The following is a 113,049-nucleotide window of genomic DNA, read 5'->3' as shown; positions in this document are numbered from 1 at the left end:
CAGGCGCACAGGGCGATGGCGGATGCGGAGATGGCGGCGAATTTGCTTGCGCATCTGGCGGATGAGTTGCGGCAGAAGCATGGGGTGCGGGAGTTGAGCCATGATTTGTTGTGCAAATTGCAGAAAGTCCCCGCCGCGAAGGTTGGCGAAACCTTGAGTCGATATCGCTGACAGCCGACGGGATCGACCGGTTCAAGGATTATCTTGCGGTATTGAATTGTGGCGCGGACTCTGGAACGCAGAACAGTTTGTGGATCTGATAGCCGTAGTCGAACCGGCGCGAGGTTTCGTCGCGTAGGGACGTGACGACAGACTGCGGAAACACTTGGGCGTCACAGATCAGATTGATGCTGTCCATCGTATAAAAAAATGGTTTGTAGATTTGCAGTTCCCTGGCGATCGCCAGGAAATGCTCCCAGTCGATATCCACCTCCCCGGCCAGTTTAGCGATATCAAACAGGGGGGTGAGTTTGGTGGAAAGTTTCAACGCCACATCCAGGTAATACAGCAACGAGCTGTGCCACAGGGCATCGGCCGGTGTCAGGCAATGGAGATGGCTGTGCGCTATCTTCGAATGGCTGAAAAAGCGCTGACTGGGCATGCCGGCTACTAGGGAGTGGTGGAAGTTGATGGCCACGATGATCTTCGAATCATGGGGGGTAACGAACGTCGGATGGATATAGGCGTTGGTATTCAGTGTTCTGTGATCCAGAAGCGCCTGCCCGGGCGTAAACGGAAAGGCCTTTGCGACTTTAGCGATTTGCACGGTATCTCGGACGTAAGCCGTGGCGCGCTCGGACTCTGTCAGAGGGATCAACTGCCCGGTAAGCGTATCCATTTTACTTTCTTCATAGCCGAACTTTGCCAGGGCTGACTGCCAGGCTGGCCAGTCCTTTCTATTGATGTAGACGTCGATGTCGCCGCGTCGGCCCATGACATGGCCTTGATGGATGCCCAGAGTGTAATAGGCCCCCTTGGCCAACAGCAGCGGCAGTCCTTCGTCGCCAGAGATGGTAGAGAGTAATTCAGTCGCCTGTTTCTGGTGGGTCCAGATGAGGTTCGCCAGCGCCGAAGAACTGGTGGGATTGCCCGTCATCAAGGCGTGCACGCCTTCTATGCGGGTGCGTTGAAAATAACTCTCGTCATGTTCAGCACAGGAATGTCTGAGGGGGGCACCTTGAACATAGGCGCGCAACAATTCCATTCCTGCCATATCGGCCTGTTGAACCATGGACTTACTCCCCTGTTGAACAAGTAATGTAGGTGACAAACACATGGGCAATCATTTGCGGTGATCCGCTTTCCCGGGAAACTGTCCAGCGCCAGACCTGAGCCAATCCACAGGCGTTGGTTTCTGTTACGCGAATGTTGTTGTAGTGATTACGGCTGCCCAGCCATTGCTCCAATATCTCGTGGGGGGCGGCCAGCCCTCTGGCGACACATTCACGAATGTGTTTTGCCTCGGGCAAAACTCGCAAAACCCTCTCGGCCGGGCTCGAGCCGTGCTCACCACGATGGGTCATCTCCAGTTGGTGGGCCATATAAAGGGTGTGGCGCAGAGCTTCTTGATCGAGTGCCGGAATCCGTTGCTGAGTCGATAGCCCGGATGCTGCCCGGTATTCATTGATCAAGTCGAAGAGGGCACTGGATCTGCAGGCGTCCGCCAGTGGCTCGACAGGCAATCCCAGTCCGATGACACTGACCTGAGACGATTTTTTTGCAGCCATTGCCATGCACTCAAGCTGGTAGGTGTCCAGCAGATGAATGTCATCGATCACGAATACGGTGTGCCGGTTTTGTACGTATTCTGCGGTATGCAAAAGTTGCTTGTGCATCTTGGCAAACGGCGTGTGGTGTGCCGCGAAACAGACCAAGTCGAAGTGCGGATGCAAGGAAGCCCATTGCCGCGCTGCATGGATTGCCTGGGTCTTTCCGGTCATGGGGGCCGACCGGATCAGCAGGTTGGCTCTGAGGTTGTGTTCAAGGTGCCGTATCAGCATCGAATCCAGGCTACTGTCCATAAGCACTTTCCGATCTCCTCGCGTACATCAGCCTGATCGAGCCGACCAATGTCAAAAACATGATCAAGCCCGACACCAGGGGAATATGGCTTTTGTCGGGCACAAGTCCGCTGACAACAAACGGCCCGGCCGCTTGGGCAATCATGCTCAGGCTCAAGTAAGTTGAAAAAACAGGGCCACGAGCGCTGCGAGGAATGGACGTCAGGAACGATGCATAAAGGTTATTGGTTACGAAGGCAAACAGAAGGGAGTTGAGCGAAATCGATACCACAATGACGGCGATGCTTGAGCTCTGCATCATGACAAAGGTCATCAGAAGGAGGGCGATTGCAGCGACATTGAGCTGATTGAGATAAGGCTTGTAGCGTGCGTTGATCTTTGGCGATACCCAGAACAGAAACGCGACGCCCAAGAGTGCGCGTGCCGCCCCGAAGATGCCGAAATATTCATCTTTCCATCCGGACACGCCGGTTAACCATAATGGAAAAGTCCGGTAGAAACCTTCATTGCCGATGGTCAGAAGCATCAACATGAGGATTAGGCAAAAAGAGGTATCGCTGAAGAAAATCCGTTCGGACAGCCGCAATTTTCTCGAATTTGCCTCGCCGTTTTCCTTTGCATCTTCGGTAATCTGATGATGGTTGGCAGAAATGAAAGACATCAGAAAAAATAGCGAGACAAGACAGAACAAAGTCGAGAACGCAAAAATAACCCGGTAACCAAGAGGTTCTATCGGAAGCACCAGAATGATGACGGACCCCAATACTGGCGCAAGACACGCACCAAAAGACCGAGCAGCATTGTATTTGGACATTTCGATCGTAAGATCGAGGTGACGACTAACGCTGGTGATCAATAAATCAACTGTTCGGCCCAGCGAACTGCCAGCGCCCGTTAACAATCGACTTGTCGTGGTCAGAAATAGCGAAGGCGTCAACGTCAGAACCAAGTAACTCAGTGCATGGAAGATCATCCCGGAACTGCATGTGTGTGCCGCCCCGAGTCTTTTAGTCAGTTGGCCCAGAAGATGGCCAACCGTTAATTGAACCGCAATGGGCAGTGCCAGTAGTAGTGATATGAGCAAGCTGTTTGAAGTGACATGGGATAAGTAAAGTACGAAGTACGCGCCGATGATCTGTCCGCTGGCACGGGAGAAAAAAGCATAGGTGTACAGCTGGTGTTTTTTATCCATAAATTGCTTGGTTCATCCCTGTAAGAAAATGTACTCGACACTGCCTCAATAAAGAAAAATAGGTAAGATCCAAAAAGGCGTCAAGCCGGGTGGTGAATTGACATTGAAGTGATGCGCGCCTGGCGAGTTACCATGGATAATAGCGAGCCTATAAGGCTACATTCTTTTTGAGGCATAAGAAGGTGTCTCATTAGAGTTATATGGTATTTGCAGAATCTCATAACTCGTCAACAGTTAAGGAGCCGCTCGGCTGAGCGGTGTAAATGATCATTGTCATGGAGAACACTATGAGTAAAGAACTTGAAAAAGGATGTGATGAGGTCGAAAACGAGATCCAGGCAGACGAAGTTCAAACTCCGTTTGGTCTGACGGAATGTATTGTCAGTCTCAACATTCCTTCGGATGTCGCCGATCAACGCTATGTTGCTATCGGCGGAGGGTGTGTCGGTTGTCATAGCTGAAATCTCTGATGGTGAAACCCGTTCGTCTTTTATTGGTAGTCGATGAAGGTGCGAGCGGGTTGTACCAGTCTTAACAAAATGGTCACGGGAGTGCACAGGTAGAGTATCCGGATGGTTACTTGATTTGCAGTTTGCACTCGCAGGTTTTCGACGCGAACAGGTATGTGTGTCGCAGAACCATAGACTATAAAATTGCTTGGATCCAATTTTTTTACATTTTTTTTGCCAACTAAATTGATTTCAGTGTTATTTAATTTTTAGGTTTTAGATGATGGCGTTTTGGAAAAAACCTTAAAAAATATGGATTTGCATATTTGCCGCAAGCTTGCGAAGAGTTGGTTTTTGCCAGGCGGTTGATTGCTGCTCGTTGACACGGCGGAGCAAGTGTTTACTTTTAGACCGGCAACAACAGTCACAAAAAAAGAAACTCACCTCACATTCATCAGGAATAAAATCATGACTGAGAATACAGCCGCTAAAGGTCTTGTCAGTGCTCAAGTTGAGGCTCAGGAACTCGTTCAGGGCGTTGAAACTCCTTTTGGAGAAAATATCGTCACCCACCTTGTTGTGCCATCGGATGTTGCGGATAAGCGTTATGTTTCCGTAGGCGGTGGTGGCGCTTGGCACGAGAAGGTCAAGTAAGTACCGGTGCGCCTCCTTTCCCCATGGAGGGGAGGTGCATTACTTGCCTCAAAAGGGATTTATGGAGGTTAGATGTCAAATTTTGATCTTTGCAGGATTTACCCTGACGCTCCGGATCCTGTCAAAGCCGGCTTTGCCGAACATGCATTAAGTGCGCGTGCGTTGCGCTATTGTCGCCCTGTAAAAATGGCCTCCAAAATTGGTTGGTTGTTTTATGCGCCCATAGACTTCGCTGTCGTCCTCAAAGAGGACCGAATTCTCTGGAGCTATGGAGCATTTACCGAATGGTATGTTCTGGAAAGTGCCCAACTTCCAGGGATGGCCGGTCTTGTAGACTCCCGGCTTGGTGCTCATCAGGGCGCGTCGCCTCCTTTTTTGACCGCATTGCCGGAAGAACGCTGTATTCAGATCTGGCTCGGTTATTCAGTACGCAGCTCGCAACATATTGCCTTGCAAGTAAGAGGGCCGATCAATCACCCGCAGCGCAGTGCCTATGAAGTGATTGAAGGCGTCATTGAAAGTGAACGATGGCATGGCCCGCTTATTACCGTAATAAAACTGCGTAAAGAAAATGAGCCCGTCATTTTTCGCAAGAGTACACCATTGATTCAATGTGTGCCGGTCGACGCGCGATTGTATGAAGCCTCTGCTTGCCAGTCGAATGTCATCGATGCTTTCGAGTCGTTTTCCGAAGTCGATTGGGGTGGTTTTTTTGGCACGCTGCATCGGGTCGGAGACGAGCCATTAAAAAATATCGCCAAACAACGAATAAAACAAAACTGACCACGGACTTGGGCAAGCCCAGAGAGGGGAACTCGATATGATCAATGGGGTTTTCAATAAACCAAAAATAAAACGAGCCATTGAGCAACTGAGCAAAGTGCTCGCATTGGCGCCTGATGACATTGGCTATGCCAGCGGTTCTCTATTCGATGGACTGGGCGACGAAGATTCCGATTTTGATATCTATGTGTTGACCACTGCAGATTCCCTGCAGCGACGCGCTGCGGATTTTGACAGCGAAAGAAAAAACGATCAGCACAATTATAAGTTTGGAATTCAGTACATCGAAGTCGAGGGTGTGTCATTCGATGTCGAGTTTCATGCCAAGGAAAACTTGCTGAAGTTGTTTGATTCACTGGACCGCCTCAAACCGATCAGTCGTCAGTCCCTGCATGAAAACTATCGGTCGTTGGGTGACGTCCCCAGGGACAAGGCTGTCGAAATCCTGCATCGCTTCAGAATCGGTAAACCGTTCTTCAATGAATCGGGATTCGCTTCAGTGAAAGCTCGATTTGACGAGGACGCGTTCTTCTCATGGAATGCGCTGTTTCATCTGATGGAGAGCGAGGATTTTGTCAAAGGAACCAAAAGAAGCCTGAAGGCTGAAGATCCCGAAAGCGCTTATTTAAAGCTGTGTTATTTCCTCAACAGCTTGGCTGATGCACAGATTTTTTTAGGCAGGGCCAGTTGTGACCGGTGGAAATGGCGACTGCCAAAACTTAGGACGATGAACGTTCCCCAGTTCCTGGCTTTTTATTTGTCTGTCCAGATTCCTCAAGATGTTTCGGCAGAAAATCTGAAAGTGTTCGTGGAAAAAAAGCTGCTGCAGGGAGTTTCCGTCGCCAAGGACATGAACGGTGAATTCAATGGATAGTTGCGTGAGGGAGCGCGTCTTTTCCAGCCTGGAGACGCAAATCAGCCAGCAGTTTTTTCCGATATTGAAAACCATGGGGGCATCCGATTCTGTTCTCAAAAGAATCGAGGGTGACTTTCTTGACTGTTATGAGCACTCGTCACATCTGGCGTTGTCACACTTGCGCCATGAACTTACTCGGACGGGGCTGCGCGATACCTGGAATCGGGTTCTCGATCACGCCCGCTCTGCTTATCTCGCCGAATTGATTGCGCCTCACGTGGAAGGGGTGACGATGGATCTGCTCTGCGGTGATGGTGCACTGGCTATCGAACTGGAGAAAATGACCGGGCAGCCGGTGCATTTGGTCGAGCGACCAAAAGATGTTCTTAACACTTGGCGACCCTGGATTGACAGAATTCGCCCATTCGAATCGATTGACGTGAGTTTCGAAGGCATTGAAGCCGATACTGTTGTGCTGTCCACCGTTCTGCATCATGAACAGTTCCCGCGAGACTTGATTCGCACGGCCGTTCAGAAGACCAAAAAAAGACTGGTTGTCATTGAAAACTGTATCGATGATGTATTCGACGCCGAATATCAGGTGTTCGTCGACCTTTTTTTTAACACTTGCCTGAATGAAACAAAACTCGATTCGCCCGGGGCTCATTTGCGGGAAGATGAATGGACCGCAATTCTTTATGAGTTCGGGTTCCGTCAGGTCGATGTCGTCGAGCGAACTACTCAAGTTCCAGGCATTCCCCTTTCCCATACTGTCATGGTCGCGAGTAAATGACGGCGCGCTATCTGGGGTTGAACGGCGAGCCGGTTACCCCGCAGGTGATTTCGCATGTGGCAGGTGTCGGCCTGATTCGGGGGGAATACCTGTGTCGATTGTTCGGTAATTACATTACCAGCGAACAAGTGCGAGACGGTATTCGGCACTACATTGGAAAACTTGGTGAATGTACACGAAACAAAGATATCTGGTACCGGCTCGTCGAGATGGAAAGCAGTGAAGTAAACACCTTTGAAGGGTGCGATGTGCCGTTGTATGAAAAGAGCCCAATGATGGGCTTGCGTGGAGCAGCCAGGGCCTTGCAGATACCCGCCACCTTCGATCTGGAGGTCAGCATGCTGGTCGAATGTGCAAAGGCAAATCGTAATTTGCATGTGATCATTCCTTACGTCACCTCGGTCGCCCAGTTCGAAAGGCTTGCCGCACGTATGCGAGCGCTTGGATTCTCTAACAAGATCGGGGCCATGATCGAGACGCCGGCAATGGCGCTGGATCTGGCGCAGTTCAATTCCGCAGAACTCTTTGTCGTGGGCTTGAATGATCTACGCAGCCTTTGCCTGGGTATAGCCAGGGACAGATTGACGGCTGATGTAATCCCTGGCTCGGTTATGACGCTGTTGAAGCATTGCGTGGAAATAGCCGCGGAAAAAAATATTCCTTTACATATCGCCGGTTATATCGGGCCCGATAGTTTCAAGCAGTTGGATATGGCGGGCGTAGATGCGGTGGTTGTGCATTACAGTCACTTGAAAACCGTGTTTCCCGATGATTTTTGTTCGCTAGATGGCGAACTGGACTATAAAAAAATCAAGAATGAGGTTCGTGCCCGAGTGGGTGACCCAGCCATTCGTTAATTTATTACCGGACAAAGGCATGAATACGGATATCAGCATAAATTACTTGTCAAGACTGTATCGTTTGATAATAGAAGAGCTGCGAGAGACGTGCTTGCGTCATGCAGAAATTTCGCATTCATTACTCGAGTTGGTTGAGCATGTTGTCCGCATTCACGATCAGTACTGGGGACGCCACCAGCATGGCGCCGATATCGGTGCAGCCGAGGAAGCCATGCTCTGGACAGAATACGAAACTGCAGCGGTAAACTTTGCCAATATTCTGAATGCCCGAGCAACCATTGCGACTTGTTATTCCTCCATGGACGAATACTGGCGCGATGCTCAGGCCCAGGCAAATGGCAAAAGCTCAAATACGATCTGGGACATTTACGAACATGGTTCGAGGCGACGACTGGAAGGCAGCTTCGCAGCAGTGCTGAATGTAGAGGCGGCACTGCTGCTCAATAGCGGAATGTCTGCCATCTCGGTGGCAATCAATGCTGTTGGATTGAAGCCGACGGATGCCGTGTTTGTCGGAAAAAGCTCCTATTTTGAAACCAATGAAGTCCTTGAGCATTTTGTAGATGTCATCGGCTGTCGGATTCATAGTATTGATTTTCTGGACATTCCGGCGTTTGAGTCTGCACTGCGCGAGTTTTCACCAAAGTTGCTCGTGGTGGAAACGGCGACCAATTGCCCGACACCAGAATCATTGCCGAATTTCTCTCAAGTGGATTTTGGGAAGAAGTGGCCAATGATCATTTGTGATCAGACTATCGTCGGCTTTCCCGATGCCGACGTTTCACTGAACTACCCGGGTGATGTCGTCTACTTGGCCAGTCTTTCAAAGTTTGTCACGAACAGCATCAGTGCAGGTTTGATTTTTGGCCGGGCTTCGAGCGTCGATCGTTGTCGCAAGATCGCCAGGTTTTCAGGACAGAATCTTCAGGAGCATGCTTTCAATTTCATCCGGCATTCGGATATCACCTGCGTCCACTACCGTATGGAGCTTCACCAACTGAACGTGCAGTTGTTCATGGATGCATTAACACAGGTTAAGGAGGAGCTTTCTCTGTTGCGAACGCTGGAGCGTGATTTTCTTGGCGATACTGCCAACGGTTCGGGTGTTCACGGTTGTCTGATTTTTTTTGCGCTCATACCTCGTCAGGGACAGGATTATTTTTCGCCCGAGTTAGTTGAGAGTCATCGTGCGGTCGTCTGCCAATGGCAGATGTTCAGTCAGCGTCATGGAGAAACATTTGATATTCGTTCCGGCTTTGGCTGGAGGAAAACCTCGATCCGCTGTTACGAAGGCAGTCAACTTAACCAGTCCAATGCTCCCTCCTACATGAGGATATCGGTGGGGCTGGAGTCTCGACGTGCCGTCATGTGCCTTGCTGCACAACTAGTCGACTCAATCAGGGAGGTAACTCATGGAACCATTTGATGTGCGCAGTGACGCTCATGCGACGTCTATCAATGAAATGCTCACGAGACTGTCTCCAGCATTGGGCGAGATTGTTTTCGAACCGTCAGGTCGTCATATGCGCGCCGAATATAACGTTGCGCAGGCCGCTGAAAAACTCATCGATATTCTGAATCTGCTCAGACGTGCGAGCCACATTATTGCTGGCTCGCTAGTAGCGATTCGCTCTTATGAGCTGGAAATCGAAGCGGCTCATCACCTCTATGCCTGTTCCCTGTCGGTCGAAAAGTTTCGGACACGATTGAGTGAACTCAGGATCGATAAAGACAGAATTGAAGAGTGGCAGGGTATTTCCGGGTTCGCCTCATGCACGACAGCCTTGAACGCAGGTTCGGATCTTGTGTTTGTCAGTGTCGTCTATCTTGGCTATTTCCGAGTGATTGAGCACAAAATCAGCGAGTACCTGTCGCTCAGTGATCCGGTCCTGGACATGCCATCCAGACAAATGCTTGTAGAAACACAGAGATTTCTAGAAGAAGCCCTCACGTGGTTTAAAAGTTCATGCTGTTATGCAGCGGGTGAGGTTTCTGTCGCCTGGAGTCAGGAGTTTGCCGCATACATCAGAGAATTGATCCTCGTCGAGTTACGCGATAAAGCCTCCGTGAAGCAATCTGCACCGGCCGGTACATCTGTATTGCGCCAGTGCAAGGCTCGGCGAGACCCGCGGCTGAAAGTGTTTTCGCACAGTCGCAACTATTCCACTGACGATCTCCCGAGTGCGGTGCCAGGTGGCAATCAGCGCGTATCGAGATTCATGGACACCTTTCGCACACAACGTGACGAACTGGATGCCATCGAAACATTTGCCAATGTGTTGTTCGACCTGGGGGGCAAAAACTTCGAGTTCGAATTGTTTCTGGCGCGATTGGTTTCCGATGAGGCACGCCACTCCGAAATGGGCCAGCAGTGGTTAAGCCGGTCGGGCTATGACCCCTTCGAAGTTCCCTGCAGCACAATTGGCATCGATGTACGGACAACCATGCAGCCTTATACGGCATTCGCCCAGATCAATATCTTTGGAGAACTTCAGCAGGTGGCTAGCCTGCGCCGCTTTTCCCTTGAAGCAAGGTTGTCGGGAGACGAGTTTTCCGCCAATGCGCTGGACTTCACCAATGCCGATGAGTTGATGCATGTCAAAGTGGGGCGGGAGTGGGTAAAGAGCATCGCGCGTTGGCAGTCAACTTCATTTGACTCGGTGCAGGAGACGGCACGCCAGGAAGCGATTGAGCGTCTGCATGAGTTAGGCGTTATCGATGAAGACTACAAGTCGACCATAACCGTAAAAGAAATGGCTGCAATTATCGGGGAGTAAATATGGATATCCTTCCGGATCTAAAAAGTATGGTAGGTCGCACGCCTGTTCTTAAACTTGAAAAATTCAGTGGTTCAAGACAATTCAACCTTTATGGAAAATGTGAGTTCCTCAATCCAGGCGGATCGATCAAAGACCGCATTGGTTTTCATATGGTTGAAAGCGCACGCGCCAGCGGTGTTCTGGCGCAAGGCGGCGTTATCGTAGAAGCGACAGCAGGCAATACCGCTATGGGACTCGCGATGGCGGCCGCTTATTATAATCATCCCTTGATTGCGGTGATGAGCAGCAAGATGAGTACCGAGAAGATCAATTTGCTGCGCACTTACGGTGCCAAGGTGGTGATTTGTCCGTATGCGGTTGCACCGTCCTCGCCTCAGCACTTCGTCAATGTGGCTAAACGCATAGCACGCGATCTTCCCAACGGCTGGTTTTGTGATCAATTCAGTAATCAGGCGAATGTCGAAGCACACTCTCTTTCCACGGGCCCAGAGATCTGGGACACCTTCGGCGACAAGCTCGATGTGCTGGTCTGCGGATTGGGCACCGGGGGTACGTTGACAGGAGTTGCGACGTACCTGAAACAACGTAACAGCCGATTGCGAGTAGTGCTTGCTGACCCGCAGGGCAGTACACATATCAATCATTTTCAGAAAGAACAGGTCGACGCCTCACCTTACTGGATTGAAGGCATTGGTGGGGACTTTCGACCTGATATCGCAGACATGTCGCTGATTGACGAAACCATCCTGGTGTCAGATGCGGAGTCCGTAGAAGCCTCCATTGATTGTTTCCAGAAAGAAGGCTTATTTGTGGGAGGTTCTTCAGGGACGATTCTGGCTGCGGCCAAAAAGTATATTGAAAAAAACGAAGGAACTGATCAGCGTATTCTGGCATTGCTTCCCGATGGCGGAAGGTCATATTTAAGTACGATCTACAGTCCACAGTGGCGGGCAGAAAAAGGCCTTGTCATCGGTTCTGATTTTGGCGAGCTTGAGTTTGTTCAGGAGTAGGCTATGTATATCACCGGTCATTGCTTTATTTCTGATGGTTGTAAGCTCTGGTCAAGTCAAGATATATACGGTGAAGGCGTCGGCTATATTACTTTTCCGGATTATGCGCGTGGCCATGATATCGGCTATCAACAGTGTTTTATTCCACGCCAACGCTCTGAAAGCCAAGAGCTTGCAGTCTCGCATTTGTTGGCTGATTGGTGGGTGCACTACGGCCCGGGAGATGAAAGAGCGCGGAAAGGCTGGGCGTATAGAAAAATGGGCATTTTTTCCAAGCTGTACGATGAGTTCTTTGCCACAGCCGAATCCCGAGGAATGAGAAATCCCTTGATCGAGAGAGACTCTTACCGGGGCTTCTCACATACGATGGTCGAGTATTCGATTGATACCTGGATTTCCCGAAATCAACCGGTGGAGCGCTACTTTCGCACCGTCCAGCAGGGCGTCAGCGCGATAGATACGAGGCAGTTGGCGCAGAATCTGGGGTTTATGGCTGATAAATTTGATATGGACGGTCAAGTGTTTCGCCATGACTTGAAAAGTTTTCAGGAGCGGGTAGGGCGCGCTGGAAATACCGGCGAGTGGGTATTGTTTGCTGGGCTGAAGAAGTTTGGGCTGGCTCAATCTCCCCAATCGTTAAGTTTGCTTGCTTCATGCATTGACCGTGGGCTGGCGCAGATATCGGATCAAGACATGACATCCATGTTGGGTGAATGCATCGAGTTTGTCCGTTCCCGTACCTTGTCCAATCGTATATAGGAGCGACCATGGACACGCTTGGACATTGTTACGTAGCGGAGTTAAGTGGAGAGTTTTCGTCGACGGATATATACACTCGAAAATTTCTGACGATGCTCATCCCGAATATCTTTCATTGCCATGACTGGGCTTATCAACACATTCTGAGGACCGCCAGTGCCTGCGCAACCAATGCTGAAAAACCACAGCCATTCCGAGAAATAAAGGCTCACCTGATTGCTGACTGGATCATTCATTACGGCAGCGACTGGTCGAAGCTGGAGAAAAGAAAATGTGGCTGGGCCTACAGCAAGATGGGGCTTTCGGCTGACGGATTTCGAGACTTTTATAAAGGTCTCAGAGGCTCCGGGTTGCTCCTTGACAGTGCCGAGCTACCAGAAGACTGGACCAAGAAAAGGCGCCTTGATTTTCATCACAGTGCTGTTGAGTACGCGTTGGACATCATCATCGCCGACCACTTTTCAAGCCCTTCGCACTTTGTAGCGCTACAGAAATTTTTCTCGGTCATCGATCCACCCGAGGACGAGGACCAGTTCCGCGCTCTGCTCGCTACGATGACCGACATGGAATTCGACTCTGACAGAAACATCGGAATATGGCGTGATTCCTTTCAGGAAACCCTCGACTCGGTACGGCTGGCGCAGCGCGCCGCAGATATTCCGATCTACGGCTTCGCCAAAAAATATGGCCTGGACATGAGCGATGAAGCATTGGCCCATTCGCGTGGTTTTTTGTACTCGATTGTCGATGAAATTGCACCGCAAGAGGCATTCGAGCTTTGCCAGACTATTTCCCGGGGCATCAGCCGAAACTTGTAGTGAGAGGAACATATGCCTACGCCTGACAAAGAACTGGGGCTGATTACGGTAACGCCGGATGCCATAAACCAGGATTTACTCAAGCCCATCCTTGAGGCTTTGAAAGATGCCGATATCTATGTGGTTGCTGCGATGTCTCATCGGTTTTCGATGCCACAGGTGCTGTTGCTCTACCAGGACCGCATCACCCACGACCGCGGGGAGAGCAGGACGCTGTCGAACTGGCTCTCACCTCGCTCCTTTACGGCAGGCGGTTCAGTCGTGCTGGCCGTCCGATCCCGTCAAGCCCGCCCGCAGGGACTTCAGCCTTACATTGCATCCCTCAAAGGCAGCAGTCGCATGGCTGAGCCAAAAGCCGGGAAACTGCGAGCACTCACCGCATGGTGCGAGCGCAGTTTGTCGGTGGTACACAGTCCAGACGACAACGAGGGTGTCGAACATGAGCTGCAGCTAGTGTTTGGTCCGGAGTTCATTGTCCGGATCAAACATCTGGCGGACGCCGCCCTGGACAACGATGCGCTCTGTTTGCTGGGGCAGCACGCCCGGGAGGAGAGGGCATCTTCGGTCTTCAGTGGATTACCGAGCATTCTGGCAAGAGGAGTAGCGTGTCTGTATGGCAGTCCCGTTTTCGCCAACAAACATCAATTGTTGAAGTTGATCGATGGATTGCGCCAGTTGTCGAAGGATGTTTCCCGGCAAGCGGCTCAAGATCAGGCAGGGTTTTTGTGGTCGGCCCTTGCACCGTTCAAGAAGGACTTCATCGCGCTGCATGAAAACAGCAAGGACGGAGTGATGGACAATGCATCGCTCAAGCAGTCTCTCTATCGGTATCGGTTGGTGTGCATGACCCATACGATGATTGCTGCATGCGATCCGGCGCTGTTCAAGGTCGATGTATCGCAAGAGCTATGCCATGCATTCGGTACAGCGGGGCTTGTCCTTGATCATTGGGAGGAACAGGCGCTGCATGTTCTCGCTGCTTATCACACGGTTACCGCTGGATGATTCGTCACGCCGGTCCTGTCCTTCACCTGGGACGTTGCCACTATGCGGGATGGTCCGACTGGTTGTTCCACATCCGGCACTTGACGCGTTCGCAGCGTGGTCTCTGTTCCCAGGGGCGTACGTTGTATTTTGATTCGCTGGCAGTGCTCAAGCGCAGACGCCGATTGTGGTGTCGGGAGGGAGCCAGATTGCTGGTAAAGGTACCTTCGAGGGCCGCCAGCTCTACTTCTGCTTTTCTGTCCAGAGAGGGATTCAAAAACGTAGTCGCGCTTTCGGGAGGATTTGTACCTGTCGAGTCCGCATGGGGCGACCGTCGGCAAGGCGCGTGGCCCGATGGTTGGCGCTGTGAACTGACGAATGACTTCACCGCTTCGGCCTTGCTGAAACGCTACCAGTGTTCGCAGCGCCAGTGCGGTTTGACGTCCGTGCCTTTGTGGTTGTTGAAGGATTGTCACCAGGGGCAGACATTGATACTGCGCACCCCTGAGGGAGAGGTCGCCGGGGGCGCCGCAGTGGTTTTTTTTCGAAACGCGACAGGTGCCCGGGACTTCCTGTTGTTTGGTGTGTTTGTGATGGCTGCGTATCGTGGTCGCGGGTTCGGTGAACGGCTGGTCAATCAAGTGCTCGGGTTATCGGAAGTCGTCCGAAGCCGCATGGGTTTTATCATGCTGGAGAAGGGCTCTGTCATTGAGTTCTACAAACGATTTGGATTCATGGCCGCTGATCATTTCGGCTTTTTGTACTGCGATGGATACTCGACGAGGGTCAGATGAATTTCAGATTGTCATTAAGTGGTGAGCTGCCTGCGCCAGCGGTCGCGAAGTTCTTTTCCGGAGTAGGTCTGCTGCGCAGCGAGTTTGTCCTGCGCAGGTATGGGGCCGGACTGAAGGAGCGTTCTGTTCAAGAGGCGCTTACCCGGTACGTGAGCGCGGTCTGCGAGTTGTTTCAAGGTAAGCCGGTCTGGTATCGCCTGGCCGACTTGTGGGCTGATGAGGCTGCTACGCTTACGGCGGAAAAGACCTATCTCGTGGAACAGAATCCGATGCTGGGTATCAGGGGGCTGCGGCGTGCCCGAGTTGATCCCGAGTCGTTCCGGATCGAGCTGGAGATATTGGGGGCGCTCGCTGCACGTTTCGACAATCTGCATATCATTTTTCCCTTCATCCAGGATCGGACCGAGTTCGACCATTTTGCGTCGGCACTCAAGACCATGCATTGGCCAAACAGGTTCGGGACAATGCTGGAAGTACCCTCCGCGTTGCTTGAGGTCGAACACTTCATCAACAGCGGTGCGAGCAATCTGGTGTTCGGTCTGAATGATCTTTCCTGTTTGACGCTCGGTCAGGATCGCGGGACCGATGCCATAAAATTGCACCCGGCTTTGTGGCGTCTGATTCATCTGGCAATTGCCGATGTTTCCGGGGCATGCGAGTACGGGGTGGCGGGCAAGTTTTCCGCGCCTATCCTGGAAAGGATCTGCCAGGAAGACGTGAATTATGTTTCCTTGCACTATGGTCAATTGCCGGAACTGTCGGATAACCCGGCGTTTCTGGACCTGGAAGATGTAAACCTGGTCGATCAGATCAAACGGCAGACTAATCAGGCCAAACGCAATTTAAAGCGGGAGATGTAGAGCGCCGCGTGAAAATCAAATCATGCCAAGCGGCTTGCATCGGCAGCATCTGAGGATACTTTTCCTAATTAAGGTAAACTGCCTGCCGCTGTTCTCTTGCAATGATTTTTTTTGGTACTCCCATGACTTTCGCCACCCTTGGCCTGATCGAACCCTTGCTGCGCTCCCTCGAGAAGCTCGGCTACCAGACCCCGACGCCGGTGCAGGCGCAAGCCATTCCGGCCGTGCTGGCCGGTCGCGACCTGATGGCCGCGGCCCAGACCGGCACCGGCAAGACCGCCGGTTTCGCCTTGCCGCTGCTGCAACTGCTGGCGATGGAAGGGCCGAAAGTCACCGCCAACTCGGTACGTGCGCTGATTCTGGTGCCGACCCGCGAGCTGGCCGAACAAGTCCACGAAGCCGTGCGCCAGTACGCTGAAAACCTGCCGCTGCGCACTTACGCGGTGTACGGAGGCGTCAGCATCAACCCGCAGATGATGAAGCTGCGTGGCGGCGTCGATCTGCTGGTCGCGACCCCGGGCCGTCTGCTCGACCTGTTCCGCCAGAACGCGCTGAAGTTCAATCAGCTGCAAACCCTGGTGCTGGACGAAGCCGACCGCATGCTCGATCTGGGCTTTTCCGAAGAGCTGGCGAACATTTACCGCGCGCTGCCTTCGAGACGTCAGACGCTGCTGTTCTCCGCGACCTTCTCCGATGACATCCGCCTGCTGGCCGGGCAGATGCTCAACGATCCGCAGAGCATCGAAGTCAGCCCGCGCAACGTGGCCGCCAACACCGTCAAGCAGTGGGTGGTGACGGTGGACAAGAAGCGCAAGCCGGAACTGTTCGTGCACCTGATGCGCAAGAACAAGTGGAAGCAGGTGCTGGTGTTCGCCAAGACCCGTAATGGTGTGGATGCGCTGGTCGAGAAGCTCCAGGGCCTGGGCGTAAACGCCGACGGCATCCACGGCGACAAGCCGCAAGCGACCCGGCAGCGGGCGCTGGATCGTTTCAAGCTGAGCGAAGTGCAGATTCTGGTGGCCACCGATGTGGCGGCCCGTGGTCTGGATATCGAAGACCTGCCGCTGGTGGTCAACTTTGATCTTCCGATCGTCGCTGAGGATTACATTCACCGTATCGGTCGTACTGGCCGCGCGGGTTCGACCGGTGAGGCGATTTCGCTGGTGTGCGCTGATGAAGTGAACATGTTGTCGGCGATTGAAATGTTGACCCGCAGCACGTTGAAGCGCGAGGTTGAGCCGGACTTCGTGCCGGAGCACCGCGTGCCGGACACCGATGCCAGTGGTCAGGTGATCAAGAAACCGAAGAAGCCGAAGAAGCCGAAAGCTTCCGGTGGTGGCGGTGGCAAGCGCAATCTGGGCAAGTGGGTGGACAGCGGCGAGACTCAGGCGCCGGAGCCTTCGATCAAGCCTGTGCGCAAGGTGCCGGTGTTTAATACCGGGCCGCGCAAGCGTAAGCCTTAAAGATTGCGTTAAAGATCAAAAGCCCCCTCACCCTAGCCCTCTCCCGAGGGGAGAGGGGACTGATCGAGTTGTTTTTGCGAGTTACGCCGACCTGAAATATCGAGTCGAACTCAGGTTATGAAAAGCACCTGATCGATGAATCCATAATCGACTCGGTCTCTCAGGTCGATGTATGACGCCAGACATCTCGGTCGGCTCCCTCTCACGGATGGAGAGGGGACTGATTGGGGGATGCTTCAGAAATACACCGACCTGATCCTGCTATACCGAATCCATAATCGACTCGGTCTTTCAGGTCGATGTATGACGCCAGACACCGGGGTCGGCTCCCTCTCCCTCCGGGAGAGGGCTGGGCGGGCGGCGTTCCGATGAGGGTGAAGGGGGACGACTCAAATCTCGCGTCTTAACCACTCCAAAACTCCAAGACCCGCCGCCCGGCCACTAGCAAAACACGCCGTCAGCAAATACCCCCCCGTCGGCGCTTCCCAATCCAGCATCTCCCCCGCACAAAACACCCCCTGCAACGCCTTGAGCATCAAGCGCTCATCCATCGCCTCGAACATCACACCACCGGCACTGCTGATCGCCTCATCCAGCGGTCGGGTTTTCACCAGCGTCAGCGGCAAAGCCTTGATCGCCCTGGCCAGCAACGCCGGATCAGCAAACGTCGCTGCATCAGTGAGTTCCCGCAGCAACGCCGCTTTCACCCCGTCAATCCCGACCTGACTGTGCAGATGCTTGGCCATCGAACGCGAACCTCGTGGTTTGCTCAACGCCGCCTGCAATTTATCCACAGGCCGGCCGGGCAGCAGGTCGATGTGAATGGTCGCGGCACCGTGCGCATTGATCGCCTCACGAATCGGCGCCGACAACGCATAGATCAGACTGCCTTCAATTCCGGTCGCGGTGATCACACATTCGCCCAAGCGCGGAACATCGTCGTTCAATCCGATGGCGATATTTTTCAACGGCGCGCCGGCAAATTTGCTGACCATCACTTCGCTCCAGGCCTGCACCTCGAAGCCGCAATTGCTTGGTTGCAACGGCGCCAGTCCTACGCCGCGTTGCTCCAGCGGCAGCATCCACGCGCCGTCGGAGCCTAGACGCGACCAGCTGCCGCCGCCGAGGGCGAGCAGGGTGGCGTCGGGGTTGAGGGTTTTCTCGCCCTCCGGGCTGTCGATGCGCAGCGCGCCGCTTTCATCCCAGCCGAGCCAGCGGTGGCGGGTGTGGATAACCACGCCGCTGTCACGCAGGCGCTTGAGCCAGGCGCGCAGCAGCGGCGCGGCTTTCATGTCGGTGGGGAACACCCGGCCGGAGCTGCCGATGAAGGTTTCGATGCCCAGCTCCTGAATCCACCGGCACAGTGCGTCGGCGTCGAAGGCGCGCAGCAGCGGGGCGATGTTCGGGGCACGTTCGGCGTAGCGCGAGAGGAACGCCGGGTAGGCTTCGGAATGGGTGATGTTCATGCCGCCAACCCCGGCCAGCAGGAACTTGCGGCCCACCGAGGGCATGCCGTCGTACAGATCGACGCGGACTCCGGCCTGGCTCAGCACTTCGGCGGCCATCAGGCCGGCGGGGCCACCGCCGATGATGGCGACGTGAGCGGGAAGGGCGGCAGAAGTCTGGGTCATGGCAGCGGCAATAGCGTGGCGGAATAAGCCGCGCATTCTAGCAGCAGCGACCATCTTCAGGCCTGATCAAAAAACAATCAGCGCGCTGCAGGCCGTGTTCAGCGTGGGCTGTAGTCCCTTTCACTCAGGTTATCCACAGGCCGTTCCACAGCCATTGTGGGTAACGCAGCACAACTCAATGACAACCCGATGACTGCCAGACGCGCTGCGCACTGTGATGCAGGATGCCGTGGCGGCGGGCGAGGGCGTGGCGATCCTTGCTGTAACCGCCACCGATCACGCCGACCACCGGGATGTCGCGACCCAGGCAGTGGCGCATCACGCTTTCGTCGCGGGCCGCAACGCCTTCATCGGTCAGTTGCAGATAACCGAGGGCGTCGTCCTTGTGCACGTCGACGCCGGCGTCGTACAGCACCAGGTCCGGCTGATACAGCGGCAGCAGATAGTTGAGCGCGTCATCGACGACTTTCAGGTAATCGGCGTCGCCCATGCCGTTGGGCAGCGGAATGTCCCAGTCGCTTTCGGCCTTGCGTGCAGGAAAGTTCTTTTCGCAGTGCAGGGAAACGGTGATCGCTTCCGGGGTGTTGTGCAGAATCCGCGCAGTGCCGTCGCCCTGATGCACGTCGCAGTCGAAGATCAGCACCCGGTTCACCCGGCCGCTTTGCAGCAGGTAGTGGCTGATGATCGCCAGGTCATTGAAGATGCAGAACCCGGCAGGGTAATCGTAGTGGGCGTGATGAGTACCGCCGGCGAGATGACAGGCCAGGCCATGTTCCAGGGCTTTTTCCGCCGCGAGAATCGAACCGCCGACCGCCCGCACCGTGCGTCGGGCCAGCGCTTCGTTCCATGGCAGACCGAGGCGCCGCTGGTCTTCGCGGGACAACTCGCCGCTCATGTAGCGTTCGATATAACCGCGGTCATGGGCCAGGGCGAGAATGTCGGCAGGGCACAGTTCAGGGCGCAGCAGGTCTTCGTCGCGGGTCAGGCCGCTGTCCACCAGGTGATCGCGCAGCAGGCGGAACTTGTCCATGGGGAAGCGGTGATCCGCCGGAAATTCCGGGCTGTAGTCTTCGTGGTAGATCAGCGGCAACGGCATGGTGGACTATTCATAAAGGCTGCAGGAAAGAGTGCAAAGCCTAACAGCGATGTAGACTGACGGCATCAAGCGGAGGGGCGGGATGGAACCGATACTGGAGCTGGAAAGCGCAAGGCTGCTGATGCGCCAATGGCAGGATGAGGATTTGCCGGCGTTCGCGGCCATGTGCGCCGACCCGCAGGTGATGCGCTACTTCCCCGCGCCCTTGAGCCGGCTGGAAAGCGCCGCGCTGATCGGCCGGGTGCGCGGGCATTTTGCCGAGCACGGTTACGGCCTGTGGGCGCTGGAGCGCAAGGACAGCGGCGAGTTCATCGGTTTTACCGGGCTCGGCGTGGTCGGTTTCGATGCGCCGTTCACCCCGGCGGTGGAAATCGGCTGGCGGCTGGCCAAGGAACACTGGGGCCTCGGTTATGCCAGCGAAGCGGCCTGGACCGCCCTGCGTTGCGGCTTTGACCGGGTGGCGCTGAATGAAGTGGTGTCGTTCACCAGCGAGACCAATCTGCCGTCGCAGAAAGTCATGCAGGCGATCGGCATGCACCACGCCCCGCAGGATGATTTCGACCACCCGCGTCTCGCGGACGGTCACCCGTTACGGCGACATGTGTTGTACCGCATCACGAGGGAGCAGTGGCTGGAAACCTTGCATGGATAAGCAGGCGCGGACGTTTACAATGGCCGGCACCCTGGGGGCGCCGGCCAGAACCTGAATCCCCCGCCGCAGCCAAGACTGCGCGGCATAGCTTTGTGTGAGGAGAGTCTGAATGAGCCAAGTGTTGGAAGATCTGGTGGATCTGCTGACCCTCGAACCGATCGAGGAAAACCTGTTCCGTGGTCGCAGCCAGGATCTGGGCTTTCGCCAGTTGTTCGGCGGCCAGGTGCTCGGCCAGTCGCTGTCGGCGGCCAGTCAGACCGTTGAAGAAACCCGTCATGTGCATTCGATGCACGGTTATTTCCTGCGTCCGGGCGATGCCAAGTTGCCGGTGGTCTACTCGGTTGACCGCGTGCGTGACGGCGGTAGTTTCAGCACCCGCCGCGTGACCGCGATCCAGAAGGGCCACCCGATTTTCACTTGCAGCGCTTCGTTCCAGTACGACGAAGAAGGCTTCGAACACCAGAGCCAGATGCCGCAAGTGGTTGGCCCGGAAAACCTGCCGTCGGAGCTGGAACTGACCCAGCAACGCGCGCACCTGATCCCGGAACATATGCGCGAAAAGCTGCTGTGCCCGAAGCCGATCGAAGTGCGCCCGGTCACTGAAAAAGACCCGTACAACCCGCAACCGGCGGATCCGGTCAAGTACGTGTGGTTCCGTGCCGACGGCGCGTTGGCCGACATCCCGGCGCTGCACAAATACCTGCTGGCCTACGCCTCGGACTTCGGCCTGCTGACCACCTCGATGCTGCCGCACGGCAAATCGGTCTGGCAGAAAGACATGCAGGTCGCCAGCCTCGACCACGCGTTGTGGTTCCACAACGATCTGCGCGCTGACGACTGGTTGCTTTATGCCATGGACAGTCCGTGGGCCGGCAACTCTCGCGGTTTCTCTCGTGGCAGCGTGTTCAACCGCGCCGGGCAACTGGTGGCGTCGGTGACCCAGGAAGGCCTGATCCGTCATCGCAAGGACTGGGCATGAGTCTGGCGGATGTGCGGCACTGGGTGTTCGACATGGACGGCACCCTGACCGTCGCCGTGCACGACTTCGCGGCGATCCGCGTGGCGCTGGCGATCCCGCCGGAGGATGACATCCTCACCCATCTCGCGGCATTGCCCGCCGAGGAAGCGGCGGCGAAACATGCGTGGCTGCTGGAACATGAGCGCGATCTGGCGCTCGGCTCCACCCCGGCGGTCGGCGCGGTGGAGCTGGTGCGCGACCTGCACGCCCGGGGTTATCGCTTGGGCATCCTGACCCGCAATGCGCGGGAACTGGCCCATGTGACGCTGGAGGCCATCGGCCTGGCCGACTGTTTTGCGGTGGAGGATGTGCTGGGCCGCGATGAAGCACAGCCAAAACCGCATCCCGGCGGTCTGCTGAAACTGGCCGAGGCCTGGCAGGTGCCGGCGAGCGAGATGGTGATGGTCGGTGATTACCGGTTTGATCTTGATTGCGGCCGGGCAGCGGGCACGCACACGGTGCTGGTGAACCTGCCGGACAATCCATGGCCGGAGCTGACCGACTGGCATGCGAAGGATTGTGTGGAATTGCGGCGAATGTTGTTCGCTTGAAAAAAAACGGGGGCTTCGGCCCCCGTTTTTTATTGCTCGAATATCGCTTTCTGGCCTTCCGGCGAAGTCAGCATGCCGTCGCCGTTATGCCCGACGCCGGGCACTTCGATCAGGCGCTGATTGACCCCTTCAGGGTGACGACGCAGCAAGTAACCGAAAAACAGCTTCCCGCGTTCCAGTCGATAAGCCCCCTGGGCTTTGGCGGCGCAGCTCTTGTCCAGCGCCGGGTGTTGCGGGTCGGTGTCCTGCTGGCCCAGCAGGTAAATCACCTCGCGTTTGACGTAACGGCCTTCAAGCTGCGCGGGCGATTGCCCACCCGAGTAGATCGGCGGGTCTACCAGACCGTACTTCCAGCGGTTGAATCCTGGGCACTTCGCATGATCGAAGGCCACCGGGCGTTGCTCATTGAAGTAGGCGTACGACGACGGGTTGGCCACCACATAACGCAAGCGAATGCCTTCGGTCTTGAGCGCCGGTTGTTCCTGGGCCAGCAGCGCATAACGCTGCACCACCTGAGCGCCGCCGGAGTGACCGAAGATCACGATCTGCTTCACGTCCGGAAACTGCTTGCGATCGCTCAGCCGCCCGACGATTTCGTCCAGTGCGGCGTAGGAACTCAGCGGGTTCGGCCCTGTGGATAACCCGCCACCCATCCAGTCGTTGCCTTGCCAGCGCAGCACGCTGGCGGGTAACGAGTAGAGCGACACATCGCTTTCGTTGAGAAACTGCGGGGCGATCACCAGGGTGTTGGCGGTTTGCCCGGCCAGTTCCGCCGCGACTTCGCCGCTTTTGCGATAGGTCTCGGCGTTGCGCAGGCGGCCATGAATGACGATCAGCACGCGCTCGATTTTCGCCGGCGCCGGGCCGATGCCCACCGCCATTTCGCCGGCCTGCAATTGCAGGCGCCCGGGACTGATTGCGTCGACGCCGGCCGCCTGGGCGGTGCCGCCGATGAACAGTAAAGCCAACAGCCATTTATGCATTTACAGGTTTTTCGCCGCAAAGGTATCGCACTGGCCGACCTGGCCCTGGGCGAATCCGGTTTTGAACCAGCGCACCCTTTGCGCCGACGTACCGTGGGTGAACGAGTCCGGCACCACACGGCCCTGACCCTGTTGTTGCAGGCGATCATCACCGATGGCGTTCGCTGCGTTCAAGGCTTCTTCGATGTCACCCGGTTCCAGCCAGTTCAGACGCTTCTGCGCGTTGTAGGCCCAGACCCCAGCCAGACAATCGGCTTGCAGTTCCTGACGCACCAGCAGACCGCCGTCACCTTCCATCTGCCGGCCTTGCTGGCGGGCTGCCTGAATTTTCGCCGAGACGCCGAGCAGCGTCTGCACATGGTGTCCGACTTCGTGAGCGATCACGTAGGCCTGGGCGAAGTCGCCGGCGGCCTTGAAGCGCTGGGCCATTTCCTGGAAGAACGCCATGTCCAGATACACTTTCTGGTCTGCCGGGCAATAGAACGGGCCGGTGGCCGAAGTCGCCAGACCACAGGCGGAATTGACCCGGTTGCTGAACAGCACCAGGGTCGGATCCTTATATTGTCGGCCGGCCTGCTGGAAGATCGCGCCCCAGGTGTCTTCGGTGTCGCCGAGGATCGAACGCACGAATTCGGCCTGTTCATCGTTGGCCGGCGGCGCCTGACGGGTTTGCGAAGTGGGGGCCGATTGTTCGGTCATCTGCCCGGTGAGCTGGCCGAGGATCTGCAGCGGGTCCTGGCCGGTGATCCAGCCGATGCCGACGATCAGCAGGATCGCCCCGAGGCTCAGACCCTTGCCACCGCCAAAGCGCATGCCGCCCCCACCGCCCATGTCATCGCCACGGGCATCGACGACGTTGTCACTGCGTCGGCCTTTTTTCCATAGCATGTGGGAATCCTCGTCTGTGCAGGTGGAGAGTGTGTGTGGTGATGAGTGTTGCTGGTGTGTGAGTGTGGCGCCAGTCCGGTCGTCCGTCTATTCGCACGCTCGCACAAAGGCCCGGCCTCGGGGTGACGAGGTCGGGCCTGTTATTGACGAGCACGGGCACCGGGAATTCAATCCGCCGGCGGATTTCTTTCGCCGGGACAGGTGTCAGCGGTCGAAGGCATCCCATACCGGCGCGAAGTCCGGGCTGACCTGACGTTCGCGCTTGGACAACGCGGCGATCATCGCCCGGTCGTCATCGTCCAGTTGAACATTCAGCGAGGCCAGGTTGGCCAGTTGATTGGTCTTGCTGCTGGCCTTGGGAATCGCCGCGACGTTGTCCTGATCCAGCAGCCACTTCAGCGCCACTTGAGTGGGTAGCACGCCGTGTTTTTCGGCGATCTGCTGAATCTGCGGAACCTCCGAGACCTTGTTGCGTGCCAGCGGCGTGTAGGCCGTCAACGCCAGATCGTGTTGACGGGCGTAGTCGAGCAGGGCGTTTTGTCCGAGCAGGACGTGGTACTCGACCTGAATGGCTGACAGAGGAATGCCGTATTCCTCGACGACTTTGCGCAGCAGCGGCAGCGGAAAATTCGCCACACCGATGTTACGAGCCAGACCTTGCTCCTTGAATGACGCGAGGGTTTCAAGGGTGCGCAGCAGGTCCCAGTCGCTAGTCGGCCAATGAATCATGAACAGGTCGACGTACTCGCTGCGCAAGGCCTTGAGGCTGCGCTCCAGCGAGTGATGCATGGCATCCGGTTGCAACTGATCCCACCAGACCTTGGTGGTGACGTGGATCTGCTCGCGGAGTGTCGGCGTATTCGCCAGGGCCTGTCCGACTGCGTCTTCGTTGTTGTAGGCCGCTGCCGTGTCGATATGGCGGTAACCGAGTTCCAGCGCTTGCTCCACGGCGCGGGTGCATTCGTCGCCGAGCATCGGCCAGGTGCCGAGGCCGAGTTTTGGCAGGTTCAGTCCTTGTCTGTTAACGATGTGCTGCATGGTCGATCTCCTGTTCGAAAGCCGTGACGCCCGCCATGTGCCGGGCTGCGATGTAACCGAAAGTCAGCGCCGGGCCGAGGTTGATCCCGCCCGCCGGATAATGCCCGCCCATGATGCTGGCCATGTCGCCACCGGCGGCGTAGAGCCCGGCGATGGGCTGGTCTGCGGCGTCGAGCACTTGCGCGTGCGGATTGACCTTGAGCCCGGCGAAGGTGCCGAAGCAGCCCGGCTGCACCTTCACCGCGTAGAACGGGCCTTGTTCGATAGGCGCCACGCACGGATTGGGCTGTTGTGCCGGGTCTCCCTGTTTGCGGTTGTACGGCGTGGAGCCGCGACCGAACAGCGGGTCTTCGCCGTGCCGGGCATGGTGGTTGTAGTCATGGAGAGTGGCGCGTAAGCCGTTCGGATCGATGCCGCATGCGGTGGCCAATTCCTCAAGGGTATTGCCGGATTTCAGATAGCCGCTGCGGATAAAGCCTGACACCGGCACCGGAAACGGCCGAGACATGCCCAGCCCGTAACGACGCTGGAACGCGCGGGTGCAGATCAGCCAGGACGCGACCTCTTCGCCTTCGGGGGCGGCGGCGACCATGGCGCTGACATAGTCGTAATAGCCGTTGGCTTCGTTGACGAAGCGCTGGCCGTTGCGTAGCACGCCGATGACGCCCGGTTTGCCGCGTTCGATGATGTGCGGGAAATGGCCGATGCTGCCGTCGGAATGTGGCACCTGCGAGACCGGTGCCCAGGCGACTGGCGAGGCCACATCGGTGTTGACCCGGCCCCCGACGGTTTCTCCCAGTCGCAGACCGTCGCCATTCACTCCCAAGGGTGGCAGCGCCCAATGTTCATGACCGGTGGGCGTGCGAGGGAATAACGCTTTGCGCCGCTCGATGTCGTTGGCAAATCCGCCAGCGGCGAGCACCACGGCTTTTCGCGCATGGACAGTGACCGGGCCTTTTGCGGTGTTCACGCGAGCGCCGGTGATGCGTGATTCGTCGCGCAGCAGTTCCGTCACCGGCGCCGACTCCCACAGCAATACGCCGAGGTCTTCGGCGGACTTCGCCAGCCGCGCCACCAACGCCACGCCGTTGACCAGTTGCATCGCCCGGCCGTGCAGCGCCAAGTCCAGCAGATGGCGAGTGAAACGCCGGGTCACGTGCCAGACCGCCGACAACGAGCGAGTCAGATTGAGAAACGCCGACAGGTCCGCGCCGGCCATGATCGGCATGCCCATGAACGATGTTTCGCGCATGGTTGTACGAAGACGCTTGAGCAGGCGCCCGACCTTTCGTCCGTCATAGGGCGCGGCAATTACCGAGCGTCCGCCGGTGCCGGCGCCCGGTGTTTCGCCGTGGATGTCGGCGATGGCGTTGCCGTCGGCAAATTGCAGGGCGGTGTGTTGTTCGAAGAACGCCGCCATGCGTGGGCCGGCCTCAAAGAAGGCGTCGATCATGGCCGGGTCGTAGTGCTCGCCGAGTTCGTGGCGCAGATAGGTGCGCGGCAGTTCTACGTCTTCCACGATCCCGGCGCGCCGGGCCAGCGGATTGCACGGCACCCATGCCCAGCCGCCGGACCATGCGGTGGCGCCGCCGAACACCGGATCCTTTTCCACCACGATGACCTTCAAGCCATGCCAGGCGGCGGTGACGGCGGCCGACAAACCGGCGGCGCCGGAGCCGACCACCAGAACGTCGCAGTCGATATCGGGAAGGGCAGGCATCCAAGGACTCCAATGCTGAGATATTTTTAGAATTTGGTTCCAGAAAATAACCAGTGCAGGCGAAGCAGATCAACCGACTGACGCGCAAAGTGGGCGGTTATCGGACGTCGGGTTCCAGATTTCGCATTCCTCGGGATGTCTTCTAGAATCGGCGAAATTTCACCGAGAGCGCACCATGGCCGGCAGTCAAATCGAACGGGTTTTCAGCGTGCTGGAAAGCCTCACCAGTGATCCTCGCGGGCTGCCGATGCAGGCCCTGGCCGAGCAACTGGACATTCCGAAGAGCGCGACGCACCGCCTGCTCGCCGAACTGATCCGCCTGGGTTACGTGCGGCAGAATCCGGAAACGTTGCGCTATCACCTGTCGACCAAACTGGTTGCGATGGGCTTCCAGTACCTGTCGAGCAGCGGTGCCGACATCGTGCAGCCGGTGCTCGATCGGCTGGCCCAGGAAACCGGTGAGCTGGTGCGTCTGGGGGTGATCGACGGCGAACGCCAGACCTGGATAGCCAAGGCCCAGGGCGCCCGCACCGGCCTGCGTTACGACCCGGACATGGGCCGCGATGCGCCGCTGTTCTACACCGCATCGGGCCATGCGTGGCTGGCGTGCATGAGCGACGCCGAGGCGTTGTCGCTGGTCGAGCGCCAAGGCGCGGAGGTGCCGGCGGATATCGGGCCCAATGCGCCGCGTTCCAATATTCAACTGCTCGAACGCCTGCGGGTGGCGCGGGAGCAGGGCTATGCCTGTGTGGAAGAAAGCTCGGCGGTCGGCACTTCGGCGATTGCTGCCGTGGTGAAACATCCTGCCGATGGCCGGGTGATCGGCGTGCTCAGCATCGCCGGGCCAAGCGCACGGATGCCGGGGGCGCGATTGCATGAACTGGCGCCGCTGTTGCTGACGTTTACCGAGGAGTTGTCGGCGGCCAGCCTGGCCTCGGAGTTGTTCGTTTAAGCAAAGCTGTGCGCTGTTCGCCCACTTTTCAGTCAGGCGGGTGTGAGAATCTGGAACCGGGTTCTAAATTGTTGATGGAGTGAGTTTTCCCACAACAATCACAAGAGGATCGCACCTTGAACCCGCCCCTTCGAATCGCCCTGATCGGCGCCGGTAACATGGGCCAGCAACATTACCGGCACCTGAAACATCTCACTGAGGCCACGTTGTGCGCCGTGGCCGATCCCGGCCCTCAGGCACCGGCCCTGGCGGCGGAGTGGGGTGTGGGGCATTTCGCCGATCACCGTCAGATGCTGGAGCAGAACCGGCCAGACGCAGTGATCGTCGCCAATCCGAATAATCAGCACGTCAGCACCGCGCTGGATTGCCTGGCTGCTGGCGTTCCGGTGTTGCTGGAAAAACCGGTGGGCGTAAACCTGGATGAAGCGCGGGAACTGGTGGCAGCGGTGAAGCGCAGCGGCGTGCCGGTGCTGGTCGGCCATCATCGGCGGCACAATCCGTTGATCGTGCGGGCTCATGAACTGGTCAAGGAGGGAGCGCTGGGACGGCTGACCCTGGTGACCGCGTTGTTCCAGCTGCGCAAACCCGACCAGTATTTCGAAACCGCGTGGCGGCGCGAAGAGGGCGCGGGCATGCTGCTGACCAATCTGATTCACGACCTCGATCTGCTGCGTCACCTGTGCGGCGAAGTACGTTCGGTGCAGGCGATCACCGACCGTTCGGTGCGCGGTTTTGCCAATGAAGACAGCGCGGCGATCCTGCTGCAATTCGATGGCGGAGCGCTCGGCACACTGACCGGTTCCGATGCGGTGGCGGCGCCGTGGAGCTGGGAGTTGAACTCCGGGGAGAACCCGGCCTATCCGCGTCAGACCGATCAGCCTTGTTACTTGCTGGCGGGAACGGCCGGTGCCTTGAGCATTCCGCAACTCAAGCGCTGGCAATACAGCGCTGATCAGGTGGACGCCGGGTGGCATGAACCGATGCTGTCGGTCGACGAACCGTTCACCCCTGACGAAGCCCTGCGATTGCAGTTGCAGCATTTCGTCCGCGTTGCGCGACGGGAAGTCGAACCGCTGGTGAGTGCCGCCGATGCTGCCCGCACGTTGGCGCTGGTCGAGGCCATCCGTGAAGCAGCGGCCAGCGGTCGCGCCACCGAACCTGCGCAGATCGAGGCTTGAACATGAGCGAGCGAATTCTGTCCCTGGCCAGCCTGACCGTGCTGGAGTTGTCGCCACCCGAGATGGTCGAGGTCGCGGCCCGTGCCGGTTACAGCCATGTCGGCCTGCGGCTTGAACCGGCGACACCCGAGGAATACCACTTCCCGCTGGTCGCCGATGGCGATTTGCGGCGTCAGACACTGGCGCGTTTGCGTGACACCGGAATCGGCGTGCTCGACGTGGAAATCCTGCGTTTGAAGCCGCAGACAGTGGTCGCAGATTTCGAGAAGCTGCTTAGCGTCGGCGCGGAGTTCGGTGCCAGTGAGTTGCTGGTTGCCGGTAACGATCCAGACGAACAGCGGCTAACCGATAATTTTGCGGCACTCTGCGATCTGGCGGCGCCCTACGGTTTGCACCCGCATCTGGAGTTCATGCCGTGGACCGATGCGCGCAATCTCGAGCAGGCGTTGCGCATCGTCGACAACGCCGGGCGCGAAAACGGGGCGGTGCTGGTCGATGCGTTTCACTTCGACCGTTCCGGATCGCGGCTGGAAGATCTGGACGATGTGCCAGCCTCGCGGCTGCGCTACGCACAGTTGTGCGATGTTGCCGGTCCGAGGCCGACGGACATGGCCGAGATCTTGCGTCAGGCCCGCAATGAACGACGGTTTCCCGGCGAGGGCGATTGTGACTTGATCGGCTTGTTGCGCAGTCTTGCGGCTAACCTTCCCCTGAGTCTGGAAATTCCCACGGTCAAATTGCTGGAGCAGGGCGTGAGCGGATTGCAGCGGGCGCAAATGGCGATCGACCGGACACGGGAATTGTTGGCCCGCCTTTAAGTCTGCTTCAAGGGGCGAGGGCGCACGCGTCCTCGTCACCGTTTATTTTTCATTCAGAGAGAGCCAATGACCGTCAGCACTCCGCTTTCCGGTGTCAACCAACCCTTCAAGGGGATCTTGCTGATTGTCGTGGCAACCTTCCTGTTCTCCAGCCACGACGCGTTGTCGAAATACCTTTCGGGTTTCTATCCGATCGTCATGGTGGTGTGGGCGCGGTATGTGGTGCACACGCTGCTGATGGCGGGGATTTTCCTGCCGCAGTCCGGGCTGCGCGTGCTGCGCACCAAGCGCCCGTTGTGGCAGTTGGCGCGGGCGCTTTGTCTGCTGGGCACCAGCCTGTTTTTCACCACGGCGTTGCTGTACATCCCACTGGCCGAGGCCACGGCGGTCAACTTTCTTGCGCCGGTGCTGGTGACGGCGCTGTCGGTGCCGTTGCTCAAGGAACGGGTGACGCGGGGGCAGTGGATCGCGGTGGTGTGCGGGTTTATCGGTGTGCTGATCATCGTCCATCCGGGCGGTGATTTGTTCACCCCGGCGATTCTGTTGCCGTTCTGTTCGGCGCTGTTTTTCTGCTTCTATCAGTTGCTCACCCGCAAGCTCGCGGAAATCGACAGCCCGACCACCAGCAACTTTTTCGCCGGGTTGTGCAACACGCTGGTGATGAGTGCGCTGGTGCCGTTCTTCTGGCAGGTGCCGAGTCTGGGGCACGCGCTGTTGATGCTGGCGCTGGGCAGTTGCGGGATGACCGCGCACCTGTTTCTGACCCAGGCGTTCCGCCATGCCGCGCCGGCGTTACTGGCGCCGTTCGGTTACTGCCAGATCGTGTTTGCGGGGTTGTTGGGCTGGTTGCTGTTTGCTCACACGCCGACCCTGATGACGGTGATCGGGATCGCGGTGATCTGTTGCAGCGGACTGGCGGCAGCGTGGCAGCAGAGCCGGCGCTGAAGACGTGACCGGCCTGAAATCAGGCCGGTCGGTGCAGGACGGCTTCTCAGTATTGAAGGGCTACTCGGTGACGGTAGGAATCTTGCGCGGTGCCATGAAGTACATCCAGGTCAGGGCAATGAAGTACATCGCCGGGATCAGGGTGAACAGCACGGTGTAGTTGTTGTTGGTGACGGTCAGGATGTGGCCGACGATCTGGGTCATGAACATCCCGCCGATCGCCGCGCACATGCCGCCGAAACCGAACACCGTGCTCATCATGTGCTTGGGCGTGTAGTCCATTACCAGGCTCCAGATGTTGGCGGTCCAGGCCTGGTGCGCGCCGATGGCCAGAGAGATCGCAGCTACCGCGACCCACAGGTTGGCTGAGCCGGCGGCCATGACCACACCGATGATGCAGCAGGCAAACAGGAACATCGACAGCAGCCGCGCCTTGATCGAGTTCATGCCGCGACCGATCAGGAACGAAGACAGAATCCCGCCGCCCACACTGCCGAAGTCAGCGGTGACGTAGATGATGATCAGTGGAATGCCCATCTGGGTGACGTTGATGCCCAGGTTGTATTGCTGATTGAGAAACGGCGGCAGCCAGTACAGGTAGAACCAGAACACCGGCGCAGTCAGCGAGTAGGCGAGGGCGAAGGCCCAGGTGCCGCGCATCCGCAGGATCTTCGAGAACGGCACGCGGGCCTGTTCCGGTTCGACTTCTTTCTGGATGTATTCCAGTTCCGACTGTTTGACGCTCGGGTGATCTTCCGGGTTGAAATACTTCAGGCCCCAGAACAGCAGCCAGATCCCGCCCAGTGCCGACATGCACAGGAACGCGGCCTGCCAGCCCCACACGTGAAGGATCAGCGGCAGCAGCATCGGGGTGAACATCGCGCCGACGTTGGTGCCGGCGTTGAAGATGCCGGTGGCCACGGCGCGTTCGCCGGCCGGGAACCACAGGCGTGTGGTTTTCACGCAGGCCGGATAGTTGGCCGCTTCGGTCAGGCCGAGGATGAACCGGCAGACCATGAAGCCCACCGCCGAGGTCGCCAGGCCGTGGGCGCCGGTGGCCAGGCTCCAGAGCAGCACCGCGCAGAAGAACACGCGTTTGACGCCGACCCGGTCGATCAGCCGTCCTTGCAGCACGAAGCCGATCGCGTAGCCGACCTGAAACCAGAAGTTGATGTTGGCGTAGTCCATCGCCGTCCAGCTCATTTCCTTGGCGAGGATCGGTTGCATGACGCCGAGGGCGGCGCGGTCGATGTAGTTCAGGGTGGTGGCGAAAAACACCAGCGCCAGCATGCCCCAACGGGTCTTGCCGACGGCCATGGCGCCGCGGATCTTGTCGCCGATGCCACCCGTGGCAGTGCTCATGGCCGGAGCCATGCGGGAAGTCTGTGAAGGAATCATGTGTTCCACCCGTTTTTGGATTTGTTATTTGGTGTGCTTTTTTTGTGCACGCTGCGACCGGTGGTTCAGTTCCGGACTCAAGGTGAGATGGATGTTGGGCAGTGGACGAAAAATCGTCAATTCGCCAAACCGGCATTGTGTTCGATAATCGCACGCAAAACTAACCGGGTAGTACACTTTAAATTGCTCAATGATAAACCGGGACCAATAATTCGCTCACCCTATAAAAGCGGCGCAATTTTCGTAGCCGACGTCTCCACCGGGAGTTGAAACATGCAGCGATCCATTGCCACCGTCTCCTTGAGCGGAACCCTGCCGGAAAAGCTCGAAGCCATTGCCGCCGCCGGGTTCGACGGGGTGGAGATTTTCGAGAACGATCTTCTGTATTACGACGGCAGCCCCCGGGAAATCCGGCAGATGTGCGCCGACCTCGGGATTGCCATCACGCTGTTTCAGCCATTCCGCGATTTCGAAGGCTGCCGCCGCGATCGTCTGGACCGCAATCTGGAGCGGGCCGAGCGCAAGTTCGACCTGATGCAGGAACTGGGCACCGACCTGGTGCTGGTGTGCAGCAACGCCTCCCCCGACAGTATCGGCGATCAACAGATTCTCATCGACGACCTGCGCCTGCTGGCCGAACACGCCGGTGCTCGTGGCTTGCGCATCGGTTATGAGGCGCTGGCCTGGGGCCGTCACGTCAATACTTATCAACAGGTCTGGGACATCGTGCGTCAGGCCGATCACCCGGCCCTCGGCGTGTTGCTCGACAGCTTCCATACCTTGTCGCTAAAGGGCGATCCACGGGCGATTGCCGAGATTCCCGGCGACAAGATTTTCTTCGTGCAGATGGCCGACGCGCCGATTCTGGCGATGGACGTGCTGGAGTGGAGCCGGCATTTCCGTTGCTTCCCGGGGCAGGGCGAATTCGATCTGCCGGGCTTCCTCGCGCCGATCATCCAGAGCGGCTACACCGGGCCGCTGTCGCTGGAAATCTTCAACGACGGTTTTCGCGCCGCGCCGCCTCGGGCCAATGCGGCTGACGGTCTGCGTTCGCTGCTGTATCTGGAGGAGAAAACCCGCCAACGTCTGGAGCAGGATATCCGTCCTGTGGATAACCGCGAAATCCTCTTCGAAACGCCGAAGGCCAGCGAATACAACGGCATCGAGTTTCTTGAATTCGCCGTCGACGAAGCCCTCGGCGCCAAACTGTCGAACTGGCTGGAACGGCTGGGTTTCGTCAAGGCCGGGCAGCATCGCTCCAAGAGCGTCAGCCTGTTGCGCCAGGGCGATATCAACCTGATCCTCAACTCCGAGCCTTACTCGTTCGCCCACAGTTTCTTCGAGGCACACGGCCCGTCGCTGTGCGCCACCGCCGTGCGGGTCAAGGACAGCGCCAGTGCGCTGGCCCGCGCCGTCGCCTATAAAGGTCAGCCGTATCGCGGACTGGTCGGCCCCAACGAGCTGGAACTGGCAGCGGTGCGTGCGCCGGATGGCAGCCTGATTTATCTGGTGGATGAAGAGGCGGATGTCTATGGCACCGACTTCAATCTGCTGCCGGATGCTGTTGCGCGCGGCGGCCTCAAACGCATCGATCACATGGCCATGGCGCTGCCGGCGGACAGCCTCGACAGCTGGGTGCTGTTCTACAAGAGCCTGCTGGATTTCGAGGCCGACGACGAAGTGGTGCTGCCGGATCCTTACGGGCTGGTGAAGAGTCGCGCGCTGCGCAGTCGCGACAGTTCGATCCGCTTGCCGCTGAACATTTCCGAGAACCGCAACACCGCGATCTCACACGCGCTGTCGAGTTATCGCGGTTCCGGGGTGCATCACATCGCCTTCGATTGCGATGATATCTTCGCCGAAGTCAGCCGGGCGAAAGAGGCGGGTGTGCCGCTGCTGGATATTCCGCTCAACTACTACGATGACCTCGCGGCGCGTTTCGATTTCGATGACGAGTTTCTCAGCGAGCTGGCGTACTACAACGTGCTCTATGACCGCGATGCGCAAGGTGGCGAGTTGTTTCACGTCTATACCGAGCCGTTCGAGGGGCGCTTCTTCTTCGAGATCATCCAGCGCAAGAACGGTTATGCGGGCTACGGCGCGGCCAACGTCGCGGTGCGGCTGGCGGCGATGGCCAAAGCACGCAGTGGCGCTGTTCGCCAGGCGAAGTTGTAGGAAATTCGTAAACGCGGGATTAAACACGGGTCGCGCGGCTTCCTTCACTGGGGCGCGCGGCCCATAATCGCCAGCCTGTGCAGTGATGGCCGTGAGCCCGCAATGACGATGACTTCAGAACTTTCCGCAGCCCCCGTTCTACCCGCGGTAGAGCCGCGCAAAAGTCGCAAGAACAACCCGGAAAAGACCCGCGAGAATATCCTGCAGGAGGCGATCGTCGAGTTCGTCCAGCAGGGGCTGTCCGGTGCTCGCGTGGATGCGATCGCCGAGCGCATTCACACCTCCAAGCGCATGATCTATTACTACTTCGGCAGCAAGGAGCAGTTGTACGTCGAGGTACTGGAGAAGCTCTACGGCGATATCCGCAGCACCGAGAACCGCCTGCACCTGGCCGAACTGCCGCCGGTGGAAGCGATCCGGCGTCTGGTGGAATTCACCTTCGACCACCATGATCGCAACGTCGATTTCGTGCGGATCGTCAGCATCGAAAACATCCACAACGCCGAGTACGTGAAGCGTTCCGACGCGATCAAGGCTATGAACAACACCATCCTCGATTCCCTCGGCGAGATTCTGCGTCGCGGTGCTGAAGAAGGAGTGTTCCGCGCCGGGCTCGACGCGCTGGACGTGCATCTGCTGATCAGTTCGTTCTGTTTCTATCGCGTATCGAACCGCCACACGTTCGGTGAGATCTTTCAGATCGACCTGCCGGACGAAAGCATCAAGCAGCGTCATCGCGAGATGATTTGCGAGTCGGTGCTGCGTTACTTGCAGGCGTGACCGAAGTCGAGGGGGCGTCGCCCCCTCACGGTTTTATCCATTCATGCTTTGAAAGTGCGCGAGCATTCGCTGCGCATCCGGCACCCTGCCGCTGAACAACTCAAACGCCTTCACTGCCTGAAACACCGCCATGTTGCCGCCATCCAGGGTTCGGCAACCCAGGGCGCGGGCGTTGCGCAGCAGTTCGGTTTCCAGCGGGAAATATACGATCTCCGCTACCCACAACTCGGGTCGCAGCAATTCCGTCGGCACGGGCATGCCCGGCAGTTTGGCCATGCCCATCGGCGTGGTGTTTACCAGGCCGTCGGCCTGATTCAGCGTGCTCGCCAGATCATGCCCGGCAACCGCCCGGCCAGCGCCGAAATGCTGGTTGAGGTTGTTGGCCAGGCTTTCGGCGCGTTCGACGTCCACATCAAAAATGCTCAGTTGTTGTACGCCTTCGCTCAACAAAGCGTGGGCCACTGCCGCGCCTGCGCCACCGGCGCCCATCTGGACCACACGTTCGCGGGCGACGTCTGGCAGGCCGCGACGAAATCCTTCGGCGAAACCCAGGCAATCGGTGTTGTGGCCGACGCGTTTGCCGTCCTTCAGCACCACCGTGTTCACCGCGCCGATGCCTCGGGCTTCCGGAGACAATTCATCGAGCAGCGGAATGATTGCCTGCTTGCACGGGAAGGTGATGTTCAGCCCGGTGTAGTTCATGCGTTCGGCGGCCAGCAGCAGGTCGGGCAGGGCGTTACTGTCCAGTTGCAGTTGATCGAGGTCGATCAAGCGGTACAGGTAACGCAGGCCCTGTTCGTCACCTTCGTGTTCATGCAGCGCCGGGGTGCGGGAGGCCTGGATACCGGCGCCGATCAGCCCGGCGAGTATCACGTTGTTGCGATTCATGCGGATCACCCCTTCAGCCGCTGGCTGAAATGTTCCAGGGCCAGGCGATAACCGTGGCTGCCGAAGCCGCACATCACCGCCGTGGCGATGGCCGAGACGAACGAGTGATGACGGAACGGCTCGCGGGCGTGGACGTTGGACAGGTGCACTTCGATCACCGGCAATTCGCTGGCAACGAGGGCGTCGCGGATCGCTACCGAGGTGTGTGTCCAGGCGGCCGGGTTGATCACGATGCCGGCGCAGCGTTGGCGGGCGCCGTGAATCCAGTCGAGCAATTCGCCTTCGTGGTTGGTCTGGCGAAACTCCACGGCCAGGCCGAACTCTTCGGCGGCGCGCCCGCACAGGGCAGAGATGTCGGCCAGAGTTTCGTGACCGTAGGTCGCCGGTTCACGGGTGCCGAGCAGATTGAGGTTCGGGCCGTTGAGCACCAGAACGATAGGGGGCATGGGGGCAAACTCCACTTATTGTTTTTGGCTTGGGCCGAGGGTTTCGACCTGTGGAGTTAAATTGTACTAGATGGTTACTTTAATCAATTGCTCTGCATCGACAGCCCTGTTTTGTGTGCGGTGATCGCACACTGGTGCAATTCAGTGCGGCAATTGTTCGACCAGAAAATCGATGAAAGCCCTGACGCGCAGGGGCATGTGGCGATTCTGCGGGTACAGCAAGGTGAACGGTCGCGAGCGTCCGCCGTAGGGTTTGAGCACTTCTATCAGCGAGCCGTCGGCCAGCTCTTTTTCGACGATGAAGCGATACGTTTGGAACAACCCGGCACCGTGCCTGGCCAGGGTCACGCCACCGAGCACGTCATCCGAGCAGCAGAAATTACCCTCGGCGAGGATTTCCCGTGGCGCGTCTTCGTCGTAAAACAGCCAGGTGATCCACCGCCCACTGCTGGGCAATTCGTACTGGATGCACTCGTGCTGTTCGAGGTCTTCGAGGGTCTGCGGTGTGCCGGCGCGTTTGAGGTAATCGGGGCTGGCGACCATCACCAGCGCAGCATCTTCCAGATGGCGGGCTATCAGGCCGGAATCGGGAATCGCCCGCACGCGGATCGCCATGTCGTAGCCCTCGCCGACGAAGTCGATGTTGCGGTTGCTGATGTGCATGTCGACCTTCACCTGCGGATAGCGCGCGCGAAAGGCCGGCAGCAGCGGCAGGATCCGATGATGGGCGTAGGTCGTAGGAATACTGATACGCAGGGTGCCGGATGGTTCCTGCTGCTGGCCCATGACTTCCCGTTGCGCTTCCACCAGTTGCGCAAGCGCCTGGCTGCATTCTTCGTAGTAGCGCCGGCCGCTGTCGGTCAGTTTCACGCTGCGGGTGGTGCGTGCAAACAGCCGCACGCCCAAGCGTTCTTCCATGCGTGATACCGAGCGGCTCACTGCTGCCGGCGTCACCGAAGCCGCCTGCGCCGCGCCGGTGAAACTGCCGCACTCGGCGGCCAGGCAAAACAACTCGATGCTGCCCAGCTGAAGATCGTCGAAGTGTCGCTGCATGATTGATTACACCGGGGAATGAGTCTTCGTATGTAGCAAATGCCTGGCCGCTGCGAAAGAACTGCTTACCATTTTGCGCGCGGCTTTCCTGAATCCCGCACTAGGCTCGAAAACGTAATGACCATTTGAGGCAGCAATGCCGATGGTCGGAATTGTCAGGGAATGGCAGTTTTCGTAACTCTTTAACCTAACGGATGGGTTAGCATGAAAGTGTGCAGTTACAAGGGATTTTCGGTGGTGATCATGCTGCGAGACGAACATTGTCCGCCCCATGCGCACGTCGATTCAGGTGCATGGAGTGCCCGCTTCAAATTCAGCTTCTGGCACAACGGCGTGGAGTTATGGGATGTGGTGCCCCTGTCGCGTCGACCACCGATTGCAGTGCTTGAGGGGTTGCGCCAATCGTTGCGTGAAACCGCTCATCTGCGGCGGGCCCGTCGGATCTGGTGGACTCGTCTGCAGACTGCCTGTCTCGATAACCAATGGTGGGACGGGGACTCGAACGAAGTCGCCGTCATGCGCGAAGTCACCAATGCGACCTTCAGAATCGGATCGGCGTATTACGAACCAGAAGAAAACAAAACCCTGCTGGCCCTGGTTGGTGCTCAGGAAGGTGTGGAGATCGAACTATGAAAACAGTAAAAGCCGGTTTGCATGCGGATCGACCGGTAACGGAAAAGCGTCTCGATGAAGCTGTTGAGCGGGGAGGGCTGCGCCGACGCAGCAGCCTGCAAGCCGTGTCAGTGGCCTTTCAGAAACCCTGCCTGGTGATTCACTTCGAGGACGACAGTGGCGTGCTGCTCCCAGTGAATCTCTACCGGGAATTCGATGATTTCGAACCGCAAGACTTCAGCGGATTGCACGTCGGCTTTGCCGGCACCGCGCTGTGCCACGACGGCAAGGACCTGCAGGTTTCCATCGCCGGCATGATCTCCGCCAGTCAGCCGCTGATGGCGATGGCCGCCTCGGTGATCGCTTCTCGCAATGGCCGCCAGAGCAGCACCGCGAAAGCTGAAGCTGCCCGGGCCAACGGCAGGAAGGGCGGGCGCCCGCGCAAGATCGATCCCGTGCCATGAACAGGCACAAAAAAGCCGTCGATGAGGACGGCTTTCTTGTTTCTGGCACCTGCGATTAACGCCGGGTCAACAGCACGCCGGATTCCATGTGGTGAGTCCACGGGAACTGGTCGAACAGCGCGCAGCGGGTGATGCGGTGCGTATCGTGCAGCTGGGCGATGTTGGCCGCCAGTGTCTCCGGGTTGCAGGAGATGTACAGGATGTTGTCGAAGCGACGGGTCAGTTCGCAGGTGTCCGGGTCCATGCCGGCCCGTGGCGGGTCGACGAACACGCTGCCGAACTCGTAGCTTTTCAGGTCGATGCCTTGCAGGCGACGGAACGGGCGAACTTCGTTCAGGGCTTCGGTCAGCTCTTCGGCGGACAGGCGCACCAGCGTGACGTTATCCACAGCGTTTTCGGCCAGGTTGCTCAGTGCGGCATTGACCGAGGTCTTGCTGATTTCGGTGGCCAGCACTTTACGCACGCGAGTCGCCAGCGGCAGGGTGAAGTTGCCGTTGCCGCAGTACAGCTCCAGCAGATCGTCGCTGCGATCGCCCAGTGCTTCGTATGCCCAGTTGAGCATCTTCTGGTTCACGGTGCCGTTCGGTTGCGTGAACGCGCCTTCCGGCTGGCGATAGCTGAAGGTGCGACCGCCGACTTCGAGCTTCTCCACTACGTAATCGAGGCCGAGTACTTCGCGCTTGCCCTTGGAGCGACCGATGATGCTGACGCCCAGATCCGCCGCCAGTTTGGTGGCCGCCGCGTGCCAGTGCTCGTCCAGTGGGCGGTGATAGCACAGGGTGATCATCGCATCGCCGGCCAGGGTGGTCAGAAACTCCACCTGAAACAGCTTGTGGCTCAGCGCCGCGCTTGCCTGCCAGGCCGCCTTCAATTGCGGCATCAGCTGGTTGATGCGCAGGCTGGCGATCGGGAATTCCTCGATCAGGATCGGCGTGCGTTTGTCGTCCTGGGAAAACATCGCGTAATGCCGCTCACCGCCCTCGCGCCACAGGCGGAATTCGGCGCGCAGGCGGAAGTTCTGCAGCGGCGAGTCGAACACCGTTGGCTCCGGTGCATCGAACGGGGCCAGCAGGTCACGCAAACGCGTGACCTTGTCTTCGAGTTGTGCGGCGTAGGCCTGGGAATCAAAAGTCATGCGTTGAACCAACCCAGCTTGATCACGAACAGAATCGACAGGATCACCAGCGCCGGGTTCAGCTCACGGGCGCGGCCGGACAGCAGTTTGATCGCAGTCCAGGCGATGAAGCCGAAGGCAATGCCGTTGGCGATGGAATAGGTGAAAGGCATCGCCAGGGCGGTGACCACGACCGGCGCGGCGACGGTGATGTCTTCCCAGTCTATTTCCGCCAGGCCCGAAGTCATCAGCACGGCGACGAACAGCAGCGCCGGCGCGGTGGCGAACGCCGGTACGCTGGCGGCCAGTGGTGAGAAGAACAGCGCCAGCAGGAACAGGATCGCGACAACGATGGCGGTCAGGCCGGTGCGGCCGCCGGCACTCACGCCCGCAGCGGATTCGATGTAGCTGGTGGTGGTCGAGGTACCCAGCAATGAGCCGGCCATCGCAGCGGTACTGTCGGCGATCAGCGCACGGCCCATTTTCGGCATGTGGCCGTCCTTGCCCATCAGGCCGGCGCGCTTGGCGACGCCGATCAGGGTGCCGGAGTTGTCGAACAGGTCGACGAACAGGAAGGCGAAGATCACGCTGACCAGACCGATGTCCAGTGCGCCCTTGATGTCCAGTTGCAGGAAGGTCGGGGCCAGCGAAGGTGGCATCGACGTCACGCCGCCGAACGGGGTGAAGCCCATCACGATGGAAACGATGGTTACTGCAAGAATGCCGATCAGCACCGCGCCGCGCACTTTCAGGGCTTCAAGGGCAACGATCAGGGCGAAACCGAGGGTGGCGAGGATCGGAGCCGGTTGCTTCAGGTCGCCGAGGCCGACCATGGTCGCCTGGTTGCTGACCACGATGCCGGCGTTGTGCAGGGCGATCAGCGCCAGGAACAGGCCGATACCGGCAGCAATCGCCGAACGCAGCGGCAGCGGGATGCTGTTGATGATCCATTCACGGATGCGGAAGATCGACAGCAGGAAGAAGCACACGGCCGAAATGAACACCGCGCCCAGCGCCACTTGCCAGGTGTGGCCCATGTGCAGCACGACGGTGTAGGTAAAGAAGGCGTTCAGGCCCATGCCCGGTGCGAGGGCGATCGGGTAGTTGGCAATCAGGCCCATGACCGTGGAGCCGATGGCGGCTGCCAGGCACGTGGCGACAAACACCGCGCCTTTGTCCATGCCGGTCTCGCCGAGGATGCTCGGGTTGACGAACAGAATGTAGGCCATGGCCAGGAAGGTCGTGACGCCCGCGAGAATCTCGGTCCGCACGTTGGTGTTGTGTGCCTTGAGTTGAAACAGCCTTTCCAGCATGTCTGCTCCCCGTGGCGCGCGTGGCGCCGTGAATGTATCGACCTCAACAGCAAAGCACAGACCGTCGCAAGCGCCTGGAAAATTGTGGTGGGCCGGAAAAAGCCGCGCATCATACCAGCAGCGTGAGGAAGATGGCGGATGTTGGTGTCGATCGTCGGCGAAGTTTTGCACCACGGCCAAGTACGCCATACTGCGCGCTGATTTTTCGGGGATGGATCGCATGAACATGGGTTGGATGAAGATCGCTGGACTGATGGCCTTGCTGCTGGCCGGTGTACCGGCGGCACTCGCAGCGTCGGCACCGCCATTGAGCGAGGTGAAAGTCATCAAGGTTCAGTCCTCGTCCTGCGGGCTCGAAGACATTACCGATGGCCAGGTGCAGACCCGTTGCGATCACAGCGCGCCGGGCATCAAGGTGTACGTGCTGGAAATCGGTTATGGCCAGAGCCAGCCTCAGGCGGCGCTGGACGGTTTCGAAGTGAACGGCACCCGGAGTCCGGTCTGTGCCTTCGATAACGGCAACCTGACCGAATGCACGCCGGGCGCGAAAACCGTCGGTTCGCTGTACACCTTCGATCTGGCGACTCGTCAGGAAGGCACCTTTACCTTCAGCAATACGTCGATCAACGCCCCGCGCAACACGATGTCGACCCAGCTTTACATCAAGTAACGGCTGTCGCCGAACAGGGCAGGGCAAAGCTGACTACGCTTTAAAGATCACCCAGCGGATGGCGCCCATGACCTTTAGAGCCCTGATTACCCTCGCCGAGGGCATCGATGATCTGCAATGCGTGACCCTGATCGACGTGCTGCGCCGCGCCGGCATCGAAGTGGTGGCGGCCAGCATCGAAGGCCGGCGCATGCTGACCTGCGCCCGGGGCACGCGACTGACTGCCGACGGCATGCTCATTGATGTGCTGGCCCAGACTTTCGACCTGATCGTCCTTCCGGGCGGTGCTGTCGGCGCGCAACACCTTGCCGCGCATCAGCCCTTGCAGCAATTGCTAAAGGATCAAGCCAGCGCCGGACGCCTGTTCGCCGCCATCGCCGAATCCCCGGCGGTCGCGCTGCAAAGCTTCGGTGTATTACGTCAACGCCGGATGACATGCCTGCCCACAACCAGCCATCAATTGTCCGGTTGCACCTTTTTCGATCAACCGGTGGTGGTCGACGGCAATTGCATCACCGCCCAAGGTTCCGGCGCCGCGCTGGCATTTGCGTTGACGCTGGTCGAGCAACTGGCGGGCAAGGCCGCCAGAGCGAAGGTGGCGGGGGAGTTGCTGGCCTGAGAAGGTCAGGCCTTCACCTCTTCCACCGGCACATGCATCCGGTCGCGGTTGGCAAGGGTCGGGAACAGTTTGATCCAGGTCCCGGTCACCACCAGCGTACCGATCCCGCCCATCACCACCGCCGGCACGGTGCCGAACCAGTGGGCGGTGAGACCGGATTCGAATTCACCCAACTGGTTCGAGGCGCCGATGAACAGGCCGTTCACCGCGCTGACCCGGCCGCGCATTTCGTCCGGGGTTTCCAGTTGCACGAACGAGGCGCGGATCACCATGCTGATCATGTCCGCCGCGCCCAACACCACCAGCACCGCCAGCGAGAACCAGAACGATGTCGACAGACCGAAGGCGATGGTGGCCACGCCGAATACACCGACGGCAGTGAACATCACCCGACCGACGTTTCGCTCAACGGCAAACCGTGCCAGAAACAGCGACATCATCAACGCCCCGACCGCCGGCGCCGAACGCAGCAGCCCCAGCCCCCACGGCCCGGTCAGCAGAATGTCCTTGGCGAACACCGGCAGCAACGCCGTGGCGCCGCCGAGCAGCACCGCAAACAGATCCAGCGAGATAGCGCCGAGAATGTCCGGGCGACTGCGAATGAAACGAATCCCCGCCAGCAACGAGTCCAGCGTCGCCTTGCCTTTGTTCAGCGGTGTTTGTCGCGCGGGCAGGTTGAGCATCAAGGTGCAAGCGATGACATACAGAATGACCGTCGGGCCATAGACCCACACGCTGCCGAAGGCATAGAGCAGACCGCCGAGCGCCGGGGCGACGATGGTGGCCGATTGCTGTGCAGATTGCGCGGCGGCAACGGCACGCGGGAACAGCGCGCTGGGCACGATGCTCGGCAGCAGCGCCTGGGTAGTCGGCATTTCGAAGGAGCGCGCGGCGCCCAGCAGGAACGCCAGAATAAAGATCATTTCCCGGGTGACATGGTCGGTGGCACTACCGATGGCCAGTGCCAGGGCGATCAAGGCCTGCAACGACTGGCAGATCGCCGCCACCTTGCGCCGGTCGTAGCGATCGGCAACGTGGCCGGTGTGCAGCATGAACAGTACGCGTGGAGCGAATTCCACCAGCCCGACCAGACCCAGGTCGAGCACGTTGCCAGTCAGTTGATAGAGATTCCAGCCGATCGCCACGGTGAGCATCTGAAAACCGCTGGCGGTGAAGATCCGGGCAAACCAGAACGCAAGAAAGGGACGGTGATGACGTAACAGCAAGGGCTCTTGGCTGGGCATTTGCGGGCCGGTCTTGATCGAGGGGAACCGCGAGATTATCACCAGTCTGTAACAGGAAGTTGCTATGACAAAAAATTTAGTTAGCCAGACATCGATTTTTCCGCGCCCGGACACCGAACCCGGCCACCGATGTATTTCAGAGCGTTGCCAAGGCTGTGAGGCAACTTGTCACGCGGCAAAAGACCACGCGGTTCCCCGTCGGAAATGGGACTACTCTTTCAACGTTGATTGATCCAGATCAAGACCCTTCGCGGAACTGATCAGGGACCCGTCGGCAGACTCCCTGCGTCGCGATGCCTGTAAAAAGAAGAACGAATCCGAGTTCGCCGCACTCCATACCCGTGGGGGCAGTGGTCCAAGGCCGCCAGTCTTGGAACCGTTATCTGATAGAGGAAAGCTTATGTTCGGTTTAGAGGCACTAGATCTCGCCCGAATTCAGTTCGCGTTCACCATCTCGTTCCACATCCTGTTCCCGGCGATCACCATCGGTCTTGCGAGCTATCTCGCGGTGCTGGAAGGCCTGTGGCTGAAAACCGGCAACGACACCTACCGTGACCTCTACCATTTCTGGTCGAAGATCTTTGCCGTCAACTTCGGCATGGGTGTGGTCTCGGGGCTGGTCATGGCCTACCAGTTCGGCACCAACTGGAGTCGCTTCTCGGACTTCGCCGGTTCCGTCACCGGCCCATTGCTGACGTATGAAGTGCTTACGGCGTTCTTCCTCGAAGCCGGTTTCCTTGGCGTGATGCTGTTCGGCTGGAACAAGGTCGGGCGCAAGCTGCACTTTTTCTCCACGGTCATGGTGGCCATCGGCACGCTCATTTCGACCTTCTGGATTCTCGCCTCCAACAGCTGGATGCAGACGCCGCAGGGCTTCGAGATCGTCAACGGTCAGGTCATTCCGACCGACTGGCTGGCAATCATCTTCAACCCGTCGTTCCCGTATCGACTGATGCACATGGCGACTGCCGCGTTCGTCGCGACGGCCTTCTTCGTCGGCTCCTCGGCGGCCTGGCACTTGCTGCGGGGCAAGGACAACCCGGCGATCCGCACCATGCTGTCGATGGCGATGTGGATGGCGTTGATCGTTGCGCCGATCCAGGCGGTCATCGGTGACTTCCACGGCCTCAACACGCTCAAGCATCAGCCGGCAAAAATCGCCGCGATCGAAGGCCACTGGGAAAACCATGGCAATGAGGCGACGCCGCTGATCCTGTTCGGCTGGCCGGACATGAAGGAAGAGAAAACCAAATACGCGGTCGAGATCCCGTACCTCGGCAGCCTGATCCTGACGCACTCGCTGGACAAACAGGTCCCGGCACTCAAGGAATTCCCGCCGGAAGACCGGCCGAACTCGACCATCGTGTTCTGGTCGTTCCGGATCATGGTCGGCCTCGGCTTCCTGATGATCTTCACCGGCCTCTGGAGCCTGTGGCTGCGCAAGCGCGACACGCTCTACACGTCGCGGCCGTTCCTGTACCTGGCGCTGTGGATGGGGCCGTCCGGTCTGATCGCGATTCTGGCGGGCTGGTTCACCACTGAAATCGGTCGTCAGCCGTGGGTGGTCTACGGGCTGATGCGCACGGCGGATGCGTCTTCCAACCACAGTTTCATGCAGATGAGCATCACGCTGATCATGTTCGTGGTGGTGTATTTCGCGCTGTTCGGTGCGGGTCTGGGCTACATGATGCGCCTGGTGCGCAAAGGGCCGAAGACCGACGAAGGCAAGGAAACCAACGACGGTGGTCCTGGCCAGAAACGCACGCCGGCCCGTCCGTTGTCCGCTGCCGACGACGATGGCGCCGAACACGACCGCAGCCTGACCAAGGAGATTTGAGTCATGGGTATTGATCTTCCGCTGATCTGGGCCGTGATCATCATCTTCGGGATCATGATGTACGTGGTCATGGACGGTTTCGACCTGGGGATCGGGATTCTCTTCCCGTTCATCCCAGGCAAAGTCGACCGCGACGTGATGATGAACACCGTCGCCCCGGTGTGGGACGGCAATGAAACCTGGCTGGTACTGGGCGGCGCGGCGTTGTTCGGCGCGTTCCCGCTGGCGTATTCGGTGGTGCTGTCGGCGCTGTACCTGCCGCTGATCTTCATGCTGATCGGGCTGATTTTCCGCGGCGTGGCGTTCGAGTTCCGCTTCAAGGCCAAGGACGACAAGCGCCACCTGTGGGACAAGGCGTTCATCGGTGGTTCGGTGGCGGCGACGTTCTTCCAGGGCGTGGCGCTGGGCGCGTTCATCGACGGCTTGCCCGTGGTCAACCGGCAATACGCCGGCGGTTCACTGGACTGGCTGACGCCGTTCACGCTGTTCTGCGGCGCCGCGCTGGTGGTGGCGTATGCCTTGCTCGGCTGCACCTGGCTGATCATGAAGACCGAAGGCAAGCTTCAGGAGCAGATGCACAATCTGGCGCGTCCTCTGGCCTTCGTGCTGTTGGCGGTGATCGGCATCGTCAGTCTGTGGACGCCGCTGGCCCACCCGGAAATTGCGACCCGCTGGTTCAGCATGCCGAATCTGTTCTGGTTCATGCCGGTGCCGATTCTGGTGCTGGTGACGATGTACGGTCTGATTCGCGCGGTGGCACGTAATGCCAACTACATGCCGTTCCTGCTGACGCTGGTGCTGATCTTCCTCGGCTACAGCGGTCTGGGCATCAGCCTGTGGCCGAATATCGTACCGCCGTCGATCTCGATCTGGGACGCCGCCGCACCACCGCAAAGTCAGGGCTTCATGCTGGTGGGCACGCTGTTCATCATCCCGTTCATCCTGGGTTACACCTTCTGGAGCTACTACGTGTTCCGCGGCAAGGTCACCCACGAAGACGGTTATCACTAATGGTGATCACGATGGCGCCGACCGCGGCGCCATCTCCCTCAACCGGAGGATGCAAGCATGACCGGCAAACATTCCCTGCACGACATTGAAGAAGCCGAAAAAAAGCCGCTGTGGCAGCGGCTCGGCTGGTTGGCCATGATCTGGGTCGGCAGCGTCGGTGCATTGTTCATCGTCGCCAGCCTGATGCGCATGTTCATGAATGCAGCAGGTCTGACCACGCACTGAGACTTCCCATCCCGCTGCCTTGCGGCACGGATTTTTGACCCTCCGACCGGAGGGTTTTTTTTGCCCGGATTATTTACGGGCCTTGAGGATCACGAATTTCGGCGTCGCTGCGACCTGCTCGACACCCCGGAACAGCCGCGCCAGTTTGCTGTGATAACCCAAGTGACGGTTGCCGACGATGTACAGCGCACCACCGACCACCAGCGCTTCGCGGGCCTGCTGGAACATGCGCCAGGCGAGGAAGTCGCCGACCACCTGTTGTTGATGGAACGGTGGGTTGCACAGCACCACGTCCAGCGACTGCGCTTCCTGTCCGGCCAGACCGTCGCCGGCGCGCACGATCACTTCACGTTCGCCCAGCGCCGCGCGCCAGTTCTCGGCCGCCGATTGAACGGCCATGAACGATTCGTCCACCAGCGTGTAATGCGCGTCGGGGTTTTGCAGGGCGCTGGCGATGGCCAGTACGCCGTTGCCGCAGCCAAGATCGGCGACCCGCGCAGAGCCGAGGTTTTTTGGCAGGTGCGGAAGGAAGGCGCGAGTGCCGATGTCCAGCCCTTCACGGCAGAACACGTTGGCGTGGTTAAGCAGTTCGATGGCTGGCTCGTCGAGGCGATAGCGGGTCGGGTAGGGCGAGACGGCTGGCGTTTTGGCCTCGGGCGTGGCGATCAGCAAGCGTGCCTTTTTCACGGCCAGCGAAGCCTGAACCGGGCCGATGTAGCGTTCCAGCAGATCACCGGCAGCGCGGGGCAAATGCTTGACCATCGCCGCTGCTACCACCTGAGCGCCGGGTGCCAATTGACCCTGCAGGCGAATCAGTTGTTCTTCCAGCAACGACAGGGTTTTCGGGACGCGGATCAGTACCCGGTCAAAGGGGCCGACCAGTGGCTCGCTGGCGGGAATGCCGCGCAGTGCATCGAATGCCTGGCCGTTGCGCAGCAGGTTTTTTTCAAGACCTTGAAACGCCAGGAACGAATCGCCGCTGGTGCTGACCTGCACCTTGCCTGACAGGCTGATGGCCAGCGCCCCGAAACTGTCGTTGAGCACCAGAATCCGCGTCTGTGCCGGCAGATTCTGTTCTGCCAGATGATTGAGCAGGTATTCGTCGGCCGCATCGAAGGCTTGCAGCGGTTCGTTCTGCTGTTCGGGCTGGCGGATCAGATCAAGTTGGGCGAACGGGGTCTCAAGCAAAGGCATGGGGCGGGGACTCTGGGTAATCGACGGATGGCCCGCGGCCCAGGGGTCGTGCGGCGGAACCGACCGAGTGTACAGCGGCGTGAGAGCTCACGACATCACTCAGGTAGGCTGTAAATAGTACGGTTTTTTTATTCGTAATTCTTGTCTGATTTCAGTGCGGTTGAATGGGAACGAACCCGCCCCTGATGGCGGCGGTGACGGCTGACATCTTGTTGCAGGCGTTGAACTTGAGGATCAGATTTTTGATGTGATAGTTCACGGTTCGCTCGGCCACGTTCAGAATCTGACCGATTTCCCAGGCAGTCTTGCCGTAGGCGCACAACCTCACAATTTCGAGTTCACGGGTAGAGAGGTGTACTGGCGGCGGCTTGCTCGGAAGCGGAGGGAGCACTCGAAGAAACATTTCACTCAAATGCTGCGTGATGAAGTGCATCACACCGTACTGATCGTACAGTTCCAATGCGAAGATTTCGCAGTGGGTGCGTGCCAGGCTGATGGTGCAGCACAGGTCGTTTTCTTCGTTGATATAAGACTGCGACCAGCCATGTCCCATACCGTGATTTTGAAGTGCATCCCACATTGACGGAGCTTTCGAGAATGCTTTCCTGCTCCAGAGAAACGGCAGCATGGATTGATGGCAATATGCTGTTATCGGATCATTGGTGCAGTAGTAGCTTTCGTATTCGTCATTCCAGGCTGTTGTGAAGTTATTGATATAGAACGGTTTGAATGACGGGGAGGACGGCCGCGAGACTTGAATGCCGCAAAACTGGAAACCAATGTTATTGGCGAATGTTTTCAGAATCGGAAAAGCGTTCTCGATTTCCTTCGCGCGCGTCAGCTGTTCTATCTGGTACTCCTTCCACCTTTCCATTTTGAGTTTTCTCCAGAAATCATTTTGCGAGGGGGTATCGTATTGGATCCAAGAAGGAAGATACGGAAATGAGTGTAGGACGTTTCCTGTGGGTTGTTTAAAATTTTTTGCTCTTGAACAGTGGCTTTATCCGGAATATTCATAACCGATTCTTTACATGTTCGTAATCATGTAAAAAAATTGATCTAAAAGTTAATTAGTGATTTCTGGAGTATTTGCACTAATCAATGTCATCACAAACTGTCAGTGTTTCTTCGGGAAAGTATGCGTAACACTGGGGTTCGTGTTGATGGAGTAAACCGATGACCGCCAGCAGCGAAAAATTCAGCCGCCAGACATTGCTCGACGTACAACCGCTGACCCCGAACCTGTTCACCCTGCGTACCACGCGGGATGCCGGTTTCCGCTTTCGCGCCGGGCAATTCGCGCGGCTTGGCGTGACCCGTGAGGACGGCAGCACGGTGTGGCGCGCTTACTCGATGGTGTCTTCGCCGTTCGACGAGTTTATCGAATTCTTTTCCATCGTCGTGCCGGGTGGTGAGTTCACCAGCGAACTGAGTCGGCTGAAAGCGGGAGATACCTTGCTGATCGAGCGCCAGGCTTTCGGTTATCTCACGCTGGATCGCTTCATTGATGGCCGGGATCTGTGGCTGTTATCCACAGGCACGGGGGTGGCGCCGTTTCTGTCGATCCTTCAGGACTTCGAAGTCTGGGAGAAGTTTGAACGAATCATTCTGGTCTACAGCGTGCGGGAGGCGCGGGAACTGGCTTATCAACAGCTGATTGCCGAGCTGACGCAGCGCGACTACCTGGCTGAATATGCGCACAAATTCCAGTTCATTCCGGTGGTCACCCGTGAGCCGTATGCCGGTGCCCTCAACGGGCGCATCACCACGTTGCTCGAAAATGGCGAACTGGAGAGGGTGGCAGGCGTCGAACTGACCCCGGCGCATTCGCGGGTCATGCTTTGCGGTAATCCACAGATGATCGATGACACCCGGGCCTTGCTCAAGCAACGGGGCATGGCCTTGAGTCTGACCCGGCGACCGGGGCAGGTCGCGGTAGAAAACTACTGGTAAGAAAACGGCGCCCTCAGGCGCCGTTTCCGTCTTCAAGGCCGGTTGTTCTGGGCCTTGAGCAGATCGCGGATCTCGCCCAGCAGTTCTTCTTCCTTGGTCGGGACCGGCGGCAAGGTAGGCGCCACGGCTTCTTCGCGCTTCAAGCGGTTGATGGCTTTGACGCCCATGAAAATCGCGAAGGCGACGATCACGAAGTCAAGAATGCTCTGGATGAATTTACCGTACGCCAGCATCACCGCAGGGGCATTGCCCTCGGCGGCTTTCAGCGTAATGGCCAGGTCACTGAAATCCACCCCGCCGATCAGCAGGCCGATGGGTGGCATGATCACGTCGCCGACGAACGACGAAACGATCTTGCCGAAGGCCGCGCCGATGATGATACCGACGGCCATGTCGACCACATTGCCTTTGACCGCGAAGGCCTTGAACTCGCTGAGCACGCCCATAGTTATTTCCTTGTTACAGATGAGTTTGGTGTACGCAGTGTAAATCAGCATAACGCGTCCTGCGCGCAACACCTTCTTACAAAGCCCGTTTTTATCGACACACCAATTCGCAATTAGTTTGCAAAGTGCCACTAATCGCGCGCGGGATACGCTGCAAGCCGCTGATCCTGAAGAAAAAATAATCAATCACGGCGTTGTGATCTTTCTATTTAGGTTTGGCGAAACGAGCTTCTAGCCTCTGTCTGGCGCACCTGGATGCGCCTCAAAAAAACAGAGGAACCTGAAATGAATTCCACACTTGGTTCAGGGGTTATTCCCTATCGCCGTACTGTCGGCGTATTGGCCGCCGGCCTGTTGACCCTCTCCGTGAACGCCGCACCGCTGACCCGTGACAACGGCGCGGCGGTCGGCGACAACCAGAACTCGCAAACCGCGGGCGCCAATGGCCCGGTACTGTTACAGGACGTCCAGCTGATTCAGAAGCTGCAACGCTTCGACCGCGAGCGCATTCCCGAACGCGTCGTGCATGCCCGGGGAACCGGTGCCCATGGCACGTTCACCACAACCAACGATCTGAGTGATCTGAGCAAGGCCAAGGTGTTCACCGCCGGCCAGGTCACGCCGGTGTTCGTGCGTTTCTCGGCGGTGGTTCACGGCAACCACTCCCCGGAAACCCTGCGTGACCCACGGGGTTTCGCGACCAAGTTCTACACTGCCGACGGCAATTGGGATCTGGTAGGTAACAACTTCCCGACATTCTTCATCCGCGATGCGATCAAGTTCCCGGACATGGTGCACGCCTTCAAGCCCGATCCGCGCACCAACCTTGATGATGATTCACGCCGCTTCGATTTCTTCTCCCATGTACCGGAAGCCACTCGCACATTGACCGAGTTGTATTCCAACTCCGGAACCCCTGCCAGTTATCGGGAGATGGACGGCAACAGCGTCCATGCCTACAAGTTGGTTAATGCTAAAGGAGATGTGCACTATGTGAAGTTTCACTGGAAAAGTTTGCAGGGCATCAAGAATCTCGATCCGCAACAAGTTGTGCAAGTTCAGGGCCGGGATTACAGTCACATGACTCACGATTTGGTAACAAATATTAACAAAGGTAACTTTCCCAAGTGGGACTTGTACATCCAGGTCTTGAATCCGCAAGATTTGTCCAAGTTTGACTTCGATCCTCTTGATGCAACCAAGATCTGGCCAGGTGTTCCAGAGCGAAAAGTTGGACAAATGGTCTTGAACCGTAATCCTGCGAATGTTTTCCAGGAAACCGAACAAGTGGCCATGGCACCCTCGAATGTGGTGCCGGGCATCGAGCCCTCGGAAGATCGTCTGCTGCAAGGCCGGATATTTGCCTATGCCGACACGCAAATGTATCGCCTGGGCGCCAACGCCCTGCAATTGCCGGTCAATGCCGCTAAAACCGCTGTCAACAATGGCAATCAGGACGGCGCGATGAATGCCGGTGCGAGCACCTCGGGAGTCAACTATCAGCCAAGCCGTCTGCAGCCGCGTGAAGAGACGCCAGGTGCGCGATACAGCCAGACCGCGCTGCAGGGCAGCACGCAACAGGTGAAGATCCAGCGCGAGCAGAACTTCAGGCAGGCCGGTGATCTGTATCGCTCGTTCAGCAAGAAGGAGCGCCAGGATCTGATCGAGAGCTTTGGCGGTTCGCTGGCGGGCGCCGATGACGAGAGCAAGCACATCATGCTGTCCTTCCTTTATATGGCGGATCCGGAATACGGTGCTGGCGTGACCAAAGTGGCCAAGGGTGACCTGGATCGGGTCAAGGCGTTGGCGGCCAAACTGGTCGACTGACAGCGACCCTTTCAAGCCCCGGCAATTGCCGGGGACTGACAGGTAGCAGCGCCGTGCGTCTGGCCAGCGGAGAAATCCGTTCCGGCGCGCCGCGCTGATCCGCGATGGCTGCGTTATCATCGCGGTTTTTGTCGGGGGTTCAGATGGCCAAGGCCAAGCGCATGTACGGCTGCACCGAGTGCGGCGCAACCTTTCCCAAGTGGGCCGGGCAGTGCGGCGAATGCGGCGCCTGGAACACCCTGACCGAAACCATGGTCGAGAGCGGCGGTGCGGCCGCCCCGAGCGGGCGTACCGGCTGGGCCGGACAGCAGGCCCAGATCAAGACCCTGGCCGAAGTCAGCATCGAAGAGATTCCGCGTTTCTCCACTGCCTCCGGCGAGCTGGACCGAGTGCTTGGCGGTGGTCTGGTGGACGGTTCGGTGGTGCTGATCGGCGGCGACCCCGGCATCGGCAAATCGACGATCCTTTTGCAGACCCTGTGCAATCTCGCCAAGAGCATGCCGGCGCTGTACGTCACCGGTGAGGAATCCCAGCAACAGGTCGCCATGCGCGCGCGCCGCCTGGGCCTGCCGCAGGATCAACTGCGGGTCATGACCGAAACCTGCATCGAAACCATCATCGCCACTGCCCGCCAGGAAAAACCCAAGGTGATGGTGATCGACTCGATCCAGACGATCTTTACCGAGCAACTGCAATCGGCCCCGGGCGGCGTGTCCCAGGTACGCGAAAGTGCGGCATTGCTGGTGCGTTACGCCAAGCAAAGCGGTACGGCGATTTTCCTGGTCGGCCACGTGACCAAGGAAGGTGCGCTTGCAGGGCCACGGGTTCTGGAGCACATGGTCGATACCGTGCTGTATTTCGAGGGCGAGTCTGACGGGCGATTGCGTTTGCTGCGGGCGGTGAAAAACCGTTTCGGCGCGGTCAACGAGCTGGGCGTGTTCGGCATGACCGACAAGGGTCTGAAAGAAGTCTCCAACCCTTCGGCGATTTTTCTCACCCGCGCTCAGGAAGAAGTCCCGGGCAGTGTGGTGATGGCGACGTGGGAAGGCACTCGGCCGATGCTGGTGGAAGTCCAGGCACTGGTGGACGACAGTCATCTGGCCAACCCGCGTCGGGTCACGCTGGGCCTGGATCAGAATCGTCTGGCGATGTTGCTGGCGGTGCTGCACCGTCATGGCGGCATTCCGACCCACGATCAGGACGTGTTCCTCAACGTGGTCGGCGGGGTGAAGGTGCTGGAAACCGCGTCCGACCTGGCCTTGATGGCCGCCGTCATGTCGAGCCTGCGTAACCGGCCGTTGCCCCATGACTTGCTGGTGTTCGGTGAAGTTGGCCTGTCCGGCGAAGTGCGCCCGGTGCCGAGCGGTCAGGAGCGGTTGAAGGAAGCCGCCAAGCACGGCTTCAAGCGCGCGATCGTGCCCAAGGGCAATGCGCCGAAGGAAGCGCCGCCAGGCTTGCAGATCATTGCGGTGACACGTCTGGAGCAGGCGCTGGACTCGTTGTTCGAGTGATCAGACGTCAATCAGCGCCCCGAGCTCGCGTTCCAGTTCGGTTTCGTCGGCCAGATTGAGTTCGATCAAGCGACGCAGGCGCTGAATCGACTCCAGGCTGATATGCCGGCACACGAAACCGAGCTGGCCGTGATCTTCATGAGCCAGTTGCACATCCATCTCAATGTGCACGTCCTCGCTCAGGTGAATCTCGACGAAAAAGTCCTGCTCGGAATTGCCCAGCCAGGGCTCGGGCCGCTCGATCAACAATCCCTTGAGCGACAGGTCGATCAGCTTCACCGGCCAGATGTATTCGCCCTGGCTCAATTCGGTTCTGGCATCGAACGCGATACGTTTGAAGCGGCGACGCTCGGACGGGTGCTCGCTCATGGCGCAATCCTCAGGAAGGTCAGCTGACTATAGACCCGACCGGCGGGGTGATGCCAACGAATGGACTGTCTAGACCAATGTCGGGGTATGGCCTTTGCCGCCAGTAGCGCTAAACTCGGGGTGGCTGTCTTTCTTGTCCACCCTGGCTGGAATAATAAAATGAAAAATAATAATAGCCTGCTACGCCACTTACCCTGGCTGCTGCTGGCAATCGTAGGAGCGTGCGCCCTTGGCGTAGTGGCATTGCGCCGAGGCGAGGCGATCAACGCCTTGTGGATTGTGGTCGCCGCCGTGGCCATTTATCTGGTTGCGTACCGTTACTACAGTCTGTTCATCGCTAACAATGTGATGCAACTCGATCCGCGTCGGGCCACCCCCGCCGTGCTCAACAACGACGGTCTGGACTACGTTCCAACCAACAAACACATTCTCTTCGGTCACCACTTCGCGGCCATCGCCGGCGCGGGGCCTCTGGTCGGCCCGGTACTGGCGGCGCAGATGGGCTATCTGCCCGGTACGCTGTGGCTGATCGCCGGCGTGGTGCTGGCGGGCGCGGTGCAGGACTTCATGGTTCTGTTCATGTCGACCCGTCGCAACGGCCGTTCGCTGGGCGACATGGTGCGTGAAGAAATGGGCCGTATCCCCGGCACCATTGCCCTGTTCGGCTGCTTCCTGATCATGATCATCATCCTCGCGGTGCTGGCGTTGATCGTGGTGAAAGCCCTGGCTGAAAGCCCTTGGGGCATCTTTACCGTGATGGCGACCATCCCGATCGCGATGTTCATGGGCATCTACATGCGCTACATCCGTCCGGGTCGCATCGGCGAGATCTCGGTAGTCGGCGTGTTGCTGCTGCTGGGTTCGATCTGGCTGGGTGGGCAGATTGCCGCCGATCCGGTCTGGGCCAAGGCCTTCACCTTCACTGGCGTGCAAATTACCTGGATGCTGGTCGGTTACGGTTTCGTCGCCGCTTCGCTACCGGTGTGGCTGATTCTGGCGCCGCGTGACTATCTCTCCACGTTCCTCAAGATCGGTACCATCGTCGCTCTGGCGATCGGCATCCTGGTGACCATGCCCGAGCTGAAAATGCCGGCACTGACCCAGTTCGTCGACGGCACCGGCCCGGTGTGGAAGGGCGGTCTGTTCCCGTTCCTGTTCATCACCATCGCTTGCGGTGCGGTATCGGGTTTCCACGCGCTGATCTCTTCCGGGACCACGCCGAAGCTGCTGGATAACGAAACCAACGCCCGTTACATCGGTTACGGCGGCATGCTGATGGAATCGTTCGTGGCCATCATGGCCATGGTCGCTGCCTCGGTGATCGAGCCTGGCGTGTACTTCGCCATGAACAGCCCGGCCGCCGTGGTCGGCGGTGACGTGGTGTCCGTGGCAACTGCGGTCAGCAACTGGGGCTTTGCAATTACCCCGGAAGCCCTGCAAGCCGTGGCGCATGACATCGGCGAAACCACTATCCTGGCCCGTGCCGGCGGTGCGCCGACCCTGGCGGTCGGTATCGCGCAGATCCTGCACAGTGTCCTGCCGGGTGAAAACACCATGGCGTTCTGGTACCACTTCGCGATCCTGTTCGAAGCGCTGTTCATCCTGACCGCAGTCGATGCCGGCACCCGCGCCGGTCGCTTCATGCTGCAAGACCTGCTCGGCTCCTTCGTTCCTGCTCTGAAACGTACCGAATCCTGGTCCGCCAACCTGATCGCCACCGCCGGTTGTGTGGCGATGTGGGGCTGGTTGCTGTATCAGGGCGTGGTCGATCCACTGGGCGGGATCAACACCCTGTGGCCGCTGTTCGGCATTTCCAACCAGATGCTGGCGGGTATCGCGCTGATGCTCGGCACCGTGGTCCTGATCAAGATGAAGCGCCAGCGCTACATCTGGGTCACCCTGCTGCCGGCCACCTGGCTGCTGATCTGCACCACGACTGCTGGCTTCATCAAGCTGTTCGACGCCAACCCTGCGATCGGCTTCCTGTCGCTGGCCAAGAAGTACAGCGATGCACTGGCCAACGGTCAGGTGCTGGCACCGGCGAAAAGCGTCGAGCAGATGCAGCACGTGGTCTTCAACGCCTACACCAACGCTACATTGACCGCGCTGTTCCTGTTCGTGGTATTCAGCATCCTGTTCTATGCGCTCAAGGTCGGCATCGCCGCCTGGGGCAAAAAAGAGCGTACGGACAAAGAATCGCCATTCCAGGCCCTGCCGGACGCGTAACCAGAGGATTGCAGCATGTTCAATGACCTGAGTCGCCTCGGTAAATACCTCGGTCAGGCCGCGCGCCTGATGGTCGGCATGCCCGACTACGACACCTACGTCGAGCATATGCAGACCAAACACCCGGACAAACCGGTGATGAGCTACGAGATGTTCTTTCGCGAACGTCAGGAAGCCCGTTACGGTGGCAAGGGTGGGCCGAAGTGCTGCTGATCCGCTGATCGCGGTTCAGCAGAGTTGAGGTGGGAGCAGGTCTTTCGGCCTGCTCCCATTTTTATTTGTGCAATTGAAGGAGATCGAGTTTGTCTTCTCCCATCCCGGTCACGGTGCTCAGCGGTTTCCTCGGCGCCGGCAAGACCACCTTGCTGCGCCATCTGTTGAAAGCCGAGCACGGCCTGAAAATCGCCGTGATCGAAAACGAATTCAGCGACGCCGGCATCGACACCCAATTGCTGGGCGACGAGCCGGTGCAAGTCATGACCCTGGCCAACGGCTGCGTCTGCTGCACCATCCACACCGACCTGACCAAAGTCCTGTATCTGCTGCTCGAACGGCTGGACAGCGGCGAAATCGCCTTCGATCGCTTGGTCATCGAATGCACCGGCCTGGCCGACCCGGCCCCGGTGGCGCAGACCTTTTTCATCGACGAAGAATTGCGCGAGCGTTACCTGCTCGACGGCATCATCACCCTCGTCGACGCGGCCCACGCCGAACAGCACCTGACCCAGACCATCGCCCAGGCGCAGATCGGTTTTGCCGACCGCTTGCTGGTGAGCAAGACCGATCTGGTGGACGAGGCTGCATTCACCTCGCTCAGCGAACGCCTGACCCGCATCAACCGCCGCGCGCCGATTCGCGAGGCGGAGCACGGCAAAATCGATCTGGCTGAATTGCTCGATGTGCGCGGTTTCAACCTGAATGCCGATCTCGGCGGCGGGGTGAGCTTGCGGCCCGTGAGCAAGGCGCCGTCCATCGACCGGATTTCCAGCCTGGTGCTGCGTACCGATCAGCCGCTGGATATCGATCAGCTCAGCGAGTTCATGAACGAGTTGCTGGAAGAGCACGGCAAGCAATTGCTGCGTTACAAGGGCGTGCTGAACATTGCGGGGGAAGATCGGCGGCTGGTGTTTCAGGGCGTACTGAAACTCTACGGCTTCGACTGGGACACCGAGTGGGCGGAAGGCGAGGCGCGGGAAAGCGTGATCGTGTTTATCGCCGACGATTTGCCGGAAGAGAAAATCCGGGCGGGGTTTGCTCGGGTCGTGGCAGGCTGAGGGATGTTCGGTGCCCGTGATGAAGTCATCGCGGGCAAGCCCGCTCCCACAGGTTAAGCAGAGGGCACAATATTTTTGATCACCTCAAACCCTGTGGGAGCTGGCTTGCCAGCGATGGCGATTTAGCCAGCAACACAATGTTCGAGGGCTTAACCCAGCAACGTCTGCTCAAGATGTTCCAAATGCCGATTCATCAACATACCGGCTCTGGAAACATCTCCACGCTCCAACGCCTCAACCAACGCCAGATGCTCCTGCCACGCGCAACAGTTGTGCGTCTGCTCAGTGCATCGCGCAATCGCCAGTGAGGTCAGCGGCACCAACGTGCCGAGAAAATGCGCCAACGGTGCATTCCGCGCCATTTTCGCTACCTGCAAATGAAACTCCCCGGACAAACGAATTGCCGCCCCGCGCCGATCTTTATCCACAGCCTGACGCTCCCGTTCGATCAACGCTCGCAGGCGCTTCAGATCTTCAGCCTGCGCATGCTGACAAGCCAATCGCACCAGCGTGTTCTCGGCCAAGCTTCGGGCGTGCAGTGCCTGACGTGTCTGCTCGGCATCCGGCGCGGCCACTCGCGGCCGGTGGTTGGCCCGTAGCACGATGATCTGTTCGTGGGACAACTGGGTCAGCACCCGACGCACATCGGCGCGGCTGACACCGAACATCTGCTTGAGACTTTCTTCGGTGAAACGGCTGGCGGCATCGATGCGCTGTTCGAGGATTGCGTCGAACAGGCGCGGATACAGATCGTCCACCGGCGCGTGCAGGCGGGAGAAGGGCAGGGCCGCCGAGGTCGGGCGAGGGTGCGACGGCGTGGCAAGACTGTTCATGGCCGGTCTCCAGTGTGAGGCGTTTCAGTGGCTCAGGTTGTCATCCGGGATGTTCAGTTCGATGCCCATCCGCTGGCCTTCACGCAGGATGTGCCGGCGCATTTCGGCGCTGGCCTGGGCGCTGTTCTTGCTGCGGATCGCGCGCACCACGGCTTCGTTTTCCTCAAGGCGTTCGGCCAGATGCTCCGGCGAATTGCGCAGTACCTCGGCGCTTTGCTTGAGGGCGTTGCTGGTCTGTTGCACCACGCTCTGGAAAATCGGGTTCGAGGTCAGGGTGAACAGCTCTTCATGGAACGCGATGTAGGCACTGACCCCGGCTTCGCTGTCGCCGGCTTCGAGGGCTTCGCGCATGTCCATCAGGGTCAGGCGCAACTGGCCGACTTCCTTGCTGCTGATCGACTGCGCCACCAGACCGACAATGAACGGTTCGAGGGTGTAGCGCAGTTGCAGCACGTCTTCGAGGCTGGCGCCGGCCACTGCGCTGTCGTGGCTTTGGTTGTCACTGGTCTGGGCGTCGAGGACCACCACGCCTTTGCCCGGCATCGAACGCACCAGGCCGAGGGTTTCCAGCACGATCACCGCTTCGCGCAGGCTCGGGCGGCTGATGCCCAGTTGCTCGGCCAGTTCACGCTGACCCGGCAGCATCTCGCCGGAGCGCCACTGACCACGTGCCAGCGCGGCCCGGAGTTTTTCCACCACTGAGTTGACGACGGTTGAGGTAGTAATCACGTGTTCGCTCCATGTGCCGTGCCTGCATTGGCGCAGGCACGGCGCTCATTCAGAATTCTTTGGCCGCCGCTTGAGCGACCGTTTTTCTCGGCTGAAAGTTATAGCCCTGCTCGCCGTTGAGCACCTTGTTCGCCCGCTGCACGTCGATGTCCTTTTCCCAACGGGCGATGGCCACGGTGGCGACGCAGTTGCCGATCAGGTTGGTCAGCGCCCGGCCGATGCCCATGAACCAGTCCACCGCCAACACCAGCACCAGACCGACCACCGGAATCGCCGGGATGGCTGTCAGCGTGGCCGCCAGAATCACCAGCGCCGAACCGGGAATGCCGTGGGCGCCTTTGGAGGTAATCAGCGATACCAGCAAAATCGTCAGCAGATCGGTCATGGCCAGCGGCGTGCCCGTGGCGTTGGCGATGAACACGATGGCCAGGGTCAGGTAGATCGAAAAGCCGTCGAGGTTGAACGAGTAACCGGTTGGAATCACCAGCCCGACGGTCGAGCTGCCGATGCCCAGGTGTTCAAGCTTGCGCATGATCTGCGGCAGCACGGCGTCGGAGGAGGCGGTGCCCATGACGATCAGCAGTTCTTCACGCAGGTACTTGAGTAGCGGCCACATGCGCAGGCCGGACAGACGCATTACCAGACCGAGAATCAGCGCGACGAAGGCGATGCAGGTCAGGTAGAACAAGCCGACCAGGCTGCCCAGGTGTTGCAGCGAATCGAGGCCATATTTGCTGGTGGTGAAGGCGATGGCGCCGAACACGCCGATCGGCGCCAGACGCACGATCATGCCCATGATCCGGAAGATCACATGGCTCAGCTCGTTGATCAGCCGCGAGATCCCGGAAGCCGCTTCGCCCACCAGATTCAACGCGCTGCCGAACAGCACCGAGAACAACAGCACTTGCAGGATGTTGTTGTCAGCGAAAGCGCCGAGTACCGAAGTCGGGATCAGGTCCATCAGGAACTGAGTAGTGGTGTGCATGTGCTGACCGCGTTCGGCGATGTCGCCCATGTCGGCGGCGGACAGTTGCTCCAGATGGATATTGGCGCCGCTGCCGATCCCGGTGCTGAACGCGAACACCAGACCGATCACCAGTGCGATGGTGGTCAGCACTTCGAAGTAGATCACCGACTTGAGGCCGATGCGCCCGACCTTCTTCAGGTCGCCGGCGCCGCTGATGCCGCTGACCACCACGCAGAACACGATCAGGCCGATGAGCATCTTGATCAGTTTGATGAAACCGTCGCCGAGCGGTTTGAGCTGGGCCGAGTATTCAGGGAGGGTCAGCCCGCAGACGATGCCGAGCACCAGTCCGAGAACCACTTGGAGGAAGATTGAACGCGAGCACCATCTGAGCATGGGAGGAATCCTGGTCGGTGTCCTGGCTGCCGTGCGCGGGGCGCATCAGATTCAGGACTTAATTATTGTGGTCTTACCGGTATGTCCAGTGCGGGTGCAGTCTAGGCGCTGTTTTTCTCCGGCTGCAAGTGAAAAATCAGTAATTGGCATGACCGGTCTGACCAGTGGCGGTCAGGGGCTCATTTTCCATGCGCAGAAGGGCTGAAGGGTTTGACGATCAGGTGCAGGGATCGGGAATGTTGGTTATCAGTGGCACTGCAGAGTTCTGAAGTGATTGGAGTTACGGGTTTTTGACGATGGAGAAAGTTATGACTTGCAGTGCATCTGGGGGCAGCCTGTTTCTGTGTAGCCAATCATTTAGTTGATCGGCTACACAATAAAATTTGAGGGATCAGATTTCCTCAGGCTGATCAGTGAAAGAGGCGTTTCGCTCAAGAATTTTAAAATGGAATTTAAATGGTTTTCCGCCTTTGTCGGCGAAGTAAGTGAACTTGGAGTCGTGGAGCTGGTGTGTGTGCAACAAACCTGGCGATCCTGAGACTTGTAGGTATGCCTCCAGCCTGTCTGATTCATGGGCGTCAATTGAAAGTGTGTTGCCCTGTTTGCCTATAAGTTGATAAACGTTCGATCCTTCGGGTGCAAAGGCTCCCAGTATTCCGTTTTTATCAAGGCTCAGACATTTTCCGTAATAGGGCCCGGGGGTTCGAATATAGAGCCTGTATCCTCGGTCGGTATGTCTGAAATACAGGGTCAGACGGGGTTCCGGGCGAAAGCCCAAGAGATGTGAGTCATCACGTGATTGCGGCCTTCCAGTGAAGTGCCCGCCACTGAACAGGGGAGAGGTTACAGTCGCTTGCTTGCCATTTACCACGTCAAGAAAGTGCACCAGATTAGTTTGGATGCCAATGGTTGCAATAAAGGATTTTTGTCGGTCGGTACTCATGTTGCTCTCTCAATATCCATTTGATTCTTTTTGAGGCAGGAGCTTATTTGCTCATGCGCAGGGTATGAATAATGTGCTGTTTGAGAGTCATGTGTGGAGGGTATATGTGCATCAAATTGTTTGATGGTTCTAATGCTGTTTGGCGCAGCAGTTTTTCGGTTCTGAAAACTTTATGTATCCTTCGCTTGTTATGTGCGCAAAAAAAAAGCCCGATCATTGAAGATCGGGCTTTTTTGTCAACGGTAGTGCGAGCCTATTAAGCCCCGTATACCGGCAGTTTCTTGCAGATGGCTTTGACTTTCTCACGAACGGCGTCGATTACCGCTTCGTTGTTCAGGTCAGCCAGGATGTCGCAGATCCAGCCAGCCAGCTCTTTGCACTCAGCCTCTTTGAAGCCGCGAGTGGTCACAGCCGGAGTACCGAAGCGCAGGCCGGAGGTGACGAACGGGGAGCGTGGGTCGTTTGGTACGGAGTTCTTGTTCACGGTGATGAACGCTTTGCCCAGAGCGGCGTCGGCGTCTTTACCGGAGATTTCCTGCTTGATCAGCGACAGCAGGAACAGGTGGTTTTCAGTACCGCCGGAAACCACGTCGAAACCGCGCTCGATGAACACGCTGGCCATGGCCTGGGCGTTTTTCACCACTTGTTGCTGGTAAGCCTTGAACTCAGGCTGCAGTGCTTCCTTGAAGCAGATCGCTTTGGCGGCGATCACGTGCTCCAGCGGGCCACCCTGGGCGCCCGGGAATACGGCGGAGTTCAGCTTCTTCTCGATGTCGGCGTTGGCCTTGGCCAGGATCAGGCCGCCACGTGGACCGCGCAGGGTCTTGTGGGTGGTGGTGGTCACGACGTCAGCGAATGGAACCGGGTTCGGGTAGACGCCAGCGGCGACCAGACCGGCCACGTGAGCCATGTCGACGAACAGGTAGGCGCCAACCTTGTCGGCGATGGCGCGGAAGCGCGGGAAGTCCAGAATCTGCGAGTAGGCAGAGAAACCGGCCACGATCATTTTCGGCTTGTGCTCAACTGCCAGACGCTCGACTTCGTCGTAGTCGATCAGGCCGTTGGCGTCGATGCCGTACTGGATGGCGTTGTACAGCTTGCCGGACGAGGAAACGCTGGCGCCGTGGGTCAGGTGACCGCCGTGAGCCAGGCTCATGCCCAGGATAGTGTCACCGGCCGACAGCAGGGCCAGGTAAACAGCGGCGTTGGCTTGGGAGCCAGCGTGCGGCTGAACGTTGGCGTAGTCGGCGCCGAACAGTTCCTTGGCGCGGTCGATGGCCAGTTGTTCAACAACGTCGACGTACTCGCAACCACCGTAGTAGCGCTTGCCCGGGTAGCCTTCGGCGTACTTGTTGGTCAGTACCGAGCCTTGAGCTTCCATCACCGCTGGGCTGGTGTAGTTCTCCGAAGCGATCAGCTCGATGTGTTCTTCCTGGCGCTGGGCTTCTTGCTCCATGGCGGCAAAAAGATCGGCGTCGTACTTGGCAATAGTCAAATCACGGCTGAACATGGCGGTCCTCAAGGATCGGGGGCAGAAAAGGGGGGCATTCTAACCCATCGGGTTTTGGATGGCATATGAAACGACATCATGTCGCAGACAAGTGGCGTTCATGACCAGATATGTGGCGTCCGTGCCGGCCTTCGCTGACCAGCCGGTTCGCACAATAACCGAGGCCGACCCGCGATTTTGTGATCGACATCAATCCCTGTGGAAGCGAGCTTGCTCGCGAAGATCGCGCCGCCGATCTTCAGTCGAACATGAACAGCGCATCATTGCTGAACTGCGCCTCGAACCGTCCCGCCGGCATCGGTCGCCCGAACAGATAACCCTGAACCTCGTCGCAGCCATGCTCGCGCAGGAAGTCCAGCTGTTCATGGGTTTCCACACCCTCGGCGATCACCGCCAGATTCAGGCTGTGGGCCATGGCGATGATAGCTCGCGCGATCTGCGCGTCCTGTTCGCCGGACGGCAGGCCGTCGACGAAGGTGCGGTCGATCTTCAGCACGTCGATCGGGAATTGCTTGAGGTAGTTCAGCGACGAGTAGCCGGTGCCGAAGTCGTCGACCGCAATGCTCAGGCCGAGGTTCTTCAGGCCGGCAAGGATCTGCATCGCCTCGCTGACTTCGCGCATCAGGATACTTTCGGTCAGTTCCAGTTCCAGACACGCTGGCGGCAGGCCGGTTTCCTTGAGGATGGTGGCGATTCGCGTGCCGAGCTGGCCGTCGGAGAACTGCCGGGCGGAAATGTTCACCGAGACCTTCGGCACGCGCACGCGGCTCTGGTGCCAGGTCTTGAGCTGGCGACAGGCTTCGCTGATGACCCAGTCGCCGACGTCCACCACCAGCCCGAGTTCTTCGAGCACCGGGATGAAATCCCCCGGCGGTACCAGCCCGCGACGCGGATGACGCCAGCGCAGCAGGGCTTCGGCGCCGGTCAGACGTTTACCGTCGCCGCTGAACTGCGGCTGGTAATACAGCACGAATTCGTTCTGCTCCAGCGCGTGGCGCAGATCGCTTTCCAGCTCCAGACGTTCCAGCGCACTGGCGTTCATATCGGCCTGATAGAACTGGAAGTTGTTCTTGCCGCGCTCCTTGGCGTGATACATCGCGGTGTCGGCGTTCTTCATCAACTGGCTGAGTTCGTTGCCGTCCTGCGGGCTCAGGGCGATGCCGATACTGGCGGTGACGAAGAACTCGCGACCTTCGAGCACGAATGGCCGTACGAGGCTGGCAAGAATCTGCTCGGCCACGTGGATCGCACGGTTCAGCGCCATTTCGCGGCTGGAACGGTGTTGCAGCAACAGGGTGAATTCGTCGCCACCCATCCGCGCCACGGTGTCGTCATCGTCGACACAGGCCAGCAAGCGCGTGGCCATGTCCTTGAGCATGCGGTCGCCGGCGGCGTGGCCGAGGGAGTCGTTGATCGGTTTGAAACGGTCGAGGTCGAGGAACATCAGCACCACCCACGACTTCTGCCGCTCGGCCGATTGCAGCGCGGTGTGCAGACGATCCTGGAACAGCGTGCGGTTCGGCAGGTGGGTCAGGGCATCGTAGTAGGCGAGGCGGTGAATCCGCTGCTCGCTGGCCTTGCGCTCGCTGATGTCACTGAAGAAACACACGTAACTGGCCAGATCGCCCTCGTCATCGAGCACGGCGGTGATGCCGACCCACGCCGGGTAATGCTCGCCGTTGCGGCGCTTGAGCCAGACTTCACCTTCCCAGGTGCTGTGCTGATGCAGCTGTTTGAGCACGTAGCGCAGGTGCGCGTCCTGCTGTTCGTCGACGGTCAGCATGTTCGGCAACTGGTCGAGCACTTCGCTCACCGCGTAGCCGCTGACCCGGCTGAACGCCTCGTTGGCCTGGACGATGTAACCGGCCGGGTCGGTGATCAGGATCGCCGAGGTCGAGTGCTCGAATACCGTGGCCGCCATGCGCAGGTCTTTCTCGGCGCGGCGCTGCTGGCTGATATCGCGACCGACCCCGAGCACGCCTTCGAAGGCGCCGTGCTCGTCCCACACCAGCACCAGACGCAGTTCGATCGGTATCTTGCGGCCGTCGGCGCGCAGGCAGTCGAACAGGAACATCTGAGTCTGCACCTGGCTGCGCAAAATCACCAGTTGCTCGGGTTTGCCCAATGCTTTGCTGACCCGATCCATCAGGTGATAGATGCCGCTCAGCTGCTGAGGGTTGGCGATGGTCGATTGCCAGCCGTTCTGGAAAATCCATTCGGCGTCATAACCCAGCACCGCTTGCACCGACGGGCTGACGTAGTTCAGCGAGAGTTTGCTGTCGGTGGAGAAAATCACGTCGCTGATGCTTTCGGCGAGCATCCGGTAGCGCTGTTCGCTGTCGCGCAGGGATTCACTGGCTTCGATCTGCTCGGTGATGTCCTTGGCCACGCCGATGATCCGCGTGACCTGATCGTGCTTGTCCCGGGCCAGCGCCTGTTCGCGAATGTCGAAGCGCCGCCACTTGCCGTCGCGATGACGGAAGCGCAGCTGACATTGCAGCAACTGGCTGTAACCGGCGTGACGCTGCATCTGCCGCGAGCGATGGTAATAGTCGGCGTCTTCCGGGTGCAGGAGGATTTCCCAGAAATACTCGCCCATCTGATGCAGTTCGGTGCGGTTGTAACCGAGGGTCTGGCCGAGGTGGTGGTTGCTGAAAATCATCCGCTGGCTGATCACGTCCTGCACGTACAGATGATCCGGCACGGTGCGCACCACGTCCGACCAGAAACCTTCGCGCTCCAGCAGCGACAGCTCGATCAGCTTGCGACTGGTGATGTCGTTGATGCTCAGGATCACGGCCTTGTAGTCGTGCTGTTCCTGCGGCAGGCGCAACACCAGCCACAGGTGCTGGTCGCGGCCATTGATGTCCGGCAGTTTGATTTCCAGTTCCAGCTGCTTTTGCTGCTGGAGCACGGCGTCGAGCACCTGATTGCCGATAGCGCACTGACTGTGCGGCTGACCGTCGATCAACAGTTGCCAGGCGTGGTCGCAGGAATTGACGTTGAGCAGTTGCAGCGCGACCTGGTTGACCTCGGTGACCCGCAGTTCGTGGAGCAATTGCTGGCGCTGCGCCGGCTGGTCGAGCCAGGCCTTGAGCTGGTCGCTGGTCTGGATCTGGGCCTTTTCGAAAACCTGCTTGAGCCCCGAAAGATCCAGTACGCACAACGCCACACCGGTGCCTTCGAAAATATCCTGATAACGCCGGCGCCCTTCATGCACCTGACGCTGACGGCGGCGCATGTTGAGCAACGCGATAAACGGCAGCAGCGAGAGCGCCAGGCCCAGCAGGCATTTGCCGATGAACGCCGGCAGCAGTTGTTCGAGCACATGCTGGCGGTCGAACAGGCCACGCAGTTGCCAGTCGCTGCTGCTCAGCGGCACGGTCAGCACGCTGTTGGCCAGATCGTCCGGGGTCAGGGTGCTGGTCTTGGAGGAAGGCAGGGCTTCGTCGCGGCTGATGATCTGATGGTTGACGCGGTTTTCCACCAGCCACAGCGGGCGGATACCGCTGTCGCCCTGTTTGGTCAATGCGTCGAAGAAGGTCGGCGTCAGGCGCAGCGCCCAGTAACCGCGCGTGCTGCCACTGGCCTGATGCAGCAACAGATGCACCACCGAACCGTCGTCGGCGTTACTGAAATAATGCGCCTGAGCGCGGCTGCGGCGTACCAGATCGCTCAAGTAATCGGCGTCGTGGCTGTCAGTGGCGCTGTCGCTGAGGATTTTTCCGGACGGGCTGAGCAACGCCAGGCTGCGCAAGTCGGGCAGCGATTGCTGAAGCTTGCGCAGCAGCGCCTGCTGTTCGTCGGCCGACTGGGGCTGTTCGACGATCGGTAGCAGATTGAGGGCGATCTGCGCGTTCAGCGCCATGTTCAGGCTGACCTGAGCAGCGAGGTCGGCGGTGTAGTCGATGGTGTACTGACGCTGGTTTTTCTGGGTTTCGCGCAGTTGATCGAGCAGCTGCCAGAACAGCAGCGCGAGCAGCAACAGCACCAGTGTCGCCAGCGCGCCTTTCAATGTTCCGCGCAGGGACGAGCCGGGCGCCGGTTGGGTGCTGCTCACAGAGGCTGGCGGAGTGACGTTGGACAAGCTGTAATCCTGCGGTCTGGCTGGACTGGCGCGACGTGCACTATAAGCCGGACGCCCAAGGGGCGGCTAGCATGCCTTGAGTTGTGGCGAAGTGCCAGCCCCACTCGGCTGGACTGCCTTCCGTCATTAAGGTAGCTTTGCCGGTTACGCGGGAGCGTTCCAGCTCCTAGACTCAGACTTTTTTCAGCGCGCACGCATTGATCACCATCAAGTGAACGACGCGCATCGGTCTGGCCGGGCATCGCCTGCGCTCCAATCATTCATCTGTCACTGACCCAAGGTTCTCCATGGCTCAATACGTCTTCACCATGCATCGGCTGGGCAAAGTTGTTCCGCCGAAGCGGGAAATCCTGAAAAACATTTCGCTGTCTTTCTTCCCCGGCGCCAAGATCGGCGTACTCGGCCTCAACGGTTCGGGTAAATCCACGCTGCTGAAAATCATGGCCGGCGTCGACACCGAGTTCGAAGGCGAAGCGCGCCCGATGCCGGAACTGAACATCGGTTACCTGCCGCAGGAGCCGCAACTGGATCCGACCAAGACCGTGCGTGAAGTGGTCGAGGAAGCGGTCAGCGTGATCAAGGATGCGCAAGCGCGTCTGGACGAGGTCTACGCCGCTTACGCCGACCCTGACGCCGACTTCGACAAGCTGGCCGCCGAACAGGCCAAGCTCGAAGCGATCCTGCAGGCCAGCGACGGTCACAACCTGGAGCGCCAGCTGGAAGTCGCCGCCGATGCGCTGCGTCTGCCGGCCTGGGACGCCAAGGTCGAACACCTGTCCGGTGGTGAAAAACGTCGTGTGGCCCTGTGCCGTCTGCTGCTGTCCGCCCCGGACATGCTGCTGCTCGACGAACCGACCAACCACCTGGACGCCGACTCCGTTGCGTGGCTCGAACACTTCCTGCACGACTTCCCGGGCACTGTGGTAGCGATCACGCACGACCGTTACTTCCTGGACAACGTCGCCGGCTGGATTCTGGAACTCGACCGCGGCGCGGGCATTCCTTACGAGGGCAACTACTCGGGTTGGCTGGAAGCCAAGTCCGATCGTCTGGCCCAGGAATCCAAGCAGCAATCGGCTCACGAAAAAGCCATGAAGGAAGAACTGGAGTGGGTGCGCAAAGGCGCCAAGGCCCGCCAGTCGAAATCCAAGGCACGTCTGCAACGCTTCGAAGAAATGCAGTCGCAGGAATTCCAGAAGCGTTCGGAAACCAACGAGATCTACATCCCGGCCGGTCCGCGCCTGGGCGACAAGGTCATCGAATTCAAGAACGTCACCAAGGGCTACGGCGATCGCGTGCTGATCGACAACCTGTCGTTCTCGATGCCGAAAGGCGCCATCGTCGGCGTGATCGGCGGTAACGGTGCCGGTAAGTCGACCCTGTTCCGTATGCTGATGGGCAAGGAAACCCCGGACTCCGGCAGCATCGAGATCGGCGAAACCGTACAACTGGCCTGCGTTGACCAGAGCCGCGAAGACCTGGACGGCAGCAAGACCGTGTTCCAGCAGATCTCCGACGGTTCGGACCAGATCCGCATCGGCAACTACGAGATCCCGTCGCGTACCTACGTCGGTCGCTTCAACTTCAAGGGCGGCGATCAGCAGAAGTTCGTCAAGGATCTGTCCGGTGGTGAGCGCGGCCGTCTGCACCTGGCGCTGACCCTGAAGGAGGGCGGCAACGTCCTGCTGCTCGACGAACCGTCCAACGACCTCGACGTTGAAACCCTGCGTTCCCTGGAAGAAGCCCTGCTGGACTTCCCGGGCGCCGCCATTGTGATCTCCCACGATCGGTGGTTCCTTGACCGCGTCGCGACTCACATCCTGGCGTACGAAGACGACTCGCAAGCCGTGTTCTTCGAGGGCAACTACACCGAGTACGAAGCCGATCGCAAAAAGCGCCTCGGCGAAGCAGCGGCCCAGCCACACCGGGTACGCCACAAGAAACTGGCCTGATCACAGGTTGGTTGCATGAAAAAGCGGAGCCTTCGGGCTCCGCTTTTTTTTGCCTGCAATCCGCCGTGATTTATAGCGTGTGTACTATTTGTTTTCATAAATGCGACATTTTTGTCTGTTGCTGTGTACATGTCGTTTGTTACAGTCCGGCTCAATCTCCTCCAACGACAACAAATTTGCCGAGACTTTTCCCATGATCGAATCCGTCGAATCCTTCCTCGCCCGTCTGAAAAAGCGCGATCCGGATCAACCCGAATTCCACCAGGCCGTCGAAGAAGTCCTGCGCAGCCTGTGGCCGTTTCTCGAAGCCAATCCGCACTATCTGACCTCGGGGATTCTGGAGCGCATCTGCGAGCCGGAGCGGGCGGTGGTGTTCCGCGTGTCGTGGGTCGACGATCAGGGCAAGGTCCAGGTCAATCGCGGTTTCCGCATCCAGATGAACAGCGCCATCGGCCCGTACAAGGGCGGTTTGCGCTTCCACCCTTCGGTGAACATGGGCGTGCTGAAATTCCTCGCCTTCGAGCAGACCTTCAAGAACTCCCTGACCTCGCTGCCCATGGGCGGTGGCAAGGGTGGTTCGGACTTCGATCCGAAGGGCAAGAGCGACGCCGAAGTCATGCGTTTCTGCCAGGCGTTCATGAGTGAGCTGTACCGGCACATCGGTGCCGACGTGGACGTGCCGGCCGGTGATATCGGTGTCGGCGCTCGGGAGATCGGTTTCCTGTTCGGCCAGTACAAGCGCCTGAGCAACCAGTTCACCAGCGTGCTGACCGGCAAGGGCATGACCTATGGCGGCAGCCTGATCCGCCCGGAAGCCACCGGTTTCGGTTGTGTGTATTTCGCCGAGGAAATGCTCAAGCGCCGCGAGCAGACCGTCGAAGGCAAGCGCGTGGCGATCTCCGGTTCCGGCAACGTTGCGCAATACGCGGCTCGCAAAGTGATGGATCTGGGCGGCAAAGTGATTTCCCTGTCCGACTCCGAAGGCACGCTGTACTGCGAGGCGGGTCTGAGCGAAGAACAGTGGCTGGCGCTGCTGGAGCTGAAGAACGTCAAGCGTGGGCGTATCAGCGAACTGGCGGCAGCGTTCGGCCTGGAGTTCCGTGCCGGTCAACTGCCATGGTCGCTGCCGTGCGATATCGCGTTGCCTTGCGCCACCCAGAACGAACTCGACGCCGAATCCGCCCGAACTTTGCTGCGCAACGGCTGCATCTGCGTGGCCGAGGGCGCCAACATGCCGACCACCCTTGAGGCTGTGGATATCTTTATCGAAGCCGGCATCCTGTTCGCGCCGGGCAAGGCATCGAATGCCGGCGGCGTGGCGGTCAGTGGGCTGGAGATGTCGCAGAACGCCATGCGTTTGCTGTGGACGGGCGGCGAGGTAGACAGCAAGTTGCACGGGATCATGCAGTCGATCCACCACGCCTGCGTGCATTACGGTGAGGAAAACGGCCGGATCAACTACGTCAAAGGCGCGAACATCGCCGGCTTCGTCAAAGTCGCCGACGCGATGCTGGCGCAAGGCGTGGTTTAAGCAACGGGGCTCAAGAGCGCTCGATGCGGATCACTTCAATCACTTGATCGCCGGCCGGGCGCTGCCACAGCACTTCATCGTTGAGTCGCGCGCCAAGCAGCGCCCGGCCCAGCGGTGAGGCCCAGTTGATCAGGCCGTTGGCGGCATCGGCCTGATCTTCACCGACCAGTTGCACCCGGCGCTCGGTGTCGTGTTCGTCGGCGTAGGTCACCCAACTGCCGATCTGCACTTTGTCGTTCGACGTCGGGGCCGGGGCGACCTGAGCGCTGCCGACCCGTTGATTGAAATAACGCAAATCCCGTTCGAGATCGGCCAGCCGTTGCTTGTCGGCCTGTTCGCCCTTGGCGGACTGTTCGGCGTGCAGGGTTTGCAGCTCGGCGACTTTCGCCTGCAACTGGGCAAGGCCTTCCGGCGTGACGTAATTGGGCTGCGTGCTGACCTGGCGTTCGACCGGCTGATCGGCTTGCGCAGCGGCGTTGTCTTCGTTGACGAAGGCGCGACTCATGATGGGCTCCTGTTACAACCGTTGGGCCATGGTCGCAGGCAAAAGGTTTCGCTGGATGTCTGGAAACGACCTACTGCGAACGATAAGCCCTCGCGGCACCCTGATCCTTCTCTTGCTGCCAGGCGCGCTCGCGTTCGTCCCAGTGTTCGTTGCGATACTGTTCGCGATCCTTGTTTTCCAGCATCGCCTGACACTGCCGAAAGCCGTCGCTCCAGCCCTCGGCGTATTGCTTGTCCTTGAGATAGCGCGGCACGTTCTTGCGAAACTCGCCGCTGATCGAGCCGGCCGCCTGGCGACCGCTGATGCAACCGTCATCGAAACCGTCGGCGAACGCCGGTGGATAACCCTTGGCAATCAGATCTTCGTGGGTGCTCTGACAGCCACCCAGCACCAGCAACACACCCGCAAAAACCGCACACCGCCACATCACACTCTCCCGGGCCGTTAAACGGCTGATAGGGAAAGTCTAGAAGCGGATTCGTCGATGGGGCGTGAAAGAAAGATCAAAACCTCAGTAGTGATACCACTTCACTTCCAGCATCACCTCGGTTTCCGGTGTGGCCAGATGGCTGAATTCACGCTGGGCGCTCAGGCGCAGGCCGAGGTTGCGCGACAATTCCCACTGCTGATTCAGGCTCAGGCTACGGCGCACTTCACCATTGAAGAAGTAATCGCCTTTGGCCTCCACGCTGAGATTGCCCAGCGGGTTTTTCCACAACACGCCGGTATTGAAACCGCCTGCGGGGGAAACGAACTCGGCGAAATCATTGTTGTGTTCAACGCGCACCGTGCCAAGGGCGAATCCCAGCACATCGTCACTCAGCGCCCATGTTCCGCCACCGCCACCGTTGACGTGGCTGACCAACGTCTCGTCATCATGCTTGCCCGGTACACGTTCAAGACCACCGGTGACCTGCCACGACAGAGGCTGCAACAGCGCATTGCGCGGCGTCAGCGAGCGGATGGTCGCCAGGTCCAGTTGCTGGAACTGCCAGTGATTGCCTTCGTACTGGCGTAGCTTCATCTGCAGGATTTCGATCTGTGCGCCGAGGGGGAAACTCTCGGCGTTGTCGTTGAGGTCGTGATAGGCCATGCGCAAGCCGTACTCGCCGAACGCACGGTCACCGCGCGTGCCGAGACCGGCTTGCCAGGTGCGCGATTCGTGGCCGTCCTCGGGCAGGCCCGGTTGTGGAATCTGCAGCTCCGGCGCCGGATTCTTGTTGATCGCCCGCAGCAATTCGAAACTGCGCTGGGCCCGTTGCGGATCACGTTCCTGGCCGTTGGCGCGGTAGCGTTCCAGCCGATACGCCGCGTCGATGATCAGCGCTTGCTGATCCCGGGGCAGGGCCTTGAAGGCCGGATCCTGCAATTGCTGCTGGTCGGCACTGACTTTCAGCACCCAGTCCTGTTCTTCGCCGCTCAAGGGTTCGGCGCGGCTGAGCAGTTCGCGCTCGCGGGACGGGCGATACTCGATGTGCTCGACCAGCCCGGCTTCCTTCACCGCTTTGACGGTGTCGGTGGGGATCGCGGTCAGCGGGAATTGTTCGGTCAGGCGCAGGCTCGGGCGCGCCACCTGCAACAGTTCCAGCAGGCGATAGGAGCAGTTTTCATCGAAGAAGAAATAGTCGAACTGGATCTGCTTCAACTCCCACACATGCTCGACCATTCGCGCGGTTTCGGCTTGCGTCAGATTGAGCCGGTACTCCCACAGGTCGCGGTTTTCCAGGCTGCGGTATTCCGAGAGCTTTTCCTGATAGGGCACCAGCGCGAACAGCCCCGGATAACCGCCCATCAGACCTTTCCAAGCGTACAGGATGCTGTTGTCCGAACCTTCGATGTAGGCGCCGAAGTTGATCGCGTAACTGAGCAGCGAAGTCTTGTCGCTTTGTACGTCAGCCTGGTCGATGCGCAGCAGGGTGTGGCCGAACATCGACGACGGGCTGTTGAGGTAGGCCGCCGGGAAAATCATCACCGCACTGTGGGGCGAGACGTCCTTGAACCACTTCTTGAATTCGGCGCAGTCCGGCGTCGGCAGGTCGGTCAGGTTGAGTTGATCTTTCAACCAGCGGGTGCGTGCCGGGTAGACGCACTGGGCGTGTTGCTCACCGAGACTGGCGGGGGCGTACAGCGCTTGCACGGTGGCGGCCAACTCATGGTCGGGATGTTCGTTGCCGTCGGGGGCAAGAAAGAATTTTTTGTCGCTGACGTAGCTGCGCCAGCCACCGAGCTTGGCGGTTTCGTAATGACCGAGGGAAATCCAGAAGCGGTCGTTGGCCAGTTGCTGCAAACGTTGAGGGTCGACGTGAGGCGCGGCGGACAGCGGGGCGCAGACACACAGCGCCAGCCAGGCAAGGCGTTTGAGCATAAATGGCAACTTAAGTCGAAAGAAACAAAGACCCAAGAAGGGCGGGTCGAAAAAATAAAACCCGCTTCCCGAAAGAAGCGGGTGGGTCGAGCTTAAGCCTGAGTCGCGTACTTGGCCAGACGTGGGTCCGCCTTCAGAACGGCCAGGGTGTTGGTATGCACGTCTTCGGCGGTCACGTCAGCCTTGCTGAAGATCTGCTGGAAGTGCTCGTGAGTGACGGCGGCGAAGTGCGCACGGTCTTCCGGCGCCACGCCCAGTACCACGGCATAGGTCGTCAGCGCTTCGCCGTTGCCTTTTGCCATGTCTTCGGACAGCTCGTTCATCATGCCATTCATGGCAAACCAGGATTTGCCGCCGTAGGTCAGCGATGCGTTGGTGGAGCAACCGTTGGTGCCGGACGTCATGCCGAATGTGGCGTTGCCGGAGGTGCCGTTGGTGGTGGATGCCAGGAAGTGAGCCGGGGTGCCACGCTGACCTTCGAACAGCATGTTGCCCCAACCGCAATCCGGGCCGCCTGGAGCTTGCGCCATTGCGTTGATGGATACAGCGGTGAAGAGAGTACCGAGAAGAATCCGTTTCATAGCTTTGTTCTCTTTGTGTGCATACCAATGGACAGGGTTCTGGCCCCCCAAGCTCTGTAGAAACAGATCCAAACGAAGCCAGTGGGCCGGTATTAGTTCCAGCCGCGCAGTTTGGAGTTTAGGCACGTTCCCGGGGTTCCGTGATTTTTTCCGAAAGATTTGGCGATACCCCCCGGTTTCACTGGGGCTGCGTCAAGGTTGGCCGGTTGTCTATGCTTTGTCGTATGGCGCGCCTTGCCAGTGGGGCTCGGGCAGCGCCAGAATGCCGCTATCTGCCCCGCCTGATTGTTAAGGAAGCCCGATGCCTGATCCTGTTGCTGCCAGCTTGCGTCTAGCGCCCGAAGCGCTGACCCGTCCGTTTTCCGCTGAACAGTTCAGCTTCACTACCACCAATGATCTGGAGCCCTTTCGCGGTGTGCTCGGCCAGGAACGTGCGGTCGAAGCCTTGCAGTTCGGTGTGGCCATGCCACGCCCCGGTTACAACGTATTCGTCATGGGCGAGCCCGGCACCGGCCGTTTCTCGTTCGTCAAACGCTACCTGAAGGCCGAAGGCAAACGCCTGCAGACCCCGGCGGACTGGGTCTACGTCAACAATTTCGATGAGCCGCGCGAACCCCGCGCCCTGGAGCTGCCATCGGGCAGCGCCGCTGCTTTCATCGGCGACATCAACGGCCTGATCGACAACCTGCTGTCGACCTTTCCTGCGGTATTCGAACACCCGTCCTACCAGCAGAAGAAGAGCGCCATCGACCGCGCCTTCAACCAGCGCTACGACAAGGCGCTGGATGTCATCGAACGTCTGGCCCTGGAAAAAGACGTCGCCCTGTACCGCGACAGCAGCAACATCGCCTTCACCCCGATGCTTGAAGGCAAGGCGCTGGATGAAGCCGAATTCGCCCAGTTGCCGGAGGCCGAGCGCGAGCGTTTCCACGAGGACATTTCCGGCCTCGAAGAACGCCTGAACGAAGAACTCGCCAGCCTGCCGCAATGGAAGCGCGAGTCGAGCAACCAGCTGCGTCAGCTCAACGAAGAAACCATCACCCTGGCCTTGCAGCCTTTGCTCGCACCGCTGTCGGAAAAGTACGCGGAAAACGCCGCCGTCTGCGGTTACCTGCAAGCGATGCAGGTGTACCTGCTGAAAACCGTGGTCGAGCAACTGGTCGATGACAGCAAGACCGATGCGGTCGCGCGCAAGCTGCTGGAAGAGCAATACGCCCCGAGCCTGGTGGTCGGCCATCCGGCCAGCGGCGGTGCGCCGGTGGTGTTCGAGCCGCATCCGACCTACGAAAACTTGTTCGGCCGTATCGAGTACACCACCGATCAGGGCGCGCTCTACACCACCTATCGCCAGTTGCGTCCGGGTGCGTTGCATCGCGCCAATGGCGGTTTCCTGATTCTTGAAGCGGAAAAAATGCTCAGCGAGCCGTTTGTGTGGGATGCGCTCAAGCGCGCCCTGCAATCGCGCAAGCTGAAAATGGAATCGCCGCTGGGCGAGATGGGTCGTTTCGCCACCGTGACGCTCAACCCGCAGCACATTCCGTTGCAGGTCAAAGTGATCATCATCGGCGCCCGTCAGTTGTATTACACGCTGCAGGACCTCGATCCGGACTTCCAGGAGATGTTCCGCGTTCTGGTGGATTTCGACGAAGACATCCCGATGGTCGACGAAAGCCTGGAGCAGTTCGCCCAGTTGCTGAAAACCCGAACTTCCGAAGAAGGCATGGCGCCGTTGACCGCCGACGCGGTAGCGCGTCTGGCAACTTACAGTGCGCGTCTGGCTGAACACCAGGGGCGTTTGTCGGCGCGGATCGGCGATCTGTTCCAATTGGTCAGCGAGGCGGATTTCATCCGGCATCTGGCCAACGATGAAATGACCGACGCCGGCCACATCGAGCGTGCGCTCAAGGCCAAGGCCACTCGCACTGGTCGGGTGTCGGCGCGGATTCTCGACGACATGCTGGCGGGGATCATTCTGATCGACACCGACGGCGCGGCGGTCGGTAAATGCAACGGCCTGACCGTGCTCGAAGTCGGTGACTCGGCGTTTGGTGTACCGGCGCGGATTTCCGCCACGGTGTACCCGGGCGGCAGCGGCATCGTCGACATCGAACGCGAGGTCAACCTCGGTCAGCCGATTCACTCCAAGGGTGTGATGATTCTCACCGGGTATCTGGGCAGCCGTTATGCACAGGAATTCCCGCTGGCGATTTCCGCGAGCATCGCGCTGGAGCAATCCTACGGCTACGTCGATGGCGACAGTGCGTCGTTGGGCGAGGCGTGCACGCTGATTTCGGCGTTGTCGAAAACCCCGCTCAAGCAGTGCTTCGCGATCACCGGATCGATCAACCAGTTCGGCGAAGTGCAGGCGGTGGGCGGGGTCAACGAGAAGATCGAAGGCTTCTTCCGTCTCTGCGAAGCACGCGGGTTGACGGGCGAGCAGGGTGCGATCATTCCGCAGGCCAACGTCGCCACCTTGATGCTCGATGAGAAGGTGCTGGCGGCGGTGCGTGCCGGGCAGTTCCACGTTTACGCGGTGCGTCAGGCCGACGAAGCGTTGAGCCTGCTGGTGGGCGAGCCGGCCGGTGAGCCGAACGAAGAGGGCGAATTCCCGGAAGGCAGCGTCAATGCGCGGGTGGTGGAACGTCTGCGGGTGATTGCCGAGATGATCAGCGAAGAGGATCTGAAAGAGGCCGAGAAGGAACTGGCGCAGGAGGCGCTGGCCGAGGCCAAACCAGCTTAAGTCAGGCGACAAAACAAAAACGGGAGCCTTGTGCTCCCGTTTTTGTTTTGTCGCGAACGTCGGCAAAAGTGCCATCACTCTGGCGTCAATATTCACACAATGACCATTCGGCGCCTTCTGGTTCTGTGCGGCTTGCGCGCCGGACTTTTCTTCTATTCTCTGGTCAAGGACATCGACAGTATCACTGGATCGAAACAGCTCTTCAGCAAGGGCTGAACACCGGCTTTACCGAGGGTCGCCGCCATGTCGCGCAACCTCTGCCTCACCCGTCAATGCCTGGGTCTCGTGACCCGTATCGAATGCGCCATCAAACCGTTGGCCGGCGATAACGGCATGTGGACGTTGCTCTTCGCCGCCGGCATGGCCGGTGAACAACCTTCCGCCATCAAGGCTCAGGGCCCGTTTCACGGGCCGATCGCCGCCGAGTCGATTCTCGACACCATCGTTGAAAGCCTGACGATGCACGGCTATGAACTGGCCAATGATCCACAGATCTGGTCGTTGCATCTGCAGGCGCAGTTGCGGCAGATCAACGGTGGACGCGGACGCAGCATCGGCACTTTCGATCACTAGAGTGCCGATCATCAGCGTCGATCAGGGCGCAGCGCCCTGGGTCTGCGCCTTGTCGAGTTTGACCTCAAAGCCGTATTGCACGGTGGCGAGGTCGGTTCGCTGGTAGGTTTCCACGTGCGTCGGGCGGCCGTAGAAATAATGCACGCCGAATAACGCCGGCCCTTCCGCGCTCGCGTCGTGGCTGACCGACAGAATCTGTTTCAGATAATGACCGCTGTCGTCCTTGACGAAGAATCGCCATTCGTTGGCCGGGTATCGCTTCAAATCCACCACCAGCGCGTTGTTCCTGATTTCCAGACCTTTGGGCAGGGCCTTGGCTTCGTAAGCCTGTTTGTCCACCGTGGCCAGGAACAACGGCATCGAGCCGACGGCAATCGCCGGGGTTTCCGGGAACAGGTTCAGGTCGTAGGTGATCGTCGCCTGTAGTGGATCGACCTGGTATGCCTCGGGTGGCAGTTCGATTGGCTCGTCGAGTTTGCCGTTGTGCTTTTCAGTGAAGAACGTCACCGGGCTTTCGCCGGGGCTGAAGTCGTTGCCGAGCAATTCATCATTGAAGGTTTTGCGGTGGTCGAACTCGATGCGCGCGGCGCTCGGTTCTTCAACCGACTGGCGGATATGAACGCCGCTTTTCAGCTGTTCCTCCGTCAGGGACGCGCCCTTGAGCCAGTCGGGCGCCTGGTCGTCGTAGACGGTGATCGGCAGGTCGAGCGGCTGCACGGTTTTTTCCGTGGTGTGCGGATCGAATTCGCGCACGGGCAGATCCAGCGCCTTGCGGGTGACGGTCGCTTCGGAAAAATCCAGCAGGCTGACTTCGAGCGTGTCGATCGGGCCGTTGAAGTACACCTTGTTGTAGTGGTGCGGGTGCTGTTGCTCAAAGGCCTGCTGTTCATCGTCCAGCTTTTTTTCCAGCGCCTCGCTCCAGCCCTTTTGCTGTTGCAGGTAGGCCAGCTGCTTTTGATAGAACGCCACCTGCTCGGGGTTTTCGTTGATGGCGCCGGCACGCACCAGATACTGGCCCGTCGAGTCGCGGGCCTGGACGATCAACGGATTGAGTCGGGTGTTGGCGACTTCCGGCGCGAGCGGCAGCTGGTTGCTGAACTCGAGTTCGGCGTAGTGGGTGTCCAGTTTCAGCAGGGTCACGCTGAGGTTGCCGTCGGAGCGGGTCTGGCCGACGTCCTTTTTATCCAGGTTGAAACTGTGCAGGCGTTTCGGCGCGATGACTTCCACCTGGCCTTGCAGACTGACCGGGCGCGGCAGGTTCTTCTTGTCGACATTCAACCCTTCGATGAACGGGTAGGTGACGGTCAGGTCGTCGGGGTTGGTGACGTTGGAACTGGACGGACTCAACTGAATGCCCGGATCGGTTTCCGACCACTCCGGCTGATAAGCGATGACCCGTTTATTGCTCAGGGTCACCGATTGCCATTCCACGCCATGGGGGAACAGAAAGCCGCCGGGGATGTTGAGAACGAAAGGGAACACGGGTTGCAGGTCGGTGAGGTAATCGGAGCTGGAATCCTTGTGCAGTACGAACAGGCCATTGATGAAGGTGTCGACCAGCGCCTGGGGTGTCGGGTAATGCCGGAGCACGCCGAGGGCATCTTCCCCGTATTCGGTCCGGGGTGGTTTATTGTCGAGCTTCTGTTGCGCGCGTTCGAGCAACAGCAGCGAGCCGCCGAGTTCGGTTACGGCGTCCTTGAGTTTCGGGTCGGTGATGGCGTCCAGCGATTGCTCGAACTGTGCGGTCTTTTCTTCGAGGCTGACGGCGGGTTTTTCATCGCCGGGGGAACACCCGCCAAGCAACAGGGCGAGGCAAAATCCGGCAGTCGTTATCGGCAATCGCACATCCATTTCCAGTCGTCCTGTCCACTGTCGCTGGGCTGTCAATGGTTTGGACACTAGCAGAAAAACTTTGACACACACACGCAGGTGGCGGATTTCCGGACGGTTTCTGGCTGTCATGGGCGGCTGGTATACTCGCCGCCGATTTCAACCCTTCTTGTGTGAGAGTCAATGGAACGCTTTATCGAAAATGCAATGTACGCCACGCGCTGGCTGCTGGCGCCGATCTACATCGGGCTGTCCCTCGGGCTGCTGGCGCTGGCATTGAAATTCTTCCAGGAAGTGTTTCATGTCATTCCCAACGTCTTCTCCATGGCCGAGTCCGAGCTGATTCTGGTGCTGCTGTCGCTGATCGACATGGCGCTGGTCGGCGGCTTGCTGGTGATGGTGATGATTTCCGGCTACGAAAACTTCGTGTCCGAGCTGAACATCGATGAAGGCAAAGAGAAGCTCAGCTGGCTGGGCACCATGGACTCCTCGTCGCTGAAGATGAAAGTGGCGGCGTCGATCGTGGCGATCTCCTCGATCCACCTGTTGCGAGTGTTCATGGACGCGCAGAACAAGGATCCTGAGCACCTCATGTGGTACGTGATCATCCATATGACCTTCGTGGTCTCGGCGTTTGCCATGGGTTATCTGGACAAGCTCACCAAGCACTGATGAGCTGACGATTGCTGTAACAAAACCGCCCGTCTGTTGCGAAACAGACGGGCGGTGTCGTTTGTGGCTTGTACTTTGATCGGCCGAGGCATATCCCTGTAGGTCTCAAGGCTCGCCACCGCGTGAGGTGCGTTCATGAACCTGCAAGAGTTGAATGCGTTTGCCGTCGCCAGAAAGGTCGACGAACTGAATCTGATCTCCATGGAAGGCGGGATCTATCTGCTGGAAGCCCGAATGCATGGTGCGGCGTATCCGCTGAGCGATCCGCAGGGGAAAATGCTGACGCTGCGTTCGGTCGAGCATGCCCGGGATGTGCTGCATAACTTTCCGGTGCTGCCTTTCAATCTGGTGCACACCTCGGTGCACGATGAAATGTGCGGTCTTGGCGCCAGTGGCGAAGAAAGCCTGAAGGTGCCGCTGGCCTGGCGATCCGCGCTGTAGGCCCGAGGGCCTGATCAATGCCGGAACATCTGTGCTAGTCTGCTCGCCCTTTTGGTTCCGGGCGCGCCGGGACGCGCTGTGTACGCACGGCATGTCCTGAGGCCGTCCGCACAGCGGAGCAGTGTCATGTCCGAAGTAAATCTGTCCACCGACGAAACCCGCGTCAGCTACGGCATCGGCCGTCAGCTGGGTGACCAGCTGCGCGACAACCCGCCACCGGGTGTCAGCCTGGACGCCATCCTGGCCGGCCTGACCGACGCATTCGCCGGTAAGGAAAGCCGTGTAAGCCAGGAAGCCATGTCCGCCAGCTTCAAGGTGATCCGCGAGATCATGCAAGCCGAAGCCGCTGCCAAAGCTGAAGCCGCCGCTGGCGAAGGCCTGGCATTCCTGGCTGAAAACGCCAAGAAAGAAGGCATCACCACGCTGGCTTCCGGCCTGCAGTTCGAAGTGCTGACTCAAGGTGAAGGCGCCAAGCCATCCCGTGAAGACACCGTGCGTACTCACTACCACGGCACGCTGATCGACGGCACCGTGTTCGACAGCTCCTACGAGCGTGGCCAGCCGGCTGAATTCCCGGTTGGCGGCGTTATCGCTGGCTGGACCGAAGCCCTGCAACTGATGAATGCCGGCAGCAAATGGCGTCTGTACGTGCCGAGCGAACTGGCTTACGGCGCTCAAGGCGTTGGCAGCATCCCGCCGCACAGCGTTCTGGTGTTCGACGTCGAGCTGCTCGACGTTCTGTAATCCCGTTACCCTGCACAAGCGTGGCTTGTGCAGGGTTTCTCCGCCGATCTCATACTTCGATCTTGTTGTGCAGTTCACTGGTCGGGCGCAAGGCCCGGGCATAGCAGAACAGGAACAGATTGCGCACCAGCTCCTTGAGCACCAATGGCTCGCTGGAACTCAGGCCGCTGACGTCCAGATCCCCTTGATCCTGCAACTCGTGCAGGGCTTCTTCTTCCAGTACGGCGCAGACTTCACCGGTTTCCCGATGCAGGATCCTGAGGTACGGGTGCGGGCGATCCAGCCAGGCGTCGATCAAATAAGTCATGGGTCTCATCTCCATTGAAAGGGTTTCAATGAGAATAATTCTTATTCGTCAAATAGCAAGCGCCTATTGGCGGTTTGTGATTTTTTGCGGGTAAAGATTGCGTAAGGTCAAAACGGCTGGCGTTTGGCTATCGCGAGGATTTGTTGGGGAATGCGGGGGAGGGCGAAGCTCCATCCCACGGCGGGCGCGGGATGGAAGACAGCAGACTCAGACTTTTCTGACGAACTCGGATTTGAGTTTCATCGGGCCGATGCCGTCGATCTTGCAGTCGATGTCGTGATCGCCATCGCACAGGCGGATGTTCTTGACCTTGGTGCCGACCTTGACCACCAGCGAAGTGCCCTTGACCTTCAGGTCCTTGATCACGGTGATGGTGTCGCCGTCCTGCAGGACGTTACCGACCGAATCTTTCTTCACGGCGTCATCGGACGCCACTTCGGCTTCACCGCCGGCGGACCACTCGTGGGCGCACTCCGGGCACACCAGTTGGGTGCCGTCTTCGTAGGTGTATTCGGAATTGCATTTCGGGCAGGGTGGCAACGTGCTCACTAAGGCTCCTTGGAGAGGGGATCGCTAAAAGTCGCACATTGTATAGGGTTTTAGCCGCTGATGGCAGGCAACAAAAAACCGCAGGCTCCAATGGAGGCTGCGGTTTTTTGATGATGCAGCATTGATCAGTGCGTGCGGGCGACCGCGAACTCGCTCAGCTCAACCAGTGCATCGCGGTATTCGCTGGCCGGCAGCGCGTCGAGGCACTTGATCGCGCGAGCCACGTAATCACGGGCCAGTTGCGCGGTGTATTCCAGCGAACCGGAGGCTTCCACGGCGATGCGGATGCTTTCCAGGTCTTCGATCCCGCCTTTCTGGATCGCCTGACGTACCAGTGCAGCTTGCTCTGGCGTGCCTTCGCGCATGGTGTAGATCAGCGGCAGGGTCGGCTTGCCTTCGGCCAGATCGTCACCGACGTTCTTGCCCAGGGTTTCGGCGTCGCCCTTGTAGTCGAGCAGGTCGTCGACCAGCTGGAACGCCACGCCCAGGTGATCGCCGAAGGTACGCAGCGCTTCGCTCTGCTCGGCGGTGGCGCCGGCCAGCGCCGCGGCGCTGTGGGTCGAAGCTTCGAAAAGCATCGCGGTCTTGCCGCGGATGACTTCCATGTAGGTTTCTTCAGTGGTGCTGGCGTCGCGAACCTTGGACAGCTGCAGCACTTCGCCTTCGGCGATGATGCGCGTGGCCTGGGACAGGATCTTCATCACCGGCATCGAGCCCAGTTCGACCATCATCTCGAACGAGCGCGAGTACAGGAAGTCGCCGACCAGTACGCTCGGGGCGTTGCCCCACATGGCATTGGCGGTCGAACGGCCACGGCGCATGCCGGACATGTCGACCACGTCGTCATGCAGCAGGGTGGCGGTGTGCAGGAATTCGATGGTGGCGGCCAGCAGGCGCATGTCGTCGCCTTCGCGACCCAGGGCCTTGCCACACAGCAGCACCAATAAAGGACGCAGGCGTTTGCCGCCGGCCGACGTGATGTAATCGCCGATTTTCGATACCAGCGGCACTCGGGAAGTCAGCTGCTTCTTGATGATGCCGTCGACGGCGCTAAAATCGTCCGCCACCGCGCGGTAGAAAGCTTGGGGTTGCATCAGCGACAGGTGCTCCAGAAGGGTTGCGCGGCATGCTAGGACCCACGTCCGGGCCTGTCAAGGCGCGATGGACGGCCCCTTGCATGACTTCGAAGGCTTGCGTACAATCGCGCACCCTGAACTTCCTGGGCAGCACCTGCCTTACGCAATTGCAAACGGGCCTCCAGCCCATTGCAGCCATGCCAGCCAATACCTCTTCTTATAAAGAGCTGGGTGAGCAGGATTATCGGAGAAATACCATGTCTTATGCAGTAATCGTTACTGGTGGCAAGCAGTACAAAGTTGCACCAGGTGAATACCTGAAGATCGAAAAACTGGAAGTCGCTACTGGCGAATCCGTAACTTTTGATCGCGTTCTGTTGGTTGCCAATGGCGACGACGTGAATATCGGCGCTCCAGTTGTTGCTGGCGCTACCGTTGTGGCTGAAGTGATCTCCCAAGGTCGTCACGATAAAGTCCGCATCATCAAGTTCCGTCGTCGTAAGCACCACATGAAGCGTATGGGCCACCGCCAGTGGTACACCGAGATCAAAATCACCGGTATTCAGGCTTAATTTCAGCCTAATTCCTCACTAGGAGAATTGACTCATGGCACACAAAAAAGCTGGTGGTAGTACCCGTAACGGTCGCGACTCAGAAGCCAAACGCCTTGGCGTGAAGATGTATGGCGGCCAGGTCATCAAGGCCGGCAACATCATCGTGCGTCAGCGCGGCACCCAATTCCACGCTGGCTACGGCGTTGGCATGGGTAAAGATCACACTCTCTTCGCGAAAATCGAAGGCGTGATCAAGTTCGAAGTAAAGGGCGCTTTCAACCGCCGTTACGTGAGCGTAGTCGCGGCTTAATCGCGAGTATGCTGGAGAAGCCCTGTCTTGCGACGGGGCTTTTTCGTTTGTGGGGTGAGTCTCTTGCAAAGCTGTTTGTATGGGCTGTCGGCGCGCGATGCAGTTCGTGAGTTGGGGTCGCTGCGCTCATTTTTGCAAGAGTCTTATGTCTTGATTGTTTTTCGGCTCGTCCGTACGGCGAGAGGCGTTGGTTATGAAGTTTGTTGATGAAGTATCGATCCGCGTAAAGGCTGGTGACGGCGGCAATGGCTGCATGAGTTTCCGTCGGGAAAAATTCATTGAAAACGGCGGTCCGAACGGTGGTGACGGCGGTGACGGCGGTTCCATCTTCATGATGGCCGACGAAAACCTCAACACCCTGGTGGACTACCGTTACACCCGGCACTTCGATGCCGAGCGTGGCTCCAACGGTGGCAGCACCGACTGCACCGGCAAGAAGGGTGAAGACCTGATCCTGCGCGTGCCGGTCGGCACCACTGTGATCGACTCCGCCACCCAGGAAGTCATTGGCGACCTGACCAAGGCCGGTCAGAAACTGATGGTGGTTCAGGGCGGCTGGCACGGTCTGGGCAACACCCGTTTCAAATCCAGTACCAACCGTGCGCCGCGCCAGACCACGCCGGGCAAGCCGGGCGAGCAGCGCGACCTGAAACTGGAAATGAAAGTGCTGGCTGACGTCGGCCTGTTGGGTCTGCCGAACGCCGGTAAAAGTACCTTTATCCGTTCGGTATCGGCTGCCAAGCCGAAAGTTGCCGATTACCCGTTCACTACCCTGGTGCCGAATCTGGGTGTGGTCAGCGTCGATCGCTGGAAAAGCTTCGTCATCGCCGACATTCCGGGGCTGATCGAAGGCGCTTCCGACGGTGCTGGCCTGGGGATTCGTTTCCTCAAGCACCTGGCGCGTACCCGTCTGTTGCTGCATCTCGTGGACATGGCGCCGCTGGACGACAGCAGTGCGCCGGACGCCGCTGAAGTGATCGTCAACGAGCTGATCAAGTTCAGTCCGTCGCTGGCCGAGCGTGATCGCTGGCTGGTGCTGAACAAGTGCGACCAGATCCTCGAAGAAGAGCACGAGGAGCGGGTCAAGGAAGTGGTCGAGCGTCTGCAGTGGGAAGGTCCGGTCTACGTGATCTCGGCCATCGCCAAAGACGGCACCGAGCGCCTGACGCGCGACATCATGCGTTATCTGGAAGATCGTGCCGATCGCCTGGCCAATGACCCGGCCTACAAGGAAGAGCTGGCCGATCTCGATCAGCGCATCGAAGACGAAGCCCGTGCGCAGTTGCAGGCGCTGGACGACAAGCGTGCCCTGCGTCGCAGCGGCGTGAAGTCGGTCCACGACATCGGCGACGATGATTGGGACGAAGAAGATGTGGATGACGAAGACGGTCCGGAAATCATTTACGTGCGTGACTGATTCGTTGCAGTAAACTTAAGCGCCGCTCAATCGAGCGGCGTTTTAGTATCTGGAAATCGATTGTTGGTCACGAAGAACCACGAATAACGTCACGGGCAGTGCCAGGTCGCGCTGCCCTCAAGCTAAGGTTGAAGATGATGCGGAGCAAGGTGACAGGTGCGCAGCGTTGGGTCGTGAAGATCGGCAGCGCTTTGCTGACAGCGGATGGCAAAGGGCTGGATCGCGCGGCAATGGGTGTCTGGGTCGAGCAGATGGTGGCTTTGCATGAGGCCGGCGTCGAGCTGGTGCTGGTGTCCTCCGGGGCAGTGGCGGCGGGCATGAGTCGCCTGGGCTGGACCGCTCGACCCAGTGCGATGCACGAGCTCCAGGCCGCTGCAGCAATCGGTCAGATGGGCTTGGTGCAGGCTTGGGAATCGAGCTTTGCCGAGCATGGCCGGCACACTGCGCAGATTCTCCTGACCCACGACGACCTGTCCGACCGCAAGCGCTACCTGAACGCTCGCAGCACCTTGCGTGCGCTGGTCGAGCTGAAAGTCATCCCGGTGATCAACGAGAACGACACCGTGGTGACTGACGAAATCCGCTTCGGCGACAACGACACGCTCGCGGCGCTGGTGGCCAACCTGGTCGAGGCCGATCTGCTGGTGATCCTGACGGATCGCGACGGCATGTTCGACGCTGATCCGCGCAACAACCCTGACGCCCAATTGATTTACGAAGCGCGCGCCGATGATCCGACGCTGGATGCGGTGGCGGGCGGTACTGGCGGTGCATTGGGTCGTGGCGGCATGCAGACCAAGCTGCGCGCGGCTCGTCTGGCGGCGCGTTCCGGGGCGCACACCATCATTGTTGGCGGGCGTCTGGAGCGCGTGCTCGATCGTCTGAAGGCGGGTGAGCGCATTGGTACGTTGCTGTCGCCTGAGCGCGGCATGCTCGCGGCGCGCAAGCAGTGGCTGGCCGGGCATCTGCAAACCCGTGGCACGCTGGTGCTGGATGATGGCGCGGTTTCCGCGTTGTCCCAAGGCAACAAAAGCCTGCTGCCGGTCGGCGTCAAGCTGGTTCAGGGCAGTTTCCGTCGTGGCGAAATGGTGGTTTGCGTGGCGCCGGACGGTCGTGAGATCGCCCGCGGCCTGGCCAACTACAGCGCGCTGGAAGCACAAAAAATCATCGGTCAGTCGTCGGATGCGATTGTCGGTTTGCTGGGGTATATGGCTGAGCCGGAACTGGTTCACCGTGACAACCTGATTCTGGTGTAAGGAAAACGCGATGCGCATGGCAAAAGGATTGTTGGGCTTGCTGATGGCGTTGCCATTGCTGGCCTCGGCCGAGGAAATCGGTCAGGTGTCGACGGTGTTCAAGTTTGTCGGGCCGAACGACCGGATCGTGGTCGAGGCATTCGATGATCCAAAGGTCGAAGGTGTGACCTGCTACCTGTCGCGCGCCAAGACGGGCGGTGTGAAGGGTGGGTTGGGTCTGGCCGAGGATCGTGCCGAGGCGTCCATTGCTTGCCGTCAGGTCGGGCCGATCAACTTCAAAGGTGAATTGAAGGATGGCGAAGAGGTGTTCAAGGAGCGCACTTCGCTGGTGTTCAAGACGATGCAGGTGGTGCGCTTCCTCGACAAGAAGCGCAACACGCTGGTGTATCTGGTCTACAGCGATCGTCTGATCGAAGGTAGCCCGCAGAATGCGGTGACGGCGATCCCGATTCTGCCTTGGGCGTCGGCTCATTAATCGCGCGTAAAAAAAGAGGAGCCGGTTGGCTCCTCTTTTTTTGCCTGCGATTTGCTGAAATCAGGGCAAATCGCAGGCAATAAAAAACCGACCCTGAGGTCGGTTTTTAATGACTACGTCGATTAGGCAGCTTCTTTCAGTGCCTTGACGTGGCCATTCAGACGGCTCTTATGACGAGCAGCCTTGTTCTTGTGGATGATGCCTTTATCGGCCATGCGGTCGATAACTGGCACAGCCAGAACGTATGCAGCTTGAGCTTTTTCAGCGTCTTTTGCGTCGATGGCTTTAACTACATTCTTGATGTAGGTACGAACCATGGAACGCAGGCTGGCGTTGTGGCTGCGACGCTTCTCAGCCTGTTTTGCACGTTTTTTGGCGGAAGGTGAGTTGGCCACCGTCGAGCTCCTCGAAAGACTTTTTAGGAAATAGCAAACAAAATAGGCCGCGAATCATGCCGATGAAGAGATGTCTTGTCAAGGGCGCTTGAGACGTTCCGCTAAGTGGTAGGTATAAAGAGGCGGGATATTTATTTCCGGCGCTTGACCTGTAAACTCGCGAGCTTTGGCTCTGTGCTGTTGCGGCGCGGAGTATCGCACAAGTGGGCGCGTTATTCGCCTGCTGTTTATCGACAGGCACACATTCCTTCAATGAATCTGCTCAAATCGTTGGCCGCCGTCAGCTCTATCACGATGCTTTCCCGGATTCTCGGGTTTGTTCGCGACACGCTCATCGCCCGCACTTTCGGCGCCGGAATGGCGACCGACGCCTTCTTTATCGCCTTCAAACTGCCCAATCTGCTGCGCAGGATTTTCGCCGAGGGGGCGTTTTCCCAGGCTTTTGTACCGATCCTGGCCGAATATAAAAGCCAGAAGGGTGAAGAGGCGACCCGCACCTTTATTGCTTACGTTTCCGGCCTGCTGACGCTGGTGCTGGCGCTGGTCACCGCGCTGGGCATGATCGCCGCGCCCTGGGTGATCTGGGCCACAGCGCCGGGTTTCACCGATACGCCGGAAAAATTCCAGCTGACCTCCGATCTGCTGCGAGTGACCTTCCCCTATATATTGCTGATCTCCCTGTCTTCGCTGGCGGGTGCGATCCTCAATACCTGGAACCGTTTCTCGGTGCCGGCATTCGTGCCGACCCTGCTCAACGTCAGCATGATCGTGTTTTCGCTGTTCCTGACGCCGTACTTCGATCCACCGGTCATGGCCCTTGGCTGGGCAGTGCTGGTCGGTGGTCTGGCGCAGTTGCTCTATCAACTGCCGCACCTGAAAAAAATCGGCATGCTGGTGCTGCCGCGCCTGAATCTGCGCGATACCGGCGTCTGGCGGGTGATGAAGCAGATGTTGCCGGCGATCATCGGCGTCTCGGTCAGCCAGATTTCGCTGATCATCAACACCATCTTCGCCTCGTTCCTGGTAGCAGGTTCGGTGTCGTGGATGTATTACGCCGACCGTTTGATGGAGCTGCCGTCCGGTGTGCTCGGTGTGGCGCTGGGCACGATCCTGCTGCCGACACTCGCCAAGACCTACGCCAGCAAGGATCGCCACGAATATTCGCGGATTCTCGACTGGGGTCTGCGCCTGTGCTTCGTGCTGGTGCTGCCGTGTGCGCTGGCGCTGGGAATCCTGGCCGAGCCGTTGACGGTTTCGCTGTTCCAGTACGGCCAGTTCAGCGGATTTGACGCCGAGATGACTCAGCGGGCGCTGATTGCCTATTCTGTCGGTCTGCTCGGGATCATCGTGATCAAAGTGCTGGCGCCAGGCTTCTATGCGCAACAAAACATCCGTACGCCGGTAAAAATCGCAATCTTCACCCTGGTGGTCACGCAGTTGTTCAACCTGGTGTTGATCGGTCCGCTGGCGCACGCCGGGCTGGCACTGGCGATCAGCGCCGGTGCCTGTCTGAACGCCGGGCTGCTGTTCTACCAACTGCGCAAGCAGCAGATGTACCAACCGCAACCGGGCTGGCTGAAGTTCGGTTTCAAGCTTGTGGTTGCGGTGGCGGTCATGTCGGCGGTGCTGTTGATCGGGATGCATTTCATGCCCGCGTGGGATCAGGGCCACATGCTGGAGCGCTTCCTGCGCCTGGGCGCGTTGGTGGTTGCCGGCGTAGTGGCGTATTTCGGCATGTTGCTGCTGCTCGGTTTCCGCTTGCGCGACTTCAATCGCAAGGCGTTGAGCTGAGGTTTCACCCTTGAAAGACGGGCGCGAGCCGGCAGTTTTGTCGGCTCGATCACTTTGGGTTACGGTGTTGCCTGTCGTCGGCCGTCGGGTGTGGTTATAATCGGCCACTTTATGAGCAAGAAGCGCGTTATGCAGCTGGTTCGAGGCCTCCACAATCTGCGCCCCCAGCATCGGGGCTGCGTCGCCACTATTGGCAACTTTGACGGTGTTCACCGTGGTCACCAGGCCATTCTGGCCCGACTGCGTGAGCGTGCGCTCGAGTTGGGCGTACCCAGCTGCGTGGTGATTTTCGAGCCGCAGCCACGGGAATTCTTTGCCCCGGAGACCGCGCCGGCGCGTCTGGCCCGGTTGCGCGACAAGCTGCAACTGCTGGCCGCCGAAGGCGTCGACCGGGTTCTGTGCCTGGCGTTCAACCAGCGCTTGAGCAAACTCAGCGCCAGCGAATTCGTCGATACCATCCTGGTCGATGGCCTCGGCGTGCAGCATCTGGAGGTCGGTGACGATTTCCGCTTCGGTTGCGACCGTCTCGGCGATTTCGATTTCCTGTTGCAGGCCGGGCAGGTTCACGGTTTTACCGTGGAAGCCGCGCAAACCGTCGAGCTGGACGGCATTCGTGTCAGCAGCACCCAGGTGCGCAATGCGTTGGCCGCCGCCGATTTCGCGCTGGCCGAACGCTTGCTCGGTCGCCCGTACCGGATTGCCGGTCGTGTGCTGCATGGCCAGAAACTCGCCCGCCAACTGGGTACGCCCACGGCGAACATTCAACTCAAGCGCCGTCGCGTGCCGTTCACCGGGGTTTACCTGGTCGACGTCGACATCGACGGCAAGACCTGGCCCGGCGTCGCCAATATCGGCGTGCGGCCCACGGTGCAAGGTGATGGCAAGGCCCACCTTGAAGTCCATCTTTTAGATTTTGCCGGCGATCTGTATGACCGGCGTTTGACGGTGGTTTTCCACCAGAAGCTGCGTGAAGAGCAGCGTTTCGCCTCCCTGGAGGCATTGAAAACGGCGATCAGCGCGGATGTCGCCGCCGCCCGTGCACTAGCCGCACCTAGCGCCCATCGCTAATGAAGAGCCTTAAATGACCGACTATAAAGCCACGCTAAACCTTCCGGACACCGCCTTCCCAATGAAGGCCGGCCTGCCACAGCGCGAACCGCAGATCCTGCAGCGCTGGGACAGTATTGGCCTGTACGGAAAGTTGCGCGAGATTGGCAAGGATCGTCCGAAGTTCGTCCTGCACGACGGCCCTCCGTACGCCAACGGTACGATCCACATCGGTCACGCACTGAACAAGATTCTCAAGGACATGATCATCCGCTCGAAGACCCTGTCGGGCTTTGACGCGCCGTATGTTCCAGGTTGGGACTGCCACGGCCTGCCGATCGAGCACAAGGTTGAAGTGACCCACGGCAAGAACCTGGGCGCGGACAAGACCCGCGAACTGTGCCGTGCCTACGCCACCGAGCAGATCGAAGGGCAGAAGTCCGAATTCATCCGTCTCGGCGTGCTGGGCGACTTCGCCAACCCGTACAAGACCATGGACTTCAAGAACGAGGCCGGCGAAATCCGCGCCCTCGCCGAAATCGTCAAGGGCGGTTTCGTGTTCAAGGGCCTGAAGCCTGTGAACTGGTGCTTCGATTGCGGTTCGGCCCTGGCCGAAGCTGAAGTCGAGTACGAGAACAAGAAGTCCTCGACCATCGACGTCGCCTTCCCGATCGCTGACGAGGCCAAACTGGCCGCCGCGTTCGGTCTGCCGTCGCTGGGCAAACCTGCCTCGATCGTGATCTGGACCACCACCCCGTGGACCATCCCGGCCAACCAGGCGCTCAACGTTCACCCGGAATTCACCTACGCCCTCGTCGACATCGGCGACAAGCTGCTGGTGCTGGCTGAAGAGCTGGTCGAATCCTGCCTGACCCGTTACGGCGTCGAAGGCACCGTATTGGCCACCGCACCGGGTTCGGCGCTGGAGCTGATCAACTTCCGTCACCCGTTCTACGACCGTCTGTCGCCGGTGTACCTGGCCGACTACGTGGAACTGGGCGCTGGCACCGGCGTGGTTCACTCTGCCCCGGCCTACGGCGTGGACGACTTCGTGACCTGCAAGAAATACGGCATGGTCAACGACGACATCCTCAACCCGGTACAGAGCAACGGCGTCTACGTGCCGTCGCTGGAGTTCTTCGGCGGCCAGTTCATCTGGAAGGCCAACCCGGCCATCGTTGAAAAACTCACTGAAGTCGGTGCGCTGCTGCACACCACCGTCATCGAACACAGCTACATGCATTGCTGGCGCCACAAGACCCCGCTGATCTACCGCGCCACCGCGCAGTGGTTCATCGGCATGGACAAGGAGCCGGTATCCGGCGACACCCTGCGCGTGCGCTCGCTCAAAGCCATCGAAGAGACCAAGTTCGTCCCGGCCTGGGGCCAGGCGCGCCTGCACTCGATGATCGCCAATCGTCCGGACTGGTGCATCTCCCGTCAGCGCAACTGGGGCGTGCCGATCCCGTTCTTCCTGAACAAGGAAAGCGGTGAGCTGCACCCACGCACCGTCGAGCTGATGGAAGAAGTCGCCAAACGCGTCGAAGTCGAAGGCATCGAAGCCTGGTTCAAACTCGACGCTGCCGAACTGCTGGGCGATGAAGCGCCGCAGTACGACAAGATCAGCGACACCCTCGACGTCTGGTTCGACTCGGGCACCACGCACTGGCACGTGCTGCGCGGTTCGCACCCGATGGGCCACGAGACCGGCCCACGTGCCGACCTGTACCTGGAAGGTTCGGACCAGCACCGTGGCTGGTTCCACTCGTCCTTGTTGACCGGTTGCGCCATCGACAACCACGCGCCGTACCGCGAACTGCTGACTCACGGTTTCACCGTGGACGAGTCCGGCCGCAAGATGTCCAAGTCCCTGGGCAACGTGATCGCGCCGCAGAAAGTCAACGACACCCTGGGCGCCGACATCATGCGTCTGTGGGTCGCGTCGACCGACTACTCCGGCGAGATGGCCGTGTCCGAGCAGATCCTGCAGCGCAGTGCGGACGCCTATCGTCGTATCCGTAACACCGCACGCTTCCTGCTTTCCAACCTGACCGGTTTCAACCCGGCCACCGACCTGCTGCCGGCCGAAGACATGCTGGCGCTGGATCGCTGGGCGGTGGATCGCACCCTGCTGCTGCAACGCGAGCTGCAAGAGCACTACGGCGAATACCGTTTCTGGAACGTCTACTCGAAGATCCACAACTTCTGCGTGCAGGAGCTGGGTGGTTTCTATCTGGACATCATCAAGGACCGCCAGTACACCACCGGCGCCGACAGCAAGGCCCGTCGTTCGTGCCAGACCGCGCTGTTCCACATCTCCGAAGCGCTGGTGCGCTGGATCGCGCCGATCCTGGCGTTCACCGCCGACGAACTGTGGCAATACCTGCCGGGCGAGCGCAACGAATCGGTGATGCTCAACACCTGGTACGAAGGCCTGACCGAGTTGCCGGAAGGCTTCGAGCTGGGTCGCGAGTACTGGGATCGCATCATGGAAGTGAAGGTGGCGGTCAACAAAGAAATGGAAATCCAGCGCGCGGCCAAGGCCGTCGGTGGCAACCTGCAAGCCGAAGTGACGCTGTTCGCCGAAGACGCGCTGACCGCCGACCTGGCCAAGCTGAGCAACGAGCTGCGCTTTGTCCTGATCACCTCGACTGCCACTGTTGCGCCGTTCGTGCAGGCTCCGGCCGATGCTGTGGCCACCGAAGTCAGCGGCCTGAAGCTGAAAATCGTCAAATCCGCCTTCCCGAAATGCGCCCGTTGCTGGCACTGCCGCGAAGACGTAGGCGTGAACCCGGAGCATCCGGAAATCTGCGGCCGTTGCGTGGACAACATCGATGGCGCCGGCGAGGTTCGTCACTATGCCTAATGCCGTTGGCCGTTTCGGACGGCTGAGCTGGCTCTGGTTGAGCTTGCTGGTTCTGGTCATCGACCAGGCCAGCAAGTTCTACTTCGAAGGCAAGCTCGAGATGTTCCAGCAGATCGTGATCATCCCTGATTACTTCAGCTGGACCCTGGCCTACAACACCGGCGCTGCCTTCAGCTTCCTCGCGGACAGCTCTGGCTGGCAGCGCTGGCTGTTCGCCCTGATCGCAATTGCGGTCAGTGCGGTGCTGGTGGTCTGGCTCAAGCGCCTGGGCCGCAACGAAACCTGGCTGGCCATCGCGTTGGCGCTGGTGCTGGGCGGAGCGCTGGGCAATCTGTATGACCGCATAGCCCTGGGCCATGTGATCGATTTCATTCTGGTGCACTGGCAGAACCGCTGGTACTTCCCGGCGTTCAACTTCGCCGACAGCGCCATCACCGTTGGCGCGGTGATGCTGGCACTGGATATGTTCAAAAGTAAAAAAACCGGAGAAACCGTTCATGACTGAACAGGTATTGGCTGAGCAACGCATCGGCCAGAACACGGAAGTCACCTTGCACTTTGCATTGCGCCTGGAGAACGGCGACACGGTCGACAGCACTTTCGACAAAGCCCCGGCGACCTTCAAGGTCGGCGACGGCAACCTGCTGCCGGGCTTCGAGGCGGCGCTGTTCGGCTTCAAGGCCGGCGACAAGCGTACCCTGACCGTCGAACCGGAAAACGCCTTCGGCCAGCCGAACCCGCAAAACGTACAGATCATCCCGCGTTCGCAGTTTGCGGACATGGAGCTGTCGCCGGGTCTGCTGGTGATCTTCAACGATGCGGCCAATACTGAGCTGCCGGGTGTGGTGAAAGAATTCGACGACGCGCAAGTGACTGTCGACTTCAACCACCCGCTGGCCGGCAAGACGCTGACCTTTGACGTGGAAATCTTCTCCGTCAAAGCGCTGTAATCGCTGTTCTGCAGGAGCCGGCAGGCCGGCTCCCGTAATGATCCAATCTTTCGCGCGCAAGACACGAGGCACCGCATGCAAATCAAACTCGCCAACCCCCGTGGCTTCTGCGCCGGCGTGGACCGGGCGATCGAAATCGTCAACCGCGCCCTGGAGGTCTTCGGGCCGCCGATCTATGTGCGTCACGAAGTGGTGCACAACAAGTTCGTGGTCGAAGACCTGCGCAGTCGTGGCGCGATCTTCGTCGAGGAACTGGATCAGGTGCCGGACGACGTCATCGTGATCTTCAGTGCCCACGGCGTCTCGCAAGCCGTGCGTACCGAAGCCGCCGGCCGTGGCCTGAAAGTATTCGACGCCACCTGCCCGCTGGTGACCAAGGTGCATATCGAAGTCGCGAAATACAGCCGTGACGGTCGCGAGTGCATCCTGATCGGCCACGCCGGTCACCCGGAAGTCGAAGGCACCATGGGCCAGTACGACGCCAGTAATGGCGGCGCGATCTACCTCGTCGAAGACGAGAAGGATGTCGCCGAGTTGCAGGTACATAACCCCGAGAAGCTCGCCTTTGTTACCCAGACGACCCTGTCCATGGACGACACCAGTCGCGTCATCGATGCCCTGCGTGCGCGTTTTCCGGCCATTGGTGGCCCGCGCAAGGACGACATCTGCTACGCCACCCAAAACCGTCAGGACGCGGTCAAGCAACTGGCCGACGAATGCGACGTGGTGTTGGTGGTGGGCAGCCCGAACAGCTCCAACTCCAACCGCCTGCGTGAGCTGGCCGAACGCATGGCCACGCCGGCCTACCTGATCGATGGCGCCGAAGACCTGCAAAAGAGCTGGTTCGACGGTGTCGAGCGTATCGGCATCACCGCCGGTGCTTCCGCTCCGGAAGTCCTGGTGCGTGGCGTGATCCAGCAGTTGCAGGCCTGGGGCGCCACCGGTGCCGACGAACTGGCCGGGCGTGAGGAGAACATCACGTTCTCGATGCCTAAAGAGCTGCGCGTTCGCTCGATCTGATCGCTTTATCCTTTCGGCACAGCGCCTGTTCAGTCTTTTGGCTGGTCAGGCGTACGCGACCGGTTGCTGCCAGCACCACCTGGAGCCGGCTGACCGGCTCGCGAGCCGAGCATAGATGTAACGTTCCCGCCTGAAACTTCCGGTCCGGCACCAATGGCTGACCCAGGCTGCTGAAGCGTATGTACCGGCTCACCAGCCAGTTGCCGACAATCGGTATCCGTCCGTCACTCGCCTGCTCGATCAGCAATGGATTATCGGCATCCCCCGGTCCCTTTCCGCTGATATCCAGAATGATCCGCCAGCCCTGGCCCCAATCACCGTTGATGCCATGAATCACCACGCTCTGGTTGCGCGTGATGGCCATGGTCCGGGCATTGCGAATCCCGTCGAGCAAAGACTGCGCGGCCTGCTGCCGCCGGTTTGATTCGGTGAAGTCCGCCAGCGCCGGACTGACCAGCGACAGAACAATTGCGCCGATCGCCAGTCCCATAAGCAGTTCGACCAGACTGAAACCCTGTTGCGGCATGTGCGCGTCCTCCCTGGATTGTGCACAGCGGCGCAGTCCGTGCGCCGTTCGCGTTAAATCAACCGGCGCATGCCGGTCGAATGTTCTAGGTTTGTACAGGTATAGCCGACGGCAACGGAGGGCATCGATGGATCATCGTACAAAAGGTTTCACGCTGATCGAGCTGTTGGTGGCGCTCGCGGTGTTTGTGATCCTGATCACGATGGCGGTGCCGGCATTCACCCGTTCGGTGCAGGGCAGCAAGGCCGACACCGAAGTCGGCGACCTGCAACGGGCCCTCAATTACGCAAGGCTCGAGGCGATCAACCGGGGCGTCACTACCCGCTTGCGGCCGAGTGCCGGCGGCACGGTCTGGACCGGCGAACTGTCGGTCTACGACAGTACTGGCACTCCGGCCAATGTATTGCGGGTTGTTCCAGCAATGAGCAGCGGCGCGACTCTGACGCTACCCTTGGGAGTGACCGCGCTGGATTTCAACAATCTGGGCGGGCTGGCGGCACCGTCCACAGCGGTGGTCATCAGTTACGTGCTGGGAACGCAAAGCAGGACGCTGAACGTGTGTCTGAACGGACGAATTCAATTGGGTGGAAATTGCGGATGAGGGCAGGGAGCAAGCGCGCACAGGAGGGCATGACGCTGATCGAAGTGCTGGTCGCGTTACTGATTCTGACGGTCGGGTTGCTGGGCGCGGCGGCGGTTCAGCTCAATGCGCTGAAGTACACCGACAGCTCGCGGATGACCAGCCAGGCGAGTTTCATCGCCTACGACATGATGGACCGGATTCGTGCCAATTCGGGCGCCGACTACACCGTCACGCCGCCGACCACGGGCAACCTGAGTGTCGCCCGGGATCAGGATCTCTACGACTTCACCACCAATATCGTCAATTTCGGCGGCCCGACCGCCACCGGCAGTATCACCCTCAATCAGCGCGTGTACACCATCACCATCACCTGGAGTGACGCGCGCGCCGCCAATACGAGCAGTGCGCCCCGCAGCTTTGTCCTGACCAGCCGCGCCGCAGTCGATCCGGTGGCTACGCCATGAAGCGCCAAAATCTGGGCTTTGGTCTGATCGAAATGCTGGTCGCCCTGGCGCTGGGGTTGATCGTGGTGCTCGGCGTGGTGCAGATTTTTCTGGCGGCGAAAAACACCTACGTCAGCCAGAACAGCGCCGCCGCCATGCAGGAAGACGCGCGGTTCGTGCTGAGCAAGATGATCCAGGAGCTGCGCATGGTGGGTATGTTCGGCTGCCTGGGCACGATTACCGATTCCAGCTCGGCGGGGGATTTCACTGCGGCCCAGATCACGCCGATCAGCTGGGACAACGCCAACCTCAAGCTGACCCTGGTAACCGCCGATGTCGGTAGCGCGGGCGGGACGGCGACCTGGACCGTGGTCTCCGATTGCCGCAACAGCGCCACCGCTTATACCGGCGCGCGAGTGGCGGCGACGGGGCAGATCGCGTTTCCGATCCGTCGACTGGTCTACAGCTTCAGCAACAACCAGATTCTGATGGGCACCGGCAGCGGCAATCCGACCCAGCAGGTGCTGGTGAACAATGTCAGTGCGTTCACCGTGATGTTTGGTCTGGCGAGTTCTGCGACCGACGTGGCGGCGTCGACCTACAGCGCCAACCCCGGTGATCCGGCGCGGATCCGCAGCGTGCGCCTGAGCCTGACCCTCACTGACCCGAATAATCGGGTCCGCAATCAAACCTTCAACGTGGTTGCCGCCTTGCGCAACCGCTTGCAGTGAGGAGCGGGCGATGAACGTTTCTCTCCATCGGCGACGGTCCCAGGGCGGCATGGTGTTGCTGGTCAGCCTGGTGTTTCTGCTGCTCCTGACAGTGATCGGCCTGTCATCGATGCAGAGCGCCAACCTGCAGGAAAAAATGGCGGGTAGCGTGAGCCTGCGCAATCAATCGTTCCAGACTGCCGAGGCGGCGCTGCGCATCGGCGAAAGCGCGGTGCAACTGGACGGCTACGCGCTGGCGGTGTGCGCCAGCACCACCCAATGTGCGCCGCCGGCGGAATCCTCGGTGGTCAGCGCGGCGGGGCTCAATTCCACGTCGGGCGTGACCTGGATCGCCGCCGGCAGCGGGTTTTACGGAGTGCAGAACATCGGCACGACCCTGACGGCGGTGAACGTACCGAGCAATACCTCGGCGACCTTGTATCGGGTCACGGCCGTCGGCATCGCCGGCACTTCGCGCAGTGTGGTGGAGAGTGTCTATGCGAAGTACTGAGCGACGCTTCAAGGGGCTGTCGCTGCTGCTCGGCATGCTGACCGGGCTTTATCTGGCTGCACCGGCGTATGCCTTCACGCCGTCCGATTCGCCGCTGTTGAGCGCGGCTGCCGTGCCACCGAACGTCATGTTGATGATTGACGATTCGGGCAGCATGAACAGCATCATCTATGCGGCAGGTTTTGATCCGACCGTGGATCGCACGGCGGCCCGCCAGTGCAACGCGGTCATCGGCCTGTGCCTGAGCTCGACCGCCATTACCGGCGATACGATCTTTCTCTCGAGCCTGCCGACCTCCGGCTGCTCCGGCGGCGCCTATGCGTTCTACAACAACAGCCTGACGCCGCTCTGCCTGAAGCTGCCGGATCCGGTGGGCAGCGGCAACACCCGCTATTCGGCGGATTACATTTCCTACGTGGTGAGTCTGGCGATCAACAACGGCACGCGCGACTTCACCACCGGGGCGATTCCCAACGATTACCGGATCAACGTGGCGCGCAACGTTTCCACCGCACTGGTCACCAGCAACCGCAACCTGCGCATGGGCCTGGCCACCTTCAATCCGGCCACCAGCAACAACCCCGGCAACGGCGGTTTCATTGCGCGCTCCATCAGCGACCTGTCACCGGTCAGCGGCAGCGTGACCCAGGCCCAGGCCGACACCAACTACAACGCACTGATTTCCTCGATCAATGGCCTGAGCGCGGTGGCCAACACGCCACTGGCCGAGACTTATTACGAAATCACCCGCTACATGCGCGGGATGGCGCCGTACTACAACAGCACGCCGAGCACCTATACCAGCCCGATCCAGTACCGCTGCCAGAAAAACTACGGCGTGGTCATCACCGACGGTTTGCCGACCTACGACCGCACCTTTCCGAACAACGACCCGCTGGGCGGCAGCCGCTTGCCGAACTGGGACGGTATCAACAATGACGGGAACAACCTGAACGGGGACGGGGAGGGCGATACGCTGTACCTGGACGATATCGCCAAGTTCGCCTTCGACATCGACATGCGTTCGACCGGCACCGATGCGGCGGGCAAGAGCTGGAATGCGGTGGACTTCCCGAAACAAAACATGAACACCTACACCGTGGGGTTCACTGCCTCCAACGACATGCTCTCGGACGCCGCCGATTACGGACAGGGCCGCTACTATCAGGCGACCGACAGCGCCGGCCTGAATGCCGCGCTGTCCTCGGCGTTGAGCGACATCACCTCCAAGGCCGGCTCCGGCGGCAGCGGTGTCGCCAGCGGCACGACGCTGGCGAGCGGCACCAGTTATTTCCAGACCAGTTATGACCCCAAGGACTGGCGCGGCACGATCAAGTCCTTTGGCTTCAACTCGGCCGGGGCGGTCAATACTTCGGCGGTATTGTGGACCACTGACACAGCCATCGTGCCCGGCGCCACTGCGCCGACCTACCAGTCGTGGAACTCCCTGAACAACGCGGCGGTGACGCTGGCCTACGGCAACTTCTCCCCGGCCCAGCAGACCGTTCTCAGCCAGGGTTTGCCCACCGGCATCAGCGGCATCGACCTGGTCGAATGGAGCAAAGGCACCAACAAGGCCGGGCTCAAAGTGCGCAGCGTGTTGCTTGGGGACATCATCAACTCGCCGCTCGTATTGGCTTCGCCCACGGAAAAAACCGCTTCCGATCTGGCCGGTGACACCACCTACAGCACCTATCTGACCACCAAGGCCTCGAACATGAATGCCAGCCTCGTGGTGAACGCCAACGACGGTTTTGTCAGCGTCATCAACTCGGCCAACGGTACCCGGCGCTATGCCTATATGCCGTCCAGCGTACTGCCCTCGCTGCGCCTGATTGCCGATCCGAACTACGTCAACGGCGTCAGCCACAAGTTTCTGGTGGATGGTCAGCTCGGTGTGTTCGACGCCCAATTCGGCACGGCCTGGAAAACCCTGGCCATCGGCGGTACGGGGGCGGGCGGCAAGACTTTCTATGGGCTTCAACTGTTTGACGCCTCGGCGGGCAACGTCATCCGTGCCTTGTGGGAAGTCAGCGCGCCGGCCACCGCCAGCACGTCCAACGCTTTTAATGATCTGGGTTACGCCTATGCCCGTCCGGAAGTGGCACGCTTGGCCGATGGTCGCTGGGCGGCATTCATTGCCAACGGTTACGGCAGCAACTCCGGGGTGGCAGCGCTGTATGTGCTGGATGTGCGTGACGGCTCGCTGATCAAGAAAATCGTCATCGACAGCACGGAAACCACCAACGGTTTGTCCTCGGTGAAGCTGCGGGTCAATTCGCAGAACGTGGTGCAGGCCGCGTATGGCGGTGACTTGAAGGGACGGTTGTGGAAGTTCGACCTGAGCGCCACCTCGTCCGACAGCTGGGGCGTGGCGTTTTCCGGCAAGCCGTTGTTCACCACGGCCGGCGGGGCGACTCAGCCGATCACCGCGCAACCGCTGCTGGCGGACAACGCTCTGGGCGGCAAACAGATTTTCGTCGGTACCGGCAAGTTCAACGAAACCGCCGACAAGACCAACAAGGATTTGCAGGCGTTCTATTCGGTGTGGGACGCCGATGGCGGGTCGGGCCAGATCACGGTCAGCAGTTTGCAGCCGCAGGCGATTACCGGGGTGTTCTCCGGCAGTACCGGGCAGTTCGTCACCACCAGCCAGAACGACACGACTTATCCGGCGGAGAAGGGCTGGTACTTGCCGCTGGTGTACAACAACGCATTGACCGGCGAACGGGTGATCAACCAGGCCAGTCTGGTGCTGGGACGCATCGTGTTCACCACGGCCAGTGTCGATACCACCGACCCGTGTTCCAGTTTCGGTACCGGCAAACTGATCGAACTCGATGCGTTCAGCGGTAAGATGCTCAACTACGCGGTGCTCGACACCAACGCCGATGGCGTGGTCGACAGCAACGACACGATTTCCAGCGGCGTGGTGTTCACCGGCGGTATCCCGACCCTGAACGCCATCGTCAACGGTGCATCACGCAAGGTCGTGAACGATTCCAGTGGCGGTATCACCACCCTGGTGGAAAAATCCGGCGGCGGTAGCCGTCGCATAATGTGGCGACAAATACAGTAAGTGAGAGTTGAGGCATGCGCAGATCCAACCGAGGTTTCACCCTGATCGAAATCATGATCGTGATTGCGATCATCGGTATCGTCATCACCATCGGCTATCCGAGCCTCACCGAATACGTGAAGAAGGGCCGCCGTGCCGACGTGGTCAGCAATTTGTCGGAACAGGCACAGATCCTCGAGCGCTTCTATTCGAAGAACAACGTCTACACCGGTGTCACCGGGTTGAGCACCGGCAACGATTTCTACACCATCACGCCGACGATCACCGATCAGACCTTTCTGCTGACCGCGACCCGCAAGACCGGCACGGCCATGGCCACTGACAAGTGCGGGGATTTCACCCTCACCAACACCGGTGTCAGAAGCATGAACAACGCGACCACCGGGCTGACCACCAAGGATTGCTGGGGCCGCTGAGCCGCTTTATTTCGGGCGCCATTTGCGCCCACTGTCTTTTTTACGGTTGGATCAAACATGACCAGGCAACAGCAAGTGGTGATTGTCGGTGGCGGGGTGATTGGCCTGCTCACTGCGTACAACCTCGCCTCCAAGGTCGGCAGCGTGGTGCTGCTGGATCGTTCGAACGTCGGCCAGGAATCGTCCTGGGCCGGCGGCGGTATCGTCTCTCCGCTGTACCCGTGGCGCTACAGCCCGGCGGTCACCGCGCTGGCGCACTGGTCGCAGGATTTTTATCCACAGCTGGGCGAGCGTCTGTTTGCCGATACCGGGGTCGACCCCGAAGTGCACACCACCGGCCTGTACTGGCTGGACCTGGATGACGAAGCCGAAGCGCTGGCGTGGGCCAAACGGGAAAGCCGCCCGCTGCGGACTGTGGATATCTCGGCGGCGCATGATGCTGTGCCGGTGCTTGGTGGCGGGTTTTCCCGGGCGATCTACATGGCCGATGTGGCCAACGTGCGCAATCCTCGGCTGGTGAAGTCTTTGAAAGCGGCGTTGCAGGCGCTGCCGAACGTGACGATTCATGAGCAGTGTGAAGTCAGCGGATTTGTCCGTGATCGCGAGCGGGTGGTGGGCGTGCAGACCTCCACTGGTGTGATCACCGGTGATCAGGTCGTGCTGACGGCGGGTGCGTGGAGCGGCGAACTGCTCAAGACCTTGAACCTGTCGCTGCCGGTGGAACCGGTCAAGGGCCAGATGATTCTCTACAAGTGTGCAGCGGATTTCCTGCCGAGCATGGTGCTGGCCAAGGGGCGCTACGCGATTCCGCGCCGCGACGGGCACATTCTGATCGGCAGTACGCTGGAGCACGAAGGCTTCGACAAGACCCCGACGGACAACGCGCTGGAAAGCCTCAAGGCATCGGCGGTCGAGTTGTTGCCGGCGCTGGCGGAGGCCGAAGTGGTGGGGCACTGGGCCGGGCTGCGACCAGGTTCGCCGGAAGGCATTCCATACATTGGCCGGGTTCCGGGGTTTGACGGTCTGTGGCTGAACTGCGGGCATTATCGCAACGGGCTGGTGCTGGCGCCTGCGTCCTGTCAGTTGTTTGCCGATGTGATGCTGGGGCGTGCGCCGATCATTGATCCGGCTCCGTATGCACCGGCCGGACGCATCTGAAGCCACATAAAAAGAACGCAGCCAACACAGGCTGCGTTTTTGTGCATCTTCAATCCAGACCCAGTTTTTTGAGCCTGTAGCGCATCGACCGAAACGAAAGACTCAACCGCTGCGCTGCCGCCGTGCGATTCCAGCGAGTCTCCTCCAGCGCCTGCAGAATCAGTTTGCGCTCGACGCTTTCCAGATAGTCTTCCAGGTTGTCGATCTGCGTGAGATCGGCAATGCCGCCTTCAGCGGTGCCATTACCTTCACTCAGGCGTAAATCCTCGGCCTCGATCGTGCGGTTTTCACACAGGGTGTGCGCCCGTTCAAGCACGTTCTCCAACTCCCGCACGTTGCCCGGGAAACGGTAGTTTTTCAGCGCCTCCAAGGCATGGGGATGAAGACGTGCCGCCGGTTGCCCGGTGCCATTGGCCAGGCGCTTGAGCATATGGCCGGCAAGTGCTTCGATATCCTCGCGACGTTCGCGCAGGGACGGTACGCGCAGTTCGATCACGTTCAGCCGGTAATACAGATCCTGACGGAAACGCTCGGCAGCCACTTCTGCATCGAGGTCCTTGTGCGTCGCGCACAGGATGCGCACATCGACCACGGTTTCCTGTTGGCCGCCGACGCTGCGCACGGCTTTTTCCTGGATCGCCCGTAGCAGCTTGACCTGCATTGGCAGCGGCAGATCCGCCACCTCATCGAGAAACAGCGTGCCGCCATGGGCCGCCTGAAACAGCCCCGGCTTATCCTCGACCGCGCCGCTGAAGCTGCCTTTGCGGTGGCCGAAAAATTCGCTTTCCATCAACTCCGACGGAATCGCCCCGCAGTTCACCGGTACGAATGGCTGGCTGGCGCGCGGGCCCTGTTCATGAATCAGCCGGGCCACCAGTTCCTTGCCGCTGCCGGATTCGCCGCTGATGTAAACCGGTGCCTGGCTGCGGGCCAGTTTGTCGATCTGCTTGCGCAGGTTGCGCATCGGCGGTGAATCGCCGAGCAGCCGCCGGTCGATCGAAGTGCAGACATTGCCCGGCGCCGGCATGCGCAATGCCGAGCCGACCAGCTCGCGCAGGCGGGTCAGGTCCACCGGTTTGGTCAGGAAGTCGAAAGCCCCGGCTTTCAGGGCGTTGATTGCCGTTTCCAAGCTGCCATAGGCGGTAATCATCGCCACCGGCAGTTGTGGATAACGTTGCTGAATGTGCTGCACCAATTCCAGGCCGGTACCGTCAGGCAGACGCATGTCGGTCAGGCACAGATCGAATGTCTCGCGGTGCAGCAGCGCCTGGGCTTCATTGAGATTGCGTGCGCTGAAGGTGTCGAGTTTCATCCGTCCCAGGGTGATTTCCAGGAGTTCGCGGATATCCGGCTCGTCGTCGACGATGAGGATTTTTTGCCGTGGGCTCGTGTTCAACTTTGTTTCCGTCCGTGAGCAAAGGTGATGCGAAAGCAGCCGCCGCCTTGGCGTGATTTGAAGTCTAGGCGCGCTTGATTGCTTTCGCACAGCTCACGGGACAGATAAAGCCCAAGGCCGGTGCCCTGGCTGCTGGTGGTAAAGAAAGGTTCGAACAGGTGAGCCTGTTGATCCAGCGGCACGCCGGGGCCGTTGTCCTGTACTTCGAGCACGGCCAGCGTGCTTTCGGGGTCGATCAACAGCGTCAGCCAGACTTCGGCCGGATCGTGCAAAAGGGCACTGTGGCGCCAGCCGTTGCGTAACAGATTGTCAAGAATCTGTGTGAGCTGGCCGGGATCCATCAGGGTGCGGAAATCCCCCGGGCCGATGTGCAGGTGAATGTGCTGGCGCTCGCCGGCCTGTTCGCGGCTCTCGCTGACGAACTGCTCCAGCCACGGCTTGAGATCCAGCCGTTGCGGCGCGCTCTGCTGGCGGCGGGACAGTTGCAGGACGTTTTCGATGACTCGGTTCATGCGCTGGGAGTGGTCTTGAATGATCTGCGTCAGACGCCGATCCGCGCCGTCGAGTTCCTCGGATTCCTGCAACAGCTGCGCGGCATGACTGATGGCCCCCAGCGGATTGCGGATTTCATGGGCGATACCGGCGGTCAGCCGGCCCAGCGCGGCCAGTTTCAATTGCTGGGCCTGCTGGGCGATCTGGGCGAGGTCTTCGAGAAACACCAGAGTCTGGCGGTTCGGGCTCTGTTCCAGGGCGATGAAACTCGGTTGCAGCTCCAGGCCGTTGCCGGCGATTTTCAGGCTTTGCGGGCGCAGGGTCGGGTTGTTCAGCCACAGTTGCAGGCGTTCGACCAACGCGCTCGAGTGCTCGTCGATCAGGTCGCCTTCAAGGTGTGTCTGGCCCAGCAGGGTCTTGGCGCTGTGATTGGCCAGTTGCACCCGGCGCTGTTCATCGAGCACCAGAATGCCGGTGCGCATGCGTTGCAGGATCAGCGCGTTGAGGGCTTCGAGCCCCACGACTTCGCTGGCACGCAGCTCGGCCAGGTTCTCGCTGACTTCGAGACGGCGCATCAATCCTTGCACCAGCAATGACGCCGCGAAGCATAGGGCGCCGAGGGTGCCGGCCTGCAGATAGTCGTTGGCGCTCAGGGGGTGGCTGAAACTCAGCAGAAAGCTGAGCCCGACGATGCCGAGGGTGGCAATGGCGGCGATCAGCAAGCCGATGCGTCGTCGCAGCAACGTGTTGCTGATGGCGACCGAAACGATCAGCAGGTTGCCGATCGCACTGGCCACACCGCCGGCCGCATAGAACACGACGCACAGCAGCAGGATGTCGACCAGTGCCAGGCCGAACAGTTGGGCGGGTCGGCGGATGTTCTCGAGGAACACCACCAGCAGGATGTTCAGCACCAGGTACAACCAGCTGCCGTTGCGCAGCAACTCGTCGTTGGCCGAGGTCAGCAGGCGGTTGTCCATGTTGCTGGAGATCAGCAACACCAGGGTGATGCCGACACTTAAACGGTACAGATGATAGAGGCGCAGCAGTCGCTGAGCCTGTTTGCTGTCGGCGTTTTCGGCCTCAGCGATCACTGGAACCGGGGCCTTGCTCAAGGTGAGCCTGGCTGCAATACCACTGTTGTTGAAGGTTCAGCGCGCGGTCGCGGGGCAGGTGCACGCCGCAATGGGCGCAGCGCACCATCGGCGCGGCATCCTGTTCGCGAGGCGATCGGGCGGACGAGGCAGGGGCCTTGAATTTGCGCCACAACCAGACAGCAGCGGCGATCAAGGCAATCCAGAACAGTAAACGAAGCATGATGGGCGGCTTTTCGGCTAATGATTCGGCAGTTTAGCCAAGGACCCGACAAGCGCACAGCCCAATCACACGCCGCAATAAAAAGGGAGATCCGAAGATCTCCCTTTTTGGCATCACCGAAGTGATCAGTCGAACAGACCGAAGGTCATGTAGCTGAAGATGGAACGGTCGCTGTCGCTCGACTCCGGTTCCGGCTCTTCGATCACGTCGCCGTTTTCGTCTTTTGGCTTGAGCTCGTTCGGGATCGCGTCTTTCGCGTCCTGGAACTGCTTCTGCACGTCCTGGTTGGCGCGGGTCTCTCCCGGCGGCAGCGGCGGACGGGATTCGATCAGGCCCAGAGTGGCCTTGCTCAGGAACGAACGGTTGTCGGCTTCGGCAACCCGTGGCACGAACTGACCGTCCTGCAGACTCGAGTGGTTCGGGTAGTTGAGCTTCAGAGTTTCCAGACTGGTGGCCGCCAGTTCGTCCAGATGCAGACGCTGATAGGCTTCAGTCATCACCGCCAGGCCGTCACCGACCGATGGGGTTTCCTGGAAGTTTTCCACTACATAACGACCACGATTGGCAGCGGCGACATAGGCCTGACGGGTCAGGTAGTAGTCGGCCACGTGGATTTCGTAGGCCGCCAGCAGATTGCGCAGGTAGATCATGCGCTGCTTGGCGTCCGGCGCGTAGCGGCTGTTCGGATAGCGGCTGGTCAGCTGGGCGAACTCGTTGTACGAGTCGCGGGCGGCACCCGGGTCACGCTTGGTCATGTCCAGCGGCAGGAAGCGCGCCAGCAGGCCGACGTCCTGGTCGAACGAGGTCAGGCCCTTCAGGTAGTAGGCGTAATCGACGTTCGGGTGCTGCGGATGCAGACGAATGAAACGCTCGGCGGCGGACTTTGCAGCTTCCGGCTCGGCGTTCTTGTAGTTGGCGTAGATCAGTTCCAGCTGCGCCTGATCGGCGTAGCGACCGAACGGATAACGCGACTCCAGAGCCTTCAGCTTGGCTGTGGCGCTGGTGTAGCTGTTGTTGTCCAGGTCCTGTTGAGCCTGCTGGTACAGCTCGGCTTCACTCAGGTTTTCGTCTACGACTTCCTTCGATGAGCAAGCAGCGGTCAATGCGAGGATGGCGATCAGCAGCAGGTGTTTCACTTGCATGGCGGCTTGCGTCCCTATGACGGCCGCTGTCTTGGGCGGGGCCGTCCTGTTATGATGAGCGCCCCGTTGAAAAGCCCCGGGGCAAAAGACGCCGTATTTAACCACAAGCGCGCAGCCGAAACCAAAGGCTGTAGCCGACGCCCAGTCCGAGCATGTCCGATAAAATTGAACTTCGCGCAGAGGTGCCGTCCGAATTGGGCGGCCAACGCCTCGATCAAGTCGCCGCCCAACTCTTCGCCGAGCACTCGCGCTCGCGCCTTTCCGCCTGGATCAAAGAAGGTCGCCTGACTGTGGACGGGGCGGTCATCCGCCCGCGCGACATCGTTCATGGCGGTGCCATCCTTGAGCTCACTGCCGAGCAGGAGGCCCAGGGTGAATGGGTCGCTCAGGACATCGAACTCGACATCGTCTATGAAGACGACGACATTCTGGTGATCAACAAGCCTGCGGGCCTGGTGGTGCACCCGGCTGCCGGTCACGCTGATGGCACCTTGCTCAACGCCTTGCTGCACCACGTGCCGGACATCATCAATGTCCCGCGCGCCGGTATCGTGCATCGTCTGGACAAGGACACCACCGGTCTGATGGTGGTGGCCAAGACCATTCAGGCGCAGACCAAGCTGGTTGCGCAGCTGCAAAGCCGCAGCGTCAGCCGGATCTACGAGTGCATCGTGATCGGTGTGGTGACGGCCGGTGGCAAGATCAATGCCCCGATCGGCCGCCACGGCCAGCAGCGTCAGCGCATGGCGGTGATGGAAGGCGGCAAGCCTGCCGTCAGCCACTACCGCGTGCTGGAGCGCTTCCGCTCCCACACCCACGTACGGGTGAAGCTGGAAACCGGTCGTACTCACCAGATTCGCGTGCACATGTCGCACATCAACTTCCCGTTGGTCGGCGACCCGGCATACGGCGGTCGTTTCCGTATTCCGCCGGCCGCGAGCCAGACCATGGTCGAATCCCTCAAGCACTTCCCGCGTCAGGCCCTGCATGCGCGGTTCCTTGAGCTGGATCACCCGACCACCGGTGAGCGCATGAGCTGGGAATCGCCGCTGCCGGAAGATCTGGTCTGGCTGCTGACCCTGCTCAAGCAGGACCGCGAGGCATTCATCGGATGAGCTGGCTGACGCCGGACTGGCCCGCGCCGGCCAGCGTCAAGGCCTGTGTCACCACCCGCGAGGGCGGCGTCAGCGAGGCGCCGTTCGACAGCCTCAATCTGGGCGATCACGTCGATGACCGCCCTGAGGCCGTCGCCGAAAACCGTCGGCGCCTGACCGAACACTTCTCTATAAAACCTGCCTGGTTGCAGCAAGTGCACGGGATTGCCGTGGCGCATGCGGATCCGTCCGTGGTGGCCACGGCGGATGCCAGTTGGACGGCAACGCCGGGTATCGCTTGTGCGGCGATGACCGCCGACTGCCTGCCGGCGCTGTTCTGCGACCGTGCCGGTACTCGCGTGGCGGCGGCTCATGCCGGTTGGCGTGGATTGGCGGCCGGCGTGCTGGAAGCCACCCTCGACAGTCTGGATGTGCCCGCCGAAGACGTATTGGTCTGGCTCGGCCCGGCCATCGGCCCGCAAGCCTTTGAAGTCGGCCCGGAAGTCCGGGAAGTCTTCATCAATCAATTGCCCGAAGCCGAGACAGCCTTTGTCCCGAGCCACAACGCCGGCAAGTTCATGGCCGACATCTATAAGCTGGCGCGGCTGCGTCTGGCGGTTCGTGGTGTCACCGCTGTTTATGGTGGCGGTTTGTGTACCGTGACCGATCCGCGTTTCTTCTCTTATCGCCGTGCATCGCGTACTGGTCGCTTCGCCTCCCTTGTCTGGCTCACCCGCTAAGCTTGTCTGACCTGCATCAACTCCCTGACGCTTGAATCTTCCAGAATCGACCGCATCTATAGCGGTATCTGGCAGGTTTCTTTATTCAGGATGGTTTTTAGGTCCGGCCTGCTCAAAAGGAAGGTGACCCATGCGTATAGACCGTTTAACCAGCAAATTGCAGTTGGCGTTGTCCGATGCCCAATCCCTGGCTGTCGGCCACGATCATCCGGCCATCGAGCCGGCGCATTTGATGCAAGCCATGCTTGAACAGCAGGGTGGTTCGATCAAACCCCTGTTGATGCAGGTGGGCTTCGACGTCAACAGCTTGCGTAAAGAGCTGACCAAAGAGCTCGATCAATTACCGAAAATCCAGAACCCGACCGGCGACGTGAACATGTCGCAGGATCTGGCGCGTCTGCTCAACCAGGCCGACCGTCTGGCCCAGCAGAAGGGCGACCAGTTCATTTCCAGCGAACTGGTGCTGCTCGCCGCGATGGACGAGAACAGCAAGCTTGGCAAGTTGCTGCTCGGCCAGGGCGTGAGCAAAAAGGCGCTGGAGAATGCAATCAACAACCTGCGCGGTGGCGAAGCCGTTAACGACGCCAACCACGAAGAGTCGCGTCAGGCACTGGATAAGTACACCGTCGACCTGACCAAGCGCGCCGAAGAAGGCAAGCTCGACCCGGTGATCGGCCGTGACGACGAAATCCGTCGCACCATTCAGGTTCTGCAACGCCGCACCAAGAATAACCCGGTGCTGATCGGCGAACCTGGCGTGGGTAAAACCGCGATTGCCGAAGGTCTGGCCCAGCGCATCATCAATGGCGAAGTGCCGGATGGCCTGCGCGGCAAGCGTCTGCTGTCCCTCGATATGGGGGCGCTGATTGCCGGTGCCAAATATCGCGGCGAGTTCGAAGAGCGCCTGAAAGCGCTGCTCAACGAGCTGTCGAAACAGGAAGGGCAGATCATTCTGTTCATCGACGAACTGCACACCATGGTCGGCGCTGGCAAGGGCGAAGGCTCGATGGACGCTGGCAACATGCTCAAACCGGCGCTGGCCCGTGGTGAGCTGCATTGCGTCGGCGCGACCACGCTCAACGAGTACCGCCAATATATAGAGAAGGACGCGGCCCTCGAGCGGCGCTTCCAGAAAGTGCTGGTGGATGAGCCGAGCGAAGAAGACACCATCGCGATCCTGCGTGGCCTCAAGGAGCGTTACGAGGTTCACCACAAGGTGGCGATCACTGACGGTGCGATTATCGCGGCGGCCAAGCTCAGCCATCGTTACATCACCGATCGGCAACTGCCTGACAAGGCGATCGACCTGATCGACGAAGCGGCCAGCCGCATCCGTATGGAGATCGACTCCAAGCCGGAAGTGCTGGATCGTCTGGAGCGGCGCCTGATTCAACTCAAAGTAGAATCCCAGGCCCTGAAGAAAGAAAGCGACGAAGCGGCGATCAAGCGCCTGGAAAAACTCCAGGAAGAAATCGTCCGCCACGAGCGGGAGTATTCGGATCTGGAAGAAATCTGGAACTCGGAAAAAGCCGAGGTGCAGGGTTCTGCGCAGATTCAGCAGAAGATCGAACAGTCCCGTCAGGAACTGGAAGCCGCGCGCCGTAAAGGCGACCTGAACCGCATGGCCGAGTTGCAGTACGGGGTGATCCCGGATCTGGAGCGCAGCCTGCAAATGGTCGACCAGCACGGCAAGAGTGAAAACCAGTTGCTGCGCAGCAAGGTGACCGAAGAGGAAATCGCCGAAGTCGTTTCGAAGTGGACCGGTATTCCGGTGTCGAAAATGCTCGAAGGCGAGCGCGACAAGCTGATGAAGATGGAAAGCCTGTTGCATCAACGCGTGATCGGCCAGGACGAAGCGGTGGTTGCCGTGGCCAACGCGGTGCGGCGTTCCCGTGCCGGGTTGTCTGACCCGAATCGCCCGAGCGGCTCGTTCATGTTCCTCGGCCCGACCGGTGTCGGTAAAACCGAGCTGTGCAAGGCGCTGGCCGAATTCCTCTTCGATACGGAAGAGGCGATGGTGCGGATCGACATGTCCGAGTTCATGGAGAAACATTCCGTGGCACGGCTGATCGGTGCACCACCGGGCTACGTCGGCTACGAAGAGGGCGGTTATCTGACCGAAGCGGTACGGCGCAAGCCTTACTCGGTAATCCTGCTGGACGAAGTCGAGAAGGCGCACCCGGACGTGTTCAACATCCTGCTGCAGGTGCTGGAGGATGGTCGTCTGACCGACAGCCATGGCCGCACGGTGGACTTCCGCAATACCGTGATCGTCATGACCTCCAACCTGGGTTCGATGCAGATCCAGGAACTGGTCGGTGATCGTGAAGCGCAACGGGCAGCGGTGATGGATGCGATTTCCACCCACTTCCGTCCGGAGTTCATCAACCGGGTCGACGAAGTGGTGATCTTCGAGCCATTGGCGCGGGATCAGATCGCGGGCATTACCGAGATCCAGCTGGGCCGTCTGCGCAGCCGTCTGGCCGAGCGCGAGTTGAAGCTGGAGCTGAGCCCGGAAGCGATGGACAAGTTGATTGCCGTCGGCTACGACCCGGTCTATGGCGCACGGCCGCTGAAGCGGGCGATCCAGCGCTGGATCGAGAACCCGTTGGCGCAGTTGATCCTGTCGGGACGTTTCCTGCCAGGCGAGACCGCGACCGGTGTGGTGGAGAACGACGAGATCACGTTCAACTGACGCTCGACGTTGAGGAAGTAATCAAGGCCTCGCACTGCGAGGCCTTTTTTTTCGTTAGGCTGTTGAACTCAAAGGAAAAGGCTTGTAAAGTGCGCCCCGCAGTCAGTCACCAACACGGTTTCAGCTCACTGGGCAGAAATCTGAAATAAGTTGCAAATCATTAACTTGAAAGCAATTTAGGGGGTTGACAGAGGTGTTCTAGGTTGTAGAATAGCGCGCCTCAGACACACGAACGCAGCGATGCGAAAACGGTGTCGAGAAGCTGCAAGTTTCATCGTTGTAAATTGAAATATGTAGTTCCGTGATAGCTCAGTCGGTAGAGCAAATGACTGTTAATCATTGGGTCCCAGGTTCGAGTCCTGGTCACGGAGCCAATTTCAAGCCGGGGTATAGCGCAGTCCGGTAGCGCGCCTGCTTTGGGAGCAGGATGTCAGGAGTTCGAATCCCCTTACCCCGACCATTTTTGGGTCGTTAGCTCAGTTGGTAGAGCAGTTGGCTTTTAACCAATTGGTCGTAGGTTCGAATCCCACACGACCCACCATTTTTGAAACCAGTTAACGCTGGGATCGAATCTTAAGATCAGAGGCCAAAAGCGCTGATCGAAGAAGGCGATCTTTGAAAGGTCGCCTTTTTTTTACCGGGGTATAGCGCAGTCCGGTAGCGCGCCTGCTTTGGGAGCAGGATGTCAGGAGTTCGAATCCCCTTACCCCGACCATATTAAAAATCCTCGTATCGAAAGATACGGGGATTTTTTTTGCCCTCCGGAAATGTTTCATTCAAGTCGTCGTACAACTTGCCGATAGCCCGCTAACGAAAGGGGCCTGCCATCGATCGCCCCTTGCATCCGGCCAATACAAGAAAAAGGGCGTTCGTCATGTTGCTTCGTCAGTTGAATATTGCTCCCCGTGCCGCCCTGGGCTTTGCCCTGATCGCGGTGCTGGTGGCGTTGCTCGGGGTGTTTGCGCTGGGGCAGATGTCGAGCATCCGCGACAGCGAAGTGGCGGTGGAGACGCAGTGGCTGCCGAGCATTCGCGGCGGCGACGAGATTCGCGAGATCATGCTGCGCATCCGCACCATCTCCCTGCGCATGGCGCTGGATCAGGATCCGGCCAACATCGCCACGTACCGCAGCCAGATGGACACCCGCGACAAGGAGCTGAGCGAGAAAATCGCCGCTTACGACCGGCTGGTGACCACCCCGGAAGGTCAGCAGTTATACGATCAGTTCAAGAAAACCTTTACTGCCTACCGCACCGGGATCGCCCAGTCGTTCACCCTCGCCGAGCAAGGCAAGCGCGATGAGCTGACCAAGCTGCTGCTGGTCGACATGAAAACCGTGGTCGACGGCTCCGGCAAACAACTCAATGACCTCGCGGATCTGTTCGCCCGCCAGGTCGCCGCCGAAAGCCAGAACTCTGCCGCCCACTACGAAACCTCGCGCACCATCGTGAGCTTGTTCATCGCTCTGGCGGCGCTGGCGACCGTGGCCCTGGCCATGTTGCTGACCCGCAGCATTGTTCGTCCCCTGAGCGCCGCCGTCGACGCTGCTGAACACGTCGCCAGAGGCGATCTGACCCGTCCGATCGAAACACACGGCAACGATGAAGTCAGCCGCTTGCTCAAGGCGTTGGCGACCATGCAGCAGAACCTGCGCGAAACCCTGCAGGGCATCAGCGGCTCGGCCACGCAACTGGCGACCGCGTCCGATGAACTGAGCGCGGTTACCCACGACAGCACGCAAGGGCTGCAACAGCAGAACAACGAAATCGAACAGGCTGCCACCGCCGTCAACGAGATGACCACGGCGGTCGAGGAAGTCGCCCGCAATGCGGTGTCGACGTCCGACGCCCCCCGCCAGTCCAGCGAATCCGCGCAGTTGGGTCAGGAGCGGGTCAGCGAAACCGCCGGCGCCATCAACGCTCTGGCCAGCGAGGTCGAACACACCGGCGAGCTGGTGCAGTCGCTGGCCAATCAGTCGCAGGACATCGGCAAAGTGCTGGACGTGATTCGAGCGATCGCCGAACAGACCAACCTGCTGGCGCTCAATGCTGCCATCGAAGCGGCACGGGCCGGGGAGAGTGGACGCGGTTTTGCGGTGGTCGCCGATGAGGTGCGGGCTCTGGCTTATCGCACGCGGCAA

107 protein-coding genes and 4 tRNA genes (1 of these 111 only partly in view) are annotated in these 113,049 nt (G+C 59.4%); 71 read left to right on the top strand and 40 right to left on the bottom strand.

Annotated elements, in window-relative coordinates; all coding sequences use genetic code 11:
- Positions 1 to 171, top strand: partial view of a 3'-5' exonuclease gene (locus M5G18_RS19820; protein ID WP_227233614.1) — the 3' portion only. It extends 435 nt beyond the left edge of the window; the window shows 171 of its 606 coding nt (coding positions 436-606); its start codon lies beyond the left edge, outside the window; its stop codon occupies positions 169 to 171.
- 28 nt (positions 172 to 199) lie between these two features.
- Here the strand turns inward: M5G18_RS19820 and M5G18_RS19815 are convergent, their stop codons facing one another.
- The 3 genes from M5G18_RS19815 to M5G18_RS19805 are packed head-to-tail and all read right to left on the bottom strand — an operon-like array spanning position 200 to position 3,213.
- Positions 200 to 1,231 carry a nucleotidyltransferase family protein gene (locus M5G18_RS19815; protein WP_273897720.1) on the bottom strand — a complete coding sequence of 344 codons (1,032 nt, stop codon included), beginning with the start codon at positions 1,229 to 1,231 and terminating at the stop codon, positions 200 to 202.
- 4 nt (positions 1,232 to 1,235) lie between these two features.
- Positions 1,236 to 2,021: a CAP domain-containing protein gene (locus tag M5G18_RS19810; RefSeq protein ID WP_273897721.1), complete on the bottom strand. Its 786-nt coding sequence runs from the start codon at positions 2,019 to 2,021 to the stop codon at positions 1,236 to 1,238.
- Complete coding sequence (locus M5G18_RS19805; RefSeq protein WP_273897722.1) at positions 2,011 to 3,213, bottom strand: MFS transporter; 1,203 nt, start codon at positions 3,211 to 3,213, stop codon at positions 2,011 to 2,013. The genes M5G18_RS19810 and M5G18_RS19805 overlap by 11 nt, the downstream gene beginning before the upstream one ends.
- Before the next feature lie 287 nt (positions 3,214 to 3,500).
- Here M5G18_RS19805 and M5G18_RS19800 point away from each other — a divergent pair, with 287 nt between their 5' ends.
- From M5G18_RS19800 to M5G18_RS19730, 15 genes are all read left to right on the top strand, one after another.
- Positions 3,501 to 3,674: a hypothetical protein gene (locus M5G18_RS19800; RefSeq protein WP_273897723.1), complete on the top strand. Its 174-nt coding sequence runs from the start codon at positions 3,501 to 3,503 to the stop codon at positions 3,672 to 3,674.
- A gap of 456 nt (positions 3,675 to 4,130) precedes the next feature.
- Positions 4,131 to 4,316, top strand: a complete 186-nt coding sequence (locus M5G18_RS19795; RefSeq protein WP_273897724.1) for a hypothetical protein — start codon at positions 4,131 to 4,133, stop codon at positions 4,314 to 4,316.
- 72 nt (positions 4,317 to 4,388) lie between these two features.
- Entirely contained in the window at positions 4,389 to 5,099 is a 711-nt protein-coding gene (locus M5G18_RS19790) for a hypothetical protein (protein WP_273897725.1), read from the top strand.
- 37 nt (positions 5,100 to 5,136) lie between these two features.
- A complete protein-coding gene (locus M5G18_RS19785; RefSeq protein WP_273897726.1) occupies positions 5,137 to 5,973 on the top strand; it encodes a hypothetical protein in 837 nt (278 codons plus the stop codon).
- A 4-nt stretch (positions 5,974 to 5,977) separates the two neighbouring features.
- The gene (locus tag M5G18_RS19780; RefSeq protein WP_273897727.1) at positions 5,978 to 6,748 is read left to right on the top strand and encodes a class I SAM-dependent methyltransferase; all 771 of its coding nucleotides are present in this window, start codon (positions 5,978 to 5,980) and stop codon (positions 6,746 to 6,748) included.
- On the top strand, positions 6,745 to 7,605 hold the full coding sequence (locus M5G18_RS19775; RefSeq protein ID WP_273897728.1) for a putative PEP-binding protein: 861 nt from the start codon (positions 6,745 to 6,747) through the stop codon (positions 7,603 to 7,605). Before M5G18_RS19780 ends, M5G18_RS19775 begins: the two co-directional genes overlap by 4 nt.
- A 19-nt stretch (positions 7,606 to 7,624) precedes the next feature.
- A complete protein-coding gene (locus tag M5G18_RS19770) occupies positions 7,625 to 9,034 on the top strand; it encodes a PLP-dependent transferase (RefSeq protein WP_273897729.1) in 1,410 nt (469 codons plus the stop codon).
- The gene (locus M5G18_RS19765) at positions 9,021 to 10,385 is read left to right on the top strand and encodes a hypothetical protein (protein ID WP_273897730.1); all 1,365 of its coding nucleotides are present in this window, start codon (positions 9,021 to 9,023) and stop codon (positions 10,383 to 10,385) included. The genes M5G18_RS19770 and M5G18_RS19765 overlap by 14 nt, the downstream gene beginning before the upstream one ends.
- Before the next feature lie 2 nt (positions 10,386 to 10,387).
- Positions 10,388 to 11,398 (top strand): PLP-dependent cysteine synthase family protein, encoded by a 1,011-nt coding sequence (locus M5G18_RS19760; protein ID WP_273897731.1) that lies wholly within the window; start codon positions 10,388 to 10,390, stop codon positions 11,396 to 11,398.
- A 3-nt stretch (positions 11,399 to 11,401) separates the two neighbouring features.
- Positions 11,402 to 12,157, top strand: a complete 756-nt coding sequence (locus M5G18_RS19755) for a hypothetical protein (RefSeq protein ID WP_273897732.1) — start codon at positions 11,402 to 11,404, stop codon at positions 12,155 to 12,157.
- An 8-nt stretch (positions 12,158 to 12,165) separates the two neighbouring features.
- Entirely contained in the window at positions 12,166 to 12,975 is an 810-nt protein-coding gene (locus M5G18_RS19750; protein ID WP_273897733.1) for a hypothetical protein, read from the top strand.
- Positions 12,976 to 12,987: 12 nt separating this feature from the next.
- Positions 12,988 to 13,980 carry a nucleoside-diphosphate kinase gene (locus M5G18_RS19745; RefSeq protein WP_273897734.1) on the top strand — a complete coding sequence of 331 codons (993 nt, stop codon included), beginning with the start codon at positions 12,988 to 12,990 and terminating at the stop codon, positions 13,978 to 13,980.
- A 188-nt stretch (positions 13,981 to 14,168) separates the two neighbouring features.
- Entirely contained in the window at positions 14,169 to 14,753 is a 585-nt protein-coding gene (locus M5G18_RS19740; protein WP_273897735.1) for a GNAT family N-acetyltransferase, read from the top strand.
- Entirely contained in the window at positions 14,750 to 15,613 is an 864-nt protein-coding gene (locus M5G18_RS19735) for a putative PEP-binding protein (protein ID WP_273897736.1), read from the top strand. Before M5G18_RS19740 ends, M5G18_RS19735 begins: the two co-directional genes overlap by 4 nt.
- A gap of 122 nt (positions 15,614 to 15,735) precedes the next feature.
- Positions 15,736 to 17,076, top strand: coding sequence for an RNA helicase RhlE1 (locus M5G18_RS19730; protein WP_273897737.1), 1,341 nt, complete (start codon positions 15,736 to 15,738; stop codon positions 17,074 to 17,076).
- Positions 17,077 to 17,465: 389 nt separating this feature from the next.
- Here M5G18_RS19730 and M5G18_RS19725 read toward each other — a convergent pair whose 3' ends face one another.
- Both M5G18_RS19725 and M5G18_RS19720 read right to left on the bottom strand, forming a co-directional pair.
- On the bottom strand, positions 17,466 to 18,707 hold the full coding sequence (locus M5G18_RS19725) for a TIGR03862 family flavoprotein (RefSeq protein ID WP_273897738.1): 1,242 nt from the start codon (positions 18,705 to 18,707) through the stop codon (positions 17,466 to 17,468).
- Positions 18,708 to 18,882: 175 nt separating this feature from the next.
- Positions 18,883 to 19,803 (bottom strand): histone deacetylase family protein, encoded by a 921-nt coding sequence (locus M5G18_RS19720; protein ID WP_007958746.1) that lies wholly within the window; start codon positions 19,801 to 19,803, stop codon positions 18,883 to 18,885.
- Positions 19,804 to 19,885: 82 nt separating this feature from the next.
- On the opposite strand from M5G18_RS19720, the gene M5G18_RS19715 reads away from it, so the two are divergent.
- From M5G18_RS19715 to M5G18_RS19705, 3 genes are all read left to right on the top strand, one after another.
- Positions 19,886 to 20,455: a GNAT family N-acetyltransferase gene (locus M5G18_RS19715; protein WP_085608734.1), complete on the top strand. Its 570-nt coding sequence runs from the start codon at positions 19,886 to 19,888 to the stop codon at positions 20,453 to 20,455.
- 109 nt (positions 20,456 to 20,564) lie between these two features.
- Positions 20,565 to 21,434: an acyl-CoA thioesterase II gene (gene tesB, locus M5G18_RS19710; protein ID WP_085608733.1), complete on the top strand. Its 870-nt coding sequence runs from the start codon at positions 20,565 to 20,567 to the stop codon at positions 21,432 to 21,434.
- Complete coding sequence (locus M5G18_RS19705) at positions 21,431 to 22,024, top strand: HAD family hydrolase (RefSeq protein WP_207984010.1); 594 nt, start codon at positions 21,431 to 21,433, stop codon at positions 22,022 to 22,024. Before tesB ends, M5G18_RS19705 begins: the two co-directional genes overlap by 4 nt.
- A 29-nt stretch (positions 22,025 to 22,053) precedes the next feature.
- On the opposite strand, the gene M5G18_RS19700 is transcribed toward M5G18_RS19705, so the two are convergent.
- The 4 genes from M5G18_RS19700 to M5G18_RS19685 form a co-directional block, all read right to left on the bottom strand.
- Positions 22,054 to 23,007, bottom strand: a complete 954-nt coding sequence (locus M5G18_RS19700; RefSeq protein WP_273897739.1) for an alpha/beta fold hydrolase — start codon at positions 23,005 to 23,007, stop codon at positions 22,054 to 22,056.
- Positions 23,008 to 23,895 carry a KPN_02809 family neutral zinc metallopeptidase gene (gene ypfJ / locus M5G18_RS19695; RefSeq protein WP_207984009.1) on the bottom strand — a complete coding sequence of 296 codons (888 nt, stop codon included), beginning with the start codon at positions 23,893 to 23,895 and terminating at the stop codon, positions 23,008 to 23,010.
- A 204-nt stretch (positions 23,896 to 24,099) separates the two neighbouring features.
- Positions 24,100 to 24,933 carry an aldo/keto reductase gene (locus tag M5G18_RS19690; protein ID WP_273897740.1) on the bottom strand — a complete coding sequence of 278 codons (834 nt, stop codon included), beginning with the start codon at positions 24,931 to 24,933 and terminating at the stop codon, positions 24,100 to 24,102.
- Positions 24,917 to 26,653, bottom strand: a complete 1,737-nt coding sequence (locus M5G18_RS19685) for an FAD-dependent oxidoreductase (protein WP_273897741.1) — start codon at positions 26,651 to 26,653, stop codon at positions 24,917 to 24,919. Before M5G18_RS19685 ends, M5G18_RS19690 begins: the two co-directional genes overlap by 17 nt.
- A 175-nt stretch (positions 26,654 to 26,828) precedes the next feature.
- Between M5G18_RS19685 and M5G18_RS19680 the strand changes: the two genes are divergently transcribed.
- From M5G18_RS19680 to M5G18_RS19665, 4 genes are all read left to right on the top strand, one after another.
- Positions 26,829 to 27,605 carry an IclR family transcriptional regulator gene (locus tag M5G18_RS19680; protein ID WP_273897742.1) on the top strand — a complete coding sequence of 259 codons (777 nt, stop codon included), beginning with the start codon at positions 26,829 to 26,831 and terminating at the stop codon, positions 27,603 to 27,605.
- A 116-nt stretch (positions 27,606 to 27,721) separates the two neighbouring features.
- Positions 27,722 to 28,783, top strand: coding sequence for a Gfo/Idh/MocA family protein (locus tag M5G18_RS19675; protein ID WP_273897743.1), 1,062 nt, complete (start codon positions 27,722 to 27,724; stop codon positions 28,781 to 28,783).
- Between the two features lie 2 nt (positions 28,784 to 28,785).
- Positions 28,786 to 29,601 (top strand): sugar phosphate isomerase/epimerase family protein, encoded by an 816-nt coding sequence (locus M5G18_RS19670; RefSeq protein WP_273897744.1) that lies wholly within the window; start codon positions 28,786 to 28,788, stop codon positions 29,599 to 29,601.
- A 66-nt stretch (positions 29,602 to 29,667) separates the two neighbouring features.
- Positions 29,668 to 30,546 carry a DMT family transporter gene (locus M5G18_RS19665; RefSeq protein ID WP_273897745.1) on the top strand — a complete coding sequence of 293 codons (879 nt, stop codon included), beginning with the start codon at positions 29,668 to 29,670 and terminating at the stop codon, positions 30,544 to 30,546.
- 60 nt (positions 30,547 to 30,606) lie between these two features.
- On the opposite strand, the gene M5G18_RS19660 is transcribed toward M5G18_RS19665, so the two are convergent.
- Entirely contained in the window at positions 30,607 to 31,944 is a 1,338-nt protein-coding gene (locus M5G18_RS19660; protein ID WP_273897747.1) for an MFS transporter, read from the bottom strand.
- Between the two features lie 273 nt (positions 31,945 to 32,217).
- Here M5G18_RS19660 and quiC point away from each other — a divergent pair, with 273 nt between their 5' ends.
- Both quiC and M5G18_RS19650 read left to right on the top strand, forming a co-directional pair.
- Positions 32,218 to 34,119: a 3-dehydroshikimate dehydratase QuiC gene (gene quiC / locus M5G18_RS19655; RefSeq protein ID WP_273897749.1), complete on the top strand. Its 1,902-nt coding sequence runs from the start codon at positions 32,218 to 32,220 to the stop codon at positions 34,117 to 34,119.
- A 102-nt stretch (positions 34,120 to 34,221) separates the two neighbouring features.
- The gene (locus M5G18_RS19650) at positions 34,222 to 34,899 is read left to right on the top strand and encodes a TetR/AcrR family transcriptional regulator (protein WP_007958797.1); all 678 of its coding nucleotides are present in this window, start codon (positions 34,222 to 34,224) and stop codon (positions 34,897 to 34,899) included.
- 33 nt (positions 34,900 to 34,932) lie between these two features.
- Here the strand turns inward: M5G18_RS19650 and M5G18_RS19645 are convergent, their stop codons facing one another.
- The 3 genes from M5G18_RS19645 to M5G18_RS19635 form a co-directional block, all read right to left on the bottom strand.
- Positions 34,933 to 35,787 carry a shikimate dehydrogenase gene (locus M5G18_RS19645; protein ID WP_273897750.1) on the bottom strand — a complete coding sequence of 285 codons (855 nt, stop codon included), beginning with the start codon at positions 35,785 to 35,787 and terminating at the stop codon, positions 34,933 to 34,935.
- Between the two features lie 5 nt (positions 35,788 to 35,792).
- Entirely contained in the window at positions 35,793 to 36,233 is a 441-nt protein-coding gene (gene aroQ / locus M5G18_RS19640; RefSeq protein WP_011336043.1) for a type II 3-dehydroquinate dehydratase, read from the bottom strand.
- A gap of 141 nt (positions 36,234 to 36,374) precedes the next feature.
- Entirely contained in the window at positions 36,375 to 37,286 is a 912-nt protein-coding gene (locus M5G18_RS19635) for a LysR family transcriptional regulator (RefSeq protein ID WP_273897752.1), read from the bottom strand.
- 204 nt (positions 37,287 to 37,490) lie between these two features.
- Between M5G18_RS19635 and M5G18_RS19630 the strand changes: the two genes are divergently transcribed.
- Entirely contained in the window at positions 37,491 to 37,919 is a 429-nt protein-coding gene (locus M5G18_RS19630) for a DUF4160 domain-containing protein (protein ID WP_273897753.1), read from the top strand.
- Positions 37,916 to 38,362, top strand: coding sequence for a hypothetical protein (locus M5G18_RS19625; protein ID WP_273897754.1), 447 nt, complete (start codon positions 37,916 to 37,918; stop codon positions 38,360 to 38,362). The genes M5G18_RS19630 and M5G18_RS19625 overlap by 4 nt, the downstream gene beginning before the upstream one ends.
- A gap of 55 nt (positions 38,363 to 38,417) precedes the next feature.
- Here M5G18_RS19625 and trmA read toward each other — a convergent pair whose 3' ends face one another.
- Positions 38,418 to 39,497 carry a tRNA (uridine(54)-C5)-methyltransferase TrmA gene (trmA, locus tag M5G18_RS19620; protein WP_273897755.1) on the bottom strand — a complete coding sequence of 360 codons (1,080 nt, stop codon included), beginning with the start codon at positions 39,495 to 39,497 and terminating at the stop codon, positions 38,418 to 38,420.
- A complete protein-coding gene (locus M5G18_RS19615) occupies positions 39,494 to 40,789 on the bottom strand; it encodes an NCS2 family permease (RefSeq protein WP_007950999.1) in 1,296 nt (431 codons plus the stop codon). Before M5G18_RS19615 ends, trmA begins: the two co-directional genes overlap by 4 nt.
- 220 nt (positions 40,790 to 41,009) lie before the next feature.
- Here M5G18_RS19615 and M5G18_RS19610 point away from each other — a divergent pair, with 220 nt between their 5' ends.
- Both M5G18_RS19610 and M5G18_RS19605 read left to right on the top strand, forming a co-directional pair.
- Complete coding sequence (locus M5G18_RS19610; protein ID WP_273897756.1) at positions 41,010 to 41,459, top strand: DUF4879 domain-containing protein; 450 nt, start codon at positions 41,010 to 41,012, stop codon at positions 41,457 to 41,459.
- Positions 41,460 to 41,526: 67 nt separating this feature from the next.
- Entirely contained in the window at positions 41,527 to 42,078 is a 552-nt protein-coding gene (locus tag M5G18_RS19605; RefSeq protein WP_273897757.1) for a DJ-1 family glyoxalase III, read from the top strand.
- 5 nt (positions 42,079 to 42,083) lie between these two features.
- Here the strand turns inward: M5G18_RS19605 and M5G18_RS19600 are convergent, their stop codons facing one another.
- Positions 42,084 to 43,322 carry an MFS transporter gene (locus M5G18_RS19600; RefSeq protein ID WP_045121629.1) on the bottom strand — a complete coding sequence of 413 codons (1,239 nt, stop codon included), beginning with the start codon at positions 43,320 to 43,322 and terminating at the stop codon, positions 42,084 to 42,086.
- Positions 43,323 to 43,722: 400 nt separating this feature from the next.
- Here M5G18_RS19600 and M5G18_RS19595 point away from each other — a divergent pair, with 400 nt between their 5' ends.
- The 3 genes from M5G18_RS19595 to M5G18_RS19585 are packed head-to-tail and all read left to right on the top strand — an operon-like array spanning position 43,723 to position 46,395.
- Entirely contained in the window at positions 43,723 to 45,159 is a 1,437-nt protein-coding gene (locus M5G18_RS19595; protein WP_102686333.1) for a cytochrome ubiquinol oxidase subunit I, read from the top strand.
- A 3-nt stretch (positions 45,160 to 45,162) separates the two neighbouring features.
- Positions 45,163 to 46,170, top strand: coding sequence for a cytochrome d ubiquinol oxidase subunit II (gene cydB / locus M5G18_RS19590; RefSeq protein WP_007950993.1), 1,008 nt, complete (start codon positions 45,163 to 45,165; stop codon positions 46,168 to 46,170).
- A 57-nt stretch (positions 46,171 to 46,227) separates the two neighbouring features.
- The gene (locus M5G18_RS19585; protein ID WP_007950992.1) at positions 46,228 to 46,395 is read left to right on the top strand and encodes a DUF2474 domain-containing protein; all 168 of its coding nucleotides are present in this window, start codon (positions 46,228 to 46,230) and stop codon (positions 46,393 to 46,395) included.
- A gap of 69 nt (positions 46,396 to 46,464) precedes the next feature.
- Here M5G18_RS19585 and M5G18_RS19580 read toward each other — a convergent pair whose 3' ends face one another.
- On the bottom strand, positions 46,465 to 47,589 hold the full coding sequence (locus M5G18_RS19580) for a methyltransferase (protein ID WP_273897758.1): 1,125 nt from the start codon (positions 47,587 to 47,589) through the stop codon (positions 46,465 to 46,467).
- Positions 47,590 to 47,740: 151 nt separating this feature from the next.
- On the bottom strand, positions 47,741 to 48,463 hold the full coding sequence (locus M5G18_RS19575; protein WP_273897759.1) for a LuxR C-terminal-related transcriptional regulator: 723 nt from the start codon (positions 48,461 to 48,463) through the stop codon (positions 47,741 to 47,743).
- Positions 48,464 to 48,765: 302 nt separating this feature from the next.
- Here M5G18_RS19575 and M5G18_RS19570 point away from each other — a divergent pair, with 302 nt between their 5' ends.
- Positions 48,766 to 49,542, top strand: coding sequence for a ferredoxin--NADP reductase (locus tag M5G18_RS19570; protein WP_273897760.1), 777 nt, complete (start codon positions 48,766 to 48,768; stop codon positions 49,540 to 49,542).
- Positions 49,543 to 49,574: 32 nt separating this feature from the next.
- Here M5G18_RS19570 and mscL read toward each other — a convergent pair whose 3' ends face one another.
- Positions 49,575 to 49,988, bottom strand: a complete 414-nt coding sequence (gene mscL / locus M5G18_RS19565) for a large-conductance mechanosensitive channel protein MscL (protein WP_045121628.1) — start codon at positions 49,986 to 49,988, stop codon at positions 49,575 to 49,577.
- Positions 49,989 to 50,273: 285 nt separating this feature from the next.
- Between mscL and katB the strand changes: the two genes are divergently transcribed.
- Together katB and radA are read left to right on the top strand one after the other, a co-directional pair.
- Positions 50,274 to 51,815 carry a catalase KatB gene (gene katB / locus M5G18_RS19560; protein WP_273897761.1) on the top strand — a complete coding sequence of 514 codons (1,542 nt, stop codon included), beginning with the start codon at positions 50,274 to 50,276 and terminating at the stop codon, positions 51,813 to 51,815.
- Positions 51,816 to 51,958: 143 nt separating this feature from the next.
- Positions 51,959 to 53,326 carry a DNA repair protein RadA gene (gene radA / locus M5G18_RS19555; protein WP_007950985.1) on the top strand — a complete coding sequence of 456 codons (1,368 nt, stop codon included), beginning with the start codon at positions 51,959 to 51,961 and terminating at the stop codon, positions 53,324 to 53,326.
- Here radA and M5G18_RS19550 read toward each other — a convergent pair whose 3' ends face one another.
- Positions 53,327 to 53,695, bottom strand: a complete 369-nt coding sequence (locus M5G18_RS19550) for a PilZ domain-containing protein (protein WP_273897762.1) — start codon at positions 53,693 to 53,695, stop codon at positions 53,327 to 53,329.
- Between the two features lie 159 nt (positions 53,696 to 53,854).
- On the opposite strand from M5G18_RS19550, the gene M5G18_RS19545 reads away from it, so the two are divergent.
- The 3 genes from M5G18_RS19545 to yjiA all read left to right on the top strand — a co-directional run bounded on the left by M5G18_RS19545 (position 53,855) and on the right by yjiA (position 57,195).
- Positions 53,855 to 55,921 carry a carbon starvation CstA family protein gene (locus M5G18_RS19545; protein ID WP_273897763.1) on the top strand — a complete coding sequence of 689 codons (2,067 nt, stop codon included), beginning with the start codon at positions 53,855 to 53,857 and terminating at the stop codon, positions 55,919 to 55,921.
- Between the two features lie 15 nt (positions 55,922 to 55,936).
- Positions 55,937 to 56,134, top strand: a complete 198-nt coding sequence (locus M5G18_RS19540) for a YbdD/YjiX family protein (protein WP_003228401.1) — start codon at positions 55,937 to 55,939, stop codon at positions 56,132 to 56,134.
- Positions 56,135 to 56,223: 89 nt separating this feature from the next.
- Positions 56,224 to 57,195, top strand: a complete 972-nt coding sequence (gene yjiA / locus M5G18_RS19535) for a GTPase (protein ID WP_273897764.1) — start codon at positions 56,224 to 56,226, stop codon at positions 57,193 to 57,195.
- Between the two features lie 149 nt (positions 57,196 to 57,344).
- Here the strand turns inward: yjiA and M5G18_RS19530 are convergent, their stop codons facing one another.
- From M5G18_RS19530 to morA, 6 genes are all read right to left on the bottom strand, one after another.
- Positions 57,345 to 58,028 carry a GntR family transcriptional regulator gene (locus M5G18_RS19530; protein WP_273897765.1) on the bottom strand — a complete coding sequence of 228 codons (684 nt, stop codon included), beginning with the start codon at positions 58,026 to 58,028 and terminating at the stop codon, positions 57,345 to 57,347.
- Positions 58,029 to 58,052: 24 nt separating this feature from the next.
- A complete protein-coding gene (locus M5G18_RS19525; protein ID WP_273897766.1) occupies positions 58,053 to 58,757 on the bottom strand; it encodes a FadR/GntR family transcriptional regulator in 705 nt (234 codons plus the stop codon).
- A 49-nt stretch (positions 58,758 to 58,806) separates the two neighbouring features.
- On the bottom strand, positions 58,807 to 60,120 hold the full coding sequence (locus M5G18_RS19520) for a C4-dicarboxylate transporter DctA (RefSeq protein ID WP_085608708.1): 1,314 nt from the start codon (positions 60,118 to 60,120) through the stop codon (positions 58,807 to 58,809).
- Positions 60,121 to 60,511: 391 nt separating this feature from the next.
- Positions 60,512 to 61,063, bottom strand: a complete 552-nt coding sequence (locus M5G18_RS19515) for a hypothetical protein (protein ID WP_273897767.1) — start codon at positions 61,061 to 61,063, stop codon at positions 60,512 to 60,514.
- A 256-nt stretch (positions 61,064 to 61,319) separates the two neighbouring features.
- On the bottom strand, positions 61,320 to 62,573 hold the full coding sequence (glyA, locus tag M5G18_RS19510; protein WP_273897768.1) for a serine hydroxymethyltransferase: 1,254 nt from the start codon (positions 62,571 to 62,573) through the stop codon (positions 61,320 to 61,322).
- A gap of 238 nt (positions 62,574 to 62,811) precedes the next feature.
- A complete protein-coding gene (morA, locus tag M5G18_RS19505; RefSeq protein ID WP_007950977.1) occupies positions 62,812 to 66,660 on the bottom strand; it encodes a cyclic di-GMP receptor MorA in 3,849 nt (1,282 codons plus the stop codon).
- 287 nt (positions 66,661 to 66,947) lie between these two features.
- On the opposite strand from morA, the gene ettA reads away from it, so the two are divergent.
- A complete protein-coding gene (gene ettA / locus M5G18_RS19500) occupies positions 66,948 to 68,612 on the top strand; it encodes an energy-dependent translational throttle protein EttA (RefSeq protein WP_007950976.1) in 1,665 nt (554 codons plus the stop codon).
- A gap of 193 nt (positions 68,613 to 68,805) precedes the next feature.
- On the top strand, positions 68,806 to 70,143 hold the full coding sequence (gene gdhA / locus M5G18_RS19495; RefSeq protein WP_273897769.1) for an NADP-specific glutamate dehydrogenase: 1,338 nt from the start codon (positions 68,806 to 68,808) through the stop codon (positions 70,141 to 70,143).
- Between the two features lie 10 nt (positions 70,144 to 70,153).
- Here gdhA and M5G18_RS19490 read toward each other — a convergent pair whose 3' ends face one another.
- The 4 genes from M5G18_RS19490 to M5G18_RS19475 form a co-directional block, all read right to left on the bottom strand.
- On the bottom strand, positions 70,154 to 70,648 hold the full coding sequence (locus M5G18_RS19490) for a GreA/GreB family elongation factor (RefSeq protein ID WP_273897770.1): 495 nt from the start codon (positions 70,646 to 70,648) through the stop codon (positions 70,154 to 70,156).
- A gap of 70 nt (positions 70,649 to 70,718) precedes the next feature.
- Entirely contained in the window at positions 70,719 to 71,075 is a 357-nt protein-coding gene (locus M5G18_RS19485; protein ID WP_102686324.1) for a hypothetical protein, read from the bottom strand.
- An 84-nt stretch (positions 71,076 to 71,159) separates the two neighbouring features.
- The gene (locus tag M5G18_RS19480) at positions 71,160 to 73,013 is read right to left on the bottom strand and encodes an Lnb N-terminal periplasmic domain-containing protein (protein WP_273897771.1); all 1,854 of its coding nucleotides are present in this window, start codon (positions 73,011 to 73,013) and stop codon (positions 71,160 to 71,162) included.
- Between the two features lie 92 nt (positions 73,014 to 73,105).
- Positions 73,106 to 73,594 (bottom strand): DUF3015 domain-containing protein, encoded by a 489-nt coding sequence (locus M5G18_RS19475; RefSeq protein WP_007950971.1) that lies wholly within the window; start codon positions 73,592 to 73,594, stop codon positions 73,106 to 73,108.
- A 301-nt stretch (positions 73,595 to 73,895) separates the two neighbouring features.
- Between M5G18_RS19475 and M5G18_RS19470 the strand changes: the two genes are divergently transcribed.
- Positions 73,896 to 76,334 (top strand): Lon protease family protein, encoded by a 2,439-nt coding sequence (locus M5G18_RS19470; protein WP_273897773.1) that lies wholly within the window; start codon positions 73,896 to 73,898, stop codon positions 76,332 to 76,334.
- Between the two features lie 243 nt (positions 76,335 to 76,577).
- Positions 76,578 to 76,907, top strand: a complete 330-nt coding sequence (locus M5G18_RS19465) for a PA4575 family protein (protein ID WP_007950969.1) — start codon at positions 76,578 to 76,580, stop codon at positions 76,905 to 76,907.
- Between the two features lie 21 nt (positions 76,908 to 76,928).
- Here M5G18_RS19465 and M5G18_RS19460 read toward each other — a convergent pair whose 3' ends face one another.
- The gene (locus M5G18_RS19460; protein WP_273897774.1) at positions 76,929 to 78,758 is read right to left on the bottom strand and encodes a hypothetical protein; all 1,830 of its coding nucleotides are present in this window, start codon (positions 78,756 to 78,758) and stop codon (positions 76,929 to 76,931) included.
- A 162-nt stretch (positions 78,759 to 78,920) separates the two neighbouring features.
- On the opposite strand from M5G18_RS19460, the gene M5G18_RS19455 reads away from it, so the two are divergent.
- The 3 genes from M5G18_RS19455 to M5G18_RS19445 all read left to right on the top strand — a co-directional run bounded on the left by M5G18_RS19455 (position 78,921) and on the right by M5G18_RS19445 (position 80,594).
- Positions 78,921 to 79,409, top strand: coding sequence for a TIGR00645 family protein (locus tag M5G18_RS19455; protein ID WP_273897775.1), 489 nt, complete (start codon positions 78,921 to 78,923; stop codon positions 79,407 to 79,409).
- A gap of 135 nt (positions 79,410 to 79,544) precedes the next feature.
- On the top strand, positions 79,545 to 79,850 hold the full coding sequence (locus M5G18_RS19450) for a DUF6482 family protein (protein ID WP_007950966.1): 306 nt from the start codon (positions 79,545 to 79,547) through the stop codon (positions 79,848 to 79,850).
- Between the two features lie 126 nt (positions 79,851 to 79,976).
- The gene (locus tag M5G18_RS19445; RefSeq protein ID WP_007950965.1) at positions 79,977 to 80,594 is read left to right on the top strand and encodes a BamJ family beta-barrel-assembly machinery protein; all 618 of its coding nucleotides are present in this window, start codon (positions 79,977 to 79,979) and stop codon (positions 80,592 to 80,594) included.
- A gap of 49 nt (positions 80,595 to 80,643) precedes the next feature.
- Here M5G18_RS19445 and M5G18_RS19440 read toward each other — a convergent pair whose 3' ends face one another.
- The 3 genes from M5G18_RS19440 to M5G18_RS19430 form a co-directional block, all read right to left on the bottom strand.
- Positions 80,644 to 80,901 carry a PA4570 family protein gene (locus tag M5G18_RS19440; RefSeq protein WP_007950964.1) on the bottom strand — a complete coding sequence of 86 codons (258 nt, stop codon included), beginning with the start codon at positions 80,899 to 80,901 and terminating at the stop codon, positions 80,644 to 80,646.
- 207 nt (positions 80,902 to 81,108) lie between these two features.
- Positions 81,109 to 81,450, bottom strand: coding sequence for a zinc ribbon domain-containing protein YjdM (locus M5G18_RS19435; RefSeq protein WP_007950963.1), 342 nt, complete (start codon positions 81,448 to 81,450; stop codon positions 81,109 to 81,111).
- 125 nt (positions 81,451 to 81,575) lie between these two features.
- On the bottom strand, positions 81,576 to 82,544 hold the full coding sequence (locus tag M5G18_RS19430) for a polyprenyl synthetase family protein (RefSeq protein ID WP_007950962.1): 969 nt from the start codon (positions 82,542 to 82,544) through the stop codon (positions 81,576 to 81,578).
- Between the two features lie 239 nt (positions 82,545 to 82,783).
- Here M5G18_RS19430 and rplU point away from each other — a divergent pair, with 239 nt between their 5' ends.
- The 5 genes from rplU (at position 82,784) to M5G18_RS19405 (ending at position 86,538) form a co-directional block, all read left to right on the top strand.
- Positions 82,784 to 83,098 carry a 50S ribosomal protein L21 gene (rplU, locus tag M5G18_RS19425; RefSeq protein ID WP_007950961.1) on the top strand — a complete coding sequence of 105 codons (315 nt, stop codon included), beginning with the start codon at positions 82,784 to 82,786 and terminating at the stop codon, positions 83,096 to 83,098.
- A 34-nt stretch (positions 83,099 to 83,132) separates the two neighbouring features.
- Entirely contained in the window at positions 83,133 to 83,390 is a 258-nt protein-coding gene (gene rpmA / locus M5G18_RS19420) for a 50S ribosomal protein L27 (RefSeq protein ID WP_007950960.1), read from the top strand.
- Between the two features lie 193 nt (positions 83,391 to 83,583).
- The gene (gene cgtA / locus M5G18_RS19415) at positions 83,584 to 84,807 is read left to right on the top strand and encodes an Obg family GTPase CgtA (protein WP_127800000.1); all 1,224 of its coding nucleotides are present in this window, start codon (positions 83,584 to 83,586) and stop codon (positions 84,805 to 84,807) included.
- Between the two features lie 137 nt (positions 84,808 to 84,944).
- Positions 84,945 to 86,063 (top strand): glutamate 5-kinase, encoded by a 1,119-nt coding sequence (proB, locus tag M5G18_RS19410; RefSeq protein WP_045121906.1) that lies wholly within the window; start codon positions 84,945 to 84,947, stop codon positions 86,061 to 86,063.
- Positions 86,064 to 86,073: 10 nt separating this feature from the next.
- On the top strand, positions 86,074 to 86,538 hold the full coding sequence (locus M5G18_RS19405; RefSeq protein ID WP_007959533.1) for a CreA family protein: 465 nt from the start codon (positions 86,074 to 86,076) through the stop codon (positions 86,536 to 86,538).
- 122 nt (positions 86,539 to 86,660) lie between these two features.
- Here M5G18_RS19405 and rpsT read toward each other — a convergent pair whose 3' ends face one another.
- Positions 86,661 to 86,933 carry a 30S ribosomal protein S20 gene (gene rpsT, locus M5G18_RS19400; protein WP_003228351.1) on the bottom strand — a complete coding sequence of 91 codons (273 nt, stop codon included), beginning with the start codon at positions 86,931 to 86,933 and terminating at the stop codon, positions 86,661 to 86,663.
- Positions 86,934 to 87,185: 252 nt separating this feature from the next.
- Between rpsT and murJ the strand changes: the two genes are divergently transcribed.
- From murJ to ispH, 6 genes are all read left to right on the top strand, one after another.
- Entirely contained in the window at positions 87,186 to 88,724 is a 1,539-nt protein-coding gene (gene murJ, locus M5G18_RS19395) for a murein biosynthesis integral membrane protein MurJ (RefSeq protein WP_273897781.1), read from the top strand.
- A 129-nt stretch (positions 88,725 to 88,853) separates the two neighbouring features.
- Entirely contained in the window at positions 88,854 to 89,792 is a 939-nt protein-coding gene (gene ribF, locus M5G18_RS19390) for a bifunctional riboflavin kinase/FAD synthetase (RefSeq protein ID WP_007959537.1), read from the top strand.
- A gap of 13 nt (positions 89,793 to 89,805) precedes the next feature.
- Entirely contained in the window at positions 89,806 to 92,637 is a 2,832-nt protein-coding gene (gene ileS, locus M5G18_RS19385; RefSeq protein WP_085608699.1) for an isoleucine--tRNA ligase, read from the top strand.
- Positions 92,630 to 93,142, top strand: a complete 513-nt coding sequence (lspA, locus tag M5G18_RS19380; RefSeq protein ID WP_007959539.1) for a signal peptidase II — start codon at positions 92,630 to 92,632, stop codon at positions 93,140 to 93,142. The genes ileS and lspA overlap by 8 nt, the downstream gene beginning before the upstream one ends.
- A gap of 7 nt (positions 93,143 to 93,149) precedes the next feature.
- Entirely contained in the window at positions 93,150 to 93,587 is a 438-nt protein-coding gene (fkpB, locus tag M5G18_RS19375; protein WP_170928297.1) for an FKBP-type peptidyl-prolyl cis-trans isomerase, read from the top strand.
- A gap of 75 nt (positions 93,588 to 93,662) precedes the next feature.
- Positions 93,663 to 94,607, top strand: coding sequence for a 4-hydroxy-3-methylbut-2-enyl diphosphate reductase (gene ispH, locus M5G18_RS19370; protein ID WP_273897782.1), 945 nt, complete (start codon positions 93,663 to 93,665; stop codon positions 94,605 to 94,607).
- Here ispH and M5G18_RS19365 read toward each other — a convergent pair.
- Complete coding sequence (locus M5G18_RS19365; protein ID WP_273897783.1) at positions 94,579 to 95,133, bottom strand: GspH/FimT family pseudopilin; 555 nt, start codon at positions 95,131 to 95,133, stop codon at positions 94,579 to 94,581. The two genes, ispH and M5G18_RS19365, sit on opposite strands and share 29 nt — an antisense overlap.
- Positions 95,134 to 95,260: 127 nt before the next feature.
- On the opposite strand from M5G18_RS19365, the gene M5G18_RS19360 reads away from it, so the two are divergent.
- Genes M5G18_RS19360 through thiO form a run of 7 tightly spaced genes read left to right on the top strand, consistent with a single transcriptional unit; the run spans position 95,261 to position 102,033 of the window.
- Positions 95,261 to 95,734 carry a GspH/FimT family pseudopilin gene (locus M5G18_RS19360; RefSeq protein ID WP_273897785.1) on the top strand — a complete coding sequence of 158 codons (474 nt, stop codon included), beginning with the start codon at positions 95,261 to 95,263 and terminating at the stop codon, positions 95,732 to 95,734.
- Complete coding sequence (gene pilV, locus M5G18_RS19355) at positions 95,731 to 96,180, top strand: type IV pilus modification protein PilV (RefSeq protein ID WP_273897786.1); 450 nt, start codon at positions 95,731 to 95,733, stop codon at positions 96,178 to 96,180. The genes M5G18_RS19360 and pilV overlap by 4 nt, the downstream gene beginning before the upstream one ends.
- Positions 96,177 to 96,890, top strand: a complete 714-nt coding sequence (locus M5G18_RS19350; RefSeq protein WP_273897787.1) for a PilW family protein — start codon at positions 96,177 to 96,179, stop codon at positions 96,888 to 96,890. Before pilV ends, M5G18_RS19350 begins: the two co-directional genes overlap by 4 nt.
- 10 nt (positions 96,891 to 96,900) lie before the next feature.
- Entirely contained in the window at positions 96,901 to 97,380 is a 480-nt protein-coding gene (locus M5G18_RS19345) for a pilus assembly PilX family protein (protein ID WP_085747720.1), read from the top strand.
- A complete protein-coding gene (locus tag M5G18_RS19340; RefSeq protein ID WP_273897788.1) occupies positions 97,367 to 100,459 on the top strand; it encodes a pilus assembly protein in 3,093 nt (1,030 codons plus the stop codon). The genes M5G18_RS19345 and M5G18_RS19340 overlap by 14 nt, the downstream gene beginning before the upstream one ends.
- Positions 100,460 to 100,473: 14 nt before the next feature.
- Positions 100,474 to 100,875 (top strand): type IV pilin protein, encoded by a 402-nt coding sequence (locus M5G18_RS19335; protein ID WP_039771691.1) that lies wholly within the window; start codon positions 100,474 to 100,476, stop codon positions 100,873 to 100,875.
- 57 nt (positions 100,876 to 100,932) lie between these two features.
- Complete coding sequence (gene thiO / locus M5G18_RS19330) at positions 100,933 to 102,033, top strand: glycine oxidase ThiO (protein ID WP_273897789.1); 1,101 nt, start codon at positions 100,933 to 100,935, stop codon at positions 102,031 to 102,033.
- Positions 102,034 to 102,082: 49 nt separating this feature from the next.
- Here the strand turns inward: thiO and M5G18_RS19325 are convergent, their stop codons facing one another.
- The 4 genes from M5G18_RS19325 to M5G18_RS19310 form a co-directional block, all read right to left on the bottom strand.
- Entirely contained in the window at positions 102,083 to 103,429 is a 1,347-nt protein-coding gene (locus M5G18_RS19325) for a sigma-54-dependent transcriptional regulator (protein ID WP_179693696.1), read from the bottom strand.
- Entirely contained in the window at positions 103,426 to 105,015 is a 1,590-nt protein-coding gene (locus tag M5G18_RS19320; RefSeq protein WP_273897790.1) for a sensor histidine kinase, read from the bottom strand. The genes M5G18_RS19325 and M5G18_RS19320 overlap by 4 nt, the downstream gene beginning before the upstream one ends.
- Entirely contained in the window at positions 105,005 to 105,238 is a 234-nt protein-coding gene (locus M5G18_RS19315; RefSeq protein WP_115079251.1) for a PP0621 family protein, read from the bottom strand. Before M5G18_RS19315 ends, M5G18_RS19320 begins: the two co-directional genes overlap by 11 nt.
- Positions 105,239 to 105,363: 125 nt before the next feature.
- Complete coding sequence (locus M5G18_RS19310; protein WP_273897791.1) at positions 105,364 to 106,380, bottom strand: outer membrane protein assembly factor BamD; 1,017 nt, start codon at positions 106,378 to 106,380, stop codon at positions 105,364 to 105,366.
- A 152-nt stretch (positions 106,381 to 106,532) separates the two neighbouring features.
- Between M5G18_RS19310 and rluD the strand changes: the two genes are divergently transcribed.
- The 8 genes from rluD to M5G18_RS19270 all read left to right on the top strand — a co-directional run.
- Positions 106,533 to 107,495: a 23S rRNA pseudouridine(1911/1915/1917) synthase RluD gene (rluD, locus tag M5G18_RS19305; RefSeq protein WP_007959567.1), complete on the top strand. Its 963-nt coding sequence runs from the start codon at positions 106,533 to 106,535 to the stop codon at positions 107,493 to 107,495.
- Positions 107,492 to 108,214 (top strand): peptidoglycan editing factor PgeF, encoded by a 723-nt coding sequence (gene pgeF / locus M5G18_RS19300; protein WP_273897792.1) that lies wholly within the window; start codon positions 107,492 to 107,494, stop codon positions 108,212 to 108,214. Before rluD ends, pgeF begins: the two co-directional genes overlap by 4 nt.
- A gap of 130 nt (positions 108,215 to 108,344) precedes the next feature.
- Positions 108,345 to 110,909: an ATP-dependent chaperone ClpB gene (gene clpB, locus M5G18_RS19295; protein ID WP_007959569.1), complete on the top strand. Its 2,565-nt coding sequence runs from the start codon at positions 108,345 to 108,347 to the stop codon at positions 110,907 to 110,909.
- 298 nt (positions 110,910 to 111,207) lie between these two features.
- Positions 111,208 to 111,283 (top strand) — tRNA-Asn (locus tag M5G18_RS19290).
- Between the two features lie 9 nt (positions 111,284 to 111,292).
- Positions 111,293 to 111,369, top strand: a tRNA-Pro gene (locus M5G18_RS19285).
- 5 nt (positions 111,370 to 111,374) lie between these two features.
- Positions 111,375 to 111,450 (top strand) — tRNA-Lys (locus M5G18_RS19280).
- A gap of 97 nt (positions 111,451 to 111,547) precedes the next feature.
- Positions 111,548 to 111,624: transfer RNA gene (locus M5G18_RS19275), tRNA-Pro, on the top strand.
- Positions 111,625 to 111,783: 159 nt separating this feature from the next.
- A partial coding sequence (locus M5G18_RS19270) for a methyl-accepting chemotaxis protein (protein ID WP_273926170.1) occupies positions 111,784 to 113,049 on the top strand: 1,266 nt, incomplete at its 3' end.

Origin of the sequence: Pseudomonas aphyarum, assembly GCF_028657055.1 — a bacterium.
Classification (GTDB): domain Bacteria; phylum Pseudomonadota; class Gammaproteobacteria; order Pseudomonadales; family Pseudomonadaceae; genus Aquipseudomonas; species Aquipseudomonas aphyarum.
The sequence above is the reverse complement of the archived record's forward strand: the minus strand, read 5'-3'. Positions and strand labels throughout refer to the sequence as shown.

Excerpts from the sequence above, each read along its gene's own strand:
- M5G18_RS19815 (WP_273897720.1), bottom strand. The coding sequence starts at position 1,231 with ATGGTTCAACAGGCCGATATGGCAGGAATGGAATTGTTGCGCGCCTAT.
- M5G18_RS19810 (WP_273897721.1), bottom strand. The coding sequence starts at position 2,021 with ATGGACAGTAGCCTGGATTCGATGCTGATACGGCACCTTGAACACAAC.
- M5G18_RS19805 (WP_273897722.1), bottom strand. The coding sequence starts at position 3,213 with ATGGATAAAAAACACCAGCTGTACACCTATGCTTTTTTCTCCCGTGCC.
- M5G18_RS19800 (WP_273897723.1), top strand. The coding sequence starts at position 3,501 with ATGAGTAAAGAACTTGAAAAAGGATGTGATGAGGTCGAAAACGAGATC.
- M5G18_RS19795 (WP_273897724.1), top strand. The coding sequence starts at position 4,131 with ATGACTGAGAATACAGCCGCTAAAGGTCTTGTCAGTGCTCAAGTTGAG.
- M5G18_RS19790 (WP_273897725.1), top strand. The coding sequence starts at position 4,389 with ATGTCAAATTTTGATCTTTGCAGGATTTACCCTGACGCTCCGGATCCT.
- M5G18_RS19785 (WP_273897726.1), top strand. The coding sequence starts at position 5,137 with ATGATCAATGGGGTTTTCAATAAACCAAAAATAAAACGAGCCATTGAG.
- M5G18_RS19775 (WP_273897728.1), top strand. The coding sequence starts at position 6,745 with ATGACGGCGCGCTATCTGGGGTTGAACGGCGAGCCGGTTACCCCGCAG.
- M5G18_RS19770 (WP_273897729.1), top strand. The coding sequence starts at position 7,625 with ATGAATACGGATATCAGCATAAATTACTTGTCAAGACTGTATCGTTTG.
- M5G18_RS19765 (WP_273897730.1), top strand. The coding sequence starts at position 9,021 with ATGGAACCATTTGATGTGCGCAGTGACGCTCATGCGACGTCTATCAAT.
- M5G18_RS19760 (WP_273897731.1), top strand. The coding sequence starts at position 10,388 with ATGGATATCCTTCCGGATCTAAAAAGTATGGTAGGTCGCACGCCTGTT.
- M5G18_RS19755 (WP_273897732.1), top strand. The coding sequence starts at position 11,402 with ATGTATATCACCGGTCATTGCTTTATTTCTGATGGTTGTAAGCTCTGG.
- M5G18_RS19750 (WP_273897733.1), top strand. The coding sequence starts at position 12,166 with ATGGACACGCTTGGACATTGTTACGTAGCGGAGTTAAGTGGAGAGTTT.
- M5G18_RS19745 (WP_273897734.1), top strand. The coding sequence starts at position 12,988 with ATGCCTACGCCTGACAAAGAACTGGGGCTGATTACGGTAACGCCGGAT.
- M5G18_RS19735 (WP_273897736.1), top strand. The coding sequence starts at position 14,750 with ATGAATTTCAGATTGTCATTAAGTGGTGAGCTGCCTGCGCCAGCGGTC.
- M5G18_RS19730 (WP_273897737.1), top strand. The coding sequence starts at position 15,736 with ATGACTTTCGCCACCCTTGGCCTGATCGAACCCTTGCTGCGCTCCCTC.
- M5G18_RS19725 (WP_273897738.1), bottom strand. The coding sequence starts at position 18,707 with ATGACCCAGACTTCTGCCGCCCTTCCCGCTCACGTCGCCATCATCGGC.
- M5G18_RS19720 (WP_007958746.1), bottom strand. The coding sequence starts at position 19,803 with ATGCCGTTGCCGCTGATCTACCACGAAGACTACAGCCCGGAATTTCCG.
- M5G18_RS19715 (WP_085608734.1), top strand. The coding sequence starts at position 19,886 with ATGGAACCGATACTGGAGCTGGAAAGCGCAAGGCTGCTGATGCGCCAA.
- tesB (WP_085608733.1), top strand. The coding sequence starts at position 20,565 with ATGAGCCAAGTGTTGGAAGATCTGGTGGATCTGCTGACCCTCGAACCG.
- M5G18_RS19705 (WP_207984010.1), top strand. The coding sequence starts at position 21,431 with ATGAGTCTGGCGGATGTGCGGCACTGGGTGTTCGACATGGACGGCACC.
- M5G18_RS19700 (WP_273897739.1), bottom strand. The coding sequence starts at position 23,007 with ATGCATAAATGGCTGTTGGCTTTACTGTTCATCGGCGGCACCGCCCAG.
- ypfJ (WP_207984009.1), bottom strand. The coding sequence starts at position 23,895 with ATGCTATGGAAAAAAGGCCGACGCAGTGACAACGTCGTCGATGCCCGT.
- M5G18_RS19690 (WP_273897740.1), bottom strand. The coding sequence starts at position 24,933 with ATGCAGCACATCGTTAACAGACAAGGACTGAACCTGCCAAAACTCGGC.
- M5G18_RS19685 (WP_273897741.1), bottom strand. The coding sequence starts at position 26,653 with ATGCCTGCCCTTCCCGATATCGACTGCGACGTTCTGGTGGTCGGCTCC.
- M5G18_RS19680 (WP_273897742.1), top strand. The coding sequence starts at position 26,829 with ATGGCCGGCAGTCAAATCGAACGGGTTTTCAGCGTGCTGGAAAGCCTC.
- M5G18_RS19670 (WP_273897744.1), top strand. The coding sequence starts at position 28,786 with ATGAGCGAGCGAATTCTGTCCCTGGCCAGCCTGACCGTGCTGGAGTTG.
- M5G18_RS19665 (WP_273897745.1), top strand. The coding sequence starts at position 29,668 with ATGACCGTCAGCACTCCGCTTTCCGGTGTCAACCAACCCTTCAAGGGG.
- M5G18_RS19660 (WP_273897747.1), bottom strand. The coding sequence starts at position 31,944 with ATGATTCCTTCACAGACTTCCCGCATGGCTCCGGCCATGAGCACTGCC.
- quiC (WP_273897749.1), top strand. The coding sequence starts at position 32,218 with ATGCAGCGATCCATTGCCACCGTCTCCTTGAGCGGAACCCTGCCGGAA.
- M5G18_RS19650 (WP_007958797.1), top strand. The coding sequence starts at position 34,222 with ATGACGATGACTTCAGAACTTTCCGCAGCCCCCGTTCTACCCGCGGTA.
- M5G18_RS19645 (WP_273897750.1), bottom strand. The coding sequence starts at position 35,787 with ATGAATCGCAACAACGTGATACTCGCCGGGCTGATCGGCGCCGGTATC.
- aroQ (WP_011336043.1), bottom strand. The coding sequence starts at position 36,233 with ATGCCCCCTATCGTTCTGGTGCTCAACGGCCCGAACCTCAATCTGCTC.
- M5G18_RS19635 (WP_273897752.1), bottom strand. The coding sequence starts at position 37,286 with ATGCAGCGACACTTCGACGATCTTCAGCTGGGCAGCATCGAGTTGTTT.
- M5G18_RS19630 (WP_273897753.1), top strand. The coding sequence starts at position 37,491 with ATGAAAGTGTGCAGTTACAAGGGATTTTCGGTGGTGATCATGCTGCGA.
- M5G18_RS19625 (WP_273897754.1), top strand. The coding sequence starts at position 37,916 with ATGAAAACAGTAAAAGCCGGTTTGCATGCGGATCGACCGGTAACGGAA.
- trmA (WP_273897755.1), bottom strand. The coding sequence starts at position 39,497 with ATGACTTTTGATTCCCAGGCCTACGCCGCACAACTCGAAGACAAGGTC.
- M5G18_RS19615 (WP_007950999.1), bottom strand. The coding sequence starts at position 40,789 with ATGCTGGAAAGGCTGTTTCAACTCAAGGCACACAACACCAACGTGCGG.
- M5G18_RS19610 (WP_273897756.1), top strand. The coding sequence starts at position 41,010 with ATGAACATGGGTTGGATGAAGATCGCTGGACTGATGGCCTTGCTGCTG.
- M5G18_RS19605 (WP_273897757.1), top strand. The coding sequence starts at position 41,527 with ATGACCTTTAGAGCCCTGATTACCCTCGCCGAGGGCATCGATGATCTG.
- M5G18_RS19600 (WP_045121629.1), bottom strand. The coding sequence starts at position 43,322 with ATGCCCAGCCAAGAGCCCTTGCTGTTACGTCATCACCGTCCCTTTCTT.
- M5G18_RS19595 (WP_102686333.1), top strand. The coding sequence starts at position 43,723 with ATGTTCGGTTTAGAGGCACTAGATCTCGCCCGAATTCAGTTCGCGTTC.
- cydB (WP_007950993.1), top strand. The coding sequence starts at position 45,163 with ATGGGTATTGATCTTCCGCTGATCTGGGCCGTGATCATCATCTTCGGG.
- M5G18_RS19585 (WP_007950992.1), top strand. The coding sequence starts at position 46,228 with ATGACCGGCAAACATTCCCTGCACGACATTGAAGAAGCCGAAAAAAAG.
- M5G18_RS19580 (WP_273897758.1), bottom strand. The coding sequence starts at position 47,589 with ATGCCTTTGCTTGAGACCCCGTTCGCCCAACTTGATCTGATCCGCCAG.
- M5G18_RS19575 (WP_273897759.1), bottom strand. The coding sequence starts at position 48,463 with ATGGAAAGGTGGAAGGAGTACCAGATAGAACAGCTGACGCGCGCGAAG.
- M5G18_RS19570 (WP_273897760.1), top strand. The coding sequence starts at position 48,766 with ATGACCGCCAGCAGCGAAAAATTCAGCCGCCAGACATTGCTCGACGTA.
- mscL (WP_045121628.1), bottom strand. The coding sequence starts at position 49,988 with ATGGGCGTGCTCAGCGAGTTCAAGGCCTTCGCGGTCAAAGGCAATGTG.
- katB (WP_273897761.1), top strand. The coding sequence starts at position 50,274 with ATGAATTCCACACTTGGTTCAGGGGTTATTCCCTATCGCCGTACTGTC.
- radA (WP_007950985.1), top strand. The coding sequence starts at position 51,959 with ATGGCCAAGGCCAAGCGCATGTACGGCTGCACCGAGTGCGGCGCAACC.
- M5G18_RS19550 (WP_273897762.1), bottom strand. The coding sequence starts at position 53,695 with ATGAGCGAGCACCCGTCCGAGCGTCGCCGCTTCAAACGTATCGCGTTC.
- M5G18_RS19545 (WP_273897763.1), top strand. The coding sequence starts at position 53,855 with ATGAAAAATAATAATAGCCTGCTACGCCACTTACCCTGGCTGCTGCTG.
- M5G18_RS19540 (WP_003228401.1), top strand. The coding sequence starts at position 55,937 with ATGTTCAATGACCTGAGTCGCCTCGGTAAATACCTCGGTCAGGCCGCG.
- M5G18_RS19530 (WP_273897765.1), bottom strand. The coding sequence starts at position 58,028 with ATGAACAGTCTTGCCACGCCGTCGCACCCTCGCCCGACCTCGGCGGCC.
- M5G18_RS19520 (WP_085608708.1), bottom strand. The coding sequence starts at position 60,120 with ATGCTCAGATGGTGCTCGCGTTCAATCTTCCTCCAAGTGGTTCTCGGA.
- M5G18_RS19515 (WP_273897767.1), bottom strand. The coding sequence starts at position 61,063 with ATGAGTACCGACCGACAAAAATCCTTTATTGCAACCATTGGCATCCAA.
- glyA (WP_273897768.1), bottom strand. The coding sequence starts at position 62,573 with ATGTTCAGCCGTGATTTGACTATTGCCAAGTACGACGCCGATCTTTTT.
- ettA (WP_007950976.1), top strand. The coding sequence starts at position 66,948 with ATGGCTCAATACGTCTTCACCATGCATCGGCTGGGCAAAGTTGTTCCG.
- gdhA (WP_273897769.1), top strand. The coding sequence starts at position 68,806 with ATGATCGAATCCGTCGAATCCTTCCTCGCCCGTCTGAAAAAGCGCGAT.
- M5G18_RS19490 (WP_273897770.1), bottom strand. The coding sequence starts at position 70,648 with ATGAGTCGCGCCTTCGTCAACGAAGACAACGCCGCTGCGCAAGCCGAT.
- M5G18_RS19485 (WP_102686324.1), bottom strand. The coding sequence starts at position 71,075 with ATGTGGCGGTGTGCGGTTTTTGCGGGTGTGTTGCTGGTGCTGGGTGGC.
- M5G18_RS19480 (WP_273897771.1), bottom strand. The coding sequence starts at position 73,013 with ATGCTCAAACGCCTTGCCTGGCTGGCGCTGTGTGTCTGCGCCCCGCTG.
- M5G18_RS19475 (WP_007950971.1), bottom strand. The coding sequence starts at position 73,594 with ATGAAACGGATTCTTCTCGGTACTCTCTTCACCGCTGTATCCATCAAC.
- M5G18_RS19470 (WP_273897773.1), top strand. The coding sequence starts at position 73,896 with ATGCCTGATCCTGTTGCTGCCAGCTTGCGTCTAGCGCCCGAAGCGCTG.
- M5G18_RS19465 (WP_007950969.1), top strand. The coding sequence starts at position 76,578 with ATGTCGCGCAACCTCTGCCTCACCCGTCAATGCCTGGGTCTCGTGACC.
- M5G18_RS19460 (WP_273897774.1), bottom strand. The coding sequence starts at position 78,758 with ATGGATGTGCGATTGCCGATAACGACTGCCGGATTTTGCCTCGCCCTG.
- M5G18_RS19455 (WP_273897775.1), top strand. The coding sequence starts at position 78,921 with ATGGAACGCTTTATCGAAAATGCAATGTACGCCACGCGCTGGCTGCTG.
- M5G18_RS19450 (WP_007950966.1), top strand. The coding sequence starts at position 79,545 with ATGAACCTGCAAGAGTTGAATGCGTTTGCCGTCGCCAGAAAGGTCGAC.
- M5G18_RS19445 (WP_007950965.1), top strand. The coding sequence starts at position 79,977 with ATGTCCGAAGTAAATCTGTCCACCGACGAAACCCGCGTCAGCTACGGC.
- M5G18_RS19440 (WP_007950964.1), bottom strand. The coding sequence starts at position 80,901 with ATGACTTATTTGATCGACGCCTGGCTGGATCGCCCGCACCCGTACCTC.
- M5G18_RS19430 (WP_007950962.1), bottom strand. The coding sequence starts at position 82,544 with ATGCAACCCCAAGCTTTCTACCGCGCGGTGGCGGACGATTTTAGCGCC.
- rplU (WP_007950961.1), top strand. The coding sequence starts at position 82,784 with ATGTCTTATGCAGTAATCGTTACTGGTGGCAAGCAGTACAAAGTTGCA.
- rpmA (WP_007950960.1), top strand. The coding sequence starts at position 83,133 with ATGGCACACAAAAAAGCTGGTGGTAGTACCCGTAACGGTCGCGACTCA.
- cgtA (WP_127800000.1), top strand. The coding sequence starts at position 83,584 with ATGAAGTTTGTTGATGAAGTATCGATCCGCGTAAAGGCTGGTGACGGC.
- proB (WP_045121906.1), top strand. The coding sequence starts at position 84,945 with ATGCGGAGCAAGGTGACAGGTGCGCAGCGTTGGGTCGTGAAGATCGGC.
- M5G18_RS19405 (WP_007959533.1), top strand. The coding sequence starts at position 86,074 with ATGCGCATGGCAAAAGGATTGTTGGGCTTGCTGATGGCGTTGCCATTG.
- murJ (WP_273897781.1), top strand. The coding sequence starts at position 87,186 with ATGAATCTGCTCAAATCGTTGGCCGCCGTCAGCTCTATCACGATGCTT.
- ribF (WP_007959537.1), top strand. The coding sequence starts at position 88,854 with ATGCAGCTGGTTCGAGGCCTCCACAATCTGCGCCCCCAGCATCGGGGC.
- ileS (WP_085608699.1), top strand. The coding sequence starts at position 89,806 with ATGACCGACTATAAAGCCACGCTAAACCTTCCGGACACCGCCTTCCCA.
- lspA (WP_007959539.1), top strand. The coding sequence starts at position 92,630 with ATGCCTAATGCCGTTGGCCGTTTCGGACGGCTGAGCTGGCTCTGGTTG.
- ispH (WP_273897782.1), top strand. The coding sequence starts at position 93,663 with ATGCAAATCAAACTCGCCAACCCCCGTGGCTTCTGCGCCGGCGTGGAC.
- M5G18_RS19365 (WP_273897783.1), bottom strand. The coding sequence starts at position 95,133 with ATGCCGCAACAGGGTTTCAGTCTGGTCGAACTGCTTATGGGACTGGCG.
- M5G18_RS19360 (WP_273897785.1), top strand. The coding sequence starts at position 95,261 with ATGGATCATCGTACAAAAGGTTTCACGCTGATCGAGCTGTTGGTGGCG.
- pilV (WP_273897786.1), top strand. The coding sequence starts at position 95,731 with ATGAGGGCAGGGAGCAAGCGCGCACAGGAGGGCATGACGCTGATCGAA.
- M5G18_RS19350 (WP_273897787.1), top strand. The coding sequence starts at position 96,177 with ATGAAGCGCCAAAATCTGGGCTTTGGTCTGATCGAAATGCTGGTCGCC.
- M5G18_RS19345 (WP_085747720.1), top strand. The coding sequence starts at position 96,901 with ATGAACGTTTCTCTCCATCGGCGACGGTCCCAGGGCGGCATGGTGTTG.
- M5G18_RS19340 (WP_273897788.1), top strand. The coding sequence starts at position 97,367 with ATGCGAAGTACTGAGCGACGCTTCAAGGGGCTGTCGCTGCTGCTCGGC.
- M5G18_RS19335 (WP_039771691.1), top strand. The coding sequence starts at position 100,474 with ATGCGCAGATCCAACCGAGGTTTCACCCTGATCGAAATCATGATCGTG.
- thiO (WP_273897789.1), top strand. The coding sequence starts at position 100,933 with ATGACCAGGCAACAGCAAGTGGTGATTGTCGGTGGCGGGGTGATTGGC.
- M5G18_RS19315 (WP_115079251.1), bottom strand. The coding sequence starts at position 105,238 with ATGCTTCGTTTACTGTTCTGGATTGCCTTGATCGCCGCTGCTGTCTGG.
- M5G18_RS19310 (WP_273897791.1), bottom strand. The coding sequence starts at position 106,380 with ATGCAAGTGAAACACCTGCTGCTGATCGCCATCCTCGCATTGACCGCT.
- rluD (WP_007959567.1), top strand. The coding sequence starts at position 106,533 with ATGTCCGATAAAATTGAACTTCGCGCAGAGGTGCCGTCCGAATTGGGC.
- pgeF (WP_273897792.1), top strand. The coding sequence starts at position 107,492 with ATGAGCTGGCTGACGCCGGACTGGCCCGCGCCGGCCAGCGTCAAGGCC.
- clpB (WP_007959569.1), top strand. The coding sequence starts at position 108,345 with ATGCGTATAGACCGTTTAACCAGCAAATTGCAGTTGGCGTTGTCCGAT.